This is a genomic window from Streptococcus sp. bf_0095 (genome assembly GCF_004166885.1).
Classification (GTDB): Bacteria; Bacillota; Bacilli; order Lactobacillales; family Streptococcaceae; genus Streptococcus.
Genome location: NZ_RCYU01000002.1, coordinates 1 through 115343, shown reverse-complemented (window position 1 = coordinate 115343; position 115343 = coordinate 1). Strand labels below are relative to the sequence as shown.

Here is a 115343-nt window from a genome sequence, read left to right as displayed (position 1 = left end):
AGGAGAAGTGACCAAGAAAGAATTGATCGTCTTTAACGTTGTGCAAGTCATTGCCAACTTGCTTATTTGGGGATTGATTGCTCCGATTGGGGATGTGATGATTTACAAAGAAAGTGCCAACAAGGTCTTCCTTCAGGGTGTTGTAGCAGGTTCTGTCAATGCTTTAGTGGTAGCTATTGCAGGTTCTCTTCTCTTGATTGCCTATGCTCGTACCCAAACAAAAGACGGAAGTTTATCTAAAGATTAATCGTAAATAAGAAGAGAAAGTCTGGGAAACCAGGCTTTTTTTGTTTATCGAAAATATTTTTTACAAAATGTAAGATATATGTTGCAAAATAGAAAATATAGTGTATAATAGAGCTATAAAAACAAGAAAGGAAAAGCATGTGGCGAAAAATCTCAAATTAAAAATGGCCCGGGTCGAGCATGATATGACCCAGGGGGATCTTGCAGATGCCATCGGGGTGACGCGTCAGACCATTGGCCTGATCGAGGCAGGGAAGTACAATCCGACACTCAGCCTCTGCCTAGCAATTTGTAAGACCTTGGATAAGACGCTGGATCAACTGTTCTGGGAGTAACAGTTTTAACAATAGAAAGAGGAAATATATGAAACAAAAGAAAGAACCAATTGTAAAAGATGAGCGGACCATGCTGCTTGATGGAAAAATTGCAGGGGAACTTGTTCTAGGAATGACCTGCTTTATTGCAGTCTCTGCCTTTGTGAAAGCTAGTATCCTGGACTTAGACCTAGTAGCTTATATTCCAGAGCTCATTCTCTTGATTGTCATGGGAGCTTATGCCTTTGTGAGAAGGATCAGTTCAGGTATTGATGTTCGAGATATGTTAGAAAAAGATAGCTGGTTCAGCCGCATTGGGTCAGGCATCCTATTTGCCTTATTTGTGATTGCAACAGATGTGATTGGGAAGCGAGAAACGATGAGCTTTATGTTCGCTCCCAAGTATCTGCTCAAGATCGTTCTTGCCATTTTAGTCTTTGCCCTTTTGACTTATCTGTTAGAGAAACCACTTGCTCTTATCAATCGGAAAAAACAGAAGAAGATCGAGGCAGAGTTGGAGGAGGAATAAATGAGATTACAATTGTTGAACAAACAAATCATAGATGAACGAGAAGAAGGACTGGCCAATAAGGCTGGTGCTGAAACGGCTAGTTTTCTGTTTCTTGTCTTAACCGTTTTTAGTGTGGGGTCTATATTTACTTCCAAGGCCGGATTAAGTCCAATCATGGTCATAACCTTACTCATTGTTTCAGGAATTTTTTATGCTATTCGTTGTCAACGTTTGGGCGTACGGTTTATCAGCTATAGCTACCTAAATCTAACAGGTGTTGTAGTAGTGACCTGTATTCTTGCCTTATTCATCTGGGCTCAGAATTATCAATTAAATCAACCCCTCTATCAGTCTAATCCCTTCCATTCAAAATTCTTACTGGTGCTTCCGATCACATTTCTCCTGAATCTTCCGATTGTATGGGGGATGAATTTCCTTGTGATGCTCCTAGCCAAAGTAGAGAAAAAACGCTATGAAGCTTATCTGGATCAGTTGGAAAAGGAAGAGTAGTTAGTTGGAACCTTATTTTCGTCGTATAAAAGGTCTGGAACCCCAGGCTTTTATTTTTCAGTCAAATAAATTGCATTCATTTTCTGGGGAGAGTATACTGGTATAGTTGAATGAAAAATTCTGATAATTTAATCTTAGAAAAGAGAATCTTATGGCAAAACCTATTCGTGTTTTACTTTACTATAAATATGTTCCCATCGAAAATGCCGAGCAATTTGCGGCAGACCACTTGGCTTTCTGTAAGTCTATTGGCCTCAAAGGGCGTATCCTAGTCGCTGACGAAGGGATCAACGGTACTGTTTCTGGCGACTACGAGACTACTCAAAAGTACATGGACTACGTTCACAGCCTTCCAGGCATGGAAGACCTCTGGTTCAAGATGGATGAGGAAGAAGAGCAAGCTTTCAAGAAGATGTTTGTTCGCTACAAAAAGGAAATCGTCCACCTTGGGTTAGAGGATGAAAACTTCGATGAAGATATTAATCCACTTGAAACAACGGGTGCTTACTTGTCTCCAAAAGAGTTCAAAGAAGCCCTTCTTGATGAAGATACCGTTGTCCTTGACACACGTAACGATTATGAGTATGACCTAGGACATTTCCGCGGTGCCATCCGCCCAGATATCCGCAACTTCCGTGAGTTGCCACAATGGGTCCGTGATAACAAAGAGAAATTTATGGACAAGCGTGTCGTAGTTTACTGTACAGGTGGAGTCCGTTGTGAGAAATTCTCAGGCTGGATGGTGCGTGAAGGCTACAAAGATGTTGGCCAATTGCATGGTGGTATCGCCACTTACGGAAAAGACCCAGAAGTTCAAGGAGAGCTATGGGATGGTAAAATGTACGTCTTTGACGAGCGGATTGCTGTCGATGTTAACCATGTTGATCCAAGTGTTGTCGGAAAAGATTGGTTTGATGGAACACCATGTGAACGCTATGTCAACTGTGGAAATCCTTTCTGTAACCGTCGCATCTTGACTTCAGAAGAAAACGAAGACAAGTACCTCCGTGGCTGCTCCCATGAGTGCCGTGTTCATCCACGCAATCGCTATGTAGAAGAACACAACTTGTCACAAGCAGAGGTTGCTGAGCGTTTGGCCGTTATCGGTGAGACACTTGATGGAACTCTTGCATAAGTTAAAAACAGCCTTTTGGCTGTTTTTTTCTATGGAAAGTCATGAAAATTTGTGCTATAATTTGGTAAGCGATTACAAAAAGGAGAAAACAAATGTCAGTTGTGTTTTCAATTCGAAATAAAAAGAGTATGTTTGGCTATCAAAAAGTGATGCCAGCTAAAGATGTATTAAATTTGGTGGAGGGAGTTCTTACTTACAGTTTTGAGGAAGCTATGCTTGGTCGCCCTCTCAAAGATTTTCCAGCTATGATGTGTATCCGTTATGGCAAGAGCTGCTTGCCCATCATCCTTCGTTATCTGGATCAAGAACATGCTTACCAGTTCATCCTTGCAGATTTTGCCACCCTTGAAGATTGGCGACTCATCTTAGAATGGCTCAGTGCCCTAGCTCGCCAGTTAGGAAATGAGATTCACGATAATTTGGGGACCAGCTATGACGCAGACTCTATTTTCTCTTTTGACTATGAGAACCATTTGCTGAAGAATCTACAGAATCTAGAAAAAGATCCAGACCTTCATCAATATCAGCTTCAGGGATTTGCTCATCCTGTAATTTTAGATCGTGAGCTCCTTCGTAAAATCCTAGACTCCGCTCAACCTTTAGAGGAGTTTAGTCAAGTGGTAAAAAAGGTTCAATACAGCTCCGCCTTCTTTAGTCAAGTTCGTTTCTACCGTCAGAACGAAACGGGAGGCATTATTGGCAGTTACAGTCTAACAGAAGATACGGATACTGTCTTGCCACGTGTGCCTTTTGTACCTGCTGAGTTTGTAGAGAAGGTCAATATGGATGAAGTCATCGACTGGAAAGTGAACCTAGTGGAAATCACTGGAAATCCTGATATGCCAGAGAGTTATAAGCCGGTGGGGGCTGTGAATTTAGAAGCCCTACTGGATGCTTTGGACTCGAGTGAATTTGAATTGTTGGATGCTAATCAAATTGAAATTAAAAAATTGTCCAAAGAACGCTTGTTGCAATTGGCCCAACTCTAATAAAAAAAGTTCTCAGTGTTGAGAACTTTTTCTTTTAGTTTGATTCATGTGGCAAGATCAAGTTAAGGATGATTCCTGTCATAGCGGAAAGGGCTGTTCCTGATAGGGTCACTGGACCAAGTTTCAGAATTGCTCCACCAAGTCCAAGAACCAACATGGCACTTGCAATAATCAAGTTGCGCATCAAGCTAAAGTCGACACGCTCTTTAATCAAGACTTTCAAACCGTTACTTGCGATAACTCCATAGAGTAAGATGGACATCCCTCCTAGAACAGAGTTTGGAATGGTAGAAATAAGAGCTGTAAATTTACCAAGGAAGCTCAAAGAAATAGCGATCAAGGCTGCATTTCGGATAACGGAAACAGAAGCGATACGGGTCATTCCGATAACACCGGTATTTTCTCCATAAGTAGTATTAGCAGGTCCACCAAGGAAGGCAGATACAGAAGTTGCAATCCCGTCTCCAAGAAGGGTACGATGAAGTCCTGGTTGTTTCAAGAATTGACGGCCACAGATTTGGCTAAGCACCGTATGGTCACCGATGTGTTCTGAAATAGTTACGATAGCGATTGGCAAGATGGCGATGGTTTCAGGACCGAAATATAAGTTGTATTGTTTGAAGGCCCCACCCGTATTGAAAGGAAGATAGAAACCAGGGATTTCAAACCAGTTAGCCTTGAGGACAGGATCAAAGTTCACCAAGCCCAAGCAAACTGCGAAGACATAACCACCGATAATGGCAAAGAGGAAAGGAATGATTTTGAAGAAACCTTTTCCTTTGGTGTTGATGAAGGCGGCAATCAGGAAGGTTACGACAGCGACAAGGGCATTTTTCCAATCTCCCCCTTCGACAAAACCAGCGTTTTTAACGGCTGATCCTGCAAGTCCCAGACCAATAACGATAATCATAGGTCCAATGACAACGGCAGGAAGCAATTTGTCAATCCAGCGAGTGCCTGCTACTTTAACCCCTGCAGCGACTAGCACGTAGATCAGACCGGTCAGGATAACCCCTGTTTGGGCTGCATCGACTTTTCCTCCCATTTCCTTCATTGCCAAAGCCATGGCTGTGATGAAGGCGAAGGAAGAGCCAAGGTAGACAGGGACTTTAAAGCCGGTACAAGTCATATAGATCAGCGTCCCAACCCCTGATGCAAAGAGGGCAACGGATACGGGCATGCCCAAGATGAGTGGTACCAGGATGGTTGCCCCAAACATGGCGAAAACGTGTTGGAAACTTAATAAGATTCCTTTAAGGGGTGCCGGACTTTGATCGACATCCAGGAGCAAATCAACAGTTGATTCTTCTTTCATAATAACCTCACTTTTGGGCACCAAAAAAGAGCCCATGAATTTTTTGCATAGCAAGGGCCCTCAGATTATTCATATTCTGTGTCTTTGTCACCTCACAGGATGACATTAAAAACCTTTGCTTCTAAGAAGTATAGCAGAAAAAATTCGTTTTGTAAACGAATTTTTCCCGAGCCCGAAAACGAGAAAGCGAGGCTCGTTTTGTAAACGAATTTTTCCCGAGCCAAGAAACGAGAGAGCGAGAAGGGAATCATTGAAGTTCTCATTTTTGTATCAGGAAAGAGGTTAACGATCGACGCAGTGGTTGAGTGGCCCCTCCCACGCTCTAATTCTCGCTTGGACGGGCCTACTCAACTTTGCGGGGGAGGGACGACGAAACCGTCGTTTTAAATGGTAATCGATTTCTGTCCCTCTCCCTTTTCCCGAGCCAAGAAACAAGAGAGCGAGGTAGAAGTTAGTAAGAGTTATCTATTTTCATCATAAAAGAGGTCAACGGTAGACGCAGTGGTTGAGGAATCCTTCTTCCTTTTGGAGGACAGCTCTGTTGTTTCCCATCACAAAAGGCGAACAAGTGAGCTTGCTTTTCCCCTTTGTTAGAAGGAAAGAGGCCGATTTTGTGGTATAATAGAGGACTAGAAGTAGAATGAATGAAAGAGAAGTCAGAGATGCTGTTAGAAGAATTTGATGCCAATCGACAGGCGATTATCAACCCACAAGACCTACATGGTCCCATTGAAGGATTTCCCAAAGTAGTCATCTCTTGCTTTTCAAGAGTAACTTTTGCGCGCCTCCTTGAAAATTATGAACATGAGGTTATTACAAGAACTTCCATGGCCAACTTTGAAGTCATAGTCTATGGGATTACGATTGAAGACCAACAGATTGCTGTCTTTAATGCACCAGTTGGGGCTGCTTCCTGTGTAGGGATTATAGAGGATTTGATTCAATTTGGGATGGAAAAACTAGTGCTCTTTGGGACCTGTGGGGTTTTGGACCAAGATATTGAGGCGACCTCCATCATCATTCCAACGGCTGCTCTTCGAGACGAAGGGACCAGCTATCACTATCTTCCGGCTAGTGATGAAGTGGAAGTAAATAAGGAAAGCCTTCCTCTCTTCCAAGTCTTTCTGGATAGTCACAAGGTTTCCTATCAGAAAGGAAAAGTGTGGACGACAGATGCTCCCTACCGGGAAACCATCGATAAGATGAAGCGACGAATGGAAGCAGGAGCCATCTGTGTAGATATGGAATGTTCGGCAGTGGCAGCTTTAGCAGCTTTTCGGGACTTTGAGCTCTGCCATTTCTTCTACGCAGCAGACCACCTCTCGGAAGAAAAATGGGATATCCGAACCTTATCTAGTCATGAGGATTTAGATAGCAAGGATCGAATCGCGGATTTGGCCATCCAATTTGCGCTCTTATGGGAAAAGGCGAACTAAATGAAAGAAGCAATGATTGAATTGAAGGATTTTTCCTTCCAATACAAGGCACAGTCTGAGCCAACTTTGAAAAATCTCAACTTAACCATTTATAAGGGGGAAAAGGTCCTGATTGTCGGGCCATCTGGTTCTGGAAAGTCAACCATTGGCCAGTGCTTAAATGGGATTATCCCTAATATCTATAAGGGAACCAGTAGTGGTCAATTCCTCATTCAGGGGAAAGAAGCCTTTGATCTCAGTATTTATGAGAAATCTCACTTGGTCAGTACGGTCTTACAGGATACGGATGGTCAGTTTATCGGTCTCAGCGTAGCAGAAGACTTAGCTTTTGCCCTTGAAAACGATATGGTGGAGCTGGAAAGTATGAAATCCCGGGTCCATACCTGGGCGGAGCGCTTGGATTTGAGCAAGCTCTTGGATCATCGGCCACAAGATTTGTCCGGTGGGCAAAAACAACGGGTCAGCTTGGCGGGTGTTCTGATTGACGAAAGTCCGATCCTGCTCTTTGATGAGCCACTGGCTAATCTAGATCCCAAGTCGGGTCAGGATATTATTGATCTGATTGATCAGATTCATGAAGAACAGGGGACGACAACCATTATCATCGAACACCGTTTAGAGGATGTACTCAACCGTCCGATTGATCGGGTTATCTTGATCAATCAAGGTCAAGTTCTCTTTAATGGTCAACCTGATGATTTATTGAGGACGACACTGCTGGCTGAAAATGGGATTCGTGAACCTCTCTATTTAACGACTCTTCGCCAGTTACGCCAGGATATCAGCAAGCTACCGCATTTGGACAAGGTAGAAAAACTACCACTTGGTGATGTATCAGTGGATATCCCAACTCCTCATTTTGAAAAAGGAGCAGAGGCAGAGACAATCCTAGAACTTGGTCATTTGAACTTTGCTTATCGAGAAGGCCAGCCCATTCTAAAAGACCTTTCTCTAACCATTCCAAAAGGCCAACGGTTGGCTATTGTTGGTAAAAATGGGGCTGGAAAATCAACCCTTGCTAAGGCGATTTGTGGCTTCATCCAGACGGAAGGAACCTATTTCTCAAAGGGAGAGGATATCAAGGGTGATAGTGTCAAGGAGAGGGCAGAGCGCGTGGGCTATGTCCTGCAAAACCCCAACCAGATGATCTCGACCAACATGATTTTTGATGAGGTGGCTCTGGGTCTTCGCTTGAGAAATGTTCCAGAGGCCCAGATTGAAAGTCGTGTCCATCAAGCCTTGAAGACCTGTGGTCTCTACGAATTTCGTAAGTGGCCGATTTCTGCTCTATCTTATGGTCAGAAAAAGCGGGTGACCATCGCCTCTATCCTTGTCTTGGGACCAGATGTTCTCGTCCTCGATGAGCCGACGGCTGGTCAGGACCAACGAAACTATACGGAAATTATGGATTTCCTTGATGAACTCCATCAAAAAGGGCATACCATTGTCATGATTACCCATGATATGCAGCTCATGCTGGATTATTCGGACCGGGCAGTCGTGGTCATGGATGGGCAGGTTTTGGCTGATTTGACACCGGCAGAGCTCTTGACCCAACCAGAAATTTTGAGACGGGCTAATTTGAAAGAAACGTCTATTTTCGCCTTGGCAAATCGACTTGGTGTCGATCCTCTTGCCTTGACCCAGTTTTATATGAATCAGAAGGGGGAAGGTCATGAATAATCGCTTAGTCGGCTACCATGCCGGAACCAGTTTTCTGCATCGCCTATCAGGCGCTAGCAAGCTTCTTTTCTTATTGTTGGTATCATTAGCTGCCATGTTGAGTTACGATACTCGCTTATTGTTGGTCATCGGTCTGGGTGCCCTCGCCTTATTTGCAACATCAGGCATTCGTTTGAAAGACATCTCCTTTGTTCTGAGTTTTGCCTTAGCTTTTGCCCTTCTCAATGTCTTGATGGTCTATCTTTTTGCCCCTCAATATGGGGTAGAAATCTATGGAGCAAAGACAGTTCTTCTAGATGGTTTAGGGGCATATAGTATTACAGCCCAAGAGTTGTTTTATCTCTTCAACCTCGCTTTGAAGTATGTCTGTACGGTTCCTTTAGCTCTTATTTTCCTAATGACCACCCATCCTAGTCAATTTGCTTCGAGTCTCAATCAAATTGGGGTGTCCTACAAGATTGCTTACTCAGTCAGTTTGACCCTGCGCTATATTCCAGATGTGCAGGAGGAATACCAGATTATCAAGCTCTCTCAAGAAGCAAGAGGCTTGGAGTTATCCAAAAAGGCCAACTTTGTCCAGCGGGTGAAGGGAAATCTTCAGATGATTTCTCCACTGATTTTTAGTTCTTTAGAGCGGATTGAAACGATCTCTACGGCCATGGAACTGCGTCGCTTTGGAAAAAATAAAAAACGAACTTGGTACACCTATCAGGAGATGACCACTCGAGATCGCTTGATTATTCTAGGGTCAATCTTTATGGTGGTCTTGAGTCTCGTCCTGATTTGGGTAAACAAAGGTCGCTTCTATAATCCTTGGAGGTAAGAAAATGGCAGAAACAATTTTAGTAACGGGAGCATCTGCTGGCTTTGGCCAAGCCATTTGTCACCGCTTAGTTGCCGATGGGCATCGCGTGATTGGCGCTGCTAGACGCATTGAAAAACTACAGGCTCTTCAAGAAGAGCTGGGAGAAGCTTTTTATCCCCTTCAAATGGATGTGACGGATCTTTCTCAGGTGGATCATGCACTTGCCAGTTTGCCAAAAGCTTGGGAGAGAGTGGATGTTTTGATCAATAATGCTGGCTTGGCTCTAGGCCTCGCTCCAGCTTATGAAGCAGAGCTTGCAGATTGGCTGACCATGATTCAGACCAATATAATCGGTCTGACCTATTTGACCCGGCAAATCCTCCCCCAGATGGTGGAAAGAAATGATGGATATGTCATCAATATGGGATCAACTGCTGGGACGGTGCCTTATCCAGGGGCCAATGTGTATGGTGCTTCCAAGGCCTTCGTTAAACAGTTCTCATTAAATCTGCGTGCGGACTTGGCTGGAAAACAGATTCGGGTGACCAATATTGAGCCTGGTCTCTGCGAAGGGACCGAGTTTTCGGAGGTTCGTTTTAAAGGAGATGAAAAACGGGTAGAAGCTCTCTATCGAGACGCCCATGCCATTCAGCCAGAAGATATTGCCAATACCGTAGCTTGGCTCATCCAACAGCCCAAGCATGTCAATGTTAACCGCATTGAAATCATGCCGGTTTCCCAAACCTTTGGACCGCAACCGGTCTATCGGGGTGACTAGTTGCTAACCAGCACGATCCGGTGCTGGTTATTTTTCCATGTTGAGAATAGAGAATAGGAGGAGGAAAACCATGTCAAAAGCCTTAGTGATTGGTTCAACTGTTTGTGATGTTATGGTCTATCTGGATCAACTACCGAGTCGGGAAGGAGACGCCCATATCCATGAGCAGACTTGGTCTCTTGGAGGGTGTGCCTTTAATGTCGTCTCCGTACTTCATGCTTTGGGTCAAAATGTTGACTTCATCTCGCCAGTGGGGACGGGTGTCTACGGGGACTTTGTCAAGGCAGAACTCAAGAGGCTGGGCATCCAGACTCCAATCTCAGTAACCGGGGCAAATGGTTGTTGTTATTGCTTTATTGAGTCGGATGGTGAAAGGACCTTTTTATCAGATCATGGAGTAGAATATAGTTTTCAGAAGGAATGGCTCCAGTCTCTGGACCAGGAAAGCTACGACTCTATATATCTCTGTGGCCTTGAAGTAGAAGAGCCGACTGGATTGGAACTGATTCAATCTGTGTCAAAAATCAAAGGTCAAGTCATCTTTGCACCAGGACCTCGAGGACTCTTGATTCCCGAGGAGCGTTTGGAAGCTATCTATGATCTCCACCCCATTCTCCATGTCAATGAGGCAGAAGCCAAGGCTTTTTCAGCTTGTGAAGAGATTGCTGATGCTGCTAAGAAGCTCTACCAAAGAACGGGTCAGTTAGTCATCGTCACCTTGGGAGAAAAAGGAGCGATCGCATACGATGGTAGGTTCTACGAGATGTCCGGATTTCCGACAGAAGTTCGTGATACCGTAGGAGCAGGAGACAGTCATCTGGGAGCCTTTTTAGCGGCATCTTTGCAAGGGCTAGATGTGGAGGATGCCTTAAGGTTTGCCAACAAAGTCTCTAGCCAGATTGTTGCAAGTAAGGGCGTTCATCTGACTCAGGAACAGTACCAAGTACTAAGAGCAGAACTCGCACAAAATTAAAAAGGAGTAGGTAACATGTCCTACTCCTTATTTGACTTTATCCGCTTGTCCCTTTGTATCTTATTGAAATGAACACGGGCTGCGGATTGTGTCAAAAAGATGAATCCTCCTAGAATCTTTTGGATTCTGCGTCGTATTCCCTATTTTGACTTTATCCGCTTAGCCCTTTGTATCTTACTACAACGGACGCTTATTTGGCATGCCCGCTTTTCTTGGGTATTTATTAGGGGTTTCTTTTTTCTTTTCGACAAGAGTGATATAGCGTGGATCCCCATTAGGCAATTCATACTGTAGATTGTCTTCAACCTTGCTAAAGAGCAGATTGAGGGCGTTTTTGGCTTCCTCCAACTCTTCTGGAGCATTGCTAGCCTTGAGAGCAAGAAGCTGTCCCCCTACTTTCAGATAGGGAATGGTCAGTTCAGACAAGACCTGCATGCGGGCAACGGCGCGGGCAGTTACGATATCAAATTGGGCACGAAAGGCCTTGTCTTGTGCAAAGTCCTCAGCTCGTCCATGGTAGAAATGAACTCCGCTCAAGCCTAACTCTTCAGCCAGCAAGTGAAGGAAATTGATCCGCTTATTGAGGGAATCAATAATGGTCACATCTAGCTCAGGGAATAGGATCTTCATTGGTAGGCTTGGAAAGCCGGCACCAGCTCCGATATCCAAGAGACGGATGGGTTGATTTTCGATTAAACCCTGCAAAATGGGTGCGATAGAATCATAAAAATGTTTGAGATAGACTTCATCTTTATCGGTGATAGCGGTGAGATTAATTTTCTCATTCCATTCCACGAGGAGCTCGAAATAGCGTTCGTATTGCTCTTTTTGTCGATCAGTTAGTAGGAAGCCGAGGTCGGCTAAACGGTCATAAAATTCTTCTGGTTTCATAAGATAATTTTACCACAAAATAAGGGAAATTTGATATACTGGTACTAAAGAAATGAAAGGAATTCAATAAAATGATTTGGATTATTCTTGGGGTCCTAGTGGTCCTTGTGTTGATGGTAGTAGGAGTTTACAACGGTTTAGTGAAAAGTCGCATGCAAACTCGTGAAGCTTGGAGTCAAATTGACGTGCAATTGAAACGTCGGAATGACTTGATTCCAAATTTGATCGAAACCGTTAAAGGGTATGCTAAGTACGAAGGAGATACACTAGCAAAAGTAACTCAACTTCGCCAACAAGTAGCGCAAGCATCTTCACCTGCAGAAGCAATGGCAGCCAGTGATGCTCTTTCACGTCAAGTGGCAGGTATCTTTGCGGTTGCCGAAAATTACCCAGACTTGAAAGCTAACACCAACTTCATGCAATTGCAAGAAGAATTGACCAACACAGAAAACAAAATTTCTTATGCTCGTCAATTGTACAACAGTGTCACAAGCAACTACAATGTCAAGTTGGAAACTTTCCCAACAAACGTGATTGCTGGAATGTTTGGCTTCAAACAAGCCGAATTCCTTCAAGTGCCTGAAGAAGAAAAAGCAGTACCAAAGGTGGACTTTAGCGGATTAGGAGACTAATATGCTCTTTGACCAAATTGCAAGCAATAAAAGGAGAACCTGGATTCTCCTTATTGCTTTTTTCATACTCTTGGCTCTTATCGGAGCAGCCGTTGGCTACCTCTGGTTAGGCTCTTCACTTGGCGGCGTCATCCTAGCTTTGATCATTGGTGGGATTTATGCCTTTAGCATGATTTTCCAATCAACCGAAGTTGTGATGCGGATGAACGGGGCGCGTGAGGTGACGGAAGAGCAAGCCCCTCAACTCTACCATATTGTCCAAGATATGGCCATGGTAGCTCAAATCCCTATGCCTCGAGTTTATATTGTAGATGATCCGTCCATGAATGCATTTGCGACAGGGTCCAATCCTCAAAATGCTGCTGTTGCAGCAACGACAGGTCTTCTGGCTGTGATGAACCGTGAGGAATTGGAGGGAGTCATCGGACACGAAGTCAGCCATATTCGCAATTACGATATTCGCATCTCGACGATTGCAGTTGCCCTTGCTAGTGCCATCACTATGCTTTCTAGCATTGGTGGCCGGATGATGTGGTGGGGCGGTGGCCGTAGACGGGATGATGATCGCGAAGGGGGCAGTGGTTTAGAAATTATTATTCTGATCCTTTCCTTGCTTGCCATCGTCTTAGCTCCATTAGCGGCGACTTTGGTTCAGTTAGCCATTTCTCGCCAACGGGAGTTCCTAGCGGATGCTTCCAGTGTCGAATTGACACGGAATCCTCAAGGAATGATCAATGCTCTTTTGAAGCTGGATAACAGTGTGCCTATGCAACGAGAAGTCGATAGTGCAAGTAGTGCTCTCTTTATTAACGATCCTAAAAAAGAATCCGGCTTTCAAAAACTCTTTTATACCCACCCACCCATTGCTGAGCGGGTTGAAAGATTAAGAAATATGTAAAAAAATCCACCAAACAGTGGATTCAGATTGAAGATACAATCATCTTAGAACCTTTCCTTAGGTGTGTACGGACGTCAGCGAACTTCTATGAAGTTCCATGACTAAATTACGATACAAAGGGCGTCTGCGGATAAAGTCAAAATAGGAAGTTTGACGCAGAATCTTTCGATTCTAGGAGAACTTATCTTTTTGACACAATCCGCAGCCCGTGTTCAATTCGTTTTGAACCCCCTCGCTCTTTAATTTCCAGGCTCAGGCTAAAACAGTTTCCCAAACTGTTTTACTCCCAAAACTCCCGAGTGCTAGAAACAACCTTGTTTCTAGCACTTTTCTCACGGCGGAAAGTTTCAGTAGATGATTGAATAACTCTAAAGAATAAAAAGTATTTATCTTTATAGAAGTTAATAGAATTGTATAAAAGATAACTTTGTCTTTAAGCTCAATCCACCCAATGGTGGGTTTTTATTTAGTTGTTAAGAGGAGGGTAGTGAAACCAAGGATAGCAAAGATCCCCCAAGCTAGGGGAAGGCTCCAGATAGCTAGACTAGAAAAGAGAGCTGTCCCAAGTGGCATGGCAAAGCTGACCATCAGTCCCAAAAAGCTAGAGGTAGACGCTAATTTTTCAGCGGGTAATTTACTCATTAAAAGACTGGAAACTTTTGGGTTGATTTTTGCAACAAGATAACCAAGGAAAGTGATGAGTAGAAGGGAAAGGAAATCCCAGTGCACCAGAATATTTGTGAGCCCAAGCATAGTCAGCCCACCTGCTATCCAAAGGAGGATATGGTGGAGGCTTTGCTTGGAAAAATAATCGTGAGGTGTCAGACTAGCCCAGACCATGCTTAAAATAGTTACAACCTCTAAGATCAAGAGGGATTGGCTAAAGCTCAACTGAAAGAAGGGGGAGTGAAGCAGTTGCAAATTGTAGATACCAGAGATGGATCCCCCTAAAGCATTGATGAGAACCAAAGAGAAGAGCAACTTGCCAAAGTGGTGAACGTCCTCATCTGCAAAAATATTTTTGGCATTGAAATACATCTCTTGGCATTCGTGGAGCAAAGAATTCTTATTTTGGGGCTCAATGACGGGGTCATGTGTCAGCTGCTTTTTTCTCATCAGGAGACAGGTGGAAGACAGGAGAAAAGTCACGGCATTGATCGAAGCGACCAGAGCAAAATGTTGATGGCTGATAGCTAGCAGCCAAACTCCTAGAGCTTGTCCAGAAATCGAACAGACCATACTAAGTAGTTGATTGAAGGAATAGGCCTCCATCAAATCCTCGCTAGAGATGTTCTTTTTCATGATGGGGAGTTGTAGCCCCCCGCGATAATCGCTCAAACAATCTGAAACAATGTTTAACAAACAGATGAAGGAAAAAGCAAAGTAACCCGGAATCTTGGTTATGAGAGCAATAAGTATGAAGAGGATGGCTTGGAGAAAGCCGATGCGGATCAACCAGTTAGCTTTTTTCTTCGTATGGTCAGCCTTCATCCCAACAAAAATGCTAAAGAGGCTAGGAATAAACACAATGAGATTGGCAATGCCAACTGCCAGACTCGGTTGCGGCATGCTGGCAGCAAAGACCACGAAGACCAGATTGTAGATGGCGGCACCAAGGGTATTCAAAAAGCGAGAAAGACTGAGTAAGGCAAAAATTTTATTTCGAGCTAAGAGTTTCATAAGCCTTCCTCCTTCACGTGATCAGTGGGTAGAGCTTGTTTGATGGATCGAAAGATTTGTTTTAAGACTTGTAATTTCTCATCATCAGAGAGAAGAAGTTTCTGATCTTTTAGGTAGACGCTGGTATGCTTGAGAAACAAATGAAGTAAGTATCTTTTTAGTTTGATCATCATGGAAGGGGCCTTCTTTCTTTGATTGATGATCCTATTGTAGACCTCAAAAACAAGAAAAACAAAATGTTGCATATTTTCAACAAAAAGAGGCTGAGACAAAAGTCCTAGCCTCTCAATTATCTTTGGATTGTCGAGCAAGACGCAGTGGTTGAGTGGGCTCTACTACGCTGATTTCATCAGCTTTTACAGCCCTACTCAACTGTGCGGAGATGGGACGACGAAATCGAATTCTAACGAATTACCGATTTCTGTCCCACTCTCTTTTCAGGATTCCTTGATCAGTTCTTGCAGGCCCTGTTTGTAGTAGTTGGCACTGTCCTTACAATCCAGAATAGAGAGAACCTGGATGGCCTGCTCCATCTTTTCAAGACCAGCTTCTTTTTCACCCTTCCGATAAAGAAATTCTCCTTTGGCGTAGAGATAAACCGTCCGAAGGTAGGCTTCGTTCTCAGAGTAAAAGTGGTTGTTAATCAGGTGATCAAAATAGGTTGCATCTTCAAATTCATTTGAATTAATGGCCAGAAAAAAGCCATTAAGGAAAATAGAATTGATGGCAGGACGAGAGGAATCTAGGAGAAGCTTGAAATCCTCACGTTGGACCAACTCCACTGTGTATTGTCGATAGAGCTGACTAGAGAAAAGAGGAGAGGTCAGTGAAAATAGGCTTAACTCAAAATTTCCCCAGACCATGACAGAGAAGAGGTAGTCATAGAGGAAATCTAGTTCCTCTTGGCTAGCAGCCAACTCTACCTCAGGATAGTTGCCAAGCATTTGGGCCTTGAGAATAATGCTGGCTAAGAAGTCTTCTTTTTTGTGATCTTTCTGATAGGCTAGTTGGTAGCTTTGGTACAAGGCTTGGTCGTGTTCCAAGCTCATGTTTTCATAGTGCTCTTTCAACAATTTGGGAATAAAGGAGTGCTGATCGATACCAGCTAGATGGGAAAACTCACTGAGGCTGGTTTTGATCTGTTGAAGGGCCTGAAAAAACCGTTGCGTCGTCAGGTCATTTTCTCCTCTTTCAAATCGAGATAGCATAGAGCGCGAAAATTCGCCACCTGTAGCCTCCTCTAAAGAGATGTGGCGACTTTCCCGTATTTGTCTAAAAACAGCTCCGATGTCTTTCATGTTTTCTCCTCTATCTATACAAGGACCAATGCCTTAGCAAATGAACCTCTTTTATCCAAGAGATTGTGGGACCTTGGTGTACAACACCAATAGGTCTAGTACACTGTATCTTTTTCATGATTATAACAAATTTTTTAGGAGACTTCTTGGTTGAAGGGACAGCTTCATGATATACTAGTAGTATCTAGAAGATGTGAGGGCAAAAGAATGAACTTATATACACAAGAAATCCGTAAAAATCCTGAAGGACTGGCTTTTGATCAAGACTTGGATTTGCTAAAGGATCTGCAAAAGCGCAATCCAGAAATTCTTGATTTAAAGGATGTGACAGCGACAGGGCGAGTAGCCTATGATACAGGTCTCTATGTCTTGGATTACCAATTGACCTATACCATCGTCCTTGCCTCTAGCCGAAGCATGGAACCCGTTGAGCTTCAAGAGAGCTATCCTGTGACAGAGGTGTTCGCTGAGGACGCACAGTCAGAGGCAGATATCGAAGCTCTTGAGGAAGATCTGATCCTTCCCATCGAAGGGGGCAGAATTGATCTGAGTGAAAGCGTGGCAGATAATATCCTGCTCAATATTCCTCTCAAGGTTCTCACTCCGGAAGAAGAGGCCGGACACGGCTTTATCGAGGGCAATGATTGGAAAATCATGACAGAAGAAGAGTACCAAGAAGCTCAAGCGGTTAAGAAAGAAGAAAATAGTCCTTTTGCTGGTCTCCAAGGTTTATTTGAGGAAGAATAGGCTAGGGATGACATATTAAAAATCTAAACATAAATACAGGTCTTTTCTTTGAGGAAAAGATTTCTTTTGATATACTAAGATTTATAAACAACAGAGGGGAGACCTCTGAAAAAAGGAGAAAAGTATGGATACATTATTTATTCCAGGCTGGTTGATAACAGGTCTCATTGTTGCTGTCATTATTGTAGTTTTGCTTGTAAAAGGCTACGTGAACGCTAAACCAAACGAAGTTGTTGTTATTACAGGTCTTCGGAAGCAACGCCACTTACGCGGGAAAGCTGGTTTTATGATTCCCTTTGTCGAACAACGCTCTTATCTTGATATTGAGCAATTCTCGACAGATGTTCGGACATCTGAAGCAGTCCCAACACTGGACTTCATTAACGTCCGTGCCGATGCAGCTGTTAAATTAAAAATCGGTACAACCGATGAGATGATTGCCCGTGCTGCAGAGAACTTCTTGAACTGGAATACGACAGATATTTCCAATTCTGTCCAAGATGTCTTGGAAGGAAACTTGCGGGAAGTGATCGGTCAGATGGAGCTCCGTAAGATGGTCAATGACCGTCAAGAGTTTGCCTCAAAGGTGCAAGACAACGTAGCGCCAGACTTGGCTAAAATGGGTCTGGAAGTCATCGCCTTTACGGTTCAATCTTTCTCTGATGAAGGGGGAGTCATTGATAACCTTGGTATCGAAAATGTTGAAACCATCAAGAAGGATGCCTTGATTGCTAAAGCCAAAGCAGAACGCGAGCGCAAAGAAGTAGAGGCGGAACAAGATAAGCTAGCCAACGACAAACGCGTCGCAGCCGACCTTGAAATCGCGCAAAAACAAAATGAGTTGAAACTCAAACAAGCAGCCCTCAAGCAAGAAGCAGATATTGCTCAAGCCAAGGCAGATGCTGCGAAAGGGATTGAGGCAGAAGTGCAACGTCGTGAACAAGAGCGCGTGGCAGCTGAAGCTAACATCATGAAACAAGAGAAAGAAGCGGAAGTTAAGGAACGCGAAGTTAAGGTTCGTGAGCAAGAATTGGATGCCAACATCCGTAAGCAAGCCGAAGCTGAAAAGTATGCTCGTCAACAAGCAGCCGAAGCAGAATTGATCGAACGCCAACGCAAGGCGGAAGCTGAACTTTTCGAAACACAAAAAGAAGCGGAAGCTCGGAAAGCTCAAGCCGAAGCAGAGAAATTTGCCCAATTGCAAGAGGCAGAAGCCATCGAAGCCAAAGGTCGTGCAGAAGCTGAAGCCATTCGCTTGAAACTAGAAGCCGAAGCCAAAGGTTTGGACCAAAAGGCAGAAGCGATGAAGAAAATGCAAGAAGCAGCCATTACTGAAATGGTCGTTGATAAGTTGCCTGAAATTGCGCGTGCTGTCGCTGAGCCATTGACCAAGGTGGATAAGATCACCATGTATGGTGAAGGAAACGCCTCTAAGATGGTGGGTGATATCATGCAAAGTATCGATCAAGTCTCTCAAGGAGCTGGATTTGATATCCGTCAATTACTAGCAGGAGCTCTTGGGGTCAATATGACGGTCAACAAACTCAAAGAAGGAGAACAACCGGTCATTGAAGCGGATGAATTAGCTTCAAAAGAAGATTAATGCCATTCATAAGTAAGTGTCTGAGAACTGTTTCTCGGGCACTTTTGTTTTTAAGATCAAATGACTTGTATGATCTTCTCTCTCTTGGAGAAGTGGGAAGCTATTTTCTACTTTCATTTGATGTCAAAAAATGGTAGAATATAGGCAAACTATAAAGAGGAGTGTCACATGACTAAAGCAAACTTTGGTGTTGTTGGTATGGCCGTAATGGGTCGTAACCTTGCCCTTAATATTGAATCTCGTGGATACACAGTTGCTATCTATAACCGTAGTAAAGAAAAAACAGAAGATGTTGTTGCTTGCCATCCTGAAAAGAACTTTGTGCCAAGCTATGATATCGAAAGCTTTGTAAACTCAATTGAAAAACCACGTCGTATCATGCTTATGGTTCAAGCAGGACCTGGTACAGATGCAACCATCCAAGCCCTTCTTCCACACTTGGATAAAGGCGATATCTTGATTGACGGAGGAAACACTTTCTACAAAGATACTATCCGTCGTAATGAAGAGTTGGCCAACTCTGGTATCAACTTTATCGGTACTGGTGTCTCTGGTGGTGAAAAAGGTGCCCTTGAAGGTCCTTCTATCATGCCTGGTGGACAAAAAGAAGCGTATGAATTGGTAGCAGACGTTCTTGAAGAAATCTCTGCCAAAGCACCAGAAGATGGCAAACCATGTGTGACTTACATCGGTCCTGATGGAGCTGGTCACTACGTGAAAATGGTCCACAACGGTATCGAGTATGGGGACATGCAATTGATCGCAGAAAGCTATGATTTGATGCAACACTTGCTTGGACTTTCAGCTCAAGATATGGCTGAAATCTTCACTGAGTGGAACAAGGGCGAATTGGACAGCTACTTGATCGAAATCACGGCTGACATCCTTGGACGTAAAGATGATGAAGGTCAAGATGGCCCAATCGTAGACTACATCTTGGATGCCGCAGGAAACAAGGGAACTGGTAAATGGACTAGCCAATCAGCGCTTGACCTTGGTGTGCCATTGTCACTCATTACGGAGTCAGTATTTGCCCGTTACATCTCTACATACAAAGAAGAACGTGTACACGCTAGCAAGGTGCTTCCAAAACCAGCTGCTTTCAAATTTGAAGGTGATAAGGCTGAGTTGATCGAAAAGATCCGTCAAGCCCTTTACTTCTCAAAAATCATTTCATACGCACAAGGTTTTGCACAATTGCGTGTTGCATCTAAAGAAAACAACTGGAACTTGCCATTTGCAGACATCGCTTCTATCTGGCGTGATGGCTGTATCATCCGTTCTCGTTTCTTGCAAAAGATCACGGATGCATACAACCGTGATGCAGACCTTGCTAACCTTCTTTTGGATGAGTACTTCTTGGATGTCACTGCTAAGTATCAACAATCTGTTCGTGATATCGTAGCTCTTGCTGTTCAAGCTGGTGTGCCAGTCCCAACCTTCTCAGCAGCTATCACTTACTTTGATAGCTACCGTTCAGCGGATCTTCCAGCGAACTTGATCCAGGCACAACGTGACTACTTCGGTGCTCACACATACCAACGTAAGGATAAAGAAGGTACCTTCCACTATTCTTGGTACGACGAAAAATAATTGTAGGTTATGACAAAGCGGATATTACTAGTAGAAAATGAAAAGAATTTAGCGCGCTTTATTGATTTAGAACTTCAGAAAGCAGGCTATGTAGTTGATTTGGTAGAACAAGGGGAACTCGCCTTGAAACTCCTGCAGGCTACAGAATATGATTTAATTCTTCTCAATTACGAACTAGAAGATATGAGTGGGGAAGAGTTTGCCCAGCGTCTGAGCAAGATTCGTCCTGCAGCAGTCTTGATTGTCTTGGATAGTCGTGAGAAAATTTCAGAGCATATGGAGAGTATCCAACGATTTGCAGTATCTTATGTCATCAAACCATTCGTGATCAGTGATTTGGTTGAGAAAATCATCGCTATTTTTAGAGGTCGTGATTTTATTGACCAACATTGTAATCAGATGAAAGCTCCTACTTCCTATCGAAATTTGCGTATTGATGTCGAGAATCATATGGTGTATCGGGGAGAAGAAGTGATTGACCTGACACGTCGAGAATATGACCTGTTAGCGACTTTGATGGGAAGCAAACATGTCCTTAGTCGGGAGCAACTCTTAGAGCGGGTGTGGAAATATGAGAGTACAGCAGAAACCAATATCGTTGATGTCTATATTCGCTATCTTCGTGGGAAAATAGATCTTCCAGGACAAAAGAGCTATATCAAAACTGTCCGAGGTGTCGGCTACCAAATGCAAGAATAACAACAATCCCTTTGATGAGAAATCTCAAAGGGATTTTTTTGTTTGTCAAAAAGGAAGAAAGAAAAATTTTTTAAAAAAATTTTTTTAAAATCTTGTGAAAGAAGCAAACGTTTGCCTGGATTACAGTATTTCCAAGGCCTTTGTATATAATGTTTGTGAATTAAAAATTTACATGTAAGGGCTTTACAAAAAGAAAAAAAGTGGTATAATAGTAAGTGAAATATGCAAACGTTTTCTCGTATTGCGGGCATTTCAATTTTATAAGGAGGTCGAATGATGAATAAACAATCATTCAAAAGTCTATTAAGCTTTGAATTTTGGCAAAAATTCGGTAAAGCGTTGATGGTGGTCATTGCAGTTATGCCGGCGGCAGGTCTGATGATCAGTCTTGGTAAAACCATTGCAATGATTAATCCAGAACTTGGTTTCTTGGTAACTACCGGTGGTGTTCTTGAACAGATCGGTTGGGGGGTTATCGGAAACCTCCACATCCTCTTTGCTCTCGCTATCGGTGGTAGCTGGGCGAAAGAACGTGCGGGTGGGGCCTTTGCAGCAGGTCTATCCTTTATCCTGATTAACCGGATCACTGGTGTGATGTTCGGTGTAACAGGAGATATGCTGAAAGATCCAGAAGCGAAGGTGAAAACACTTCTTGGTGGATCTATCAAGGTTGCTGATTACTTCACGAGTGTGTTAGAATCACCTGCCTTGAATATGGGAGTTTTCGTTGGGATTATTGCCGGTTTTGTAGGGGCAACAGCCTTTAACAAATACTACAACTACCGCAAGTTACCAGATGCCCTATCATTCTTTAACGGGAAACGCTTTGTTCCATTTGTCGTTATCCTTCGTTCTGCAATTGTGGCTCTTATCTTGTCATTCTTATGGCCAGTAGTCCAAACAGGAATTAACAACTTTGGTATTTGGATTGCTAACTCAAAAGAGACTGCTCCAATCTTAGCACCATTTGCTTTCGGTACCTTGGAACGTCTCTTGCTTCCATTTGGTCTTCACCACATGTTGACTATCCCAATCAACTATACTCAATTGGGTGGTACTTATGAAGTGTTAACTGGTGCAGCAAAAGGCACTCAAGTATTTGGTCAAGATCCACTTTGGTTGGCTTGGATTACAGACTTAGGAAATACAAAAGTTTCTGACCCTGCTACTTACCAACACTTGTTGGATACTGTCACACCTGCTCGTTTCAAAGTGGGACAAATGATCGGTTCATTCGGTATCTTGATGGGGGTTGCCCTTGCCATTTACCGTAATGTAGACCCTGATAAGAAACACAAATACAAAGGGATGATGATTGCGACTGCTCTTGCAACCTTCCTCACAGGGGTTACAGAACCAATCGAGTACATGTTTATGTTCGTAGCAATGCCTCTTTACCTCGTTTATGCAGTGGTACAAGGTGCAGCCTTCGCGATGGCAGATATCGTCAATCTCCGTGTCCATTCATTTGGATCAATTGAGTTCTTGACTCGTACACCAATGACCATTAAAGCTGGTATTGGTATGGATATCATTAATTTCATCTGGGTAACTGTACTTTTTGCAGTGATCATGTACTTCATTGCAAACTTCATGATCCAGAAATTTAACTACGCAACTCCTGGACGTAATGGAAACTACGAACAAGCTGAGGGTGGTGCAGAAGAGTCTGAAACTTCAGGTTCAAGTAAAGTGGCTGCTGCTTCTCAAGCGGTTAACATCATTAACCTTCTTGGTGGTCGTGCCAATATCATCGATGTAGATGCATGTATGACTCGTCTTCGTGTTACTGTTAAAGACGAAACTAAAGTCGGAACAGAAGAACAATGGAAGGCTGAAGGAGCAATGGGACTTGTCATGAAAGGACAAGGTGTCCAAGCGATTTACGGTCCAAAAGCGGACGTCTTGAAATCAGATATCCAAGATTTGTTAGACTCAGGTGAAGTGATTCCTGAAACTCTTCCAAGTCAAAAGACAGCGGTTCAACAAGCAGAAGTTGCCTTTAAAGGGGTGACGGAAGAAGTTCACTCAGTTGCTGAAGGACAAGTCATTGAATTAGAAAAAGTTCAAGATCCAGTCTTCTCACAAAAAATGATGGGTGACGGATTTGCAGTTGAACCAGCAAATGGTCAGATTGTTTCACCAGTAGCTGGTAAGGTGACAAGCGTCTTCCCTACCAAACATGCGCTTGGTTTGGTAACAGAATCTGGTCTTGAAGTCCTCGTTCATATCGGTCTTGATACTGTAAGTTTGGAAGGTAAACCTTTCACAGTGAAGGTAGAAGAAGGCCAAACAGTGGCAGCGGGAGACCTATTGGTAGAAGCAGATTTGGATGCTATTCGTGAAGCTGGACGTGCAACTTCAACAGTTGTAGTCTTCACAAATGGTGCAGCAATTAAATCTGTTACTCTTACACAAACTGGTCAACTTCCAGCAGATGCTGTGGTTGCTAAGGTTGAATTATAATCTATGAGAGTTATTCCTTGTATCTATTGGATACAGGGAATTCTCTATTAGGAGAGTAGGATCATGAAATTTTTAACTTTAAACACTCATAGTTGGATGGAAGAAAATCCCCAACAAAAATTTGAGGACTTATTAAAAGACATTCTTGAAAAGCAATACGACTTGATTTGTTTCCAAGAAATTAATCAGACCATCGAAAGTCCAGTTGTTCCTGTTAATGACTTGTACCATCCAACTCCTTCTTCGGAGCCGATCCATCAGGATCACTATGTTCGTTGTTTAGTTGAAAAATTAGAAGAAGAAGGATTGAGCTACCACTGGACCTGGGCTTATAACCATATCGGCTATGACCGTTATCATGAAGGTGTGGCGATTCTATCGCGTACCCCAATCCAGGCAAGCGAACTCTTGGTTTCAGATGTGAATGATCCAACAGATTATCATACACGACGGATTGCCATTGCAGAAACCCAAGTTGATGGGAAAGACATTGCTGTTGCCAGTGTTCACCTCTCTTGGTGGGACAAAGGCTTCCAGCAAGAGTGGGCGCGTTTAGAAGAACGCTTTAGCCAATTGCAAAAGCCTTTGATTTTAGCTGGGGACTTTAATAATCCAGCTGGGCAAGAAGGTTATGAAGCCATTTTAGCGAGCCCGCTAGCTCTTCAAGATAGCTTTATTGAAGCTCGCCAGACCAAGGGGACTTACACTGTAGGTCCTGGAATTGATGGATGGGATGATAATCAAGTACCCTTGCGGATTGATTATATTTTCACCTCAAAAGAATGGGTTATCGAACGGCTAGAAGTTGTGTTTGATGGTTCTAGTCAGCCTCTCGTCAGCGACCATTATGGTTTGTCAGCTGACTTGTATTTACCATAATATTCAAATCCCTATCCCTCCAGGAGGCTAGGGATTTTCTTTATTTCCCTTGCTTTCACTTTAGCCCTAAATATGATAGAATAAAGTATTAAGAAACGATAAGGAGGGTGTCCATGCGGTGTCCAAAATGTGGCGGAAATAAGTCTAGTGTTGTAGATAGTCGCCAGGCAGAAGATGGAAAAACGATTCGTAGAAGAAGAGAATGTGATGAATGTCATCATCGCTTCACCACTTATGAACGAGTAGAAGAGCGGACTCTTGTTGTGGTGAAAAAAGATGGCACCCGGGAACAGTTTTCTAGAGATAAAATATTTAATGGGATTATTCGATCTGCTCAGAAACGTCCCGTGTCGAGTGACGAAATTGAGGAAATTGTGGGGCGAATCGAACAAAAGATTCGTAGTCAGAGTGAAAATGAGATCCAGAGTGACTATATCGGATCACTTGTCATGGACGAGTTAGCAGAATTGGACGAAATTACCTATGTTCGATTTGCGAGTGTCTATCGTAGTTTCAAGGATGTTGGTGAATTGGAAAGTCTCTTAAAGCAGATTACCAAAGGAACGAAGAAGAAAAAGGAAAAATAGATGAATCCCAATACTTCATTTTCTTTCTTGAAGAATAATTATTTAGCGCCTACAGGAGCCTCTTTCACGCATCTGTATGGACCAATATTAGGTGTTCAAGCAAGTCAATTATATACTTTTCTGCTGAGTCTCTATGATCAGGGGAAAGAAAAACGGCTGATTGCTGTTGTTTTAAATCATTTGGATCTAGGTTTCGCTCATTTTCTCGAAAGTCTAGACCGTTTGATTGCCATGAATTTACTAGAGGTTTTTGAGACAGATGAAGGAATTCAGTTCCGATTTTTGGCTCCGCTAGAAGCAGATCAATTTTTCGCGAATATCGCTTATCAGAAGTTGCTGGAGAAAAAAATAGGAGAAGCAGCAGTTCGTGACTTGCTTCCTGAAAAACCAGAGGGAGAGAAACGGAAGGTGAACTTTGCCTCTATTTTTGGGATTGATGGTGTTTCGACCCCTCAGAGGAAAGTATCTTCCTTCAGTTTAGAGCACTTTAAACAATTAATGGTACGGGATGGCCTTCGTTTTGAGAACGAACAAGAGGACCTCTTAGTTCTTTATGCCATCACCGAAGAGAAGAATTGGACTTGGTACGAGACCTATCTGTTGGCCAAGGAGACAGCGGTTAATTTGGTCATTTCGACCAAACGGATGAGACAAAAACTGACCCAAGAGCCACAAGAAAAAGGTAAGGATGAGTTCACTCCGCAGGAAAGGGCCATTATCCGGGAAGCTAAAAATAAGACCAGTCGTCAATTTTTAGCAGGAATAAAAAAAGCGCGTAAGGCTGTTGTGACCCAATCAGAACGCCAAGTAATTTCTGACTTGGCCCGTTTAGGCCTGTTAGATGAAGTTATAAATGTGATCTTGTTGTTTACCTTTAACAAGGTTGCTTCCGCCAATCTCAATGAAAAGTATGCCTTAAAAGTTGGAAATGACTTTGCTTATGAGGGGATAAAGACGGCTGAGGAGGCCGTTCTGAAGATCCGCCAGCGCCAAGACTCCCATTTACAAAAAGCAAAAGAGAAAGTAGCTAAGAGTGGGTCAGCGACAGGAAAGACCAATGTTCCGAAGTGGAGTCAGCCTAACTATACCAATCAGACTAGCCAAGAAGAACAGGCTAATCTGGAACAACAAAAACGAGCCTTGCTCGAGAAATTAAATCAAGGAGGGGAGTAAATGGAGAGCGTAGGGAAAACCATGTCCCAGATGAATCGATCACAGCAGTTCAATTATGAAGAATTGGTAGCTCAAATTCTCGCCGAACCTGAGATTGCAACCTTTATTCAAAAGGAGGGTTTATCGGATGTAGAAATCCGTCGTAGCATTTCCAAATTTAACCAATACATCAGTGAGCGCAATCGCTTTGTCCTTGGGGATGCAGATTATATTGCAAGAGGGTATAAGCCTGTTTTAGTCATGAATGAAGGTTATGCGGATGTTTCCTATGAGGAGACACCTGAATTAATCGAGGCACAAAAACAAGCCGCTATCAATAGACGCTTGCAGCTGATCAACTTACCAAGCACCTTGAAGGAAGCTTCCTTAGCGAAAGTCGACTTGGATGATCGTGGGCGTTTTGGAGCCTTTGAAGAGTTGGCCAATTTTGTTGCTTCCTATCCTCAAGCTCGTAAAGGGATTTTTCTATATGGAGATTTTGGAGTTGGGAAAAGCTATATGATGGCAGCTCTTGCTCATGACTTGTCTGAAAAACGTCAGGCTTCCTCCACCATTCTACATTTCCCAAGCTTTGTCATCGATGTCAAAAATGCCATTAATACAGGTCAGGTTAAAGAGATGTTGGATCAGGTCAAGAAGGCTGAAATTTTGATTCTTGATGATATTGGGGCAGAGCAAATGTCGCCTTGGGTCCGGGATGAAGTCTTGCAAGTGATTTTGCAACATCGGATGCAGGAGATTCTTCCAACCTTCTTTACTTCGAATTTCAACTTTGAAGATTTGGAACGTCATTTTGCTACATCTCGGAATGGAGATGAGACTTGGCAAGCCAAACGTGTCATGGAGCGAATCAAGTTCCTTGCTAAAGAAGTCCGCCTAGAAGGAGAAAATCGCCGATGAATCCTGTTATTGATTTGATGAAATCTCATTCCTCTGTCCGTCGCTTTAAGGAGGAGGACATCAAAGAGGAAGACCTTCAAGCAATCCTAACAGCAGGACAGATGGCTTCCTCTTGGAAGAACTTCCAGTCTTATTCCATTATCTTAGTGAGAAGCCAGGAAAAGAAAGAGGGGCTCTATCAATTCGTCCCTCAGGAGGCAATTCGTCAATGCTCTGTTTTCTTACTGTTTGTAGGAGATCTCAACCGAGCTGAAAAAGGGGTTCGAATGCATACGGATCAATTCCATCCAGAAGGACCAGATAATTTATTGATTACTTCTGTAGATGCGGCCTTGGCAGGTCAGAATACCTTGCTAGCTGCTGAAAGTCTAGGCTACGGAGGAGTCATTATTGGCTTGGTTCGGTATGAAGCGGCTGAAGTGGCCAAACTATTTAACTTACCAGACTACACCTATCCTGTCTTTGGGATGGCTTTAGGAGTGCCAAATCAGAACCATCCTGTGAAGCCCCGCCTTCCTTTGGAAGCTGTTGTATTTGAGGAAAGCTATCAAGTGCAGACTCCTGAGGTGATTGAAGCCTTTGACCAAGTACAGACTGCCTATGCTGGAGCACGGGCAACAGATACTTGGAGTCAACGCTTGGCTGCCCAATTTGGACAGGAGGAACCAGCTGCTACGGCAGAGTTATTAAAGAAACACCAACTAGAAAAATAAGAGAAAAGAGGATAACATGGCTTTACCTACTGTTGCCATTGTAGGACGTCCTAATGTCGGGAAATCCACGCTCTTTAACCGGATTGCCGGTGAGCGGATCTCCATTGTCGAGGATGTCGAAGGAGTTACTCGGGACCGTATTTATGCAACGGCGGAGTGGCTCAACCACCAATTTAGTATTATCGATACTGGCGGGATTGATGACGTGGACGCACCTTTCATGGAGCAAATCAAGCACCAAGCTGAGATTGCCATGGATGAAGCCGACGTCATTGTCTTTGTAGTATCTGGAAAAGAAGGGATTACCGATGCGGATGAATATGTCGCTCGGATGCTCTACAAGACTCACAAACCAGTCATTTTAGCGGTCAATAAAGTGGATAATCCAGAGATGCGAACTGACATCTATGATTTCTACGCTCTTGGCCTGGGCGAACCCTTGCCAGTGTCATCTGTGCACGGGATTGGTACAGGGGATGTCTTGGATGCCATCGTTGAAAACCTTCCGACGGATCGGGAGCCAGAAAATCCAGATGTCATCAAGTTCAGCTTGATTGGCCGCCCTAATGTCGGAAAATCTAGTCTGATCAATGCCATCCTTGGGGAAGACCGCGTCATTGCCAGTCCTGTAGCAGGAACTACGCGAGATGCGATTGACACCCATTTCACCGATGCAGAAGGCCAAGAGTACACCATGATTGATACAGCCGGAATGCGGAAATCTGGTAAGGTCTATGAAAATACAGAGAAATATTCTGTGATGAGGGCTATGCGGGCTATCGATCGCTCGGATGTGGTCTTGATGGTCTTGAACGCAGAAGAAGGAATCCGCGAGTACGATAAGCGGATTGCCGGATTTGCCCATGAAGCTGGAAAAGGGATGATCATCGTGGTCAATAAGTGGGATACCCTTGAAAAGGATAACCACACCATGAAGCAATGGGAAGATGATATTCGAGATCAATTCCAATACTTATCTTATGTACCTATTATCTTTGTCTCTGCTTTGACCAAGCAACGCTTGCACAAGCTACCAGATATGATCAAGCAGATCAGTGAGAGCCAAAATACACGGATTCCTTCAGCTGTCTTGAACGATGTCATCATGGATGCCATTGCCATTAATCCGACACCGACAGATAAAGGAAAACGTCTAAAAATCTTCTATGCGACTCAGGTTGCTACCAAGCCACCAACCTTTGTGGTCTTTGTCAATGAAGAAGAACTCATGCATTTCTCTTATCTTCGTTTCTTGGAAAATCAAATTCGGAAAGCCTTTGTCTTTGAAGGGACCCCGATTCACTTGATCGCTCGGAAACGGAAGTAGGGCTTTATGAAAATTTTGAAACAAGGACTCCTTCTTGTTATCACAGTTTTTGTATTTCTGGGACTGACAGCTTGTAGCCTTGAAAGAGAAGAAACCTATGAGAAAAAATTTAAAGACAGTATTGTTCGAGTGACTATTCGACATAGATCCAATCAAATGATCTCTGAAGAGTTTTGGGCTGATAATTTTAATGTACATATTGAAGATGACTCTGAATTCGAATATATAAAAAAAGAGATTGTTGATCCCAAAAAAGGCATTTCGGGCTATACAACAGATGTGAGTCGGACGAAAGAGGGTGGACTGATGGTTCATACCAAGATCGTCTACCAAGACTTAGATGTTGAAGCCTTCAATAAAGCCAATGATGAGAAAAAAACGATTGGAGAACTGGCCGACTATTCAGACCATATCAAAAATTTCAAAAAAGAAGGCTATAAGAGAATAAAATAAAAGGAACACACTTGGTGTTCCTTTTAGAATGTAAACAAACCATTATTAACATAAAATAGCTAGCTATTTTTCAAATAATGACTTTTATTTTTGGAGTCATTCAAGTAGATCTGAAACTTTCCGCCGTGAGAAAAGTGCTAGAAACAAGATTGTTTCTAGCACTCGGGAGTTTTGGAACCTTGGGTCCAAAACTAAGTCATGGAACTTCATAGAAGTTCCATGACGTCCGTACTCACCTAAGGGAAGTTTCTAAGAATAACTCTTCTTTAATTTGAATGGAAAAAGAAAAGTGGAGTAGGTGATAGTAAAATCAGGCATTGAATTCTTCACAATTCTTTGTCTTTTTTTTCTATTTTAGAGGGGATATGATATAATAAAGGGATAAACATAAGGTGGTAAATATGGCAAAATTAATTCCTGGGAAAATCCGTTCAGAAGGAATCCTTCTCTATGAAAACGGGAAAGTATCCCTACAGGAAATGAAGAATCAGTACCTCTATTTCAGAATTGACAATGAGTCCCTCCGCTATAGTCTAGATGATCAAGCAATTTTTTGTAGTTGTGAGTTTTTCCAGAAGAAAAAATTCTGTGTGCATTTAGCCGCAGGAGAAGCCTTTTTAAAAAATGATGAAGAAGGGAAGGAACTCTTGCTTGGTTTAGAGCAAGATGCAACAGAAAGTCAAGAAACAAAGGAAAAAGTATCTTTTGGAAGTTTGTTTTTAGATCAAGTCCTACCAAAAATTGAAAGCAAGGAAGTCCGTTTTGGTCTCTCAGCAACCGGTCATGTAGACGACTATTCCGGTCAGTTTTTGTGGACCCTTCGTATCTATCGCAGACCGGATGAGAGATCTTATGTGGTGCGGGATGTTGTAGCTTTTTTGCAAGCCATCAGAAAACAGTCCCATTTTGCGATTGGAAAAAGTTATTACGAGCCGATTTCCTACGCAGCATTTGACCCTGAAAGTCGTGCCTTAATTCGATTCTTAGAAGGCTTGTTATCGGGAGATACGGTGCATGATGCCCTCTTCTTTCCAAATGGGGGTCGTCATCTTTACTTTCCAATGAGTTTCTTTGAAGAAGCTGTGCAATTATTGATGGACCTACCGTCCTTTACCCTTGAAGTCGGACTGGATACCTATCAGGAAGTATTCTTTCAAGAACTTCAGGAAGATTCAGGCTTGTTTTCTTTCCAAGTAGTGGAAATGAAGGAGTTTATCGAACTACAGGTCCAAGTGGCTTCCTATAAAATGGTGGAAGGTCGCTTTCTTTTGGCAAATGGCCATTTTTATCAAATATCACCGCTTCAAAAGATTTTGATTGAGGCTGTGCAGAGTTTACCCCTCTCCAGTGATCAGAAAAGACATGTTCAATTTGATTTGTCTGATCAGACCAAATTAACCTATAGCTTAGAGCAATTCAGGAAAATTGGTGAGGTGAAAGCACCAAGTAATTTCTATATTCACGATTTTCAACCTCACTTTGCTTTTGATTTATCGGAGCAAGGAGAAGTGCTGCTGGATCTAGTTTTTGTCTACGAGGACCGTATCGTTCGCTCTGAGAAAGAACTTAAGGATCTGCCTTATTCCAGTAATTTTGATAAGGAACGTTTGGTTTTTGAAACCATCTTGACAGCTGGCTTTACCAATCAATTTCAAACCAAACGAGCTCCTCTCCTTCCCAAGCAGATCTATCCCTTCTTTCAGCAGACCCTTCCCTTGTTTGAAGAACTGGGAGAGGTCGAAGTTTCGGATAAGTTGTTAGATCTGTATCAGATTGAAAAGCCAAAGATTGCCATTCAAACCAGTGGTCGTCTCCTTGAGATTGGTTTTGAATTTGACTCCATTGATCCCTCTGAGGTTGAGCAAGTGATGAGTGCCTTGGTTGAGAAGAATGACTATTATATCAGTCAATCAGGAAAGGTTCTAATCTTTGATGAAGAAACCAAGCGGATCAGTCAGACTTTATTGAATCTTCGTGCAAAGAAGACAAAAACAGGTCAGTTACAAACCAATCGCATTGCAGCCTTCCAGCTCTCCCAGTTATTTGAGTCAGCTGACAATGTCCAATTTTCTGAAGAGTTTCGTCACTTGGCTCATGACTTGATTCATCCAGAGCAATTTCCTTTGGGTGAGTTGCAAGTGACAGCTAAACTTCGAGATTATCAGGAAGTCGGAGTCCGCTGGCTATCCATGCTCAATCACTATGGCTTTGGGGGGATTTTGGCAGATGATATGGGACTTGGAAAGACCCTCCAGACCATTGCCTTTCTCTCGAGTGTTGCGACGGCGGATTCTAAGATTTTGATCTTAGCTCCATCTAGTCTAATCTATAATTGGAAAGAGGAGTTCGAAAAGTTTGCTCCACAAATGGAAGTGGAGGTTATCTATGGCCTCAAAGCAAGTCGCGACGAGGTGATTGCAAGCAACCCTCAGGTAGCGATTACCAGTTACGCTTCCTTCCGCCAGGACGTAGAGCAATACGAAAAAAATCAGTACCAATACCTCATCTTGGATGAAGCCCAGGTCATGAAAAATTCCCAAACCAAGATTGCCCAATATTTACGGAAATTCGATGTTCCTCATACCTTTGCTTTGTCAGGAACGCCAATAGAAAACCATGTAGAGGAACTCTGGTCGATTTTCCAAATTGTGCTTCCTGGTTTGTTTCCGGGTAAAAAAGAATTTAAACAATTGAGTCCAGAGACTATTTCTCAATACGTCAAGCCCTTTATCATGAGACGGAAAAAAAGTGAAGTCTTGCAGGAGCTTCCGGATTTGATTGAGATGACCTATAAGAATGAATTGGCTGACGATCAAAAAACGATCTATTTAGCCCAGTTGAAGCAAATGCAAGACCGCATTCTAAGCTCTTCTGAAGAGGAACTCAATCGCAGTAAGATGGAAATCTTATCTGGTTTGATGCGTCTTCGTCAGATTTGTGATACTCCATCCCTCTTTTTAGAGGACTATACTGGAGAAAGTGGGAAGCTGGATAGCCTTCGAGAATTGCTAGAGCAGATCAAAGATGGAAACCAACGAGTGTTGATCTTCTCACAATTTAGGGGCATGTTGGATATCATTGAAAAAGAGTTGGATGCTTTGAAGATGACTTCGTTTAAAATCACAGGATCTACGCCAGCTAATGAGCGACAAGATATGACTAACGCCTTTAACTCCGGTCAAGGGGATGCCTTTCTCATTTCCTTGAAGGCAGGTGGAGTTGGCTTGAATTTGACAGGTGCTGACACGGTTATTTTGGTTGACCTATGGTGGAACCCTGCGGTAGAAGATCAAGCCATTGGCCGTGCCCATCGAATGGGACAAGATAAGAATGTTGAGGTCTACCGGATGATTACTCGAGGGACCATCGAAGAAAAAATTCAAGAGCTCCAGACTAGCAAACGTCATTTAGTTTCTACCATATTAGATGGCACCGAAACGCGCTCCAGCCTTTCTATTGAAGAAATTCGGGAAATTTTGGGTATTTCGGTAGAATAACTTGAAAAATTAAATGAATAGTTTATAATTAATGAAGTGTCGAAAGGAAGAAATAGGATGACGGATAAGCAGTTTCCTCAAGTAGCAGATGATGAATTGATGCTAACTCAAATGCCCCATATGAATTTATATGATGATGGGGACTTCATTAGTAATATTCTTGGGGAGTATACAGATAAAAACTATTTAGAATGGGAGCCAATTGCTACTGGAAAGGTAGCAGAGCAACCTTATCAAAAAAATCTACAAAAATCCCTTCAAAAACCATTTGAAGTGCCTAAGTCAAGAAGGCAGCCGATGACTCCTGATTTCAAGGAGCCTGTTGATAAAAAGAGCCCGGCGAATCGCTACGCAGAAGAAGCTCGGGAAGCAGCGCGTGCTGATTTGAAAAAGAAGCGGACGGCTCCGTATTTGACGGCGGATATTGCATCTAAGCCTAATCGTAAGAAATTCACCCCTTCTTTCATGCCAAAAGTGAAGCCAACAGCTCCTTTTCAAAAAGAAAATCCAGGTGAATTGATCAAATATGGCGAGCGACTGAAACAAGAGCAATTGATCCTTTTAGAAGGGGCTGAGAAAGTTCCAGTTCAAGAATCCCATCAAGAAGAGAAACCAAAAAAGAACAATTATGATTTCTTGAAAAAGAGTCAAATCTATAACAAGGATCAACAGAACATTCCAACGAGACCTATTAAACAAGAACTCAATGTGACCAATCTGGACTAGCAGGAGGAGAAACTATGTCAAAAACATTTCATTTTATCGGAATAAAAGGAGCTGGTATGAGTGCCTTGGCTCTCATGCTCCATCAGATGGGACACACTGTACAAGGATCTGATGTAGAGAAATATTACTTTACTCAAAGAGGTCTGGAGCAAGCAGGGATTACCATCCTACCATTCAGCGAAGAAAATCTTACTGGGGATCAAATCTTGATTGCTGGAAATGCCTTTAAACCTGAAAACAACGTAGAGATTGCTTATGCAGATGCTCAAGGCTACACCTATCAACGCTACCATGAATTCTTGGGTGAATTTATGCGTGATTTTGTCAGCATGGGAGTAGCAGGAGCTCACGGGAAAACTTCTACTACAGGGATTTTGTCCCATGTCTTGTCTAATATCACAGATACCAGCTATTTGATTGGTGATGGAACTGGCCGTGGTTCCAAAGGTGCTAAGTACTTTGTCTTTGAATCAGATGAGTACGAACGTCACTTCATGCCTTACCACCCAGAGTATTCGATTATCACCAATATTGATTTTGACCATCCTGATTACTTTACTGGCCTAGAAGATGTTTTCAATGCCTTCAATGATTATGCCAAACAAATCTCCAAAGCCTTGTTCATCTATGGTGAAGATCCTGAGCTTCGTCGGATTACAGCTAAGGCTCCGATTTACTACTACGGATTTGAAGAAGAAGGCAATGATTTTGTAGCCAGTGATCTCTTGCGTTCTACTACGGGATCAACCTTTAGTGTTCACTTCCGTGGAGAAGATTTGGGACAATTCCAAATCCCATCCTTTGGACGTCACAATATCATGAATGCAACAGCAGTTGTCGGCTTACTTTATATCGCTGGGTTCGATCTTGATTTAGTTCGGGAACACTTAAAAACTTTTGGCGGGGTCAAACGTCGCTTTACAGAAAAGATTGTCAACGATACCGTCATCATCGATGACTTTGCCCACCATCCAACTGAAATTATTGCCACTTTGGATGCAGCCCGTCAAAAATACCCAAGTAAGGAAATCGTAGCGGTCTTCCAACCTCATACCTTTACTCGGACGATTGCCCTCTTGGATGAGTTTGCGGATGCCTTGAATCAGGCTGATGCGGTGTACTTGGCACAGATTTATGGATCAGCCCGTGAAGTGGATCATGGGGATGTCAAAGTTGAAGATCTAGAAGCGAAAATTATTAAGAAATCAGGTGTGATTACAGCTGAAAACGTTTCTCCACTTTTGGATCATGACAATGCCGTTTATGTCTTCATGGGAGCAGGAGATATTCAGACCTATGAATATTCATTTGAACGTTTACTTGGGAACTTGACCAATAACGTTCAATAAGGAGATACCATGCAACCAAGCGTTAGGATTCGGTTTGCTAAAGAAAATGATTGGGATGAGATCGAGCAGATCACGTCCCAAAATTTTTCTTTTCAAAGAGAGAAGTTGCAAGAACTGAATGGGTTTAGGACCCTGGTCTTAGAATTTGAAGGGCAAGTGATTGGAAGTTGCCTGATTCAGATGGAGGATCAGTTCGAGAATCCCTCTTTAAAATTATTGTGGTTGGAAATTCTTCCAGACTTTAGAAAACAAGGCTTTGGTACCTTGTTACTGGCCTCACTCAAGTCTCTTGTAGCTCAAGAATCCTTGTTAGAGATTCATGTGACCTGCCAGGAAGAGTTGATTCCGTATTTTGAAATGAATGATTTTCAACTAGAGATAGAGGATAAGGAAGAAGGAGTGGAGGGCTATCACCTAATGTGGCACCTATCCCTATAGAAAGGAAGAAAAATGAACATTCGTCGCGCAACGATTGAGGATTTAGAAGCCATTTTTGCCATAGAACTGGAAAATTTTAGTCCAGAAGAGGCAATAGATAAGACGGTGCTTGCAAAACATATTGACGTTTTTTCTACTAGCTTTTTGGTCGCTGAAAAAGATGGCCAGATCCTAGGCTATCTAGAAGGACCCGTTACTCAAAAGCGATATGTCGATGACCGCTCTTTTACAACAGAAGTAAAGGATGAGTCCTATCTACCAGGTGGTTTTATTACCCTTACGAGTCTTTCGATTTCTCAGTCTGCCCAAGGCTTAGGAGTTGGGAAAGCCCTACTTGAAGCCATGAAGAATCTTGCCTTAGAAGAAGGACGGGAAGGGGTTAGTTTGACCTGTCATGATTACTTGATTGGGTATTATGAAAGGAACGGCTTTGTAAACGAAGGACGCTCGGCCTCTAACTATGCTGGGGAAGTCTGGTACGATTTAGTATGGGAGGTCCCATCAAGTAAGTGATCAATAGGATTTAAGACCCTCAAGCCTCGTTCCTATTGCTTTTCTATCCCTTTTAAGATATAATATTAAGGATTATGACAAGGGGGGTCAAGTATTTGACTGAAAACCAACAAGAGAATGAAAAATTATTAAGCTTCAAAGAGCGGATTCTCCGTGATCTTGAAGAAGCCAATAAACAGATTGTACAGGTTGAAAAAGAAGTTGACTTACCTGTTCAAGAAATTTCTATTCCAGAGAACCAAGAAGACGAGACGGAAGGGGCGCTTTCTGAGCTTGTGTCGGAAGAGTCCGAAGTTCAGGAAACCGTAGAGATTCCAGAGGAAGTAGAAAAAGTAGAAGTACCAGAGGTTACAGAGGTTCCTGCAATTCAGGAAGTAGCCGAAGAGAACCAAGAAGAAACACCTCTACCAATCGAAGAGCCAACTCGAGAATCAGAAAGCTCAAGTCAGCCTGTGGCTGTTTCGAGAAAAGAAACACCTGTATCTAGTGTTTCGCGCAAGGATCGGGATCAACGCGTTCAGAAAAAGAAAAAGCAGAACACCATTGCGAAGCGGATCGTCTTGACAGTTCTAGGAATTCTTTTTGTCTTAATGGTTGCAACTGGAATTTTTGCAGTGACCTATGTTCAATCTAACTTAAACGCTATGGATGCCAAGGCTACAGAGTTTGTAACCGTTGAAATTCCTGCTGGTTCTAGCAATCGTGAAATTGGGACTATTTTGGAGAAAAAAGGCTTGATTAAGAATGGCCAGTTCTTCAACTATTACACCAAGTTCAAGAATTATGGGAACTTCCAATCCGGTTATTTCAATCTTCAAAAGAGTATGGATCTCGATACCATTATTCAAAAATTGCAAGAGCAAGGAACTAAAACTCCGGAACCACCAGTCTTAGGAAAAATTACCATTCCTGAGGGCTACACAATTGATCAAATCGCGGAAGTGGTTTCTGTGGATGCGAGCTCCAAATCTGGTGCCAAGACTCCATATACGCAAGAAGAATTCCTAAAAGTCATCCAAGATGATGCCTTTATTGAAAAGATGGTAGCCAAATATCCTAAGTTACTCGCAACCTTGCCGTCCAAAGAAAGTGGCGTACGCTATCGCTTAGAGGGCTATCTCTTCCCAGCTACTTACGGTTATGGAAAAGATAGTAAAATGGAAGATCTTGTAGACCAAATGTTAGCTGCAATGGACCAAAATCTTTCAGCCTACTATGACACTATGGAAGCTAAAAATATTGATGTCAATGAGGCATTGACTCTGGCTTCTTTGATTGAAAAAGAAGGCGCTACAGATAAAGACCGCAAGGATATTGCCAGTGTCTTTTATAACCGTTTGAATCAAGATATGCCTCTTCAAAGTAATATTGCCATCTTGTACGCACAAGGTCAATTAGGCAAGAAGACGACTCTTAAAGAAGACGCAACGATTGACACCAATATTGATTCACCTTATAATATCTACAAGAATACTGGTTTGATGCCTGGTCCAGTAGATAGTCCTGGGCTATCTGCAATTGAAGCAGCTGTCAACCCAAGCAAGACAGACTACCTCTACTTTGTCGCAAATGTAGAGACAGGGGAAGTCTATTTTGCGAAAACTTTTGAGGAACACACTAAAAACGTGGAAGAACACGTGAATAGCAAATTAACAGAAAGCAGCTCAAACTAAGGAGGATGTGGCATGCCACACCTTTTTAGTTCGAAAAAAATAATAGAAAAGAGAAATAAATATGGCAGAAAAAACCTATCCAATGACCCTTGCTGAAAAGCAAAAGTTAGAACTTGAATTAGAAGAATTGAAATTAGTTCGTCGTCCAGAAGTTGTAGAGCGGATTAAAATTGCTCGTTCATACGGAGACCTTTCAGAAAACAGTGAATACGAAGCAGCTAAAGACGAACAGGCTTTTGTTGAAGGGCAAATCTCCAGCCTAGAAACAAAGATTCGCTATGCTGAAATTGTAGATAGTGATGCTGTCGCTGTTGATGAAGTAGCGATTGGAAAAACAGTCACTGTGCAAGAAATTGGTGAAGACGAAGAAGATGTCTACATCATCGTTGGTTCAGCTGGAGCAGATGCTTTTGCTGGTAAGATCTCAAATGAAAGTCCAATTGGTCATGCCTTAATTGGTAAGAAAACAGGGGATACTGTGACGATTGAAACTCCAGCAGGAAGCTACCAAGTGAAAATCTTGAACGTTGAAAAAACAGAATAAAAAGAGAGTGGGACAGAAATCGGTCATTCGTTAGAATTCGATTTCGTCGTCCCACCTCCGCACAGTTGAGTAGGGCTGTAAAAGCTGATGAAAGCAGCGTAGTAGAGCCCACTCAACCACTGCGTCTTGCTCGACAATCCAAAGACAATTGAGAGGCTAGGACTTTTGTCCTAGCCTCTTTTTTTATAGTAATGGAAAAGGCCGAGATATTATCTCGGCCTATTTGTATGTATTAGTTACGGTTGCGTTGTTTTCCAGCGTTTCGTTTTTTGTTTCCGTTAGTTGGAAGGGAACGTTGAGCGTTGGCTGGATTGGTAGGTGTGATATCTTTTTTTACGCGATGTCCATTGGATGCTGGAGCTTTTGGAGGATTGTTTTTATATTCCTCAGCTACTTGTTTCCGCAATCTTGGACGGATGAGGTAGTTGATGACAAATTGTTGAATAATTTGTACAAAACCACCGACTACCCAGTAGAGGGTTACACCAGCTGGTGCCATCAAAGAGAAGACTGCAATCATAATTGGACTCATGAGAGCCGTTTTCTTCATAGTTTCTCTTTGGGTTTCATCTTCGATACCATGGAGAGAGAGCATGCTTTGAATGTAGTAAAGAACAGCAACAACTAAGGTTAAAGCCAGACTTTTTGAACCGAGATCAATGCCAAGGAAACTGCTCTTGTTGACTCCTGGAGTATATTGAGCTGCAAAATAAAGAGCTGAGAAGAATGGCATTTGAATCAACAAGGGCAAGCATCCAATACCGCCGAATGGGCTGACGCCGTTTTCTTTTTGGGCATTCATCAATTCAGAGTTGGCAAGAAGTTTTTCTTCTTGAGTCTCTGCATTTTTGATGCGTTCTTGAATCGGTGCAAAGATCGGTTTGAGGTAGTTCATCTTTTCTGATTGGTAGGTTGCCTTCCAAGATTGATAAATACCTAGAGGGAAGATGATGATTCGAACGATTACGGTTACTAGGATAATCCCTAAACCAAAGCCAAGTCCAAGATCCGTCGCAAAGAAATTGATGGCTTCTCCCATTGGTTTTCCAATGAGATTCCAGACGAAACCGGTCGGTTGTTTGGTCGTCTTGTCAATGCTGACACATCCCGTTAAGAGGAGGAGGGCAGACAAGCTGAGGGCTGCAAGTAGATAACGTTTATATTTTTTCACGAGTTTTTATCCTTTAATTTTAAATAATACCTTTCTATTCTACTGTTTTTTTATCAAATTAACAATAGTTCTCTGGACTTAATTTGAAATTTTAAAATCTTTGTAGGGTTCGAAGTTTGCCAGATGGACGTCCAGATAAGAAACTTTGGAAAAAGGAGTAGGACCTTTTCGTATTTCTTGGATAAATTTGGCCATGAGGGCATTGTCTTCACAGGCGGCAAGGATAGTGACTGTGCCGTCATCATTGTTCCAGACCCGACCTGTAATGCCTCCGATTTCTAATGCTAAGCTATAAACTCCCCAGCGAAAGCCAACACCTTGGACCCGACCTTGGGCTGTCATTTCAACTTTTTGCATGCTTGTTCTCCTTGTGATTGAATTCCTACTCAGGACGGAGAAGCTCCTCCTGTGAATGTGGTATAATAGTCTTATGAATATTATAACCTCTAAGTCCAATAATGGGATTAAAAAAGTTAAAAAACTTCATCAAAAAAAATACAGAACAGACTCCTACCTCATCGAAGGATGGCATCTTTATGAAGAAGCTGTCAATCATCAGGCACCGATTGAACAAGTCTTTGTTTTGGAAGAGTTTGTAGATAAGATCAAGATAGATGCGAAGGTGTCCATCGTATCTCCTGAGGTTTTAGCAGAAATTTCTGATTCAAAAAGTCCTCAAGGAATTGTGGCTGAAGTCAAGATAAATCCGATCCACCATCTTCAGCTGACCCAAGGAAGGTATTTGTTGTTAGAGGATGTCCAAGATCCAGGCAATGTTGGAACCATGATTCGGACTGCTGATGCAGCAGGCTTTGACGGAGTGTTTTTAACCGATCAATCTGCGGATTTGTATAATATGAAAACCTTGCGCTCCATGCAGGGAAGTCATTTTCATCTTCCTGTTATCCGTTTAAACAGAGAGCAACTCTTGACAGGTATTAAAGAGAGCCAGCTCCCCATCTATGCGACCACCTTATCCAAGGACTCCGTTGACTATAAGAAAGTGGAAAAAGTCCCTGCTTTTGTGCTGGTCATGGGGAATGAAGGACAAGGTATTAGTGACCAGATGGCTGAGAAGGCAGATCAGCTGATTCATATCTCGATGCCGGGTCAAGCAGAAAGTCTGAATGTCGCAGTTGCAGCAGGGATTTTAATGTTTTCTATGATTTAAGAAGAGTGAGCTAGTTAGATTTAAGGAGGTAAGACTTGTGTATCAGAAAGATAAAGAATATATGGCTGAAGTGGGGCATTTGATTCAACACCCAAAACTTCAAAAATTAAAGGAAATTCCGCATCATATTCACTCCAATCGTTTGGAGCATTCTATTCATGTTAGCTACACTAGTTACCGCATTTCTAAGAAGATGGGCTGGGATACCAAAAGTACAGCGAGAGGAGCTCTTCTGCACGATCTTTTTTACTATGATTGGCGCCAAGTCAAATTCAATAAGAGCCATGCTTGGGTCCATCCACGAATAGCTGTACGAAATGCAAAAAAGATAACAAGCCTCAATAAAAAAGAAGAGGATATCATCCTCAAACACATGTGGGGATTGACGCTTGCTCCACCACGTTACAAAGAATCTTTCCTCGTGACCATGGTCGATAAGTACTGGGCTATCAAAGAAGCCTCAGAACCAATGAGAAAAAAGTGGTCAAAGAGGAGACTTTTCCATCGAAAAATGTTAAAATCATAATAATTTAAGTTTGAAAGGAATGATTGATTATGAATCAACAAACCGTTATCCACGAACAAAGTGGCCTTAATAGCTTTTATAGCAAAATTTATTCTCTAGTCGGAGTTGGAGTTGGAATCTCAGCTGTTGTATCAGCTTTGATGATGACCCTTTTCCAAGAAACCTTCATGTATATTCTAATTCAGGCTCCATGGGTCTACTATATTGCCATTGCCGTTGAATTGATTTTAGTCCTTGTCGCTTCTAGACAATCGGTGAAAAACAATCCCATGGCCTTGCCTCTCTTTTTAACCTATTCCGCTTTGAATGGTTTTACCTTGAGTTTTATCATTGCTCGCTATGCTCAAGCGACAGTTTATAAAGCTTTTGTAGTCAGTGCCTTGATGTTCTTCATCATGTCAGCGATTAGTCGTGTGACCAAAAAAGACTTGTCTGGAATGGGACGAGCCTTTATGGGAGCCTTGATTGGTATCATCATTGCTTCAATTGCGAATATTTTCTTACAAAGCTCTGGTATGGATTATGTCCTTAGCATCCTTTGTGTGATTATCTTTGCAGGTTTGACTGCTTGGGATAATCAAAAGATTCGTTATGTCTATGAACAATCCAATGGTCAACCAACCAATGGTTGGGTAGTTGCCTTGGCTTTGGAACTTTATCTTGATTTTATCAACTTGTTCATCAATATCTTACGTATTTTTGGACGCAATGATTAATAGAAAGAGCCGGGGAACCGGCTTTTTTTGTTGGAAAACTTGTGATATACTAAAGAAAATTGATAGAAATGAGAATCTTCAAATGAAACGTCCATTTATTAGCAGGGAGAAATTAAAACAAATTACTGAAACCTATCCAACTCCCTTTCACCTATATGATGAAGCTGGGATCCGGCAGACAGCTCGTGCCCTCCATCAAGCTTTTTCTTGGAATCCAGGTTTTAAAGAGTATTTCGCTATCAAAGCAACCCCTAATCCAGCCATCCTAAAAATCCTAAAAGAAGAAGGATGTGGCGTGGATTGTGCTAGCTATGTGGAATTGTTGATGGCTCAAAAATTAGGATTTACGGGCCAAGAGATTATGTTTTCTTCGAATAATACGCCGGCTGAAGAGATGGTCTTTGCCCGTCAACTAGGAGCGACTATCAACTTGGATGCCTACGAAGATGTAGCTTTTTTACAGTCAGTTGCGACTCTACCGGAGGTTATCTCTTGCCGCTATAATCCAGGAGGGGTGTTTGAACTGGAAACGGATATCATGGATCACCCTGAGGAGGCTAAGTTCGGCATGACCAAGGAGCAATTGATCCGAGCCTTCCGTGAGTTAAAAGACTTGGGGGTTAAGCGCTTTGGAATCCATGCCCTCTTGGCTTCGAATACCATCTCTAATGATTACTATCCAGAATTGGCTAAGCAATTATTCCAGTTGGCTGTAGAAGTTGTTGAAAAGACAGGGGTGACTTTGGATTTTGTCAACCTTTCTGGAGGGGTTGGAGTGAACTACAAACCAGAAGACCAGCCGAATGACATCGCTGTGATTGGGGAGGGGGTTCGTCGTGCTTACGAGGCTATTTTAATCCCTGCTGGCTTAGATCAAGTAAAAATTTATACGGAATTAGGCCGCTTCATGTTGGCACCACATGGCTTGTTAGTCACCCATGTCACCCATAAGAAGCAGACTTATCGGACCTATCTAGGAGTAGATGCTTCGGCTGTCAACCTCCTCCGTCCTGCTATGTACGGGGCCTACCACCATATCACCAATCTCGATCGTCCAGAAGGTGAGACAGAAGTAGTCGACATTGTTGGTAGTTTGTGTGAAAACAATGACAAATTTGCCAAGAATCGGGAGTTTCCTATCTCTGAGATTGGGGATCTCTTGGTCATCCATGATACAGGAGCGCATGGTTATTCCATGGGCTATCAGTACAATGCCAAGCTTCGCTCTGCCGAGATTTTATTAGAAGAATCGGGCCAAGCTCGTCTCATCCGACGGGCCGAAAAACCAGAGGATTACTTTGCAACATTGTATGGCTTTGACTTTGAAAAATAGGGCCTTTTTGGTATAATAGAAAATGTGTAAATATTGAATTTAGGAGAAAAACACTTATGTCTACATTTTTGACAATTTTATTGATTATCCTTGCTTTCTTTGGTGGGATGTTGGCAGGTATGTACCTACTTCGCAAGCAGTTTGAAAAAGAATTTGCATCAAACCCACGTTTGAATGTTGAAGCGGTTCGTACCTTATTGGGAGCTAGCGGTCAACGTCCAAGTGAAGCGAAGGTACAACAAGTTTACCGTCAAATTTTGAACCAACAAAAAGCATCTTTGAATACGAAGAAGAAATAAAAGCAAGACTGATTACACAATAAAATAAGTAGGGGGACTTTAAGATTTTTCTTAGTCCCTTGTTTTGAAAGGAAGGCAGATGGACAATCGACCAATTGGTTTTTTGGATTCGGGTGTCGGAGGGTTAACCGTTGTACGCGAATTGATGCGACAACTACCCCATGAAGAGGTCGTCTATATTGGTGATTCCGCCAGAGCACCCTACGGCCCGAGACCAGCAGATCAAATTCGTGATTATACTTGGGAGATGGTTCGTTTTCTCCTAACGAAAAATGTGAAGATGATTGTTTTGGCCTGTAATACAGCGACAGCTGTTGTATGGGAAGAGGTAAAAGAAGCCTTGGATATCCCTGTTTTAGGAGTGATTTTACCAGGTGCTTCCGCAGCGATCAAGGCGACGAGAAGCAAACGAATTGGCGTAATTGGGACACCGATGACAGTCGCCTCAGATATTTATCGGAAAAAAATTCAAAGCCTGTCACCAGAAATGGCAGTAGAGAGTTTAGCTTGTCCGAAATTTGTCCCTTTGGTTGAATCCAATGAGTTGCAGTCCAGTGTTACAAAAAAAGTCGTCTATGAAACCTTGAAACCCCTTGCCGGGAAGGTAGATACGATGGTTTTGGGTTGCACTCATTATCCTCTTCTTCGCCCTATAATCCAAAATGTCATGGGGCCAGAGGTTCAATTAATTGATAGCGGGGCAGAGTGTGTCCGGGATATCTCGGTCTTACTCAACTACTTTGAGATTAATCGCAGTCGTCAACTGGAGGACTGCCACCATCAGTTTTATACAACGGCCAATGCAGCCAGTTTTGCAGCGATTGCCAAGACTTGGTTGCATCAAGTCGTTCATGTGGAGCATGTAGAATTATGAACCAAAAGATTTATGAATACAAAGATGCCTTAAATTGGTTTCTAGCTGAATGGGGAGATCGGAGTGACTATAACGAATATAGTGAAGTCTCTTCAGAAGCTTCTGAGCTTGTTGACCTAGTAGAATCACTAGTTGGAGACACAGATTTGGGCTTTCCCCTAAATGTAACGGTTGTTCGTTACGCCTCTAGTTTGCAGTTTTTGACCTTCCTCTTTCAAATCGTTGAGGAAACACTAGGTCGCAAAATTGAAATCGTGCAGCGTCAAGGAGCTCTTCTCATTGTAGAAGGAGAGCAATTACTCTCTGTTTATCTGCCAAAGAATGGTCTTCCACTTGCAGATTTTTTGGGCCAGGAAGGTCTTAAGGATCGCTTGCTAATCGCTACTCGGAATGAAGGAAAAACCAAAGAGTTTCGTCAGATCTTTGAACAAATGGGTTTTGAAGTCGAGAATCTCAATGACTATCCAGATCTTCCAGAAGTCGCTGAAACAGGAATGACTTTCGAAGAAAATGCTCGCCTAAAAGCTGAGACAATTTCACAGCTAACAGGGAAAATGGTGTTGGCAGATGATTCAGGACTCATGGTCGATATCCTTGGGGGCTTACCAGGTGTCTGGTCTGCTCGCTTTGCAGGTGTAGGAGCGACCGACTTAGAGAACAATGCCAAGCTCTTACACGAGTTGGCGATGGTCTTTGAATTGAAGGATCGGTCAGCAAAATTTCATACAACCTTAGTGGTTGCCAGTCCTGGTAAGGAGAGCCTTGTTGTGGAGGCGGATTGGCCAGGATATATCAATTTTGAACCAAAAGGTGAGAACGGGTTTGGCTATGATCCCCTCTTTCTGGTAGGAGAAACAGGTAAGACATCTGCTCAACTAACTCTAGAGGAGAAAAATCAACAATCGCATCGTGCTTTAGCCGTGAAGAAATTAGTGGAGGTATTCCCAGCATGGCAGAACAAGTAATTATCGTCATGAGCGATTCTCATGGCGATCGTCAGATCGTAGAAGAAATCAAAAACCACTATAAAGGAAAGGTCGATGCCATTTTTCACAACGGTGATTCTGAGTTAGAAAGTACCGACCCTGTATGGGAAGGCATTCATGTTGTCAAAGGGAACATGGACTTTTATGGGGAGTACCCCGAACGTCTGGTGACGCAATTGGGTCCTACTCGGATTATTCAAACCCATGGTCATCTTTTCCAAATTAATTTTAGTTTTCAAAAGTTAGATTTGTGGGCCCAGGAAGAAGATGCAGATATCTGCCTCTATGGCCATCTGCATATTCCGGATGCTTGGAAGGAAGGGCGTACCCTTTTTCTGAACCCTGGGTCAGTCAGTTTACCGAGGGGGCCTATTCAAGAGTGCCTCTATGCTAAAGTGGAAATTGATGCAGATTCCTATCGAGTTGAATTTTTAAATCGGAAACACGAGGTCTATGAACCTCTTACAAAGGAGTTTGATCGATGATCGCCAAGGAATTTGAGGAGTTTATTCTCCGAGAAGAAAAGACTTTTTTGACTCCAGCGCGCAATTTAGCTGTTTTGATTGATACGCATAATGTGGATCATGCCATCTTGGTGCTGAGTCAAATTAGCTACACTCGTGTTCCTGTTGTGACCGATCAAATGAAATACGTAGGGACGATTTCTTTAACAGATATTCTTTCTTACCAAATGAAACATGATTATTCTGATGAAGTCTTTTCATCCATGGACATCGTTCATATGACAAAAACGGATGGGGAGCGCCTTGGAAAAGACTATACTGTGACGGAAGTCTTGCATAAGTTGGTAGAGGAATCCTTTCTACCGGTTGTTTCAGAGGATGGAATCTTTGAAGGGATCATCACTCGAAAATCTATTTTAAAAGCCATCAACTCCCTCATGCACAATTTCTCAAATGAATATGAGATGAGGAAAAAATGAAAGAATACATAGCTAGTTTTATCAAAGAAAAAGACTTAAGTGAAAATTCACAGACGGCTTATTCTTATGATTTGGATCAGTTCGTGGATACTGTTCATAACCATGTCTCAGATACCAATCTTCGAATTTATCAAGCTTCGATTAAAGATTTTAAACCAGCTGTTCAAAAACGGAAGCTTTCAGCCGTCAACCAATTTTTGTTTTATCTTTATCAACATCAAGTTATCGAGGATTACCATCGCTTAGTCCTTCCAAAAGTCTCTGTGCCGAAAAGCCACGATCAAGAACTATTGGACTTATCCCTCTTGTGGGAAGGGTCAGAGCTATCCCAAGGTCGCTTGATTGCTCTATTGATTGTCGAGATGGGCTTGTTGCCTAGTGAAATTCTTCAGTTGAAAATCGTTGATATCGAGCTCGATTTTCAGGTTTTACGCGTAGGAAAAGAAGGACAAAAACGGGTCTTGCGTATTCCGGATGCTCTTCTAGGAGAGTTGACGGATTTGATGACGGGGACTTATTTATTTGATAACAAGGGCAAGGCCTACTCGCGTCAGTGGGGCTTCCGTCAATTAGAGTCCTTCCTATTGGAAAAAGGGTTTGAGAATCTTTCGGCACAATCCTTACGGGAACAATACATTTTAAAACAAAGAGAACAGGGGATGGATCTGTTTAGCATCGCCCGTGAGCTCGGGTTAAAAACTCTTGTTACCTTAGAAAAGTATAAGTAATGGATATTAAAATAAAGGATTTTGAAGGTCCCTTGGATCTTCTCTTACACCTCGTTTCAAAATATCAGATGGATATTTATGAGGTTCCTCTAATTGAGGTGATCGAGCAGTACTTGGCCTATCTGACGACCCTCCAAGCCATGCGCTTAGAGGTTGCTGGTGAATACATGCTGATGGCCAGTCAGTTGACCTTGATTAAGAGTCGGCGTCTCCTTCCAAAAATTGCGGAGCAAGCAACGGATGAAGAAGATTTAGAGCAGGACCTCCTGTCTCAAATCGAAGAGTATCGGAAGTTTAAACTATTGGGTGAAAAGATGGCCCTTCAACACGAGGAGAGAGCCCAGTACTTTTCAAAACCCAAAACGGAATTAGTCTATGATGATGCAGAATTGGTCCATGACAAGACCACGATTGATCTTTTCTTGGCCTTTTCAAAATTGTTAACGAAAAAGAAAGAAGAATTTCGACAAAATCATACGACCATTGTTCGAGACGAGTATAAAATTGAAGACCTGATGAATGTTGTTCGTCACTTGTGTCAGCCTGGTAAGAGAATCTTGCTACAAGATATTTTTGAGGAAGCCAAGGATGTCAACGAACTGATTACAGTCTTTTTGGCGACTTTGGAATTAATTAAAGTACAAGAAGTTAAGGCTCTTCAGGAAGAACCATTTGGAGATATTATTTTAGTAGGATTAAAGAATGAGTAAAATTGCAGAGATGGAGGCCCTCTTGTTTGTTGCAGGAGAAGATGGTTTGACGGTGAGGCAGATTGCCGATCTCTTATCCCTTCCTCCCACAGGAGTAATTCAAAGTTTAGAAAAAATGGCCCAGAAGTACGAGCAGGATCAGGATTCTAGTATGGCCTTATTGGAGACAGCGTCAACCTATAAATTAGTGACCAAGTCCCAATATGCAGAGCTGTTACGTGAGTATTCAAAGTCACCAATGAATCAAAGTCTCTCTCGAGCTGCCTTGGAAACTCTCTCCATCATTGCCTATAAACAGCCGATTACTCGGATTGAAGTCGATGATATTCGTGGAGTGAACTCTAGTGGGGCCATTTCAAAATTACTTTCTTTTGAGTTGATTCGAGAAGATGGGAAGAAGGAAGTCATTGGGAGACCCAATCTCTATGTGACGACAGATTACTTTTTGGATTATATGGGGATTAACCATCTAGACGAGTTACCAATTGTTGAAGAGACTGAGTTAATCGGTCAAGAAAGCCAATTATTTACAGAAAGAACTGAGGAAATTGATGAGAATTAACAAATATATTGCTCATGCTGGTGTCGCAAGCCGCCGCAAAGCAGAGGAATTGATTAAGCAAGGCCTTGTCACTGTAAATGGCCAAGTGGTCCGTGAATTGGCGACAACGATCAAGTCTGGAGACAAGGTAGAAGTAGAAGGTCAACCAATATACAACGAGGAGAAGGTTTACTACCTCTTAAATAAACCAAGAGGGGTCATCTCCAGTGTATCAGACGATAAAGGGAGACCAACTGTTATTGATTTATTACCGCAAGTCAAGGAACGGATTTATCCTGTCGGTCGTTTGGACTGGGATACTTCTGGTGTTCTGATTTTGACCAATGATGGTGATTTTACAGATGAAATGATCCACCCGCGTAATGAGATTGATAAGGTTTATGTTGCGCGCGTGAAGGGATTGGCCAACAAAGAAAACTTGCGTCCCTTGACTCGTGGTGTGACCATTGATGGCAAAAAGACCAAGCCAGCTACCTATGAGATTCTAAAGGTTGATCCAGAAAAGAATCGCTCAGTTGTCCAATTGACCATCCATGAAGGACGCAATCACCAAGTCAAGAAGATGTTTGAAGCTGTTGGCCTTTTGGTGGATAAATTGTCTCGAACCCAATTTGGAAATCTAGACGTTTCTGGACTTCGCCCTGGTGAATACCGCCGACTCAATAAGAAAGAAATCAGCCAATTGCATACTCTTGCGGTGACAAAGACGAAAAAATAATGAAGAAATGTGCAATTGGACTTGTTCGTCTCTATCAACGCCTTCTTTCGCCCCTCTTTCCGCCTTCCTGTCGCTATAATCCTACCTGTTCCAACTATATGATTCAGGCTATTGAACGGCATGGTTTGAAAGGGATTCTGATGGGGCTTGCTCGGATTCTTCGTTGCCATCCCTGGAGCAAGACTGGAGTAGATCCAGTTCCAGATTATTTCAGTCTGAGGAGCCACCTAGAAGAAGAGAAAAGCGAAAATTAAGTTAGAGCAAACTTTTATAAGAAGTCTCACTCAGAGCAAAGAAAAAAGTTTTGGAAATTCTCCAAAACTTTTTGTTTTTTAGCGATCTGACCAAGTGCGAGGCATAAAGAGCAGTAACATCGGGTAGATTTCTAACCGTCCTGCAATCATGGCAATTGATAGTAAGAATTTAGAGATGGGGCTAAAGATAGCGAAGGTATCCGTTGTCCCAATCATCGGTCCGATATTGTTAAAGCAACTAAAGACTGCACTGACAACCGTCATAAAATTGTTGCTGTCAAAGCTGACAACCGCAATGAGGGCGATGGTAATCAAGGTATAGACCACGAAGTATTTTAAGATTTTGTGCTGGGTATCCTTGTCTAAAGATGAACCATTGATATGAAGAGTCATCACCCGATTGGGTGATAGCATGGAACGAATTTGATTCTTCCCGATCCGAGCTAGAATTAAGCAGCGGATCACTTTTAGTCCACCGGCCGTTGATCCTGCGGATCCACCAACCACCATGAGCATGAGAAGGAGGAACTGAGAAAAGAGCGGCCAATCAACAGTATTGCCAAAACCAAATCCAGTCGTGGTAATGACATTGGAGACTTGGAAAAAGGACATTTCAAAACTATCTGCAAAATTATGATAGAGATGGAAAATGTTGCAGGCAATCAGAAGGGAAGAAACCCCGACAATCATCAGGTAGGTGCGAAGTTCTTCATCGCCTAAGAAGGCTTTGAACTTGCGAAGCATGATGTAGTAATAAAGGTTAAAATTGACCCCAAAGACCAAGACTCCAAAGCTGACCAAATAGGTGATGAGGGTCGAATGGTAGTGAGCAATCCCGTCATTGAAGACGGTGAACCCACCAGTACCAGCAGTCCCCATAGCAATGATAAAGCTATCATAAAGAGGCATGCCAGCACAGAAGTAGATCACGACAAAGAGGAAGAAGAGGGCCAAATAGAGGTAATAAAGGATTTGAGCTGTGTTCTTCAATTTGGATACAATTTTACCAAATACGGGACCAGGCACTTCTGCTTTCATCACTTCGAGGTGGCTGTTCTTGTTATTGTCCATAATAGCTAGGGCAAAGACCAGCACCCCCATCCCTCCGATTAAGTGGGTGAAACTACGCCAGAAAAGAAGGGAAGGACTGAGGACGGAGACGTCATTTAAAATGGTTGCCCCTGTAGTCGTAAAACCAGAGCTAACTTCGAAAAATGCATCAATGATGTTTGGGATTTGTCCTGAAAAGACAAAAGGAAGAGCACCAAAGAAGGACCAGAGGATCCAACACAAAGCCACAATCAGAACGCCTTCCTTGGCATAGATGTGAAAATCTTTGGGTTTGAAAAAGGAACCAATGCCTCCCAATAGAAGGAGGATGGCAATGGTTGCAAATAGGGAGATAAAGACAGTCGGACTATCCTTGACAACAAAATCGTTCTTTAGATTGAGAAGTGCAACTACAATTGGAACACAGAGTAGCATGGCTTCAATCAGAAGGAGTTTTGCTAAAAGGTAGCGAATCATACTTTTGTTCATGGCTTACCCCTCTAACAAATCATAGATTTTCGTGATGTTGCTGATTAGGGTAGTAACGATAATGCGATCCCCTATCAAAAGATGGTCATCTCCAGTTGGGAAAATAGCTTTCCCGTTTCGGATAATGGCTGCGATGAGAACACCTTTTTTCAATTTCAGTTGTGACAAAGGTTTGCCCGTCATTTTATTTTCTTCGCGGATCTGGAATTGAAGGGTCTCGATTTGACCATTGGCAACGTGGTGCAAGGCTTCAAGATTTGAATAGCGTGCATTATAACGTCCACGGATGAAATGCATGATGGTATCCACCGCAATGCCCTTCGGTGTCACAATACTTGAAAAATCTTGCCGATCAATAATTTCCAGCAGGCTAGTTCGGTTGACCTTGGTAATATTCTTTTGAACACCTACGCTATTTAGGAACATAGAAGCGATAATGTTTTCTTCATCGACCCCTGTTAGTGTCGCCACGGCATCAAAGTTACCTGCGCGCTCTTCCATTAGAATATCTTTTGATGTCCCATCTCCTTGGATAACATAGAGGTCAGGGAATTCTTGACTAAACCATTCTGCTCGTTTTTGATCGATTTCAATGACTTTTAAGTCGATCTTCCGTTTGCTATTTTCCAAAATATTTAGGAGATAGTAGGAAATCTTACCAGCTCCGATCAGGAGGAGACTTTTAACAACCTGAGGACGAATGCTATTGTGGAAATTCACAATTTCCACTCGATTTCCCGTCATAAAAATCTTATCAAAGGCTTGTAAAGTGAAGTCCCCATCTGGAATCGTTAACTGACCTTGTCGTTCGATGGCACAGATAATAATGTTTCCATATTTCTTTCTGAATTGAGAAAGGGTCATCTGGCAGAGTGGGCTTTCCTCTTTGATCTTAAATTCCATAAAAGCGACTCGTCCACCAGCAAAGTGCTCAACAGACAAGGCATTTGGGAAATCAATGCTATTAGCAATGTAGCGAGCAGCTAGAAGTTCAGGATTGACGACTAGGGAGAAGCCGAGAATATTTTTTTCTTTAAAATAAGAATTTGAATATTCGGGATTGCGGACGCGGACAACGGTCTCTTTAGCTCCCATTTTCTTGGCCAGGACGGCAGAAACCATGTTGACTTCGTCTTGCTCTGTCAGGGCGACAAAGATGTCACAGTCGGCCACATCTGCTTGTTCGAGAATCTTAAAGTTGGCACCATTGCCAACAATACCAATGATATCGTAGCGTTTGGTAATATGATTAACAACGGCTTCATCTTGTTCAATCAAGATGACATCGTGATTTTCCGCGACGAGGGAACGACAGAGTGCTGTTCCGACCTTACCGCCTCCAACTACAATAATTTTCATGAATATTTCCTCCAAAGTATGATTCTATCTTACTCTATTTTCAAAAAAAAATCACCTCTTAATAGTGGAAACAGGGCATAAAGAGCCAGATTCTCTTCAATACATGAAAGAGAATGTAAAAAAGTGAAATATTTTTGTCGAAATAGTTGACAGGAGGTAGGAAAGTGGTATACTGATACAGTAACCTCATTGATTTACCTCAAACCTGTTGTGAGTTAAGTTAATGAAGTCGTAACCACGCTGTTTGCTGAGCTTGACTCCGGGCAGTGTGGCTATTTTTTTGTCGGGAAAGAGATTGTGATGAATATTGAAGAATTAGCTTATACAGAAACCAAATCAAAAAACCATGTAGTTCTCTATCAACCTCAAATTCCTCAAAATACAGGGAATATCGCTCGCACTTGTGCAGCCACCAATGCCCCTCTCCACATCATCCGTCCTATGGCCTTTCCCATTGATGATCGAAAGATGAAACGGGCTGGACTAGATTATTGGGATAAGTTGGATGTTCGCTTCTATGACAGCCTAGATGAATTTATGGAAGCTGCGGCTGGAGGAAAGGTTCATCTAGTCTCAAAATTTGCTGATCGAACCTATTCTGAAGTAGCCTACAATGATAATGCAGAACATTATTTCATCTTTGGTCGTGAGGACAAGGGTCTACCAGAGGATTTTATGCGACTCCATGCTGAAAAGGCGATTCGGATTCCGATGAATGATGAACATGTCAGAAGCTTGAATGTCTCCAATACCGTTTGCATGATTGTCTACGAAGCCCTCAGACAACAAGAATTTACTGGATTAGAGCTGGTCCATCAGTATGAGGGAGACAAGTTGAAGTAGAGGCTCTTTGCAAAAGGGATCAAGTTGTAACTTTCGATATTACAAAGCACTTGCAATAGCAGGTGTTTTTTGTTATGATAAAGGGGTCTTCAGGGCAGGGTGTAATTCCCGACCGGCGGTGACTTTAAAGTGGAAATGCTCTTTTCCTTTTATACTTTGTCGCCAAGCTTTGCCTAACTATAAGTTATGTCTACAGCTTGGCGCCTCGTCTAAAAAAAAATATCTATTTCCTCTTCCTTAAAGAAGTCCGCGAGCGTAAGCTGATGTGGTGCGATTCCACAACCGACAGTATAGTCTGGATGGGAGAAGACGAGAGACGAACAAACCTGTTTTTATTGACGATTGACTTGATGGAAATGTTCTTGATTTTATAAGAAATCAGTCTTCGAGCTTTTTTCTTATAGCATCCTGACTTCTTTAGTCAAGTACCAAGGAACTTTTTAAGTTTTCTTTAAAACGATTCGATTAGAATATGGGGAAGGGAATCTTTCCAACTTCTTCTAATTTTAGTAAAAATTGGAGGAACCTATGATGACAAATACTCGTAAACTGACCCTAGTGGCTGTTTTATCTGCACTTTCTTTTCTATTGATGTTTTATCAACTATCAATAGGGATTGATTTTTTAAAGGTTGACTTTAGTACGATTCCAATCTTACTCGCCTTAGTTTTGTTAGATTTGAAGAGCTCATTTGTGGTGATTTTGATTCGATCTGTTCTCAAGTTAGTTCTGAATGGTCGAGGAGCTGAGACCTTGGTGGGCTTACCGATTAATATCATTGGTGTTTTAGTCTTTGTCTTAGCATTTGCAGTCATTTGGAATAAGAAAAAAAACACAAGGCGATTTGTGATAGCTAGTCTAGTTGGGACAGTTGGTTTAACCATTTCCATGCTCCTAGTTAATTATTATTATGCCATCCCCCTCTATGCTAAATTTGTTGGTTTTGACATAGCGAAGATGGTCGGAGTTGAAAAGTATCTTCTCAGTATGGTTGTTCCCTTTAATCTAATAGAAGGACTGATTTGGGCTGTTACCTTCTGGATGGTTTACACCGTCGTACAGCCCCTACTTAAAATCTATGAAAAATAAACAATCTCATTTCTTAAAGGGCTCTTTTGCCCTTTTGTTATTTATGATTCTGGGCTATGTAGTCAAATTTTATCCGGAAAATTTAGTCGGAATTGATCAACCGATCCAATCGGCTATTCGCGGGGATTTACCAGCCTATCTGACGGCCTTCTTTACCCGTGTAACAGTGCTGATGAACACACCAGTTGTCACATTTTGGGTTGGCGTCATCGTCCTCTTCTTTGTCTGGAAGAAATGGTATACGGAGGCCCTCCTCCTCACAGGAAGTTTAGTTACAACTGGATTAGTGGTTGTGATTCTGAAGCATATTTATCTGCGTCCACGGCCAGCTCTTCAACACTTGGTCCAAGAAGGGGGCTATTCTTTTCCAAGTGGTCACTCTTTAGCTGCCACCCTCGTCTTCGGTAGTTTGATGATTGTGGTGGGGCAACGGATGACCTCTCAAGTCGGAAAAGTTCTCGTTCAGTTTGCCCTCTTCCTTTGTATGGTGACCATCGTCCTTTCGCGTGTCTATGTTGGGGTTCATTACCCGACTGACGTGACAGGAAGTATGCTTTTAGGATTCGGTCTTTTGCAAATGGTCTTCCCTTATTACGATCGTTTGCGTTTTGAATGGCGCTTTAAGAGTAAGCAGAAGTAAAGTATGAAAGATCTATTTGAAGAAAAGGTTTTAAAGGTCCTGGCTCATATTCCAATAGGATGTGTAGCGACCTATGGACAAATCGCCCAACTCATTGGCTATCCTCGCCATGCCCGGCAGGTCGGCAAGGTTTTGGCCACTTCTAAAAAGGCTGTGGCCTATCCCTGTCATCGGGTCGTAACATCTACTGGTCGCCTGGCTCCTGATTGGGAAGAGCAAGGCACGCTTCTCTGGGCAGAAGGAGTGGAATGCAAATCAAACGGTTGTGTCGATCTTAAGAAATACAAGTGGAAAGCAGAGGAGACTCAACTTTGAGTTCACTCTGCTTTTTTGCTATAATGAGGGGTATGAAATCCTATACGACTTTAAATGATTATTATCGAACCCTATTTGGAGAAAAGACCTTCAAAGTCCCGATTGATGCGGGATTTGACTGTCCCAATCGTGATGGAACTGTTGCTCGTGGTGGCTGTACCTTTTGTACGGTTTCTGGTTCTGGGGATGCCATTGTGGCACCAGATGCCCCTATTCGGGATCAGTTTTACAAAGAGATTGATTTTATGCGCCGCAAATGGCCAGATGTGAAAAAGTATTTGGTGTATTTTCAAAATTTTACCAATACCCATGAATCCGTCGATGTCATTCGTGAACGCTATGAGCAAGCTATCAATGAACCGGGTGTTGTAGGGATTAACATCGGGACACGGCCAGACTGCTTGCCAGATGAAACGTTAGCCTATCTAGCAGAATTGACAAAGCGAATGCATGTGACCATTGAGCTAGGCTTGCAGACGACCTATGAAGCGACATCTGAATTGATCAACCGTGCTCATAGTTACGAGCTCTATGTAGAAACGGTCAAGCGGATTCGTCATCAGGTTCCCAAGGCTGAGATTGTTTCGCATTTGATCAACGGTCTTCCAGGGGAGACGCATGAGATGATGGTAGAAAATGTCCGTCGTTGTGTGACGGACAATGATATTCATGGTATTAAGTTACACCTGCTCCACCTGATGACCAACACTCGGATGCAACGGGACTATCATGAAGGGCGGTTGCAATTGATGAGCCAGGAGGAATACGTGTCGGTCATCTGTGACCAACTGGAAATTATTCCCAAGGAAATTGTCATCCACCGGATTACAGGAGATGCTCCGCGAGAGATGCTGATAGGCCCAATGTGGAGTCTCAATAAGTGGGAAGTTCTGAATGCTATTGAAACAGAAATGCGTCGTCGAGGAAGTGTTCAAGGCTGTAAACTAGGAAAATTGGAGGAGTAGGATGTTGCGACCATTAGAAATGGCCCATGATTTTCTTAGGGAAGTCATTACGGATCAAGATACCGTCGTTGATGCGACTATGGGTAATGGGCATGATACGCTTTTCTTGGCGAAACTAGCCAAAGAAGTTTATGCATTTGATATTCAAGAGCAGGCCTTGGTCCATACGCAGAAGCGTTTGGAAGAAGCAGGCCTTGCCAATGCCCACCTTCTTTTGAAGGGGCATGAAGAGGTTGATTTCTATGTAAACCAGGTCAAGGCTGCTATCTTCAATTTAGGCTATCTTCCTTCAGCAGACAAGTCGATCATTACCCAGCCTAGAACAACCATTCAAGCCATCGATAAACTATGTCACCTCTTGGTCAAAGGGGGCCGGATAGCTATCATGATCTATTATGGTCATGAAGGTGGAGACCTAGAAAAAGATGCTGTCTTGGATTTTGTCTCTCACCTACCTCAACAAGAATTTACGGTCACTAGTTATCGGACCCTCAATCAAATTAATCATCCACCATTTTTGGTCATGATTGAAAAATTAGAAAGTTACCGCCATGGATAAAGAATTTTTAAAAAATAAAATTGAAGCCCTTCGTCACGATTTTGTGGAGTCAACGTCTCATGAACGTGCTGTCGGTTTTTTGGATGAAGCGCGGATGAGCAAAAAGATGATCAAAATCAAGAAGAAGTTAGTCTCTCTTGAAATGGAACGTAGCCAGAAGAAAATTGAGCACAAGGATCTGACAAAGATTGATCAAAAGATCCAAGAACAAAAACAACTCTTTGAGGACTGTTGTAACCAACGATCAGGAGGATAAGAGATGGAGATTCTTGTATACGCCATCGTCTTTTCCCTGGTTCTGATTGTTTCCAATGCGACCAATAAGTTGATTCCGACCTTGCCCTTGCCCTTGATCCAGATCTTCCTTGGGATTGGGCTTGGCTTTCTCTTACCCAATTCGGAGTATCACTTAGATACAGAACTCTTTTTGGCCTTGGTTATTGGTCCCCTCCTCTTTCGAGAGGCAGAAGAAGCGGATATTACTTCTATTCTCAAGCACTGGCGCATTATCGCCTTTTTAATCTTCCCAGTTATTTTTATTTCGACCCTTAGCTTGGCCTGGTTGGCTCATCTCTTGTGGTTAGGAATTCCACTAGCTGCCTGTATGGCAGTTGGGGCAGCGCTCGGTCCGACAGATTTAGTGGCTTTTGCCTCCCTTTCGGAACGCTTTACCTTTCCTAAACGGGTCTCCAACATTTTAAAAGGAGAAGGCTTGCTCAACGATGCTTCAGGTTTGGTGGCCTTTCGAGTAGCTCTGGCTGCTTGGACTACTGGTGCCTTCTCATTGGGACAGGCTAGTTGGGATTTGGTGGTTTCCATTTTAGGAGGTTTTGCGGTAGGGATTGTGACAGCGGCTGTCAACCGTGGGCTTCAGAAACTGTTGTTGAGTGTTCGGGCAACAGATATTGCCAGTGAACTCATTTTAGAATTGAGTCTTCCCTTGTTAACCTTCTTTATTGCAGAAGAGATCCATGTATCAGGGATTATTGCGGTGGTCGTGGCTGGGATCCTAAAGGCTAGTCGGATTAAGAAAATTACCCTACTAGAAGCCAAAGTCGATACGGTTACCCATACGGTTTGGAATACAGTCAATTTTGTCCTTAACGGATCCGTCTTTGTCCTTTTGGGGATAGAGCTTGAGATGATTTCTGAGCCAATTCTTAGGACTCCCTTTTACAACAATCTGCTCTTGATTGTGACTGTTCTCTTATTGACGGGATTCCTATTCTTGATTCGCTTCTTGATGGTGTATGGATTTTACTGGTACCGTGGTTTCCGATTGAAAAAATCCATTGATAAGTATCTGAAAGATGCTCTCTTGTTGACCTTTTCGGGGGTCAAAGGAGCGGTGTCTATCGCGACCATTCTGTTAATACCGACGCATCTAGAAGCAGAATATCCAGTTCTCTTGTTTTTAGTAGCAGGGGTGACCTTGTGTAGTTTCCTGATTGGACTTTTCATCCTACCAAAACTATCCGAAGACAAAGAGGAATCCAATGATCATTTGATGCACATTGCTATCTTAAACGATGTCGTCATGCTATTGGAGAAGGAGTTGACGGTGACCAAGCAGAAGGGGCCTCTGTATGCGGCTATTGATAATTATCATGGCCGGATAGAAAATATGATTCTCAATCAGGAGGATAAGGCCACTCAAAGAGACTGGGAGCAATTGAAACTCCTTATTCTCAGTATCGAGAACGATGGTTTGGAACAAGCCTATGAAGAAGGAAAGATTCGAGATAGAAGCTACCATGTCTATCAACGTTATCTCCGATCCATGGAGCAAAATATCAATCGCAATCTGTCATCGCGCCTGACCTATTATTTCTTGGTGCTCTTCCGCCTAATCCGACTCCTTTTCCACGAAGTGTTGACCTTTGGATCCGGTATTCAGGCATGGAAAAACGGAGAAAATTACAAGCTCGAAGCTATCGATTATGACCAGATTGCCGCCTTGTATTTGGCGAATACGGAAATTATTATCGAGAGTTTGGAAAACCTAAAAGGAGTCTATCGCAGTAGTTTGGTATCTTTCCTTCAAGAATCACGTCTGCGTGAAACGTCATTGATTACCAGTGGAGCCTTTGTAGAGCGGGTTATCAATCGGATCAAGCCCAATAATATTGATGAGATGCTAAGAGGCTATTACCTGGAGAGAAAACTCATTTTCAAATATGAGGAGCAACATTTGATTTCGGCCAAGTATGCACGTCGCATGCGGCAAAATGTCAACGAATTGGAAAACTATTCCTTGAGGGAAAGTGCCAATACTCTACCATATGATATGATCAATTACGCTCGAAATCGATAAAAAATGACAGTTCTATCTAAGATAGAAGAAGAAAAGAGATTGGTGACGTTTGTCCCAATCTCTTTCTTTTGTGTATTAGTAGGCTAATGATTACTGGTCTGGCTGAATGTAATAGCGATCTTCCCCGATAGGAATCAGCTGGACCTTCCCCCCATAAAAGGCTGATAGAGTTTCTTGGGTGAGAATATCCTCCTTAGGGCCTTGGGCAAAACTTTGTCCCTCCTTGAGGAGAAGGACATGGCTAAAAGATTTGGTGATTTCCTCCGCATGGTGGGTGACAAAGAGAATGGTCGGTGCCTTTTCCATCTGTTTGATCTGGTGAATCAACTGAAAGATGGCTTCCCGAGCAAATAAGTCGAGCCCACTTGAGGCTTCGTCGAAGATGAGAAGGTCGGGTTCTTCCATGAGACCACGGGCGATAAGAATCGTCTGTTTTTCCCCTTGAGAGAGGGTCCTGTATTTTCGCCCAATCAAAGAAGTAGCACCGATGCGACGCAACATGGACCGTGCTTCTTGGAGTTCTTTCTCTCCGTAAGTTGTATAGAGGATGCTACTCTTGTATTTACCAGTGAGGACGATTTCTTCTGGGGATAGAGATTCAGGGATGCGCTCAGAAATAAAGGAGCTAACCACTCCAATTCGCTTGCGGAGTTCAGGAATGTCGCCTTGTCCAAATTGTGTTCCAAGGACAGAAACCTCTCCTTCTGTTTTCCAGTATTCCGCCATTAAGAGACGAAGGAGGGTCGATTTTCCAGCACCATTCAGGCCAAGGATGGCCCAGGTTTCCCCTTTTTTAACGGTCCAATTTAAATGGGAGAGGAGGTTTTTTCCTTCTTTTCTTAGAGTGACGTCTTTCAGTTCAATTAAGCTTTCTTTCATCTTTTTAACCTTCATAAAAATATTTTCTATTTTACCATAAATATGATAAAATAGCAGATAGGAGGAAAGGGATGTTTCATAAAAGTAAATTATTTTTCTGGACCTGTGAAGTCCTATTATTAACGATTATATTCTATATTTGGGGAAGTATGGGAAGCCTCATCTCTCCATTTGTATCTGTTCTGAATACCATTATTCTTCCATTTTTGATTGCTGGTTTCTTGTATTATATCACCAATCCTATCGTAGAATTTTTGGAAAAGAAATTTCATCTGAATCGAATTTTGGGCATTCTATTAACCTTGGTAACCCTTTTTGGATTGATTATTTATGGGATTGTTTATATCTTGCCTATTTTGATCAACCAGTTGACAAGCTTGATTAATTCAACCCAAGGCTTGTATTGGGAAGTGCAAAGTTTTGTGACGAAGTTATCTAAAAATCCAGCCTTTCAGAGTATCAATATCCAATCAACCATTCAGCAACTAAACCTATCTTATGTGGATATTCTACAAAATATCTTAAACAGTGTGACCAATAGTTTGGGTAGTGTGGTATCGACGATTGTCAATACGCTCTTCATTCTGGTTATGACGCCGATCTTCCTGGTTTACTTCTTGATTGATGGGAAGAAGTTGCTACCAATGATAGAGCGGACTATCCTGAAGAATGACCGGCGGAATATTAGCTCCCTCTTAGTGAGTCTCAACCAAACAGTTTCTCGTTATATTAGTGGGATTTCTATCGATGCCTTGATTATTGGAACTCTAGCCTTTATTGGCTACAGTATTATCGGTTTGAAATATGCCTTGGTCTTTGCTATTTTCTCAGCCTTGGGCATCCTTATTCCCTATATTGGGCCGACGATTGGCTTAATACCTATGGTAGTTACTTATGCTTTTACCGATTTCAATATGATGGTCAAAGCAGTCATCTTCATGTTGATTGTTCAACAAATCGATGGAAATATCCTTTATCCACGGATTGTGGGAGGGGTGATGAAGGTGCATCCCATTACTATCATGGTTCTCTTGCTCTTATCCAGTAACATCTATGGTGTCATTGGAATGATCGTGGCGATTCCGGTTTATTCGATTGGTAAAGAAATCGTTAAATTCTTGGTGGCCTTGTATGAAAATCATAAAAAGACACAAGAGCAGCGCAAGCAAGAAGAGTTTGGAATCATTAATAAATCCTAACAGAATAAATAAGAGGCTGGGACAAAAGTCCTAGCCTCTTAAGTGTCTTTGGAATGTCGAGCAAGACGCAGTGGTTGAGTGGGCTCTACTACGCTGATTTCATCAGCTTTTACAATCCTACTCAACTGTGCGGAGGTGGGACGACGAAATCGAATTCTAACGAATGACCGATTTCTGTCCCACTCTCTTTTGAATATAGACTAAGAAAGGGTAAGCTAAGTACTTGAATCGTTAACTTTTACCTTTCCTTTAAGAAAATATGTTATAATGAATTAGTAATGATAGAAAATCAAGGAGTTTCTATAAGATGATAGAATTGCTTGCCAAAAAGCAGCGACGCCAAATGCGTTTGCTAGAAACATTAATTCGAGAGAAGCGCTGGTTTCATTTGAAGGAACTCGCAGAAATGTTAGATTGTACAGAACGGTCATTGAAGGAGGATCTTTCAAATTTACGAACGGTCTTTAAAGAGTTCTTGATTGAGTCTTCGACAAATGGCATTAAGATCAGCTATGATGATTCGGTTGGGATTGAGGTGGTCTACCATCACTTCTTTAAAGAATCTACAGCTTTCTCCCTCTTGGAATACTTGTTCTTCCATAAGGACGTTTCCAGTGACTTAATTTGTAGACGATATGATCTCAGTCAACAATCATTTTATCGCTTGATTCGAAACATCAACCAAATTATTCAGGAAAAGTACAATATTCGAATCACCTTGAATCCTCTAAATGTCGTGGGAGACGAAGTCGATATTCGCTTTTTCTATTCCCAATATTTTGCAGAGCGATATTATTATTTAGAGTGGCCATTTCCAGATATCAGAGAACAAGTCATCATTGATTTCATCACCTTCTTCTATAAACTGACGGAAATCCCACTGACTTATTCGATCTTTCATTCTTATAAAATTATGCTGACGGTCTATCTTTACCGGATCAAGCAAGGGTATCGGATTGAAGGGGCCAATAATTTTGAACAATACGCCTATCTTTACCAAGAACTCCCAAAAATCAATGAGATGCTTCGTTATTTTGGCCTGCAACTGGGTGTAGAATTTAACGAAGAAACCATTGAACAGCTCTTTATCATTTTTCTGCAGAAACGTTTTTACTTTACTCCGCAGGATCTGATTGATGCTACCGAGGAAGATGCTGTTACAAAAAAATCCTATATTCTAGCCTCTCAATTTCTTGATCACCTGAGTAAATCTTATGGTTTGGAACTTGAGAATTATGAAGAGATGATTATGCATATTCACAATACCGCCTATTTGGAGCGGCGTGAAATCTTTGGTGAATTTCTTCTCTATGATACCAAGAGCTATACCAATGAGGATTATCGCACCCTCTTCCCGAAATTTTATCAGGATGTTGAAACGGGTTTGTATCACTATCTCAAAGAGATGGGCTTTCATGAAAATCCTGAAAACCTCAAGCATCAGATTTATACCGTATTTTCACATTGGGAAAATCTATTGCCTCAACTATTAAGGAGACGGACGGCTGTCAAGGTCTTAATCATTAGCCGATACGATGACCACCATGCCAAGTCCATGATTGATTTCTTAAAATTCTATTGTACGGATAACTTTGAGTTTTCACAGGTCATCAAGCATGACTTTAATCTTCATGAACTAGAGCACACCGAATATGATGTCATTGTTGCCAACTTTATGATTCCGAATATAAAAGGGAAAAAATTTATTTGTACAAGTAGTTTAACCCTTTTGGAACTTGTAGAAAAACTGAATGTACTCTTTTATGACTTTACACGTTATGGAGTATAACTAAACCTTCCCTCCTCTTTTAGGAGGGAAATTTTTACGACTATGCACCATTTTAAAAAATATGATATAATGGGCATTATTACTATACATTGAGGAGAATATCCATGGAAGACCCTGGCAGTCAGGATTTAATACTGCAATTTGTTTTACTATTTGTATTGACCTTATTTAATGCTTTTTTCTCTGCAACGGAGATGTCGATGGTATCGCTGAATCGTTCTCGGGTAGAACAAAAAGCGGAGGAAGGCGATAAGAAATATATTCGTCTCTTAAAGGTATTGGAAAATCCAAACCACTTTTTATCCACGATTCAAGTTGGTATTACCTTGATTACCATCTTGTCTGGGGCAAGTCTAGCTGATAATCTTGGGAAAGTAATAGCTTCTTGGATGGGAAATACGGAGACAGCGCGTGCGATAGCTAGTTTCCTCTCACTGGCTTTTCTGACCTATATTTCGATTGTATTTGGTGAGTTATATCCCAAGCGGATTGCCATGAATCTGAAAGATAGCTTGGCTGTTCGGACGGCTCCAATTGTTATTTTACTAGGGGAAATCGTTAGCCCCTTTGTCTGGCTCTTATCGGCATCAACGAATCTAGTTAGTCGTCTGACCCCTATGCAATTCGATGATGCAGACGAAGAGATGTCACGAGATGAGATTGCCTATATGCTGGCTAAGAGTGAAACGAGTCTGGATGCTGACGAGATTGAAATGTTGCAAGGAGTCTTTTCACTAGATGAGCTGATGGCGCGTGAGCTAATGGTTCCTCGTACGGATGCCTTTATGGTGGATATCCAAGATGATACCAGAGAAATCATCGAGAGTATTTTAAAACAGAATTTTTCTCGGATTCCTGTCTATGATGATGACAAAGACAATGTTATTGGTCTCATCCATACCAAACGCCTCCTCAATGAGGGCTTTGTAAATGGCTTTGATAACATCGCTCTTCGAAAGATCCTTCAGGAACCTCTCTTTGTACCGGAAACAATCTTTGTGGATGACCTCTTAAAGGAACTCCGAAATACACAAAATCAGATGGCTATTTTGCTCGATGAGTATGGAGGAATGGCTGGTCTAGTTACTTTGGAAGACCTTCTCGAGGAAATTGTCGGTGAAATTGATGATGAAACCGATAAGGCTGAAAATGATGTGTTTGAAATTGCCCCCAACCTCTATATCGTTCAGGGGATTGTGACCTTAAATGACTTCAATGAGTATTTTGATGTGAAGCTGGAAAGTGATGATGTGGATACCATTGCAGGCTACTACCTGACTGGTGTCGGACGAATTCCAGGGCACAAGGAGCGCTTGAGTTTTGAAGTAGATAGCATGAAGAAACATTTGATCCTTACAAATGATAAGGTGAAAAATGGTCGTGTCACCAAGGTGAAGGTTGAGGTCAGTGATCTAGTCGATGAAGATGAGCAAGTAACAAAAGTTCAAGAATAAGAGTATGAAATCAGGGGTTTCCCCTGATTTTTTATGCTCAATTTAGTCGGATTTGCATATCCCATTAAATTCCTTTATAATAAAATTACTACAGGTTAGAAGGAGATAGCAATGAATCAAGAAGAATGGTTAGCAGAGTTTGAGAGAGTCCATGGTCGACCGGCCACTCAAGAGGAGATACAAGAGGCATTTGGTATGTTTGGAAGTCCAGAAACACAAGCGACTCCGGATACACCGGTAAATCCAATTCAATCTCCATTTGAAGGTGCAGCACCTGTTTCCAATCAAGGACAATTTGGGGGTCCCTTACCGTTTCCAGAACAAGCGAAATTTGGAGATGCAGCACCAACTCCAGAACAAACGCCATTTGGAGGTGCGACACCAACTCCAGAACAAACACAGTTTGGAGGTCCAACTCCGACCCAAGCCCCATTTGGAGGTGCAAGTTCAGCTCCAAATCAATTCCAAGGTGGAACAAGTCCGTTTCAACAACAAGGACAAGCTTTTGGTCAAGGTGGAGTCCAACCACAAGCTCCTGTTCAGGGGTCTGCTCAAGCAGGAGCAACCTTCTCGCCCTATAACAATTCTCAGATGCAGGGTGGCTATCCAAATAATGGGCAGTTGAATTACCAGACTAATTCCCCATATATGGGACAAGCCCCGATACCCGGTAAGAAGTCTAAGAAAGGGCTGATTATTGGATTATGTAGTTTAGTTGCAGTTGCTATCTTAGCTGTACTTGCCTTTTTCCTATTTTTTAAAAACTCGAATAATATTCAAGGAAAATGGTCAGCAACCCCTGAAATGAAAAAGACAATGAAGTCTGCTTTTTCAGGCACTTTCTCTACTGCATCAGATATTTCTAGTGAATTTGTAAAAGATATGGATATGATTGTAGAGGTAGAGGGGAAAAAAGTAACCATTAGTGTGATTGGTAAGATTGATTTCAAGGGAGCTGCAAAGGAACTCTATGATGATGGGGACAATGATTTTTACTCTGTTGAGGATGCCTTAGACTATATCCAGGAAAACAGTGAAAATTCCTATTTAGAGGATTTGGGACTTGAAATCGATGTGAAGAAAGGCACTCTTAAAATGGTAGCCTTTGAAGGTGAGGTGGATGAAAAAGATCACCGATTCATTCAGGATGAAGATGCGAGTCATTTCCTTAAATACGACCTCAAGTATAAAATTGAAAATGGAACCCTGAAAGTTTCCGTGGATGGAAATGATTATGGAATTGAATACTCCTTTAAAAAATAAAACATTCGCTTATCAGGGTTTTTCCCTGATTTTTTATGCTCATTTTAGTCGGATTTGCTTCTCCTATGAATTTCCTTTATAATAAAATAAGTAAAGGTCAGAAGGAGATAGTAGTGAAACAAGAAGAGTGGTTAGCAGAGTTCGAGAGAGTCCATGGTCGACCGGCCAATCAGGAGGAAATCGAACAGGTTTTTGGTCAGTTTGAAAGTCCAGAAACACAAGCGACACAGGATACGCTGATAAATCCAATTCAATCTCCATTTGAAGGTGCGACGCCATCACCAGAACAAGCACAGTTCGGAGGTCCAACTCCGACCCAAGCCCCATTTGGAGGTGCAAGTTCAGCTCCAAATCAATTCCAAGGTGCAACAAGTCCGTTTCAACATCAAGGACAAGCTTTTGGTCAAGGTGGAATCCAGCCACAAGCTCCTGTTCAGGAGTCGGCTCAAGCAGGAGCGCCCTTCACATCCTATACCAATGCTCAGATGCAGGGCGGCTATCCAAACAATGGGCAACTGAATTACCAGACTAATTCCTCATATATGGGACAAGCCACAATACCCGGTAAGAAGTCTAAGAAAGGGCTGATTATTGGATTATGTAGTCTTGTCGCCGTTGCAGTTTTATCTGTGCTTGCATTTTTCTTTTTTGCTAAAAATCCTAATAGTATTCAAGGGAAATGGTCAGCTACTCCTGAAGTGAAGAAAGAAATGACATCTGGTTTTAAAGAAAGTTTCACCTCGACTTTAGATATCTCTGGTGAATTTTTTAAAGATGTCGAAATGATTGTGGAAGTAGAGGGTAACAATGTAAAAATTTCTACATCAGGAGAAGTTGATTTTAAAGGAGCAGCAAAAAAACTCCTTGAAGGCGATAAAAGTTATTTAAATTCTGTGGAAAATGCATTGGAGTACATTGAGGAACGAAGCAAATGGGGTTACTTGAAGGAAATAGGAGTTGAAATTGATGTTAAAAAAGGAACTATAGATATGGTGTTATTTGAAGGCGAGTTATCTGAAAAAACTCATGAATTTCTTGTAGATAGTGGTGGAAACTTTGTAATGCAATACAATCTCAAATATAAATTGGTAAACGGAATCTTAACGGTTTATCAGAATGAAGAGGATGATTTTAAATTCACCTTTAAAAAATAAGATATTCGCTCATTTAGTGCTCTCATCGGGCACTTTTTTGTTTGGTAACGAAGAAAAAATAAGATAATTAAAAAAATTCTGAATTTAGACTTGACAGCCTTAAAAAATTTCGGTAAGATAGTCAACATAAAAAAACGAAAGCAGAATTTTATGAAAAACATGAACTCCACATTGTTGAATCAAAACTTTTACTTTAGCTACTTTAGATAGTGTTTGTAGACATGAACTCATGGATGCAAACGAAACGAGCAATTTGTTTGTATCTATGTGGCTAAGATTTTTGATTGTGGTCCATATAGATGATATCTAAATGGACGGCAATGCTGGCATACTTTTAAGTTTGTGAGGAATGATACCAACCGTTTAGAATCATCTAAACGGTTTTTTGTATTCTGTTTGAATGTTTTAGAGAAGGAGACATGTTTCATGAAAGTTGTAAAGAAGTTAATTGCCCCGGTTCTGGTAGTTGGTCTACTGATGACCTCCCTCTTGACCCTCCATCACTTGAAGACCTCTAAGCATCAAAAGATTAAGATTGGGATTTCTCAGTATATTACCCATAAGTCTCTTGATGCAACTCGAAAAGGCTTTGTGGAAGAGTTAGCAAAACAAGGCTATGTAGATGGAGAAGAGATTGAAATTGATTATCAAAATGCTCAAGGGGAGCAGAGAAATTTGAAAAACATTTCAAATCAATTATCACAGGAAAGTGACCTTGTGTTTGCCATTGCGACTCCATCAGCACAAAGTATTGCCAATACGAGCAAAAGAACCCCTGTAGTCTTTTCTGCAGTGACGGACCCTTTGGCTGCCAAGTTGGTCAAGAACTTGGATCAGCCTGGTGGCAATGTGACAGGAACGAGCGACCAATCTTCAGATGCCATTGCTACGCAAGTCGATCTGATTCAAAAGGTTTTGCCAACAGCTAAGACAATCGGAATTCTCTATACGCAAAGTGAGCCCAACTCCGTCGTTCAAAAAGATGAGGCCAAGAAAGTCCTTGAGGCTAAAGGCTACCGTGTCGTAGAGAAAACCATCTTAGACAGTAATAATGTGAAAGCAGCAGCGGATAGTTTGATGTCAGAGGTCGATCTAGTATTTATTCCAACAGACAACATTATTTCCTCTACGATGGAAACGATCAAACAAGTTTCTTTAAAACACAAAGTTCCAGTCATTGGAGGTTCAATTGAAATGGCTCAAGTAGGAGGGCTCTATACCTATGGGACAGACTACACCGAGTTGGGTCGTCAATCTGCCCGGATGGCGATTCGTATTCTGAAAGGGGAAAAGGCAGCCGATCTGGCAGTGGAAGCCCCTAAGAATTTAGAATTATATGTCAACAAAGAGATGGCTAAGAAATTAGGAATTGATCTCTCTGGTATAAACGAAAAGAAATAGGAGATGGATGATGGATTTAGTATTATCAAGTTTATCTGAAGGTTTATTGTGGTCGATTATGGCCATTGGTATATTCTTAACATTCCGCATTTTAGATATAGCGGATATGACAGCAGAAGGGGCTTTCCCGCTTGGAGCGGCAGTCGTTGCATCCCAAATTCAAGCGGGTCAAAACCCATGGCTAGCAACCCTATTTTCTATTTTTGCAGGGATGTTAGCAGGTCTAGTTTCTGGCCTCCTTCATACTAAGATGAAGATCCCCGCTCTCTTAACAGGGATTGTGACACTGACTGGCCTCTATTCGATCAATATTAAGATCATGGGGGGTGTTCCTAATTTATCTATTGGAGATTCAAGTACCATCTTCAAGTCTGTGATGGGGCTGGGTTTGTCTAATGAGGCTGCTGTCTTTGCTGTTAGTCTTTCTTGTTTGTTATTGGTCTGCCTGATTTTGACTCTCTTAATGAAAACTCAGATTGGCTTGGTTCTTCGTTCAACGGGTGACAATATCCCAATGAGTGAGGCCAATGGGGTGAATGTGGACACCATGAAGATTTTCGGTTATATGATTTCTAATGGACTGGTTGCATTGTGTGGGGCTCTCTTCGCTCAAACAGATGGCTTCTCAGACGTGACTTCTGGTACAGGGACCATCGTCGTAGGACTTAGCGCCGTTATTCTAGCAGAAGTCTTGATCCATGATTTGACCATTGGAGGACGCTTACTTTCGATTGGAGTGGGGGCAATTGTTTACCGCCTCATTATCCTCAATATCTATGAAATTCCAAACTTAGACCAAAACTTAGTCCGTTTGTTTAATGCTATTCTCTTGGCCTTGGTCTTGTTTGCACCAGAAGCCCAGAAACGTCTCAAGATTCGTGGATTAAAATTAACCAGCAACTAAAAGGAGAAGATAGATGGCAACATTGTTAAAAATCGAAGATATACATAAGACATTTGAAGCAGGAACAGTCAATGAAAACCATGTTCTCAAAGGCTTGGACCTGACAGTAGAAGAAGGAGATTTCATTTCCGTCATCGGAGGAAATGGAGCCGGGAAATCGACATTGATGAACATTCTGGCAGGTGGCTTGCAAGTGGACCAAGGAGATATCCTGTTAGAAGGAAAATCTATTAAGCAGACCAGTGTTCGGAAGCGTGCTAAGGAGATCGCCCGTGTTTTCCAGGATCCTAAGATGGGGACGGCTTCCCGTTTGACCATTGAAGAAAACATGGCCATTGCTAAAAAACGTGGAGCAAAACGGGGCCTTAGTTGGGGGGTCAAAGAAAAAGATCGCGAAGAATTTAAAGCTGCTTTGAAGGAACTCAATATTGGGTTGGAGAATCGACTCAAAGTGGATACGCAATACTTATCAGGGGGACAACGGCAGGCCCTTACTTTGGTCATGGCAGCTTTAGTCAAACCGAAACTCTTGCTTCTAGATGAACATACCGCAGCGCTCGATCCAAAGACCAGTGAAATGGTCATGGAATTGACGCAAAAGATCGTGGAAAGTCATGATTTGACAACCTTGATGATTACACACGATATGAACCATGCTATCGAATATGGCAACCGATTGATCATGCTCTATCAAGGGAAAATCGTGGTCGATGTAAAAGGAGAAGAAAAGAAAAACCTAACAGTGGAAGACTTGATGCGCCTTTTCCATCAGAACAGTGGTGAAACCTTGGTGAGTGACGAATTGGTATTGGGATAAAATAAAGAGAGTGGGACAGAAATCGGTCATTTGTTAGAATTCGATTTCGTCGTCCCACCTCCGCACAGTCGAGTAGGGCTGTAAAAGCTGATGAAATCAGCGTAGTAGAGCCCACTCACCACTGCGTCTTGCTCGACAATCCAAAGACAATTGAGAGGCTAGGACTTTTGTCCCAGCCTCTTTGTATTGATGTTGTTAGCCACATTTAGCTAATCCTGTTTCTTTTTCTCTAGGAAGCTAGCTGCGAGAACAAGGTTAAGACCCGCTAAGAAGAGTAGGTATGAACTGCTGTGTTCAGTATTCGTTCTTGGAAGTTGTCCTTGCGAAGTCTGATCTTGTTTAGAGGTTGGAACACTCATCAAAGCATCACTGGTATTCGTTGGACTAGGATGCTCTGAAAGAGGAGTATATTGTCCCTTGCTTCCTGAAAAAGCAGAATCCACTTTTTCAGGAAGACTTGAAATGAATGGTCCAGTTTCTAATTTTGTCTTATAGACAATAGCATAGGTTCCTAACTCTTGGACCATGAATTCAATCATGCCCTCTCGAAGTGTAAATTCTAATGGTTGGAGACCTTGATCAGGAGTCAAGACATAGAGTTGCTTCACTTCTCCTGATAGTGGAAGTCGAACCAATACACTTCCCTTCACTGGAACTGGATTTCCCTCTTTATCCCTCAGTTGAAGGTTGAAAGCATCGTAGGTCTCGCCGAAGAGACCTTGGTCAAGGACCTTTTGGATCTCTAAATGACTTTCTGTTCCAATCTCATTTTCTCCACTAATGACCTCTACCTTGCTGGCTTGGTCTTTCAGTACCCGCAGGACATATTCAGGTAGAGAAAGGATAGGTGCTTCTTGTCCAGCTGTGCCGATTGGGTCTGTGTACTCAGGAAGGGTTACTACAGGTGGTTCTTCCTCTCCCAAACTTGTCACAAGAGCAGGTAAGAGAGAGACCACTGGACTAGTGATGGTTTTCCCTCGGATGGCATAGGCTGAGATGATCTGATCTTGTTTTTGATGAGCAGTTTCTGGGATTGGGAGTTCAATTTGCTGGTTTTTAATCGGCAACACTCGATTTCCATCTGATAGGGTGACGTGTTGGTCATCGGTTTTCTTGAGGAAAACAGGATCCTTTGTACCAGGGAATTGTACAGCAATAGCATCCCATTCTCCAGACGGAAGTGTGAGGGTAATGGTTTGATCGCCTGCTTGTATTGGGGCTAGACTTGGAGTATCTAGGGATACTGTTGCTGGCTTCAATATGTCAAATGAATCCAGAGAAATCATCTTTCTACCATCTGGAGAGTTAGGATCCACTGTCAAGGTGAGAATATGATTTCCATTGCTTAAGTTTGTATACTCGCCAATCAATACATTCTTTTCATAGTCATCACTTGAGTAGAAGTCCAAACTTGGCATTTCTTTTCCATCTATGGTGACTAAGGCTTTTCCATAGTCAGAAGATTTTAAGCCGTAAATACGAATACCTGTACCAGTGAATGGAATGGTTGCTTTGGCCTCAGAATACTGAGATGGATCTACGTTTTGGAGAGTCGCGTATTTTTCTGTCGTTTGATATAAGCCTGATTCATTCCAGTCTTTGAACAAAGAACCATAGTGGATACGAGGATCTCTGTCATCCATCTTTTCAACAGTCGCGTCTTGACCAGGATAGATTTTAAAATAATCCAAGGAAATTTTTGAGCGTTCATTCCCACGGTTTAAGTGCTCCTTCTTCACGGTCAGAGTTAGGATATGATTTCCATCAGGAAGTCCTGTAAAACGACCGATTAGAGCGCTTTTTTCCGTTTCTCCAGATGTGTAGAAATCCAGATCTCCCACTTTTTTTCCATCGATTTGGACTTCTGCTAAGCCTAATTCAGACGATTTGAGACCATAGATTTCAATTCCTCGTCCATTGAAAGAGATGCTAGCAGTTGCATCTTTGTCAGAGTAGCTATCAAGGGATAGGTCGGCGTATTTTTCAGTTCCTGCATACAAGTCAGCATCTTCCCAGTTATTGAAGGCAGGACCGTATTGAACACGAGGATCTCTATCGTCCATCAATTCGACAACTGGTTGGATTGATGCGGCTTCTGATGTTTGCCTTGAGCGCTCCCCAATCATAGCTTTAACGCTATAACTATAGCTATGAAGAGAATCAATGGAGCGGTCAATGAAATGAGTGACATTGGTTAGGAATTCTTTGACAGAAGGAGCGTCACTGCTTTCATCTTTGCTTTCTCGACGAATGACATAGTGAGTCGCATCTTTAACTGGATTGAAATCGAGTTCAGCAGTTACAGCATCTTTTCTCACGGCAGATAGGCGGGTGACCCTCTCTGGTAACTTTTCAAAGGTAACCTGATCCCCTTTTTGAGTGGCAATCTGAATCCGATTGCCCTTCAGAAGAGTAGGTTTGATTTCTTTCCCATTAATCTTGACAATACTCGACTCGATGTCTGGATAATCGACGACTAAATCTCCACCTGCATGGGAAAGGAAAGCTAATGTCTCAAGATTCTTTTCTTTCCATTTCATGCTGACTTCAAAGTTGCCACGTGCCACGAGACCTGAAACTTGCCCGTCTTTCCAGGCATCTGGAAGGGCTGGTAATGGGGCAATGTAGCCAGTGTGGGATTGAAGGAGCATTTCTGCCATCCCGCTAGTGGCACCAAAGTTACCATCGATTTGGAAAGGCTCGTGGGTATCCCAGAGATTTTCTAGGGTTGAGGATTTGAGCTGTTCTGCCAATAAACGATGGGCACGATTTCCATCAAGCAGACGAGCCCAGAGGTTGATCTTATTGGCCTTAGACCAACCCGTTCCACCATCTCCACGGTGGTTTAAGGTTGCGCGTGCCGCCTCTAGGTATTCAGGCTGATCCTTGTCAAATAAAGTACCTGGGAAGAGACCAACCAGATGAGAAACGTGACGGTGGTGATTTTCAATGCCTTCATTCGTAAATTGAGGACTGTCTTCTTCGTACCATTCCTTGATGCGGCCATCTTGGTTGATATGAAGTGGTTTGAGCTTGTCAAATTTAGCCTTCACTTCGGTAACTAAGTCTTGGTCGACATTGAGATGCTTGGCTGCTTCCATATAGTCGTGGAAGAGCTGCCAAACCAGAGACTGGTCGAAGGTATTCCCAATCGTGATAGTTCCATGCTCTGGTGAGTAGGATGGAGAAGATACCCAACGGTCACTTGCTTTGTCGTAGTGCAAGAAGGAATTCCAGAACTTGGCCGTTTCCTTGAGCATTGGATAAATCTTTTCTTTAAGATAGGTCTCATCCTTGGTGAATTTATAGTAGTCATAGACGTTCTGCATCATCCAAGCATTGGCAGCAGGAGACCAGCCCCAATAGTAATTCCAACCAGGAGTTGTCCAGCCGAATGGCGTTGCTTGGGTATGAACCAACCAACCATTTTCTTGTCCTTCTTTGGATTCGATACCAGCGTATTCCTTGGCAGCGATACGGCCATAGTAGCGCATGTCATCAATATAATTGATCATTGGCTTGGCAGTTTCTGCAAGATTGCTCATATAGGCAGGCCAGTAGTTCATCTGTAGGTTGACATTGAGGTGATAGTCAGAGTTCCAAGGTGGATTGTCTACAGCATTCCAGACTCCTTGCAAGTTGGCAGGAAGGGCATCTGTCCGGTCACGAGACGAACTGATGAGGAGGTAACGTCCGTATTGAAAGAAGAGCTCTTCTAGTTGTTGCCCTTTTGTAGGATCATAGGTTTGGAGAGCTTCTTTTGTCGTTTGGTTAGACTTATTACCGCCAAGATTTAGTTGAACACGATTGAAGAGACGTTGGTAGTCCTTGATGTGGTCATGTTTTAGAGTTTCATAATCTTTGGCTTTAGCCGCCTCGACAATCGATTTGACAGTTGCTTCTACATCAATATCCTTGCGGTAATTGGTTTTTGGATTTTGAGCATAATTAGTCTTGGCACTGAGTAAAAGGGTCGCATAGCTGGCTCCGGTGACAGTCAAATAGCCATCTTGGGCAGTGACTTGTCCATCTGTTTTGATTCCAAGATAGGAGGCAAATTGAAGGCCATTGTCTTTGACAGTCCCCTTGAGCAAGATACCATTTGAATCGGTCGTGACTGCCCCTTGTTTATAATTCGAATATTCCCAAGAGTAGTCACCATTCGCAAGTAAATCCTCTGTCAAGCTATTCCAAAGGGTAAAATCGAGGGTCTTATCCCCTTTTTTACTCAAATGGGTCACAGTAACATCATCTGGATAGCTAGAGAAGGTTTCGCGTTTAAAGGTGGTTCCATCCTGGCTATAAGAAGTAGTCGTGATAGCTTCGGTAATATCTAAGTCACGGTGATAGTCGGTAACGTTCTCCAAACCTTTCTTTTGGTTGTTAAAGACCATAAAGATATCACCGAAAGATAAGTAGCGTCCGTATTGAGCGTTGTTTGGGCCTACTAGATTTTCTTCGGCTAACTGTTTCGCTTTTTGGCGGTCTCCAGCTTCAAGGGCCTTACGGATTTCTGCCAAGACTTTGTAGCGATCTTGGTAGTTTCCTCCGTTGTAGTCGGTGCTATCCGGTTGTGGTCCACCAGACCAAAGAGTTTTTTCGTTGTATTGAATTCTTTCCTCGCCGATGAGTCCGAAAACCTTAGCACCCATTTCTCCATTTCCGACTGGGAGGGCTTGCTTTTCCCACCCATCATAGCTAGCAGCAGCAGGTTGATTGTAGCTTAAATGATAATCTGTTTGTTTGGCCACGGGAGTCTCAATTTTCATAGTTTCCCTTTCTTCAGTTGCCTCAATCGAAGTAGTCGAAGTGGCTGTATGCTTGCTTTGAACTTCTGTATCAGGTGACGAGCTTTTTTCTTCAGAAATAGGAGCGATATACGGATTTTCTGGTTTGGCTTCTCCAGTTCCATCAGTCGGGCTCTCTATGGCTGGGGTAGCTTCAAGGTGGTTGCTTTCGTTTTGGCTTCCAACAATACTATCAGCACCTACCTGGTGTGAGCCGAGAAAAATGGCTCCTAATAAAACAGAAGCCGTACCAACAGTTAGTTTGCGGATACTATAACGACAGGATTTTTCCAAAAATCTTTTGTCCATAGAACTCTCCTCTAGCTTTTTGAGACCGCTTACATTTTTAGTTAAAGACAGTCCCTTCATATTTATTTCTATCATATCCAATTTAATAGGGAAACAGGAAAATGTCAATAGCATTTAGGTAAGATGCATATTTGAGAGTGTTATTTCTTAAAATAGTAGAGAAATAGGAGATAAATAAGCTATTGATTTTTGCCATAGAGAATCGGTAAGAGTAAGGCCGACTGGAATGACCTGTACTAATACAATGGTATGAAATTGAAAAACAGTTTATTTTCTAAAAACTAGTCAAAATCCTTTTATTCACAAGGAATCATGTTATAATAAGACCATAAAACGTTTTCAAGAGAGAAGGACAAGACATGGAAAATGAAACAGTTGACTATGGAAAAGTAACAGGAATGGTACACTCTACGGAAAGCTTCGGTGCTGTAGATGGACCAGGGATCCGTTTTATTGTCTTTCTTCAAGGCTGTCAAATGCGGTGTCAGTATTGCCATAACCCGGATACTTGGGCTATGGAAACCAACAAGTCTCGTGAACGAACAGTAGATGATGTATTGGAAGAAGCCCTTCGCTATCGTGGTTTTTGGGGCCAAAAAGGTGGGATCACTGTCAGTGGCGGAGAAGCCCTGCTTCAGATTGACTTCTTGATTGCCTTCTTTACCAAGGCTCAAGAGCTGGGCATCCACTGTACTTTAGACACCTGTGCTCTGCCTTTCCGAAATACCCCTCGTTACTTGGAAAAATTTGACAAACTGATGGCAGTGACCGATTTGGTGCTCCTTGATATTAAGGAAATCAATGATGAACGTCACAGATTTGTAACCAGTCAAACAAACAAGAATATTTTGGCCTGTGCCAAGTATTTGTCTGATATTGGCAAACCAGTATGGATTCGTCACGTCTTGGTGCCAGGTTTGACAGACCGAGATGATGATTTGATCGAACTTGGTAAATTTGTCAAAACCCTTAAAAATGTTGATAAATTTGAAATTCTTCCCTACCATACCATGGGTGAGTTCAAATGGCGAGAATTGGGCATTCCTTATTCCCTAGAAGGAGTAAAACCTCCAACAAAAGAACGAGTTCAGAATGCTAAGGACTTGATGGAAACTGAAAGCTACCAAGATTACTTGAAACGGGTTAAAGGATAAATAGATCGAGACAGTTGGTTCTTCCAGCTGTCTTTTTTCTGATGAAATGCATCACTATTCCCTTTCTTTAAACGGAAAAACGTGCTAAAATAGAGTGAATCTATAAATGAAAATGAAGAGGTAGAAACATGTCAAAAATTCTTGTTTTGGGTCACCAAAACCCTGATTCAGATGCTATTGGCTCATCTGTAGCCTTTGCTTATCTTGCAAAAGAAGCTTATGGTTTGGATACAGAAGCAGTGGCTCTTGGAACTCCAAATGAAGAAACAGCCTTTGTATTGGATTATTTTGGTGTGGAAGCGCCACGCGTGATTACATCTGCTAAGGCAGAAGGTGTAGAGCAAGTCATCTTGACGGACCACAATGAATTCCAACAATCTGTTTCAGATATCGCTGAAGTAGAAGTTTACGGTGTGGTAGATCACCACCGTGTGGCTAACTTTGAAACTGCAAGCCCACTTTACATGCGTTTGGAACCAGTTGGATCAACATCTTCTATCGTTTACCGCATGTTCAAAGAACACGGTGTAGCTGTTCCAAAAGAAATTGCAGGTTTGATGCTTTCAGGTTTGATTTCAGATACCCTTCTTTTGAAATCTCCAACAACTCACCCATCTGATAAAGTGATTGCGCCTGAATTGGCTGAATTGGCTGGTGTGAACTTGGAAGAATACGGTCTTGCCATGCTCAAGGCTGGTACAAACTTGGCAAGCAAATCTGCAGAAGAATTGATCGACATCGATGCTAAGACTTTTGAATTGAACGGCAACAATGTCCGTGTGGCTCAAGTCAATACAGTTGATATTGCCGAAGTATTGGAACGTCAAGCTGAAATCGAAGCAGCTATCCAAGTCGCAATTGCAACTAACGGATACTCTGACTTTGTCTTGATGATTACAGACATCGTCAACTCTAACTCAGAAATTTTGGCTCTTGGTGCTAATATGGACAAGGTGGAAGCAGCCTTCAACTTCAAACTTGAAAACAACCACGCTTTCCTTCCAGGTGCTGTTTCTCGTAAGAAACAAGTGGTACCACAATTGACTGAAAGCTTTAATGCTTAATGATAAACGGGATAACCCATTGTTAAAAAAGGAGTTTCGGCTCCTTTTTTGCTAGGAGGAGACTATGTTAGAATCTGGCGATTTGATTTTTGTGAGGGATCATACGGAAATGGGACAGGCCATCCAGGCATCTACTGGGAACTATAGCCATGTGGCCATCTTTTTGGATGGAAAGTTCTATCATGCCACGGTGGAAGGTGGCGTCCTGGCCCAGTCCTCTGAAGATTTCTTTGAAACTGAGAAGGTATATGACCTATACCGCTATGCAGAGATTGATGACAAAGAAGTCAAAAAGCGAGCAGAAAACCTTTTAGGTGCTCCCTACAATGTTTCCTTTTACCCAAATGGAGATGGCTTCTATTGTTCCCAGTTCATCGCTGAACTGCTCCCTATCTTTGAGACCATTCCCATGAAGTTTGGTGATGATGAGCAGCAGATTAGTGATTTCTGGAGAGATTACTATAAAGAACTAGGATTAGCTGCACCTCTGAATCAGCCTGGTACTAATCCCAGTCAGTTAGCCCAGTCTCCCCGTCTACAGTTTAAAGAAAGATATACGGATGATTACAATCATTAATCCCACACGTTTGACACGTCAGCCTTTTTTTAAGGATTTGATCAACTATCTGGATCAGCAGAATGATGTGATCCTGCGGCAAATCAAGGCCCAATTTCCAGATCAGCCGGTGGACAAGCTGATGGAAGAATATATCAAAGCGGGCTTCATCCTTCGAGAAAATAAACGCTACATCCTCAGCCTGCCTTTCTTGGAATCTGCTGAAGCAGTCGACTTGGATCAAGAAGTCTTTGTCCGAGAGGAGAGTGACCTTTATCAGGAACTGAAAGCCAAGGTCTTCCAAACGGAACTTCGCAACACGACCAATACAGCGATTCTCATAGAAGAGACAGACTTTGAGCGAAAGGCACAGACCCTGTCCAATTACTTTTACAAGGTGAAACACCAATACCCTTTGACGGAGGTTCAAGAGAAACTCTATGCCATCTTGGGAGATGTCAATCCCGAATATGCACTCAAGTATATGACCAGCTTTTTGCTCAAGTTCCTCAAAAAAGATGAAGTCCAGCAAAAGCGCAGAGACATCTTTGTCGATAGTTTAGAGGTCTTAGGCTATATCCGAAAAAATGATGAAGGCAAATATGAATTAGCAGTGGACTTGGACAAGGAAAGACTGATATTTTTGAAACACTAGAAAAGGCTAGGAAATTTTCCTAGCCTTATTTGATTAGAGATAACGTTCAGCAATAGCAGCATCACCTGGATATTCTTCTTTGACGCCATTGACGATTTGGTAGCAGTCAGCTCCTTTTCCAGCGATAATGACGGCATCTTCAGGCTTGCTGGTAGTTGCCATCGCCAGTTGAATGGCTTGCTCGCGATCTGCAATTTTCTCGACAGGGCGCGTGATAAAGCTGCTAATCTCTTCAGCGATAGCCAAAGGATCTTCATAGTTGGGGTCATCCGCTGTGAGGAAGACTTGGATCTCAGGATGGTCTTCTAAGAGCAGGCCAAAGTCCTTGCGGCGGCTCTCTCCTTTATTCCCAGTTGATCCAAGGACCAGTGAAATCGTTCCTGTCTGATGGGTTTCAACAACAGAGAGCAGTTTTTTCAAGCTATCTCCATTATGGGCATAGTCAATAAAAACTTTTGCCCCATTCTTTTGAGTCAAGACTTCCATCCGGCCAGGAACACGGGTTTTGGCAATCCCCTTTTTGATGTCTTCAAGACTCGCTCCTAGACGAAGGCAGGCGAGACCTGCAGCTACAGCATTTTCTTGATTGAAGTGGCCGATGAGCTGGGTATCATAATCCCCTGCCAGCTTGCCAGTGACAGAAAAGCTAAAGGCTTTTGAGTTGTGGACTTGGTTGGTCGATTGACTACCGTAGAAGTCGTGGTCTTGCTCAGTCACCTGCTCCGCAAGAATGTTAAAATGGTCCATATCACTATTGACGACAACAGCACGACTATTTTCCATCAAGAGACGTTTATGGTAGAAGTAGTCTTCGAAACTTGGATGCTCAATCGGTCCAATATGGTCAGGGCTGATGTTGAGGAAGACACCAACATCGAATGTGAGTCCGTAAACACGTTTGACTAGATAGGCCTGACTAGAGACCTCCATAATCAGGTGAGTCCGATCATGGGCAACTGCCTGGGCCATCATTTCAAACAAATCGATACTTTCTGGGGTGGTCAAGGTTGATTTGAAGAAGGTCTTGCCATCCAAGGTTGTATTCATAGTGGATAGCATGGCAGGACGATGGCCTTGCTCAAGAATCTTGTAGGCATAGTAAGCAGAAGTGGTTTTGCCCTTGGTCCCTGTAAAAGCTAAGAGTTTTAGCTGGCGCTCAGGGTGGCCATAGAATTCCATGGCAATTAAGCTCATAGCCTGTTTAATGTCCGTAACGATAATGGCCGGGATGCTGACCTCAAAGTCCTGCTCAGCGACATACCACTGTAAACCTTGCTCGATCGCTTGCTCCAAAAATTCCTTCTTGAAATTTGCCCCCTTCACAAAAAAGAGGGTCTCAGCGTTGACCTTTCGACTATCGTAGCTAATTTGATTAAAAGAAACACCACTTGCAGAATAGTGGTATTCTCCGTCTTGCAGGATCTCACGAAAGTTGTGATCCTCTTTTAAAATGTTTAGTACAGTTTCTATCTTCATCATAATCCTATTTTAAACTGAAAGCCCTTATTTTACAAGTGTAAAGGAAAAGTTTATAATGAAAGAAGACTATAAAGTAGAGGAAACATATGAGTAACGAAACAAGTAATCAACAGGCCCAAATGCTCCGTGGAACTGTCTGGTTAACAGCCAGTAATTTCATTAGTCGTCTCTTAGGAGCGGCCTATATCATCCCTTGGTATATCTGGATGGGCAAACATGGTGCAGAGGCAAACGGTCTCTTTACCATGGGCTACAATATCTACGCTTGGTTTTTGCTGATTTCAACAGCAGGCGTCCCAGTAGCAGTCGCTAAGCAGGTGGCCAAGTACAATACCAAGGGGCAAGAAGAGCACAGTTTTGCCATGATTCGTGGCTTCCTTAAGTTCATGTCTTTATTGGGCTTGGTTTTTGCTATTATCATGTATGTGCTTTCTCCAGTCTTTGCAAACCTATCAGGAGGTGGGAAAGACCTAATCCCTGTCATGCAGAGCCTGTCTTGGGCAGTCTTGATTTTCCCTTCCATGAGTGTCATTCGTGGCTTCTTCCAAGGGCATAACAATCTGAAACCTTACGCCATCAGTCAAATTGCTGAGCAAGTGATTCGGGTTATCTGGATGCTCTTGACAGCCTACTTCATTATGAAGGTCGGCTCAGGTGATTACGTTGAAGCCGTTACCCAGTCCACTTTTGCAGCCTTTATTGGGATGGGAGCGAGTCTTCTAGTCCTCGTCTATTACCTCTGGAAAACAGGGCTTCTACAGCACATTATTCATCGCCCGGAGTCTGATAGCCAGATTGATACCAAGGCTCTCTTGTGGGATACCATTCGTGAAGCGATTCCGTTCATTGTGACAGGATCAGCCATTCAACTCTTCCAAATTATCGACCAGATGACCTATAGCAATGTCATGTCTTGGTTCACCAACTTCACTCGTTCAGAGTTGTTGGTTCAGTTCAGCTACTTTTCAGCGAATCCGAACAAGATCACCATGATTTTAATTGCAGTTGCGACATCGATCGGTGGGGTGGGAATCCCTCTCCTGACAGAGAACTATGTCAAGGGTGATTTCCGGGCTGCAGGTAAGCTGGTTCAAGATAATTTGACCATGCTAGTAGCCTTCTTGCTTCCAGCGACGATTGGAGCAGTAGCCATTGCAGAGCCTCTCTATACGGTCTTTTACGGGAAACCAGATTCCCTGGCTTTGGGACTCTTTATCCTAGCCATGCTACAGACGATTATTTTAGGTTTGTATACGGTTCTCTCTCCAATGATCCAGGCTCTTTTCCAAAATCGGAAGGCAATTCTTTACTTTGGCTATGGAGTATTGGTAAAACTGATTCTCCAAGTACCGTTCATTTATGTCTTTAAAGCCTATGGTCCTCTTCTTTCTACTACAATTGGTCTCATGATTCCGATTGTTCTTATGTACAAGGAAATTCATCAGGTGACTCATTTCAATCGCAAGACAGTCTTCAAACGAAGCTTATTGACAGCCATTCTCACCTTGATCATGCTCTTGGTGGTCCTAGTTGCAGGCTTTATCCTTGGCTTGGTCATCAAACCAAATGGTCGAGTGACAAGCATGATTTATGTATCTCTGATTGGTGGTGTGGGAATCGTCGTATACGGTGGCCTCGGTCTTCGTCTTCGTTTCTTAGATCGCTTCATTGGTAGCAAGGCAGCTAGTCTTCGAAATAAATTTCATATTTCATAACCAGTAGAGGTTGGGGCTATCCCACCTCTTTTTTTCATTATAGTTTGAAGCTATATCTAGCTCTTGAAAAAGGAAAAACCGAATCATCTAAAGAAGTGATACAATAGAGACAATTGAATTTACGTCCATTGGAGGTTTGTATGAGTCACAAAAAGAATATTAACACCATCCTAGCTCAAGCGGGAATCAAGTCGGATCCAGCAACAGGGGCTTTGATTACTCCGCTTCATTTTTCAACCACTTACCAGCATCCAGAGTTTGGTCAATCTACTGGTTTTGACTATATCCGTACCAAGAATCCGACTCGGGTAAACGCTGAAAAGACCTTGGCAGCTATTGAGAGTGCAGAGCATGCCTTGGTGACGAGCTCAGGTATGTCTGCCATTGTCTTAGCCTTTAGTATTTTTCCTGTTGGCAGTAAGGTTTTGGCAGTAAGAGATCTTTATGGAGGCTCTTTCCGTTGGTTCAACCAAATGGAACAAGAAGGACGCTTTTTCTTTACCTATGCAAATTCTGAAGAAGAATTGGTAGAGGGATTGAAGGGAGAGGTGGATATTCTCTATATTGAAACGCCTACTAACCCACTCATGCTGGAGTTTGACATCCAGAAATTAGCTAAACTCGCTCATGAAAAAGGGGCAAAAGTGATTGTAGACAACACCTTCTATAGCCCTATCTACCAACGTCCAATTGAAGAAGGAGCAGATATCGTCCTTCACTCAGCGACCAAATATCTAGCGGGTCATAATGACGTTTTGGCTGGTGTTGTAGTGACTGATGATGAAGGTCTCTATGAGCAACTCTTTTATAACTTAAACACAACTGGAGCTGTTCTCTCTCCTTTTGACAGCTACCAATTAATCCGTGGGTTAAAAACCTTAGCCCTTCGAATGGAGCGCTCTACAGAAAACGCGAAGAAGGTAGTGGAATTCTTGAAGGGGCATCCAGCTGTTAAGGAAGTTTTGTATACCGGCAAGGGAGGCATGGTTTCCTTTAAAGTAAGCCACCAAGAAAAGATTCCAACCATTTTGAACCACTTGCAGGTCTTTACCTTTGCAGAGAGTTTGGGTGGGGTGGAAAGTTTGATTACCTACCCAACGACTCAGACCCATGCAGATATTCCTGCAGAGGTTCGTCATTCCTATGGTTTAACGGATGATTTGCTTCGCCTTTCCATCGGAATTGAAGATGCAAGGGATTTGATAGAGGATTTAGAACAAGCATTGGCTAGATAGGAGTCCATCATGGGAAAAGAACAATTTTTGACTGTCCCTAATCGTTTGGGGCACCACACTAGCAAGTGGAAGGAGTCAGAACAAGATTCGGAACTCCTTCCTGCTTGGATTGCCGATATGGATTTTGAATCCTTACCTGCTGTTGGACAAGCTATTCGAGATTACGCGGATCAATTAGTCTACGGCTATACCTATCCTAGTGAGGAACTTTACCGAGCTGTTCAAGAATGGGAAAAGACAGAACATGGATATGTGTTTGAGAAGGAAGCGATTGTCTTTATGGAAGGAGTTGTTCCCTCTATTTCAACGGCTATTCAGGCTTTCACCAAGGAAGGCGAGGCTGTTCTCATCAATACGCCAGTTTATCCACCCTTTGCCCGTAGCGTCCGCCTCAATCAACGCAAATTAGTGACCAATTCCTTAGTAGAAGTGGATGGACTCTTCCAAATTGATTTTGAGCAATTGGAGAAAGACTTTGAAGAGCACCAAGTCAAACTCTACATCCTGTGCAATCCTCATAATCCAGGCGGTCGCGTCTGGGAACGAGAAGTCCTAGAAAAGATTGGTCGCCTCTGTCAAAAACATGGGGTCTTGCTTGTTTCCGATGAAATTCACCAAGATTTAGCCCTGTTTGGTCACAAACATGTGTCCTTTAATACAGTAGATCCAAGCTTTAAGGATTTCACCCTTGTCTTATCGAGTGCAACCAAAACTTTCAATATCGCAGGGACAAAAAATTCCTATGCCATCATCGAAAATGATGCACTTCGGAAATCCTTCCAAGCTCAGCAATTGCGAAACAACCAGCATGAAATCTCTGCCCTTGGCTTTATCGCCACAGAAGTGGCCTATCAGAATGGAAAGGCTTGGTTAGAGGACTTAAAGGAAGTCTTGGAAGAAAATATCGACTACACTGTAGCAGTTTTGCGCGAGCAGACAGATATTGGTGTGATGAAACCGCAAGGGACCTATCTACTCTGGCTTGATTTTTCTGCCTACGGTTTGTCTGAGGAAGAATTACACGCTCGGCTTCATGATCAGGCCAAGGTCATCCTCAATAAAGGAACAGACTTTGGGGTCGAAGGGAAACAGCATGCTCGACTAAATGTGGCGGCTCCGAAATCCCTGGTTCAAGAGATTGTTAATCGGATTGTTACTGCCTTTCCTAAAAAAGGTTCATGTGAGGGTTGACTTTTCTATAGGGGAGGAGTATACTCAAGGAGAATAACGGTAGGTGAGGCTACCGCAAGGATACGGATGACTACCGCAAAGCAGTGGAGACACTACTCGTTGGTCAACAGTCCTGATCGCAAAGGTCAAGACTAAGCTCATTTCATCGCCTTGCGGAGCTAAAGCTTGGACGGTCTATTTTTTGAGAAATTTTATTAAAAAATAAACGACGAGTTTCATGAGTCCTACCTGAATGAGGGAGGGCTCTTTTCTTATGCATAAGAACCCTCTCAATATCAAGTAGAAAAGGAGAACACTATGATACAAATCGACGATCATCCCGAGCCGCACATAGCCAGCCAATCGCTGATTTGTGTCATCGGGACTCTATAAGCGTTTGGCTCCTGATTTAAAAGGAGATTCCAATGCAAACAACAAAAGAAAGATTCATTGCTGCATTGCAAGATGCAGAAACAACAACCTTAGCCAACTATCAATCTAGCTGGTCTGGCTTGACGGAAGACCAAGTAGAAGAAAATCGGGAAAGCTATGGAGAAAATGTCCTCACCAAGGGACAGGAAAGCTCTATCTGGAAACGGATTGTTGAATCCATCATTAATCCCTTCACAGTCATCCTTCTTCTCATTGCCCTTGTTTCTCTGGTGACCAATGTTTGGTTAGCCAAACCAGGAGAGGAAGACCCAACGACTTCTCTCATTATCGTCGTCCTTGTTCTTCTCTCAGGGGGGATTCGCTTTGTCCAAGAGTTGCGAAGTGACAAGGCTGCTAGCAATCTCTCTCGAATGATTGTCAATACAGCAACGGTGATTCGAGAAGGCAAGGAAGCAGAAATCCCTATCGACGAAATTGTCGTGGGGGACTTGATCAAACTGAGTGCAGGTGACATGATTCCAGCAGATGTGGTCTTACTAGATTCACGAGACTTTTTCGTTCAACAATCCGGCTTGACTGGTGAGAGTGATGCTGTCGAAAAAGTTTGTTTAAAAAAGGCGACTAGCCAAAATCTAGACAGTCTCCTAGAGAGTGAGAGTCTAGCTTTCATGGGGACCAACGTTATCTCAGGTCGAGCAACAGCCTTGGTCTTGGTCGTTGGGGATGAAACCATGATGGGAGCGATCGAGCAAACCATTAATACCTACGATGAACCAACCTCTTTTGAACGAGAAATGAACACCATCTCTTGGTTGTTGATTCGACTGATGATGGTGATGGTGCCCATCGTCTTCTTTATCAATGGTTTGACAGATGGGGACTGGCTAGAAGCGGGTGTCTTTGCCCTCAGTGTAGGGGTGGGCTTGACTCCGGAAATGCTTCCTATGATTATCACCGCTAGCTTGGCCAAGGGCTCCATTATCATGGCCAAAGAAAAAGTGGTCATCAAAAAGCTCAACGCCATCCAAGACTTAGGGGCTATCGATATCCTCTGTACGGATAAGACGGGAACCTTGACTCAAGATGAGATTGTACTCGAATACCCACTTGATATTCATGGGGAGCTCGATTTGTCCGTCCTTCGTCGGGCCTATCTCAACTCTTACTTCCAAACGGGTCTTAAAAATTTGATGGACCGGGCCATTATCAGTCGGACAGAACGAGAAGCTAAGAAACATGAAATCGTCAGAGGTTTAGATCAAAGCTTCCAAAAGATTGATGAACTGCCTTTTGACTTTGAACGCCGGCGGATGAGTGTCATCGTCAAGGATGAGCAGGGCCTTGTGAGCATGGTCACCAAGGGAGCCTTGGAAGAAATGTTAGCAGTGTCTCGTTATGTAGAATACAAGGATGAGATTATTCCCCTAACAGACCAAGTGCGAGAAGAAGTCTTGGCAGAAGTAGCTCAGCTGAATGAGCAAGGTCTGCGCGTGCTAGGTGTCAGCTACAAATCAAACCTTGAGGAAGGCTATGCCTTTGAAGTAGCGGATGAAGCGGATATGATCTTGACGGGTTATCTAGCCTTCTTGGATCCACCAAAACCATCTGCAGCACCAGCCATCAATACCCTTGCGGAATACGGAGTTGCTACTAAAATCCTTACGGGTGATAATGAGAAAGTGACCCAAGCGGTTTGTGAAAAGGTGGGTCTGGATGTGGACCGCATTTTGCTGGGTAGCGATATTGACAGTCTTTCTGACCCAGAGTTAGCCCAGGCAGTTGAAACCACTACCGTCTTTGCAAAATTGTCTCCAGATCAAAAAGCACGCATTATCCTTCAACTCAAAGCAAATGGCCACAAGGTCGGCTATATGGGAGATGGTATCAACGATGCTCCATCCATGAAGGTGGCAGATGTGGGGATTTCGGTTGATACAGCCGTTGATATTGCTAAAGAAACAGCAGATGTTATCCTTCTGGATAAGGACTTGATGGTCCTTGAAAAAGGCTTGGTAGAAGGACGCAAAGTCTATGCCAACATGACCAAGTACATCAAGATGACCGTTTCTTCCAACTTTGGGAATATCTTCTCTCTTCTCTTTGCCAGTATTTTCCTTCCTTTCCTTCCGATGGCCCCTATCCATCTCATCGTTTTGAACTTGGTTTACGACCTTTCCTGTATCGCCTTGCCTTTTGACCGAGTGGATAAGGACTTTTTGAAGAAACCAAGAATCTGGGAAGCAAAATCCATTACCCGCTTTATGGCCTGGTTCGGTCCTATTTCCTCTGTCTTTGACATCCTGACCTTTATCATTCTCTACTTTGTTATCGTACCAATGATTACGGGATATGGCTATGTACATGGTGCAGATAGTGCAGGACTCTTCATTATGCTCTTTCAAACAGGCTGGTTTATCGAGTCCATGTGGTCCCAAACCATGGTAATCTACATGCTTCGTTCTCCAAAATTGCCCTTTGTTCAAAGTCGACCAGCTTTTGCTGTCATGGCAACGACCCTATTGGGCGCGCTCTTGGTTACCTTCTTACCATATGGCCCATTGGCTTCCTTGTTAAAAGTAGCGCCACTGAATGCTCTCTATTTCCTATTACTTGTGGGGATTCTCTTCCTTTATATGGCAAGCGTCACCCTGGTCAAACACTATTATATTGGTAAGTACAAGGAGTGGCTATAAGATAGCTATTAAAATAAGAAAAGAAAAGGTTTGCATATTTGTAGGCCTTTTTCTTCCTTTTTGATATAATAAGATGAATATAGAGAAAGAAGGAACCACAATGGGAAAACTTGAAGTTATTAAACATCCACTTATTCAGCATAAATTGTCTATTTTGCGTCGGACTGATACCTCTACAAAGGCTTTTCGTGAATTAGTTGATGAAATTGCTATGTTGATGGGATACGAGGTGTTGCGCGAACTTCCTCTTGAAGATGTAGAAATCGAAACACCTATCACAAAAACGGTTCAAAAACAAATTGCTGGTAAAAAACTAGCAATTGTCCCAATCCTTCGTGCAGGAATCGGGATGGTAGATGGGCTCTTGAGTTTGGTACCAGCTGCCAAAGTTGGTCATATTGGAATGTACCGCGATGAAGAAACCTTGAAGCCAGTTGAATACTTGGTGAAATTGCCAGAAGATATTGATCAACGTCGCATCTTTGTAGTAGATCCAATGCTTGCAACCGGTGGATCAGCTATTCTTGCGATTGATTCTTTGAAAAAACGTGGAGCTAGCCACATCAAGTTTGTCTGCTTGGTGGCAGCACCTGAAGGGGTGAAAGCACTTCAAGAAGCTCATCCAGATGTTGATATCTTTACAGCAGCCCTCGACGACCACTTGAATGATCATGGCTACATTGTTCCAGGCCTTGGAGATGCTGGGGACCGCTTGTTTGGTACCAAATAAGCGCCTATCCAATCCTTCTTTGGGAAAGTAAAAAATTGACCTTTGTTGACCAATGGGATATAATAGCTTTTATAAAGATTGGAAGGAGAGCTAGCCTCTCGAATCAACCGGATGAAACTCATGAGGTGGTGCCGGTTATAATGGATAAAAGGAGATGAATGAATGATTCCAGTAGTTATTGAACAAACCAGTCGTGGCGAACGCTCGTACGACATCTATTCCCGCTTATTAAAAGACCGTATTATCATGGTAACAGGACCGGTAGAAGACCAAATGGCCAATTCGATTATTGCCCAATTGCTCTTCTTGGATGCCCAAGATAATACCAAAGATATCTATATGTATATTAATACGCCAGGAGGCTCTGTCTCTGCAGGGTTGGCTATCGTCGATACCATGAACTTTATCAAATCAGACGTCCAAACTATTGTTATGGGGATGGCTGCTTCAATGGGAACTGTGATTGCATCAAGTGGTACCAAAGGCAAACGTTTCATGTTGCCAAATGCTGAGTACATGATCCACCAACCAATGGGTGGTACTGGTGGCGGTACCCAACAAACAGATATGGCGATTGCTGCAGAACACTTGTTGAAAACACGTCACAGATTGGAAAAAATCTTGGCAGAAAATTCAGGTCAAACCATCAAGAAAATCCACGCTGATGCAGAACGGGATAATTGGATGACTGCAGAAGAAACCTTAGCTTATGGTTTCATCGATGAAATCATGGCCAACAACAATCTTAGATAAGGAAACTTAACCACAAAGCTGAGAGTGGGACAGAAATCGGTAATTCGTTAGAATTCGATTTCGTCGTCCCACCTCCGCACAGTTGAGTAGGGCTGTAAAAGCTGATGAAATCAGCGTAGTAGAGCCCACTCAACCACTGCGTCTTGTTCGACAATCCAAAGATAATTGAGAGGCTAGGACTTTTGTCCCAGCCCCTTTTTTAGTCTTTCTAGAAAAAGATAGAATTTTTACCTGAAATTTGCTATACTTGTAACAGAAGCAGAAAGGGATTGTATATGTTTGAGAAGCAAGCTAGAACAGGCTTAATTGTAAAATTGTATTATAATCGAGATGCAAAGAAATTACAGGGAATTGGGGATGTGATCTATCATTCCAAAAAAATGCGCTATGTACAGGTCTATGTTGATAGTCCTCAAGTCCTTGAAATCGTGCAGCAATTAAAAAAAGAACGCTTTGTAAAGAAGGTACAAATTTGCCATATTCAAGAATTGGATCGTGATTTTGTGGGAAGTTTGCATCGTCAAAAGGATGAAACACAAGGAGAAAACGCAATCATTTAAAGGATTGCGTTTTTTATATTGACAATTTTCAGATAATTCGGTATATTCTTAATATCTATTTATTTAAAGAATTATTTAAGGAGATTATTACAAATGAAGAATAAATTTGCTCTTTCATTTTTAACAATTGCAAGTGTCGCTCTTCTTGCTGCCTGTGGTGAAGTTTCAACTTCAGGTTCAAACACAACTGGTAACGAAATCGGCAAAGAACTAAAAATCGGTTTTAACTTTGAAAAAACTGGTGAAGTAGCAGCATATGGTAGTGCTGAACAAAAAGGTGCTCAATTGGCCGTTGATGAAATCAATGCTAATGGTGGAGCTGATGGTAAGAAGATTGTTGTCACAGACAAAGATAACAAATCTGAAACAGCTGAAGCAGCTACCATCACTACAAACCTTGTCACTCAATCAAAAGTGAACGCTCTTGTAGGACCTGCGACTTCAGGTGCTACTGCCGCAGCGGTTGCCAATGCTGGTAAAGCAGGTGTTCCATTGGTAACTCCATCAGCAACACAAGACAATTTGACAAAAGGTCAAGATTACCTTTTCCGTGCAACCTTCATCGATAGCTTCCAAGGACAAATCATTGCTAAATATACAACTGAAAACTTGAAAGCCAAGAAAGTTGTTCTTTACTACGATAACTCATCTGACTATGCGAAAGGGATTGCTGAAGCCTTTAAGAAATCTTATAAAGGTGAAATCGTAGCGACAGAAACTTTCCAATCTAAGGACACAGACTTCCAAGCTGCCCTTACAAAAATCAAAGATAAAGACTTCGATGCGATTGTCCTTCCAGGGTACTACACTGAAACTGGTAAGATCGTAAACCAAGCACGTGGTATGGGAATCAAACAACCAATTATCGGTGGTGATGGATTTAGTGATGCCAAGTTCGTTGAACAAGCAACAACTGCTGCAGCTACAGACATCTACTACGTAGCTGGATTCTCTACTGAAGGTGAAATGACTGATAAAGCCAAGAAATTCGTAGAAGCTTATAAAGCGAAATACAACGAAGAACCTTCAATGTTTGCTGCTTTGGCATATGATTCAGTTTACATGATTGCGGAAGCATCTAAAGGCGCTAAGAACTCTGTCGAATTGAAAGACAACCTTGCGAAGTTGAAAGACTTGGAAGGTGTTACTGGTACAATGTCTATTGACAAAGACCATAATCCGGTTAAATCTGCACTTATGATTGGCTTAAAAGATGGTAAAGTTGAGTCAGTCGAGTCGGTTAAACCTTAATTATCATTTGTTGTTTGTACAAGAGGCTGGGAGAATGAAAATTCCTGGCCTCGCTCTTTATTGTTAGAAAGGATGGTTCAAATGCTCCAGCAATTAGTAAACGGTCTAATCTTGGGAAGTGTTTATGCACTCTTGGCCCTTGGTTATACCATGGTGTATGGAATTATCAAATTGATCAACTTTGCCCATGGGGATATCTACATGGTAGGTGCCTTTATGGGATATTTCTTATTGAATTCATTGAAAGTTAACTTCTTTGTAGCCTTGCTTCTAGCTATGGTTGGGACAGCTATTTTAGGGGTTGTGATTGAATACCTGGCTTATCGTCCGCTTCGTCATTCAACTCGGATTGCAGCCTTGATCACAGCCATCGGGGTTTCCTTCTTGCTCGAATATGGGATGGTCTTCTTTGTAGGGGCCAATACCCGTTCTTTCCCGCAAGTCATTGAAACCGTTCGTTACAATTTTGGTCCCATTTCAATCTCCAATATTCAGTTGATGATCTTGGGAGTGTCTATTTTCTTGATGGTCGCTCTTCAATTTATTATCCAAAAGACAAAGATGGGGAAAGCCATGCGTGCCGTTTCTGTTGATAGCGATGCCGCTCAATTGATGGGGATTAACGTCAACCGGACCATCAGCTTTACCTTTGCTTTAGGATCAGCCTTAGCGGGTGCTGGTGGTGTCTTGATCGGTTTGTATTACAACTCGATCGAACCTTTGATGGGGATGACACCAGGGATTAAAGCCTTTGTCGCAGCCGTTCTTGGAGGAATCGGAATCATTCCAGGTGCTGCTCTAGGTGGATTTGTCATCGGTTTGTTGGAAACCTTCGCTACAGCGATCGGTCTCTCAGATTTCCGTGATGCCATTGTGTATGCCATCTTGATTGTGATCTTGCTCATCCGTCCTGCAGGTATCCTCGGTAAAAATGTGAAAGAGAAGGTGTAAGCCATGAAACAAAATTTAAAAGTGAATTTAGTCTGGCTTGGTCTTTTGGTAGCAGGTTTTGCCTTGATCCAAGTCTTGGTTGCAGCAGGTGTCCTCAACCTCTTCTATATCCAAATTTTGGAACAAATCGGGATTAATATCATTCTTGCGGTTGGTTTGAACCTCATCGTTGGTTTTTCAGGTCAATTCTCGCTCGGACACGCTGGATTTATGGCGATTGGTGCCTATTCTGCAGCTATTCTCGGTTCTAAATCACCAACCTACGGCGCTTTTTTTGGCGCTATGGTTTTAGGAGCCTTGATCGCTGGTATCGTTGCCTTGATCGTTGGGGTACCAACCCTTCGGTTGAAAGGAGATTATCTGGCGATTGCAACACTTGGAGTTTCAGAAATCATCCGGATCTTGATCGTCAATGGTGGTACTCTAACAAATGGTGCCGCGGGGATCCTTGGTTTACCAGCTTTTACAACCTGGCAATTGGTATACATATTTGTTGTCATTACGACTATTTTTACCATCAACTTCTTACGCAGTCCAATTGGGCGTTCTACCCTTTCTGTTCGTGAAGATGAAATTGCCGCAGAATCTGTTGGGATCAATACGACCAAAGTTAAAGTCATTGCCTTTGTATTTGGTGCGATCACAGCGGCGATTGCTGGATCTCTTCAAGCCGGCTTTATCGGTTCTGTTGTTCCGAAAGATTACTCTTTCACCAATACCATTAATGTCTTGATCATTGTCGTTTTCGGTGGTTTGGGATCGATGTCAGGAACAGTTGTGGCAGCCATCGTCTTGGGGATTTTGAACATGGTGCTTCAAGACTTCTCAAGCATCCGTATGATCATTTACTCATTAGCCTTGATTCTCGTAATGATCTTCCGCCCAGGTGGTCTTCTTGGAACATGGGAATTTAGCTTGAAAAAATTACTCTCAAAAAAGGAGGCTAACTAATGGCACTTCTTGAAGTAAAAAATTTAACAAAAAACTTTGGTGGTTTGACAGCCGTTGGGGATGTGACCATGGAACTTAACGAAGGGGAATTGGTTGGTTTGATCGGACCCAACGGTGCCGGTAAAACAACCCTCTTCAACCTCCTAACAGGAGTGTATGAGCCAAGTGAAGGGACCATTACTTTAGATGGGCACCTTTTAAACGGGAAAGCCCCTTATAAAATCGCTGCTGGTGGTCTTGGACGGACTTTCCAAAATATTCGTCTCTTTAAAGATTTGAGTGTTTTGGACAATGTCTTGATTGCCTTTGCCAATCACCACAAACCACATGTTTTTGCTAGTCTTTTCCGTTTGCCAAGCTATTACAAAAATGAAGAAGCATTGAAAGTAAAAGCCCTCGAATTGTTAGCAATATTTGGTTTGGAAAAAGAAGCAGCTACCTTGGCCAAAAACTTAGCTTACGGTCAACAACGTCACTTGGAGATCGTTCGTGCCCTTGCTACAGAGCCAAAAATCCTCTTCTTGGATGAGCCTGCTGCAGGAATGAACCCTCAAGAAACTGCAGAATTAACCCAACTAATCCGTCGCATTCAAAAAGAATTTAATATTACGATCATGTTAATCGAGCACGATATGAGTTTGGTCATGGAGGTAACAGAGCGGATTTATGTATTGGAATATGGTCGTTTGATTGCCCATGGTACGCCAGATGAAATCAAGTCCAACAAACGTGTAATCGAAGCATATCTAGGAGGTGAAGCCTAATGTCTATGTTAAAAGTTGAAAATCTTTCTGTACACTATGGCATGATCCAGGCTGTCCGTGATGTCAGTTTCGAAGTCAATGAAGGGGAAGTTGTTTCCTTGATCGGTGCCAATGGCGCTGGGAAAACATCTATTCTTCGTACCATTTCAGGTTTGGTGCGTCCAAGTGCTGGGAAAATCGAGTTTTTGGGTCAGGAGATTCAAAAGGTTCCGGCTCAAAAAATTGTAGCTGCTGGGCTCTCTCAAGTTCCAGAAGGCCGCCACGTCTTTCCAGGCTTGACCGTTATGGAAAACTTGGAAATGGGAGCTTTCTTGAAGAAAGATCGAGAAGAAAATCAAGCGAACTTGAAGAAAGTCTTCTCACGTTTCCCACGTTTGGAAGAACGGAAGAACCAAGATGCAGCTACCCTATCTGGTGGGGAGCAACAAATGCTAGCAATGGGTCGTGCCCTCATGTCGACGCCAAAACTCTTGCTTCTGGATGAACCTTCCATGGGATTGGCCCCAATCTTTATCCAGGAAATCTTTGATATCATCCAAGATATTCAAAAACAAGGAACAACGGTTCTCTTGATTGAGCAAAATGCCAACAAGGCCCTTTCTATCGCAGACCGCGGTTATGTTTTGGAAACAGGGAAAGTCGTTCTGTCCGGAACAGGAAAAGAACTCTTAGCCTCAGAAGAAGTCCGCAAGGCCTACCTTGGTGGATAAGAGATAAAAAAGAGCCCAAGGGCTCTTTTTTAAAAATAGTTTATCTGCAATTAGAGAATTTAGTTTTCATAGGGATGAATGCAAGGATTATTAGGCAATTCTGAATTTTGAAAACAAGAGAAAACTGCTGAAAGCGTTTGAAATAGCACTAAAAATCAAGTATAATAAAACTAACAAAAGCATAGGAGAATGGTTATGGCTGTTAAAGATTTTATGACCCGTAAAGTAGTCTATATTAGTCCAGATACAACAATTGCTCATGCGGCAGATTTGATGCGGGAACAAGGTTTGCACCGTTTGCCGGTCATTGAAAATGATCAATTAGTTGGTTTGGTGACAGAAGGTACGATTGCAGAAGCGAGTCCATCAAAAGCAACGAGTCTTTCTATTTTTGAAATGAACTACCTGCTCAATAAAACCAAAGTTAAGGACGTCATGCTTCGTGATGTCATTACTGTCTCAAAATTTGCCAGCCTTGAAGATGCGACCTATCTCATGTATAAGAACAAGGTGGGGATTCTTCCGGTTGTAGACAATGAACAAGTTTCTGGTGTGATTACCGACCGTGATATTTTTCGTGCCTTCCTCGAAGTATCCGGTTATGGAGAAGAAGGAGTTCGTGTTCGTTTTGTGACAGAAGACAAAGTAGGCGTTCTTGAAAAAATCATCCATTTGATCGTAGAAGAAGGGTTGAATATCTCCAATACGGTCAATATCCCAACCAAGGATGATCGTGTGGTCATTGAAGTTCAAATTGACGGCATTACCGATACAGAAGTCATCAAGAAGAAATTTGAAGAAAATGGTATTGGTGTGGATGAAATTAGTCGCACATCTGCAAAAGCATTTTAAATAAACAAAGAGAGGCTGGGACAAAAGTCCTAGCCTCTCAATTGTCTTTGGATTATCGAGCAAGACGCAGTGGTTGAGTGGGCTCTACTACGCTGATTTCATCAGCTTTTACAGCCCTACTCAACTGTGCGGAGGTGGGACGACGAAATCGAATTCTATCGAATTACCGATTTCTGTCCCACTCTCTCTTTGTTTTAGCGAGCAATGGGTTGCTTGTTGGTATCCAATGTAAATCCTTCTCCTAGGATTTCGTGGGCTTCTGTAATGGTAATGAAGGCAAATGGATCAATTTTATTAATCAAGTCTTTCATTTGTTTCATTTCATTCCGAGAGACTACGCAGTAGATAATCTTCATTTCTTGTTGGCTATAATAGCCCATGCCGTTCATGAATGTGACCCCTCGGCCCAAATCAGTCGTGATTTGTTTGGCAATTTCATCCGGTTTAGAAGTCACCACGAGGAATCCTTTCCCTGCAAAGCCTCCTTCACCAACGATATCAATGACGACGGTGTCAATCAGGATAAAGAGGAGGGTGTAGGCTGCAATTCGGAAGTCCTTAAAGACGATCAAAACAGTTGTCAAGACGATGGCATCCACAATCAACATGAGGCGTCCCATAGAAAGTGTCGTGTACTTGTTAAAGATACGTGCGACAATATCGGTTCCACCTGTTGTTCCTCCAGCGTTGAAGATAATCCCCAGCCCAGTTCCAAGGATAACCCCTGATCCGATACAGGCTAGGAGGATGTCTCCGTCAAGAGCAGTGAAGACTGCATTTTGAAGATGATGACTTCCAGGAATCAGCTCGAAGATGGCCATCCAAGTAGAGACCGAAAAAGTTCCAATCAAACTGAGATAGAGGGATCGGAGACCCAGTAGTTTCCAGGCCAGGAAAAAGAGGGGAATATTAATGGCCAAGTTCATGACTGAAACTGGAATTTTAAAGAGGTAGTAGGTGATCAGGGTAATCCCTGTAGCCCCTCCCTCATAAAAGTGGAATGGAATCACGAGGAAAAAGATTCCAAAAGAAAAAATGCCAGCCCCAAAAATAATGGTTAGAATATTTTTTACCTTAAACATGCTCGTTCTCCTATTCATTTTTCACCATACATTTTACCAAAAAAAATGAAAAATAGGAAATAATTTTCATCAATTTTCACGAATTCGGACAGGATTTTTACCCCTATTTTTGGTAAAATAAAAAGAAGTGATGCATGCTAGAGAAATGAGTATAGAAAGTTAAGATAAGAGAATGAAACAGGGAACATTAATTTCAATTGAAGGCCCAGAAGGTGCAGGAAAATCCTCCGTTTTAGAAGCCTTGTTACCACGCTTGGAAAAGGCAGGGATTACCTATATTACCACACGGGAGCCAGGGGGCGTCGAAATAGCAGAAAAAATACGCGAGGTCATTCTAGATCCATCTCATACGGAAATGGATCCCAAGACAGAATTGCTTCTTTATATCGCCAGTCGTCGCCAACACTTGGCAGAACGTGTCCTTCCAGCTTTGAAAGCAGGGAAGCTAGTCATTATGGATCGTTTTATCGACAGTTCAGTAGCTTACCAAGGCTTTGGCCGTGGATTAGCAGTAACGGATATTGAATGGTTGAACCAGTTTGCGACTGATGGTCTCAAGCCAAACCGGACCTTCTATTTTGACATTGATGTTGAAGAAGGATTGGCTCGGATTGCTAAGAGCTCTAGCCGTGAAGTCAATCGCTTGGATCTAGAAGGGCTTAGTCTCCATCAGAAAGTTCGCCAAGGTTATCTGGCCATCCTCGAAAAAGAACCACAACGGGTGGTGAAAATTGATGCCAGTCAACCTTTTGATAAGGTGGTCGAAGATACTTGGGTTCTAGTCAAAGAAGTCTTGGAGATCAGTGAATGAAGGTAGAACAAGTGCAAAAACTTCAACCTCAGCTAGTAGATCGCTTCCAAGCTATTATAGAACAAGACCGCTTGAGCCACGCCTATCTCTTTACAGGAGATTTTGGCAGTTTTGAGATGGCCCAGCTTTTGTCCCAAAGTCTCTTTTGTACGGATAAGAAGGGTGTTTGGCCCTGTGGGACTTGTCGGGCTTGTCGCTTGATTGAAGAGGATGAATTCTCAGATGTAACGGTTGTCCGACCGGTCAATCAAATCATTAAAACAGATCGGATTCGAGATTTGATCCAGCATTTTTCTCAGTCAGGCTACGAAGGATCCAAGCAAGTCTTTATCATTTGTGATGCAGACCGGATGCATGTCAATGCAGCCAATTCCCTCCTCAAGGTGATTGAAGAACCTCAGAGTGAAGTTCATATCTTTCTGCTGACAGCAGATGAGCAACTGGTTCTCCCGACCATTAAAAGTCGGGCGCAGCAGGTCCATTTTCCGAAAAACCAGGATTTCCTAAAAGAGTATCTCCTTCAGGAAGGTCTCTTGCTTCAACAAGCAGATTTGTTAGCCAACTTTAGTCAAGGTTTCCAAGAGGCCCAAATTCTCGCTGAGAATACATCCTTTTTCGATCTGGCGAGAGAGTGTGAGCGTTTCGTCGCAGCTTGTCTAAAAGCAGATCCGCATGTCTACTTACTGGTCTCTCGCTTGATTCAAGAGACGGATGATAAAGAAAAGCAGGCCCAAGCCTTTCGCTTGCTAGAATTGCTCTTTGCGCGCTCCATCAGTCTGTCCCTAGGAAGAGACTATCTAGAAAAATTAGTCTTAGCTAAGCAGATGTGGGAACACAATGTGAGTTTTCAAAATGCTCTTGAGTATATGCTTCTGCAGTTGAAAAATAGAAGGTAAAGAGATGAATAAAAAAGAATTATTTGATGCTTTGGATGGCTTCTCCCAGGAATTGCTGGTTACATTAGCAGAGGTTGAAGCTATTAAGAAAAATCTCAAACTCATTGTCGAGGAAAACACTGCTCTCCGTCTTGAAAATGATAAATTGAGAGAACGCTTAGGAGAAGTGGAGAAAAGTAGCTCTCCTAAATTCCATCGCAATGGTCGTGAAAATTTACAAAGAATTTACAATGACGGATTTCATGTTTGTACAGATTCCTATGGTCAACGCCGTGAAAATGATGAAGAGTGTATTTTCTGTGATGAATTGTTATTTAGGGAGTAAGCATGCAGATTCAACGAAGTTTTAAAGGGGATAAAGCGACAGGGACTCTCTTTTTAGTGCCAACTCCAATTGGCAATCGGGATGACATGAGCTACCGCATGATCCAAACCTTAAAAGAGGTAGATTTGATCGCAGCGGAAGATACCCGTAATACAGGACTCTTGCTCAAGCATTTTGAGATTGCGACACCGCAAACCAGCTTTCACGAGCACAATGCTATGGAGAAAATCCCTGATTTGCTAGCTCATTTAGAGTCTGGAAAGGACCTGGCCCAGGTTTCGGATGCAGGACTGCCTAGTATTTCGGATCCAGGTCACGACCTGGTCAAGGCAGCCATTGAGCGAGAAATCCCTGTTGTGGCAGTTCCTGGCCCGAGCGCCGGCATTACCGGCCTAATTGCCAGTGGCTTGGCACCCCAGCCCCATATCTTTTATGGTTTTCTTCCACGAAAGGAAGGGCAGCAAAAGGCTTTTTTTCAAGAAAAGCTAGCCTATCCTGAGACTCAGATTTTTTATGAGTCCCCGCACCGGGTTCGTGCGACGCTTGAAAATATGCTGGCAGTTTATGGGGATCGTCCAGTTGTGCTGGTCCGAGAACTGACCAAGATCTATGAAGAGTACACGCGAGGGACCATCGCAGAGTTAGTGGCTTACCTAGAGGAAAATCCCCTCAAGGGGGAGTGCCTTCTAATTGTGGAGGGGGCCAGTGAGCAGGAGCCAGATCTAGAAGAAGTGGATCTGATCCGAGAGATTGATATACTGGTCCAGTCTGGCATGAAAAAGAACCAGGCAATTAAACAGGTTGCCAAACAATTTGGGCTACAAAAGAGTGATCTCTATGCCCGTTACCACCAAGAGGAAGAAAAAGGAGAGTCTGATGGAAATTAGAATGGCCTATCCCAATGAAATCAATCGGATTATGGAAATCATCCAAGATGGCAAGGACAGCTTAGCTGCAGCTGGCGTGGATCAATGGCAGGATGGTTATCCGGATCAAGAAATCATTTTTGAGGATATCCTAGAAAGCCGTGGTTATGTAGCTGTAGAGAATCAAGAAGTCGTTGCCTATGCTGCTCTCTATAAGGGAAATGAAGCTGCTTATAATGACATTTATGACGGAAAATGGGAACATGATAACTATCTCTATATCAGTTTCCACCGGATCGCTGTTGCCAAAGAAGCTGCTGGACGAGGCGTAGCCCAAACCTTCCTTCAAGGCTTGATCGAAGGAGAGAAAGGCCCAGACTTTCGCTGTGATACCCATCCTGACAACAAGGTCATGCAACATCTTTTAGAGAAGTTAGGCTTCCATTACTGTGGAAAGGTTCCAATTGATGGTGTCCGTCTCGCTTATCAGAAGATTAAACGGAAGGCAGAGACCAGCCTTTTCCAAGTGATCAGTGAAGACGATCGCTGGGACTACCGTGCAGAACAGTCTCAAAATGACTAGGTTCTATCGGCAACTCTATCAGAGTCCCTTGGGACCTCTATCTGTTGTGGTGGATGAGGAAAGTCTAGTTGGGATCTGGTTTTGTGACCAAGCCAATTGTGAGCAGGGGCTTGAGCATATCGAAGAAGCTTGTCAGCCACTTCATGGAGCTGTCTTTGAATGGCTGGATCGATACTTTATGGGGGAAAATCCTTCCATGCCCTTTCCCCTATCTCCTCAAGGGACAGACTTTCAACAAAGAGTCTGGACCTACCTAGCTCAGATTCCCTATGGGGAGAGTCGGACTTATGGAGAGATCGCCCGGACCTTGTCTTGCAGATCGGCTCAAGCCATCGGTCAAGCAGTAGGTCGGAATCCCTTACTCCTCCTCATCCCATGTCATCGGGTGCTGGGGACGGAGAAAAAGTTGACTGGCTATGCTGCTGGTCTAGATCGCAAACGTTGGCTGTTGCAACATGAGGCCATATCTTGGAAAGAATAAGGAGAAAAGATGTTATCATTTATTGAATACCCAAAATGTTCGACCTGCCGCAAGGCGAAATCGGAGTTAACGAGCTTAGGTTGCGAGTTTGATAGCCAAGACATCGTGGTAGACACACCGACCAGTGAACAACTACAAACCTGGATCAAGGAGTCTTCCCTACCAATCAAATCCTTCTTTAACACTAGTGGGATGAAGTATCGGGAGTTGGGCTTGAAAGACAAGGTGGATCAGCTTTCGGTAGAAGAAGCGGCAGACCTTTTAGCTAGCGATGGCATGCTGATCAAACGCCCTCTCTTAGTGAAGGACGGAAAAGTTGTTCAAGTGGGCTACCGGAAACCATATGCGGACTTAGGTTTGTAAGAGAAAAGGGAGTTGGACTCCCTTTTAATTTTGTCTTGAAGATGATATAATCATACGAGTGAAATCAATGAAAGAGAGTCAATCATGAGTATTTTAGAGGTGAAAAATTTAAGCCACGGCTTTGGAGACCGGGCTATTTTTGAGGATGTGTCCTTCCGCTTGTTAAAGGGAGAGCATATCGGATTGGTAGGGGCCAATGGTGAAGGGAAATCCACCTTCATGAGCATCGTGACGGGCAAGATGCAACCTGATGAAGGGAAGGTCGAGTGGTCTAAGTATGTGACCGCTGGCTATCTGGACCAGCATGCTGTCCTAAAAGAAGGGCAAACGGTACGCGATGTTTTACGGACAGCTTTCGACGAGCTCTTTAAAGCAGAGGCTCGCATCAATGACCTCTATATGGAAATGGCTGAAGATGGAGCGGATATGGATGCTCTGATGGAAGAAGTCGGAGAGCTCCAGGATCGGTTAGAAAGTCGGGATTTCTATACCTTGGATGCCAAGATCGATGAGGTGGCGCGTGCTCTTGGGGTCATGGACTTTGGCATGGAGACGGATGTGACGGCTCTTTCAGGTGGGCAGCGGACCAAGGTCCTCTTGGCCAAACTCTTGCTAGAAAAACCTGATATCTTGCTACTAGATGAGCCAACTAACTACTTGGATGCGGAGCACATCGATTGGCTCAAGCGCTACTTGCAGAATTATGAAAATGCCTTTGTCCTTATTTCCCACGATATTCCTTTCTTGAATGATGTAATCAACATCGTCTACCATGTGGAAAATCAACAGTTGACCCGCTATTCTGGGGACTATTACCAATTCCTCGAAGTCTATGAAATGAAGAAATCGCAATTGGAAGCGGCTTATGAGCGCCAACAAAAAGAGATTGCTGACCTCAAAGATTTCGTAGCCCGCAATAAGGCGCGTGTGGCGACACGGAATATGGCCATGTCTCGTCAGAAGAAGCTGGACAAGATGGAACTCATTGAGTTGCAAAGTGAGAAACCAAAGCCATCCTTTGAATTTAAAAATGCCCGGACTCCTGGACGCTTTATTTTCCAAGCCAAGGATCTCCAGATTGGCTATGACCGTCCTTTGACCAAGCCTTTGAACCTAACCTTTGAGCGCAATCAAAAGGTAGCCATCATCGGAGCTAACGGGATCGGGAAAACCACTCTCTTAAAGAGCTTGTTGGGAATCATCCCACCAATTGCTGGAGAAGTAGAGCGGGGAGATTACCTCGAACTAGGCTATTTTGAGCAAGAGGTCGAAGGGGGCAATCGTCAGACACCGCTAGAGGCAGTCTGGAATGCCTTTCCAGCTCTCAACCAAGCAGAAGTCCGTGCAGCCCTTGCTCGCTGTGGTTTGACCACTAAACACATCGAGAGCCAAATTCAGGTGCTATCCGGTGGGGAGCAAGCCAAGGTGCGTTTCTGTCTTTTGATGAACCGTGAAAACAATGTCTTGGTACTGGACGAGCCGACCAACCACTTGGATGTGGATGCCAAGGATGAATTGAAACGGGCCCTTAAAGAATACAAAGGATCGATCCTCATGGTTTGCCACGAGCCAGACTTCTATGAAGGCTGGATGGACCAAATCTGGGACTTTAATGAATTGACGTAAACACAAAAAGAGAACCGTGCGGTTCTCTTTTGCTTATTTCTTGAAATCGTAGTCTTTTACGATTTCCATTTTTTCAATTTTGACATCTTCTTTTGGTTTGTCTTTGTCGTCCGTTTCAACTTCGGCAATTTTGTCGACTACATCCATGCCGTCGATGACTTGTCCAAAGACAGTGTAGTTCCCACCATCAAGGGTAGGGTTTCCACCATTCTTATAGGCTTCGATGATTTTAGCAGGGAAGCGCTCAGTTGGAAGCTTGCTGGACCAGTCTTCTTTATTTTGGTTAATATAGAATTGGCTACCATTTGTATTTGGACCGGAATTGGCCATGGCTAAAGCACCACGAAGATTGTAGAGGTAAGGAGAGTATTCATTTTCAAAGCCTGCTCCTGAATCTTTAGAGCTATCTTTTCCTTTCCAAATGGACTCACCACCTGTACCATCTCCTTTAGGATCTCCTGTTTGGATCATAAAGTTATTAATCACGCGGTGGAAGAGGAGGCCATTATAATAGCCATCCTTAGCGTGGGTTAAGAAATTCTCAACGGCTAAAGGTGCGTATTTCGGAAAGAGCTTAACGGTAATGTCCCCTTTGTTGGTCGTGATTTTCACGACAGCTTCATCTTCAGCAACTTCGTTGGAGAGCTGAGGAAAGACCGCATTTTCATTGGTCATCGCATCTTGGATATCCTTACGAAGCTGATCTAATTTCTTTTGTTCACTAGCATCTACGCTAGAAGTAGTTGATTGCTTAGTTTCTGAAGCCGAGCTAGAGGATGTCTTTGTATCTGATTGATTAGAGCCACATCCTGCCAAAGCTAAACCGGAAAATACAAGTAGGGCAATTAATTTTTTCATATTAATCCTTTCAACACATTAGTCTACCCTCTATTGTACCTTAATTTTCCATTTGATTCAAATCTATCCTTTGGATGAGGCGATATTCAGCTTGCGGGCCTATGAAAAATGAGGTATGATGGGAGGTAACTTGTTTTGTTGGAAAATGAACGAATTCCTAAAATAAAACAAATCATGGATAGGAGGCTAAATGATGGATTATAAAACTCTACGCAAAAACTATAGACTCTATATTAGATCTGCAGGCGTCTTGGCAATGCTTTTGATTATTTGCATTGGGTTCGTGGTCAGAGATACCCTTCTTCAGACTGCTGGCCTCTTATTGGTCCTTGCAGGCTTGTTTTTATTTATCTACTTGCTTAAGAAGAGCTACACCAACAAGTGCAACACCTTGCTCCATGTAGACTTAGATTTAGCTTTTTGGCAGCAATACCTTCAGTTGAACAAGAATGTGAAAAAGCCCATTTTACAGATAGATATGAAGCTGACATCAGTCGCTTATTCTTTTATGATGGGAGATTTCGATATTGTCATAAAAGAAGCTAGAGAAGCACTCAGTCAGAAGGAACTACCGCAAAAATATAAGAACTTTTTTGAGAGTTATCTCATGCGATCAATCGTCCTAACAGATCCTGATTTGTCTAGAGAGGAGCTAGAGGCTCAGTTAAATGGATTTACCATTACAGACCCTACACTAGCTGAGAAAACAAGAAAGGTCTGTCTCGCTCTTTATGATTTAACCATTGCCCACCAAAGCAATGACTATTTCGAAGATTTAAGCAATGATTTCAAATACCAGCAGTTAGAGATTATCTACTACCAAGCCTTGAATGCTACTCTTAAAGGCGATAAGTCTAGAGCGGAAGAGCTCTTTCGCAAGTTAGTTTCAGAAGATGAGTCGCTCTATATCGTTCAAAAGGCGCAACAATACTTGAAGGATGAGGACAACCGTGTATCTCCTTTCCAGTCGAAATAGGGATCAAGAGAGATTTAGACGAACTATAATGACTGTCTAGTCGTTAAAAAGAGGATGTTGAAAATGAAAAAATGGAAAATTGTAGCTTTACTTCTAATATCGATTCTATCTATCTCTATGATAGTCTATAAGAAAAACTTAGACCTTCAAAAAAATGAACATAAAATTAAATGGGAAAAGTATGATGCAGGATCGATCAAAGAATTACACTATCTAGATGAAGAGAAACGAATAATTTCCTTTCGAGGCTCTGAAGATTTCACTTCCCTTAATGGATGGGCATCAATTGGTGATCGTTATTTAGTTTTAGGAACACGGACTGCAAGTAATGAAGGAATAGACGAGGAACCCAAAAAAGGTTGGACTTGGCATGCGATTGTTTATGATTTAGATTATCTAGATAAGAAACCTGAAAAGGTTGATCTCTACCAAGTTGTTAAGAATTATGATAAAAACTTTTATTTGTTATTTCAAGGAAATATAGTTATTGAGGATGAAAAGGAATATTTATTGTTGACACTCCAACAATATGAAAAAAAGAACAGAATCACCGTTAAAATGGACTTGGATTCCAATAAAATAGTGGGCGAAACGACAGAGAAATTACTCAAAAGCAATTACCCCACTAGTCATAACTTAACATCACTTGGAGACGCCATTAATAATAGTAATGTATATAACCGAAATGATTTCTTTATCTTCTCTTATCCGTATTGTGACTGTATCAACTTTGAAAAGGACTACTCTAAGTTTATTCAGTTAGGAAAGGCTAATAAAGAAGATAAGATGGTGGTAGCATTTCGGAAGAGAAAAATATCCGTAGAAGAATCCTACCAAATGCTTAGGCATTGGTTTGCGCCACTTGGTCAAAATAAATTAGAAGTGATTGGAACATATGAAAGTAATGATGGGGAGAAGCAAACTAAAGTATTGGAGACTTATCAAGAGTTTGCCGAATGGACTCATCTTGAAAGAGATTGGTAAGGATACAGTCTATTTTTTAAAAAAAGAAAGATGAAAAGGATGACAACTATTTCAGATATACTAGAAAAATTTTATGCAGATCACGAGGTGAAACCTTATATTTCGCTTGAGAGAGACTTGGAAGCTTGGTTGTTGGATCCAAAGCTTGTTTCTAAACGAAACATGGAGTTGCTCCAAGATGGCTTACTTGCCGGGGATAACATTCTCTTGTGGCGGATCCATTTTGGAACATTTACGACGGAGACTTGGTTTCCTAAGTACTTCGAATACACTTATGGGATTCATGCGCCGGAACATTTGAAGGTTTTGGTAGATAAGGGGTATGCTGTTATCGAATCCGCTTTTGATTCGCTGGACCATATCAATGCGACCATGAAAAAAGCCATTCTTAAAAAGATGGGAGTCGCGGGCTTGTCCAAAATGAAAGCAGCCGATTTGAACCAAGCTTTAGCGAATCACTTTACCGAAGAAGAGTTGGCACAAGAGTTCACAGTTCGGGGCTATCAGTTGACGGAAAAAGGAAAACAAGCGTTGAAAGAGCATCAAGCCATCAACGACCACCACCCAAAGAAAAATCTATAAGTAACAGTACCTGTGAGGTACTGTTTTTTGTTGTTTATGTCGTAGATGAGAGAAAAGGATTTTACTAGAGAACTAGTCTAGAAATGTGGTATAATAAAGGTTATGGCAAACAATAATCAATCAAAAAAAACACGGTCGACAAGACGACTGTCTAAAGCAGAAATAGAAAGAAAAAAAGCAATTCGCCGAATGATCATGACGATTGTCTTAACTCTCGTCTTCATTTTCGCCTTTTTACGATTAGGGGCCTTAGGCTTAGTGACCTACAACCTTATCCGTCTCTTGGTAGGTAGTCTGGCTTACGTAGCGATGACGGCTGTTATTGTCTACCTCTTCTTTTTCAAATGGATTGAGAAGCATGAGGGGACCTTGTCTGGCTTTTTAAGTCTTTTTGCAGGCTTGCTACTGATCTATCAAGCTTACTTTGTCTCCCTCTTGAAACTTGAAGGCTCTTCTTTCGGGCCAACCTTCTCACGTATCTTAGGGGACCTCGTGCACCTTCGCGTCTCTTCTTTTGCAGGAGGAGGACTACTAGGAGCAATCTTATATACGCCGATTGCCTTCTTGCTCTCGAACATCGGGACTTATTTCATTGGAGGACTCTTGATCGTATTAGGACTTCTCTTGATGAGTTCTTATTCGGTTTATGATTTGTATGAGCAGGCTGTCGCAGCTTTTCACTCCTTTATGGAAAAACGGGAAATTCGTCGCCAAGAGCGCTTTGTCGAGCGTGAAGAGAAGAAGGCCCTTCAAGCAGAAGCAGAGGAGGCTGCCCGCATCGATCTACTTGCAGAAGCTAGTCCCATGAGTACAGAAGGCTATCCTGTAGATCTTGAGACAGGTGAGGTCATAGAACCTGTAATCGAAGCAGAAGCGCCTGCAGAGGAGACTTACCCTCAAATTTATCTACCAAATGAAGAGGAAGGCTATTCGGAAGAATGGTCGGATGACTACCCAGAAGAGATGGAGGAAGTCGCAGAAGAGGAGGATATGGATGAAGAAGTCACTGTAGACTTCACGCCTAAGGAACTCCTTCAATACAAACTTCCAACGATTGATCTCTTCGCACCTGACAAGCCGAAAAATCAATCCAAAGAGAAAAACATCGTTCGCCAGAACATCCGCATTTTGGAAGAGACCTTTGCAAGCTTTAACATCAAGGCGACAGTGGAACGGGCGGAAATCGGTCCTTCTGTTACCAAGTATGAAGTCAAGCCAGCTGTCGGTGTGCGGGTCAACCGCATCTCCAACCTAGCAGATGATTTGGCCTTAGCCCTAGCTGCCAAGGATGTACGGATTGAAGCACCGATTCCAGGGAAGTCTCTGGTCGGAATCGAAGTGCCCAACTCAGAGATTGCGACGGTTTCCTTCCGTGAATTGTGGGAGCAGTCCAAGACAGACCCAGCCAAACTCCTTGAGATTCCTCTTGGGAAGGCTGTAGATGGCTCGGCTCGGACCTTTGATTTGGCTCGGATGCCCCACCTCTTGGTAGCGGGGTCTACCGGATCTGGTAAGTCAGTAGCGGTCAATGGCATCATTTCGAGTATCTTGATGAAGGCTCGTCCGGACGAAGTCAAGTTTATGATGGTCGATCCAAAGATGGTGGAGCTTTCTGTCTACAATGATATTCCTCACCTTTTGATTCCAGTGGTGACCAACCCACGCAAGGCCAGTCGTGCCCTGCAGAAGGTTGTTGATGAGATGGAAAATCGCTACGAGCTCTTCTCGAAAGTAGGCGCTCGCAATATTGCTGGCTTTAATGCCAAGGTGGCTGAGTACAATGCCCAGTCTGAGATGAAGCAAGTGCCCCTTCCATTGATTGTGGTCATTGTCGATGAGTTGGCAGACTTGATGATGGTCGCAAGTAAAGAAGTGGAAGATGCTATTATTCGCCTCGGACAGAAGGCGCGTGCAGCAGGGATCCACATGATTTTGGCGACCCAACGGCCATCGGTTGACGTTATCTCAGGTTTGATCAAGGCCAATGTGCCTTCTCGTGTCGCTTTTGCGGTATCATCCGGGACCGACTCACGGACCATCTTGGATGAAAATGGAGCAGAGAAATTGCTCGGTCGTGGGGACATGCTCTTTAAACCGATTGATGAAAATCATCCGATCCGTCTACAAGGATCCTTTATCTCAGATGATGATGTGGAGCGGATTGTCAACTTCGTCAAAGAACAAGCTGAAGCGGATTATGATGATGCCTTCGATCCAGGTGAAGTATCTGAGTCAGACTTTGATGGAGGTATGGGTGGCTCAGACGAAGGCGATCCTCTCTTTGAAGAGGCAAAGGCGCTCGTGATTGAAACTCAAAAAGCCAGTGCTTCCATGATTCAGCGCCGCTTATCGGTTGGTTTTAACCGGGCCACTCGCCTCATGGAAGACTTGGAAGCGGCAGGTGTCATTGGACCAGCTGAAGGAACCAAGCCAAGAAAGGTCTTGCAGACCAATTAGTCTTTCTTTAGATGAAGAAGGAATGAGATATTTGACAATAGCAAAAACCTGCCTGTACAAGGGGCAGGTTTTGTTTACGATAAAAAAAGAAAAGGACAGCAGATGCATCTCGATACCAATCACCACATTGCCATTATTGGCCACGATTATGATAAAACCAGAGAATTTTATGTAGACAAGTTAGGCTTTGAACCTTTAGACAAACACCATCGACCAGAAAAGCAGGATATTCTCTTTAATATTCGAAAGGGAAACCTGACCTTGGAAATATTTATCAAACCAGCTGCCCCAAAAAGACCCTTTCTCCCTCATCCAGAGCATACCGGTCTCCGTCATCTGGCTTTTAAAGTGGAAGATGTTCAAGCCTGTCTAGCAGAGTTTGACCAATTAGGAATCCCTCATACAGAACTACGGGTGGATGATTTTGATGGGCGCAAAATGGCTTTCTTCTTTGATCCAGATGGCTTGCCTCTTGAACTTCACGAATAGGTCTACACAATCTTCGGTCTCTAGTCTCAAGCCAGAAGACATTCTTTTTGCTAAACTAGATACAGAAAAAAGAAAGAAGAAAATATGGAAGAGAAGCGATATAGCGGGCTAACGAATGAGCAAGTCCAAAGCAGAATTAGAGAAGGCAAACAAAATCGAGTAACCATCACGGCTGAAAAGTCGACCAGAGAGATTATTTATTCAAATGTCTTTACCTATTTTAACCTGGTTTTTGGTATTCTAGCTATCTTATTGATACTAGTACGGTCTTGGAACAATATGTTATTTGTTCCCATTGTGGTCGTTAACTCCTTGATTGGGATTGTTCAAGAATTGCGGTCTCGGCGGATTTTGAATAAGATGCGCCTCCTTCAAGTGGAGAAAGCTCGAGTGATTCGTGAAGGAGAACGGCTGGATCTTCCTGTCGACCAGGTGGTAGAGGGGGATGTCGTCTTGTTCCAAGCAGGGGATCAGATCTATGCGGATGCCAAGGTTCTGGATGGCTCGATCATGGTCGATGAGTCTCAATTAACAGGTGAAGCAGATGAAATCCCTAAAGGTGAGAATCAGAAACTCATGTCAGGAAGTTTTGTTATCTCAGGTCAAGCAGTTGCCGTCTTGGAACAAGTAGGAGATGCGTCTTATATTAATCAGCTGAGTCTATCTGCTAAGAAAGTCAGGGGACACGAAGAATCCGAAATGGTTCATGCTGTGGATGGTCTCGTCCGAATGATCGGAATGATTCTCATCCCGATTGGCTTGCTCTTGTTCTTGCAGAGCTATCTAGGAAATCAAGACTCCCTCAAAGTTAGCATTACCTCTATGGTTGGTGCCATCATTGGGATGATCCCAGAAGGACTCTACCTCTTAATGACCCTGGCCTTGGTGCTTGGAGCAACCCGTTTAGCCCTTCAAAAGGTCCTACTCAATAGTATGAAGGGGATTGAAACCCTATCCCGTATCGACGTCCTTTGTCTAGACAAGACGGGAACCATTACCGAACACAGGATGCAGGTGAGTGAGCTCCTCCCCTTGGCACTAGATGAAAAAGAAGGCAAAAAAATATTAAGTCACTATCTCCAGGCCAGTGAGGATCAGAATGATACCATCACGGCCATTCGGCAGTTTCACTCAGTCCAAACAAGTGAAGTTTGGACCGTTCAAGACCGTCTTCCTTTTTCATCCAAGAAGAAATTTGGAGGCCTTCAGTTCCAAGAAGGTATTTACCTACTAGGGGCACCGGATGTTTTGCTTCGAGATGATCTCGATGCTTACCAAGAAGTCTGGCAGCGAGAGATTGAACGAGGGGCGCGTGTCCTTATTTTGGGGCATTACCAGGGGGAGCAATTGATGGAAGTATTAGAAGCTCCAGTCCTTCCCCTCCTAGCCTTGATCTTGGAGAATCCTGTACGATCGACTGCACCTGAAACCTTTGCTTATTTCCAAAAACAAGGGGTGACCATCAAGGTTATTTCAGGGGATCATCCTTTGACAGTTGCCGCCGTAGCTCAAAAAGCAGGTATTCCTGATGCAGATCAAGTGGTCGATGCTAGTCAGCTCAAGACATATGAGGAGGTAGTAGATGCAGCACGGACCTACACAGTCTTTGGCCGGGTTAGTCCAGAACAAAAACAAATCCTCGTAGAGAGCTTGCAGGCGGATGGTCATAAGGTTGGGATGACAGGGGATGGGGTCAATGACATTCTCGCTATGAAAAAGGCAGATTGTAGTATTGCCATGAATTCGGGCCACGATGCGACCAAAAAGGTGGCCCAGGTTGTGCTTTTAGATTCGGACTTCTCTCACATGCCTTCGATTGTGGATGAAGGTCGCCGAGTTGTCAACAATATTCAGCGTTCGGCGAGTCTCTTTTTGGTCAAGAATATCTTTTCAATATTATTGGCTATCTTGGCTATTCTCTTTGCTTTCACTTATCCCATTCAGGCTTCTCAGATGTCCTTGATCAGTGGATTTACCATCGGAATCCCCGGTTTCTTACTGGCCTTGGAGAAGAATCGTGCCCGGATAGAAGGAGACTTTATTGAAACCGTGATAGAGCAAGCTCTTCCAGCTGCCTTGACCAATCTCATATCGGTCCTTTTTCTTGTGGTTCTGGGTCCTTTCCTTGGATTAAGTCAGGGAGATATTTCGACCATCTCGATTTACCTGCTGGCTTTGATTGGCTTTACAAAAGTATACCAACTCAGCCTTCCCTTCAATCATGTAAAATTGGGCATCATCCTTCTTAATGTAACTGGATTTTGTCTGTCGGTCTTTGTATTTTCTTCCATTTTTAATCTCAGCCACCTTCATCTGACTGGCTGGATCTTGACTCTTGTCCTAGGACTGGTCATGGAAGGAGTTTTATGGGTGATGAATCGTCTTGTCTATACCTTGGTGACCCATCTGCATAAGTCCAGAAACAAATAAAAAAACGGTATTAGCTAAATCATCTTGGATCTAGTTAATACCGTTATTTTATTATTAAAATCAGATAAAGAGGCTAATCGTCATAATGAGGTAAAGGAAAAAGGTAATGAGAAAGCCTGCGCGCCAAAAGTACTTGAAAAATTTCGGATAGTAAAAGCTACGTCTCTTTTTCAAGAAATAGATAGTCAAGCCGATAGCTAAGAGGGACAAAGCTAATAACAATTGCGGCAACAAATTATGATAGTAGGCCGCATCTGAAATCAAATAGTATTCAAGCGCGAACAGAGGAAAAGCCAGATCGGCAAAATTCCAACCATATCGACGCAGTTTAAAGACTCGAATAATAATCCCACTGAGAATCAGGGTCAAAAAAATAAATACAAGGGAAGCAACTTTTATTAACATACCTCCATTTTATCACAAAAGTAAAAAAAGTGTGATGGAAATGAAATTTTTTCTTGCATTCGGAAGAAAATAGTGTATAATAGAAAGGTATGCGCAGAGCATACTTGTGGGAGGTAAAAATCTGTAATTACCGCCAAAACCACAAAGGAGGATTTAAGAAATGGCTAAAAAAGTCGAAAAACTTGTAAAATTGCAAATCCCTGCTGGTAAAGCTACTCCAGCTCCACCGGTTGGACCAGCACTTGGTCAAGCAGGTATCAACATCATGGGATTCACTAAAGAGTTTAACGCTCGTACAGCTGACCAAGCTGGTATGATTATCCCAGTTGTGATCACTGTTTATGAAGACAAATCATTTGATTTCGTTACAAAAACACCACCAGCTGCTGTTCTTTTGAAAAAAGCTGCAGGTGTTGAAAAAGGATCAGGTACACCTAACAAAACGAAAGTTGCAACAGTTACTCGTGCGCAAGTACAAGAAATTGCTGAAACTAAGATGCCAGATTTGAACGCTGCAAACATTGAGTCTGCAATGCGTATGATCGAAGGTACTGCTCGTTCTATGGGATTCACTGTTACTGACTAATTGTAACAATCCTATTTGCCCGCAATACACTTGATCATGAGACGAGTGACGTGGGAGATGAAAATCGATATGACCACATTACAAGGAGAAAGATAAAATGGCTAAAAAAAGCAAACAACTTCGTGCTGCTCTTGAAAAAATCGACAGCACAAAAGCATACAGCGTAGAAGAAGCTGTAGCTCTTGCAAAAGAAACTAACTTTGCAAAATTTGACGCAACTGTAGAAGTTGCTTACAACTTGAACATCGACGTGAAAAAAGCTGACCAACAAATCCGTGGTGCAATGGTATTGCCAAACGGAACTGGTAAAACTGCTCGCGTTCTTGTATTTGCACGTGGTGCAAAAGCTGAAGAAGCAAAAGCTGCTGGTGCAGACTTCGTAGGTGAAGATGACCTTGTTGCGAAAATCAACGATGGTTGGTTGGACTTCGACGTTGTTATCGCTACACCTGACATGATGGCTCTTGTTGGACGTCTTGGACGTGTCCTTGGACCACGTAACTTGATGCCAAACCCTAAAACTGGTACTGTAACAATGGATGTTGCTAAAGCAGTTGAAGAGTCTAAAGGTGGTAAAATCACTTACCGTGCTGACCGTGCAGGTATCGTACAAGCGATCATCGGTAAGGTGTCATTTGACGCTGACAAATTGGTTGAAAACTTCAAAGCTTTCAACGATGTTATCCAAAAAGCAAAACCAGCTACAGCTAAAGGTACTTACGTAACTAGCTTGACTTTGACTACAACTCAAGGTCCTGGTATCAAAGTGGATGTTAACTCACTTTAATTAGAAATCAAAGCTACCTTCGGGTAGCTTTTTTGTTCGTTTGAATGGTTTCAGAACGCTATTTCCTGATGATAAACTTGATAAACATTAAAACGCTTGCATAAGTACAGGAAAAGGGTATAATATAGTTGAAAAACTAAAAAAAGGAGAATCAAATGATTTTTAAACGTTCAAACGGAGAATTCCGTGAAACTGATCGAGTGACTCGTTTCAAGTTGATCAAGTCAGGTAAGAACTGGTTGCGTGCAGCCACTTCAAACTTTGGTTTGCTCAAAGTGATCCGAGGTCAAGTCGAAGAGACGGTTGTTGCTGAGGTGCGTGAAGATGCTGTTTCTGCTAAGAGCCGTCACCTCTTAAAAGGGATTGTAGTGGCAGCAGCAGTTCTAAGTGCTACTACAGTTGCAAATACTACGTTTGCGGATGAAGTAGGAAACGAAGTAGTTTCTTCCTCTACAGCAGTGAGTGCTCCAGTCGTTTCACCTGAAGCAGCTCCATTAATTGAAGAAGGTTCGAAAGAAGTCTCAGTCCCTCAAAATGAAACTGCTACAGAAACAAAAGCTCAAGCAGCAAGTTCATCCCAAGTGGTCGAAAGTGCTGTAGCATCAGATGATAAAGCAATCTTGGAACAAAATGCTTCTGAAGCAGCTTTATTGAATCAAATAGCAGAAAAATATGCTTCCAACCATCAAAATGAAGAGCAGAAAGCTGCTATCAAAGAGGCTGTTGCAAAAGTTCAAGCTGAATTGCCAACAAAAGAAGCTTCGAGCAATTCTGAAGTAAAACCACAATCATATGCTGAACAACGAGAACGCTTGAACAAGTCAGTAGATGATATGATGGCAACCTTGAAGGATGCAGGTTTCAATGGGAATACAACTGTTAATGGTGCACCAGCAATCTCTGCTCAGTTAGATGCGCTTTCAACTTCAAACACCTTGACTGCCCCATCAGTTACTCCAACAATGGAGGATCCAAACGGTGCTTCCATTAATGACCCAGCATGGAACAATACAACTTATCAATTGGATCCAAATGCTGATCGCTATACCTATTCTATTTGGGATCTTCAAAACTGGCAAGGTCCGGCAAATCAAGGTGGCGTTACCTATAGCAATGGTGGCTATTATGTAACCTTCTCAGTAGATCGTTCTGCTGTCGGAACAACTCAGACACCAACTGTTCATGCTCGTTTGGTTGAAAAAGCTACTGGTAAAGAAGTCGAAACCTTGGATTTGACTGCCAAGTCAACTTTCCAATTTAAGACCTTGGTGAACGAAAATCCTACTTATGCCCCTCAATTTGATTATACTGCTGGGGAATCTTCGCAAATCCTAGGAACTTGGACCAATAACCGTGAAGCTGGTCCAACTTCTGATGATAAATATAAACACCACATTCTTCAAATTCGTGATACGACTAAACCAGGAAATGTTGGGGAAACAAAACCGAATGTTCAAACAGTTATCCCAACTGAAAAAGTAACCCATACCACCTACTATAAAGTAGAGGGTACGAATAAAGAGTTGGCTTCATACAGCCAGACAGGTATTGAAAGCCAAGACTACAAGGCCTCTAATCCGCGTGAGTTTGAAGGCTACGAGTTTGTACGTACGGATGCTGAAAAGGATATGACCGGTTCTCTGGGTGGTGTCGGAGCTAAATACTTGGAACTCCAAGGTGGACGTGCTCACTACTACGTCAAACGGATTGTAGAGCAAGTCGATAAAGATGGAACATCTGTTGTTAAATTATATGCTTTAGACCCATCAAAAGTGGCATCGTATAATCCATCAACAGATGTTAATACGCTTGATTTAACCAACTATACATTGTTGTATACTTCAGATCCGGTTAAGCCAGGAGGTAAGCCAACACCATCTGGAACAAAAGATGCATTAACTGATTTGGGATATGTTGATAGTAAGGATGGACAATACCATCTTCGTGTACAAACATATACGGATGGTGGAAATGGAAATGTGCGTTTGAGTGGTTGGTACAATAAGGCTACTGGGGATGCCTTTACAGCCTCACCACAGTTCTCAGCAGATGTCGATCCGGTTCGAAATAATACTTCCAACATCATTGGTGGGAACACACCAGGGGATAAGGCTTCTGGCTACCCATCATTCTTTAATAACTATTCTCTTCCATCCATTAAAGAAATTTCTACAGATGTAACGCACTATTACCGCAAATCAGATGTTACTGGTAATGTTTACGTTCATTATAAGGATACTGAGGGTAATGAGCTGAAAACTTCCGTCACAGATGAAGCGGCGCAACCAATTAATAAGGCCTACGATACAGTCGTGGACAACCGTCCGCAAACAATCGAAAAAGATAGCAAGACTTATGAATTGGTCCCAGCGGGTACCTACACAGTCGGTGAAGTAGATGATGAGGGTCACCTCAAGTCTTCTGATCCTACAACTGGTCTAGTTACTAAAGAAGATAAGAATGTTACCTACATCTATAAGCTCAAAGAAGAGCCTAAAGGTAATGTCTATGTACACTATGTGGATACAGAAGGCAAGACCATCAAGTCAGATGTGACCGACGAAGACGCTCAACCAGTGGATAAAGACTACGACACAGTGGTAGACAACCGTCCACAAGAGATTGCATTCGAAGGCAAGACTTATGAATTAGTCTCAGCTGGCACTTACACAGTCGGAGAAGTGGATGACCAAGGTCACCTTAAGTCAACCGACCCAACAACCGGTAAGGTCATCGAAGGCGATAAGAATGTGACATATGTTTACAAGCTTAAAGAAGAGCCTAAGGGTAACGTCTATGTACACTATGTGGATACAGAAGGCAAGACCATCAAGTCAGATGTGACCGACGAAGACGCTCAACCGGTGGATAAGGACTACGACACAGTGGTAGACAACCGCCCACAAGAGATTGCATTCGAAGGCAAGACTTATGAATTGGTACCTGCAGGTAACTACAAAGTCGGTGAAGTGGATGACCAAGGTCACCTCAAGTCAACCGACGCTACTACAGGTAAAGTGATCGAAGGCGATAAGAATGTAACGTATGTATACAAACTGAAGGAAGAACCTAAGGGTAACGTCTATGTACACTATGTGGATACAGAAGGCAAGACCATCAAGTCAGATGTGACCGATGAAGATCAACAACCAGTAGACAAAGACTACGATACAGTTGTAGACAACCGTCCACAAGAGATTGCATTCGAAGGCAAGACCTATGAATTGGTTCCAGCAGGAAACTACACAGTCGGTGAAGTAGATGACCAAGGTCACCTTAAATCTACCGATCCTACAACAGGCAAAGTGATTGAAGGCGATAAGAATGTAACGTATGTGTACAAACTAAAAGAAACACCAACAGAACCTAAGGGTAACGTCTATGTACACTATGTGGATACAGAAGGTAAGACCATCAAGTCAGATGTAACCGATGAAGACCAACAACCAGTAGACAAAGACTACGATACAGTTGTAGATAACCGTCCACAAGAGATTGCATTCGAAGGCAAGACTTATGAATTGGTTCCAGCAGGAAACTACACAGTTGGTGAAGTGGATGACCAAGGTCACCTTA

General features: G+C 42.6%; 109 protein-coding genes, 1 pseudogene and 2 riboswitches (1 of these 112 running past the window's edge). Of the genes and pseudogenes, 96 read left to right on the top strand and 14 right to left on the bottom strand.

Annotation, left to right across the window (positions count from 1 at the left end):
- The 6 genes and pseudogenes from EAI95_RS05250 to EAI95_RS05225 form a co-directional block, all read left to right on the top strand.
- Window positions 1-247: pseudogene (locus EAI95_RS05250) on the top strand (ECF-type riboflavin transporter substrate-binding protein) (it extends 304 nt beyond the left edge of the window).
- A 139-nt stretch (window positions 248-386) separates the two neighbouring features.
- On the top strand, window positions 387-581 hold the full coding sequence (locus EAI95_RS05245; protein ID WP_003005328.1) for a helix-turn-helix transcriptional regulator: 195 nt from the start codon (window positions 387-389) through the stop codon (window positions 579-581).
- A gap of 28 nt (window positions 582-609) precedes the next feature.
- Window positions 610-1089: a DUF6773 family protein gene (locus tag EAI95_RS05240; RefSeq protein WP_129822404.1), complete on the top strand. Its 480-nt coding sequence runs from the start codon at window positions 610-612 to the stop codon at window positions 1087-1089.
- Window positions 1090-1581, top strand: a complete 492-nt coding sequence (locus EAI95_RS05235) for a DUF6773 family protein (RefSeq protein ID WP_129822403.1) — start codon at window positions 1090-1092, stop codon at window positions 1579-1581.
- Between the two features lie 151 nt (window positions 1582-1732).
- Window positions 1733-2716 carry a rhodanese-related sulfurtransferase gene (locus tag EAI95_RS05230; RefSeq protein WP_129822402.1) on the top strand — a complete coding sequence of 328 codons (984 nt, stop codon included), beginning with the start codon at window positions 1733-1735 and terminating at the stop codon, window positions 2714-2716.
- Window positions 2717-2808: 92 nt separating this feature from the next.
- Complete coding sequence (locus tag EAI95_RS05225; protein ID WP_129822401.1) at window positions 2809-3705, top strand: DUF4299 family protein; 897 nt, start codon at window positions 2809-2811, stop codon at window positions 3703-3705.
- A 34-nt stretch (window positions 3706-3739) separates the two neighbouring features.
- On the opposite strand, the gene EAI95_RS05220 is transcribed toward EAI95_RS05225, so the two are convergent.
- Window positions 3740-5020: a solute carrier family 23 protein gene (locus EAI95_RS05220; RefSeq protein ID WP_009731544.1), complete on the bottom strand. Its 1281-nt coding sequence runs from the start codon at window positions 5018-5020 to the stop codon at window positions 3740-3742.
- 662 nt (window positions 5021-5682) lie between these two features.
- On the opposite strand from EAI95_RS05220, the gene EAI95_RS05215 reads away from it, so the two are divergent.
- The 5 genes from EAI95_RS05215 (at window position 5683) to EAI95_RS05195 (ending at window position 10695) form a co-directional block, all read left to right on the top strand.
- Window positions 5683-6456 carry a nucleoside phosphorylase gene (locus tag EAI95_RS05215; RefSeq protein ID WP_129822619.1) on the top strand — a complete coding sequence of 258 codons (774 nt, stop codon included), beginning with the start codon at window positions 5683-5685 and terminating at the stop codon, window positions 6454-6456.
- Window positions 6457-8139 carry an ABC transporter ATP-binding protein gene (locus tag EAI95_RS05210; protein ID WP_129822400.1) on the top strand — a complete coding sequence of 561 codons (1683 nt, stop codon included), beginning with the start codon at window positions 6457-6459 and terminating at the stop codon, window positions 8137-8139.
- Window positions 8132-8962, top strand: a complete 831-nt coding sequence (locus tag EAI95_RS05205; protein ID WP_129822399.1) for an energy-coupling factor transporter transmembrane component T — start codon at window positions 8132-8134, stop codon at window positions 8960-8962. The genes EAI95_RS05210 and EAI95_RS05205 overlap by 8 nt, the downstream gene beginning before the upstream one ends.
- 4 nt (window positions 8963-8966) lie before the next feature.
- Entirely contained in the window at window positions 8967-9722 is a 756-nt protein-coding gene (locus EAI95_RS05200) for an SDR family oxidoreductase (RefSeq protein WP_129270161.1), read from the top strand.
- 70 nt (window positions 9723-9792) lie between these two features.
- Window positions 9793-10695, top strand: coding sequence for a carbohydrate kinase family protein (locus EAI95_RS05195; protein ID WP_129822398.1), 903 nt, complete (start codon window positions 9793-9795; stop codon window positions 10693-10695).
- 177 nt (window positions 10696-10872) lie between these two features.
- Here EAI95_RS05195 and rsmG read toward each other — a convergent pair whose 3' ends face one another.
- Window positions 10873-11586 (bottom strand): 16S rRNA (guanine(527)-N(7))-methyltransferase RsmG, encoded by a 714-nt coding sequence (rsmG, locus tag EAI95_RS05190; RefSeq protein WP_129270164.1) that lies wholly within the window; start codon window positions 11584-11586, stop codon window positions 10873-10875.
- 71 nt (window positions 11587-11657) lie between these two features.
- Here rsmG and EAI95_RS05185 point away from each other — a divergent pair, with 71 nt between their 5' ends.
- Both EAI95_RS05185 and htpX read left to right on the top strand, forming a co-directional pair.
- Entirely contained in the window at window positions 11658-12218 is a 561-nt protein-coding gene (locus tag EAI95_RS05185) for a LemA family protein (RefSeq protein WP_003013312.1), read from the top strand.
- A 1-nt stretch (window position 12219) separates the two neighbouring features.
- Window positions 12220-13116 (top strand): zinc metalloprotease HtpX, encoded by an 897-nt coding sequence (htpX, locus tag EAI95_RS05180; protein WP_126404716.1) that lies wholly within the window; start codon window positions 12220-12222, stop codon window positions 13114-13116.
- A 462-nt stretch (window positions 13117-13578) separates the two neighbouring features.
- On the opposite strand, the gene EAI95_RS05175 is transcribed toward htpX, so the two are convergent.
- Window positions 13579-14796, bottom strand: a complete 1218-nt coding sequence (locus tag EAI95_RS05175; RefSeq protein ID WP_129270166.1) for a transporter — start codon at window positions 14794-14796, stop codon at window positions 13579-13581.
- Between the two features lie 437 nt (window positions 14797-15233).
- The gene (locus EAI95_RS05170; protein WP_129822397.1) at window positions 15234-16094 is read right to left on the bottom strand and encodes an Rgg/GadR/MutR family transcriptional regulator; all 861 of its coding nucleotides are present in this window, start codon (window positions 16092-16094) and stop codon (window positions 15234-15236) included.
- Between the two features lie 207 nt (window positions 16095-16301).
- Here EAI95_RS05170 and EAI95_RS05165 point away from each other — a divergent pair, with 207 nt between their 5' ends.
- The 19 genes from EAI95_RS05165 (at window position 16302) to greA (ending at window position 37974) form a co-directional block, all read left to right on the top strand.
- Window positions 16302-16841 (top strand): DUF177 domain-containing protein, encoded by a 540-nt coding sequence (locus EAI95_RS05165; RefSeq protein ID WP_129822396.1) that lies wholly within the window; start codon window positions 16302-16304, stop codon window positions 16839-16841.
- Window positions 16842-16965: 124 nt separating this feature from the next.
- A complete protein-coding gene (locus tag EAI95_RS05160) occupies window positions 16966-18444 on the top strand; it encodes a flotillin family protein (protein WP_023027165.1) in 1479 nt (492 codons plus the stop codon).
- Between the two features lie 168 nt (window positions 18445-18612).
- The gene (gndA, locus tag EAI95_RS05155; RefSeq protein WP_006151777.1) at window positions 18613-20037 is read left to right on the top strand and encodes an NADP-dependent phosphogluconate dehydrogenase; all 1425 of its coding nucleotides are present in this window, start codon (window positions 18613-18615) and stop codon (window positions 20035-20037) included.
- 9 nt (window positions 20038-20046) lie between these two features.
- Window positions 20047-20736, top strand: a complete 690-nt coding sequence (locus tag EAI95_RS05150) for a response regulator transcription factor (protein WP_129822395.1) — start codon at window positions 20047-20049, stop codon at window positions 20734-20736.
- Between the two features lie 276 nt (window positions 20737-21012).
- Window positions 21013-23202 carry a PTS transporter subunit IIBC gene (locus EAI95_RS05145; protein WP_129822618.1) on the top strand — a complete coding sequence of 730 codons (2190 nt, stop codon included), beginning with the start codon at window positions 21013-21015 and terminating at the stop codon, window positions 23200-23202.
- A 63-nt stretch (window positions 23203-23265) separates the two neighbouring features.
- Window positions 23266-24081 carry an endonuclease/exonuclease/phosphatase family protein gene (locus tag EAI95_RS05140; RefSeq protein ID WP_129822394.1) on the top strand — a complete coding sequence of 272 codons (816 nt, stop codon included), beginning with the start codon at window positions 23266-23268 and terminating at the stop codon, window positions 24079-24081.
- A 113-nt stretch (window positions 24082-24194) separates the two neighbouring features.
- On the top strand, window positions 24195-24668 hold the full coding sequence (gene nrdR / locus EAI95_RS05135) for a transcriptional regulator NrdR (protein WP_006595763.1): 474 nt from the start codon (window positions 24195-24197) through the stop codon (window positions 24666-24668).
- Window positions 24669-25841 (top strand): DnaD domain protein, encoded by a 1173-nt coding sequence (locus tag EAI95_RS05130; protein ID WP_129822393.1) that lies wholly within the window; start codon window positions 24669-24671, stop codon window positions 25839-25841. It begins immediately after the preceding gene.
- On the top strand, window positions 25842-26741 hold the full coding sequence (gene dnaI / locus EAI95_RS05125; protein ID WP_023024133.1) for a primosomal protein DnaI: 900 nt from the start codon (window positions 25842-25844) through the stop codon (window positions 26739-26741).
- Entirely contained in the window at window positions 26738-27454 is a 717-nt protein-coding gene (locus tag EAI95_RS05120) for an NADPH-dependent oxidoreductase (protein WP_129822392.1), read from the top strand. The genes dnaI and EAI95_RS05120 overlap by 4 nt, the downstream gene beginning before the upstream one ends.
- A 16-nt stretch (window positions 27455-27470) precedes the next feature.
- Complete coding sequence (gene der, locus EAI95_RS05115; protein WP_129822391.1) at window positions 27471-28781, top strand: ribosome biogenesis GTPase Der; 1311 nt, start codon at window positions 27471-27473, stop codon at window positions 28779-28781.
- Window positions 28782-28787: 6 nt separating this feature from the next.
- Complete coding sequence (locus EAI95_RS05110) at window positions 28788-29234, top strand: hypothetical protein (RefSeq protein ID WP_129822390.1); 447 nt, start codon at window positions 28788-28790, stop codon at window positions 29232-29234.
- 401 nt (window positions 29235-29635) lie between these two features.
- A complete protein-coding gene (locus EAI95_RS05105; RefSeq protein WP_129822389.1) occupies window positions 29636-32731 on the top strand; it encodes a DEAD/DEAH box helicase in 3096 nt (1031 codons plus the stop codon).
- Window positions 32732-32788: 57 nt separating this feature from the next.
- Window positions 32789-33457 (top strand): hypothetical protein, encoded by a 669-nt coding sequence (locus EAI95_RS05100; RefSeq protein ID WP_023024127.1) that lies wholly within the window; start codon window positions 32789-32791, stop codon window positions 33455-33457.
- Window positions 33458-33471: 14 nt separating this feature from the next.
- Window positions 33472-34806: a UDP-N-acetylmuramate--L-alanine ligase gene (murC, locus tag EAI95_RS05095; RefSeq protein ID WP_129822388.1), complete on the top strand. Its 1335-nt coding sequence runs from the start codon at window positions 33472-33474 to the stop codon at window positions 34804-34806.
- Between the two features lie 9 nt (window positions 34807-34815).
- Entirely contained in the window at window positions 34816-35244 is a 429-nt protein-coding gene (locus EAI95_RS05090; RefSeq protein ID WP_129822387.1) for a GNAT family N-acetyltransferase, read from the top strand.
- Between the two features lie 12 nt (window positions 35245-35256).
- Window positions 35257-35757: a GNAT family N-acetyltransferase gene (locus EAI95_RS05085; protein ID WP_129822386.1), complete on the top strand. Its 501-nt coding sequence runs from the start codon at window positions 35257-35259 to the stop codon at window positions 35755-35757.
- A 74-nt stretch (window positions 35758-35831) separates the two neighbouring features.
- The gene (mltG, locus tag EAI95_RS05080) at window positions 35832-37430 is read left to right on the top strand and encodes an endolytic transglycosylase MltG (RefSeq protein ID WP_129822385.1); all 1599 of its coding nucleotides are present in this window, start codon (window positions 35832-35834) and stop codon (window positions 37428-37430) included.
- Window positions 37431-37491: 61 nt separating this feature from the next.
- Window positions 37492-37974, top strand: coding sequence for a transcription elongation factor GreA (greA, locus tag EAI95_RS05075; protein WP_006595775.1), 483 nt, complete (start codon window positions 37492-37494; stop codon window positions 37972-37974).
- 232 nt (window positions 37975-38206) lie between these two features.
- Here the strand turns inward: greA and yidC are convergent, their stop codons facing one another.
- Window positions 38207-39145, bottom strand: a complete 939-nt coding sequence (yidC, locus tag EAI95_RS05065; RefSeq protein ID WP_023024119.1) for a membrane protein insertase YidC — start codon at window positions 39143-39145, stop codon at window positions 38207-38209.
- Between the two features lie 78 nt (window positions 39146-39223).
- A complete protein-coding gene (locus EAI95_RS05060; RefSeq protein ID WP_023024118.1) occupies window positions 39224-39502 on the bottom strand; it encodes an acylphosphatase in 279 nt (92 codons plus the stop codon).
- A gap of 73 nt (window positions 39503-39575) precedes the next feature.
- Between EAI95_RS05060 and EAI95_RS05055 the strand changes: the two genes are divergently transcribed.
- From EAI95_RS05055 to yidD, 14 genes are all read left to right on the top strand, one after another.
- A complete protein-coding gene (locus EAI95_RS05055) occupies window positions 39576-40316 on the top strand; it encodes an RNA methyltransferase (RefSeq protein ID WP_023024117.1) in 741 nt (246 codons plus the stop codon).
- 61 nt (window positions 40317-40377) lie between these two features.
- Window positions 40378-40842, top strand: a complete 465-nt coding sequence (locus EAI95_RS05050) for an HD domain-containing protein (protein ID WP_117744891.1) — start codon at window positions 40378-40380, stop codon at window positions 40840-40842.
- Window positions 40843-40871: 29 nt separating this feature from the next.
- Window positions 40872-41558, top strand: coding sequence for a Bax inhibitor-1/YccA family protein (locus tag EAI95_RS05045; RefSeq protein WP_129270194.1), 687 nt, complete (start codon window positions 40872-40874; stop codon window positions 41556-41558).
- A gap of 82 nt (window positions 41559-41640) precedes the next feature.
- Entirely contained in the window at window positions 41641-42891 is a 1251-nt protein-coding gene (locus tag EAI95_RS05040) for a diaminopimelate decarboxylase (protein ID WP_129822384.1), read from the top strand.
- Window positions 42892-42947: 56 nt separating this feature from the next.
- Window positions 42948-43190 (top strand): YneF family protein, encoded by a 243-nt coding sequence (locus tag EAI95_RS05035; protein ID WP_006595782.1) that lies wholly within the window; start codon window positions 42948-42950, stop codon window positions 43188-43190.
- Window positions 43191-43269: 79 nt separating this feature from the next.
- Entirely contained in the window at window positions 43270-44064 is a 795-nt protein-coding gene (gene racE / locus EAI95_RS05030; protein ID WP_129822383.1) for a glutamate racemase, read from the top strand.
- On the top strand, window positions 44061-45029 hold the full coding sequence (locus EAI95_RS05025) for a nucleoside-triphosphate diphosphatase (protein WP_048688311.1): 969 nt from the start codon (window positions 44061-44063) through the stop codon (window positions 45027-45029). Before racE ends, EAI95_RS05025 begins: the two co-directional genes overlap by 4 nt.
- Complete coding sequence (locus EAI95_RS05020; RefSeq protein WP_048688308.1) at window positions 45014-45535, top strand: metallophosphoesterase; 522 nt, start codon at window positions 45014-45016, stop codon at window positions 45533-45535. The genes EAI95_RS05025 and EAI95_RS05020 overlap by 16 nt, the downstream gene beginning before the upstream one ends.
- Window positions 45532-45993 (top strand): cyclic-di-AMP-binding protein CbpB, encoded by a 462-nt coding sequence (gene cbpB / locus EAI95_RS05015; RefSeq protein ID WP_048715404.1) that lies wholly within the window; start codon window positions 45532-45534, stop codon window positions 45991-45993. Before EAI95_RS05020 ends, cbpB begins: the two co-directional genes overlap by 4 nt.
- A complete protein-coding gene (gene xerD / locus EAI95_RS05010) occupies window positions 45990-46721 on the top strand; it encodes a site-specific tyrosine recombinase XerD (RefSeq protein WP_048688302.1) in 732 nt (243 codons plus the stop codon). Before cbpB ends, xerD begins: the two co-directional genes overlap by 4 nt.
- The gene (locus tag EAI95_RS05005) at window positions 46721-47431 is read left to right on the top strand and encodes a segregation/condensation protein A (protein ID WP_129822382.1); all 711 of its coding nucleotides are present in this window, start codon (window positions 46721-46723) and stop codon (window positions 47429-47431) included. The genes xerD and EAI95_RS05005 overlap by 1 nt, the downstream gene beginning before the upstream one ends.
- Window positions 47424-47993: an SMC-Scp complex subunit ScpB gene (scpB, locus tag EAI95_RS05000; RefSeq protein ID WP_125374417.1), complete on the top strand. Its 570-nt coding sequence runs from the start codon at window positions 47424-47426 to the stop codon at window positions 47991-47993. Before EAI95_RS05005 ends, scpB begins: the two co-directional genes overlap by 8 nt.
- The gene (locus EAI95_RS04995; protein WP_023024093.1) at window positions 47983-48711 is read left to right on the top strand and encodes a pseudouridine synthase; all 729 of its coding nucleotides are present in this window, start codon (window positions 47983-47985) and stop codon (window positions 48709-48711) included. Before scpB ends, EAI95_RS04995 begins: the two co-directional genes overlap by 11 nt.
- Window positions 48711-48965 carry a membrane protein insertion efficiency factor YidD gene (gene yidD / locus EAI95_RS04990; protein WP_129822381.1) on the top strand — a complete coding sequence of 85 codons (255 nt, stop codon included), beginning with the start codon at window positions 48711-48713 and terminating at the stop codon, window positions 48963-48965. Before EAI95_RS04995 ends, yidD begins: the two co-directional genes overlap by 1 nt.
- Window positions 48966-49043: 78 nt before the next feature.
- Here yidD and EAI95_RS04985 read toward each other — a convergent pair whose 3' ends face one another.
- Window positions 49044-50504: a TrkH family potassium uptake protein gene (locus tag EAI95_RS04985; RefSeq protein WP_129270202.1), complete on the bottom strand. Its 1461-nt coding sequence runs from the start codon at window positions 50502-50504 to the stop codon at window positions 49044-49046.
- 3 nt (window positions 50505-50507) lie between these two features.
- Window positions 50508-51863: a Trk system potassium transporter TrkA gene (gene trkA / locus EAI95_RS04980; RefSeq protein ID WP_129822380.1), complete on the bottom strand. Its 1356-nt coding sequence runs from the start codon at window positions 51861-51863 to the stop codon at window positions 50508-50510.
- Window positions 51864-52163: 300 nt separating this feature from the next.
- Between trkA and EAI95_RS04975 the strand changes: the two genes are divergently transcribed.
- The 8 genes from EAI95_RS04975 (at window position 52164) to EAI95_RS04940 (ending at window position 58588) form a co-directional block, all read left to right on the top strand.
- Window positions 52164-52706: a tRNA (cytidine(34)-2'-O)-methyltransferase gene (locus tag EAI95_RS04975; RefSeq protein ID WP_023024086.1), complete on the top strand. Its 543-nt coding sequence runs from the start codon at window positions 52164-52166 to the stop codon at window positions 52704-52706.
- Window positions 52707-52787: 81 nt separating this feature from the next.
- Window positions 52788-53021: riboswitch (FMN riboswitch) on the top strand.
- Between the two features lie 216 nt (window positions 53022-53237).
- The gene (locus tag EAI95_RS04970) at window positions 53238-53795 is read left to right on the top strand and encodes an ECF transporter S component (RefSeq protein WP_042361430.1); all 558 of its coding nucleotides are present in this window, start codon (window positions 53238-53240) and stop codon (window positions 53793-53795) included.
- On the top strand, window positions 53785-54435 hold the full coding sequence (locus tag EAI95_RS04965; RefSeq protein WP_023027146.1) for a phosphatase PAP2 family protein: 651 nt from the start codon (window positions 53785-53787) through the stop codon (window positions 54433-54435). The genes EAI95_RS04970 and EAI95_RS04965 overlap by 11 nt, the downstream gene beginning before the upstream one ends.
- Window positions 54436-54438: 3 nt before the next feature.
- Window positions 54439-54750, top strand: coding sequence for a methylated-DNA--[protein]-cysteine S-methyltransferase (locus tag EAI95_RS04960; protein WP_023027145.1), 312 nt, complete (start codon window positions 54439-54441; stop codon window positions 54748-54750).
- Window positions 54751-54773: 23 nt separating this feature from the next.
- On the top strand, window positions 54774-55715 hold the full coding sequence (locus EAI95_RS04955) for a TIGR01212 family radical SAM protein (RefSeq protein WP_117744890.1): 942 nt from the start codon (window positions 54774-54776) through the stop codon (window positions 55713-55715).
- A 1-nt stretch (window position 55716) separates the two neighbouring features.
- The gene (locus tag EAI95_RS04950; protein WP_023024075.1) at window positions 55717-56274 is read left to right on the top strand and encodes a class I SAM-dependent methyltransferase; all 558 of its coding nucleotides are present in this window, start codon (window positions 55717-55719) and stop codon (window positions 56272-56274) included.
- Window positions 56267-56530, top strand: coding sequence for a hypothetical protein (locus EAI95_RS04945; protein ID WP_023024073.1), 264 nt, complete (start codon window positions 56267-56269; stop codon window positions 56528-56530). Before EAI95_RS04950 ends, EAI95_RS04945 begins: the two co-directional genes overlap by 8 nt.
- Window positions 56531-56533: 3 nt before the next feature.
- Complete coding sequence (locus EAI95_RS04940; protein ID WP_129822379.1) at window positions 56534-58588, top strand: sodium:proton antiporter; 2055 nt, start codon at window positions 56534-56536, stop codon at window positions 58586-58588.
- A gap of 90 nt (window positions 58589-58678) precedes the next feature.
- Here EAI95_RS04940 and EAI95_RS04935 read toward each other — a convergent pair whose 3' ends face one another.
- On the bottom strand, window positions 58679-59482 hold the full coding sequence (locus tag EAI95_RS04935; RefSeq protein WP_117744567.1) for an ABC transporter ATP-binding protein: 804 nt from the start codon (window positions 59480-59482) through the stop codon (window positions 58679-58681).
- A gap of 56 nt (window positions 59483-59538) precedes the next feature.
- Between EAI95_RS04935 and EAI95_RS04930 the strand changes: the two genes are divergently transcribed.
- The 8 genes from EAI95_RS04930 to EAI95_RS04890 all read left to right on the top strand — a co-directional run bounded on the left by EAI95_RS04930 (window position 59539) and on the right by EAI95_RS04890 (window position 69448).
- Window positions 59539-60666, top strand: coding sequence for an AI-2E family transporter (locus EAI95_RS04930; RefSeq protein ID WP_129822378.1), 1128 nt, complete (start codon window positions 59539-59541; stop codon window positions 60664-60666).
- 307 nt (window positions 60667-60973) lie between these two features.
- On the top strand, window positions 60974-62455 hold the full coding sequence (locus EAI95_RS04920) for a M protein trans-acting positive regulator PRD domain-containing protein (RefSeq protein WP_023024066.1): 1482 nt from the start codon (window positions 60974-60976) through the stop codon (window positions 62453-62455).
- Window positions 62456-62559: 104 nt separating this feature from the next.
- On the top strand, window positions 62560-63909 hold the full coding sequence (locus EAI95_RS04915) for a hemolysin family protein (protein WP_023024065.1): 1350 nt from the start codon (window positions 62560-62562) through the stop codon (window positions 63907-63909).
- A gap of 111 nt (window positions 63910-64020) precedes the next feature.
- A complete protein-coding gene (locus EAI95_RS04910; protein WP_023024064.1) occupies window positions 64021-65172 on the top strand; it encodes a hypothetical protein in 1152 nt (383 codons plus the stop codon).
- A gap of 113 nt (window positions 65173-65285) precedes the next feature.
- A complete protein-coding gene (locus EAI95_RS04905) occupies window positions 65286-66326 on the top strand; it encodes a hypothetical protein (RefSeq protein WP_023024063.1) in 1041 nt (346 codons plus the stop codon).
- Between the two features lie 426 nt (window positions 66327-66752).
- Entirely contained in the window at window positions 66753-67727 is a 975-nt protein-coding gene (locus EAI95_RS04900; RefSeq protein WP_129822377.1) for an ABC transporter substrate-binding protein, read from the top strand.
- A gap of 10 nt (window positions 67728-67737) precedes the next feature.
- Complete coding sequence (locus EAI95_RS04895) at window positions 67738-68631, top strand: ABC transporter permease (protein ID WP_023024061.1); 894 nt, start codon at window positions 67738-67740, stop codon at window positions 68629-68631.
- 13 nt (window positions 68632-68644) lie between these two features.
- Entirely contained in the window at window positions 68645-69448 is an 804-nt protein-coding gene (locus EAI95_RS04890) for an ATP-binding cassette domain-containing protein (protein ID WP_129822376.1), read from the top strand.
- Window positions 69449-69657: 209 nt separating this feature from the next.
- Here EAI95_RS04890 and EAI95_RS04880 read toward each other — a convergent pair whose 3' ends face one another.
- A complete protein-coding gene (locus tag EAI95_RS04880; RefSeq protein ID WP_129822375.1) occupies window positions 69658-74544 on the bottom strand; it encodes a glycoside hydrolase N-terminal domain-containing protein in 4887 nt (1628 codons plus the stop codon).
- Between the two features lie 359 nt (window positions 74545-74903).
- Here EAI95_RS04880 and pflA point away from each other — a divergent pair, with 359 nt between their 5' ends.
- The 4 genes from pflA (at window position 74904) to EAI95_RS04860 (ending at window position 77973) form a co-directional block, all read left to right on the top strand.
- Entirely contained in the window at window positions 74904-75698 is a 795-nt protein-coding gene (gene pflA, locus EAI95_RS04875; protein ID WP_023024058.1) for a pyruvate formate-lyase-activating protein, read from the top strand.
- A gap of 128 nt (window positions 75699-75826) precedes the next feature.
- Window positions 75827-76762, top strand: a complete 936-nt coding sequence (locus EAI95_RS04870) for a manganese-dependent inorganic pyrophosphatase (RefSeq protein ID WP_023024057.1) — start codon at window positions 75827-75829, stop codon at window positions 76760-76762.
- A gap of 64 nt (window positions 76763-76826) precedes the next feature.
- Window positions 76827-77339, top strand: coding sequence for a YiiX/YebB-like N1pC/P60 family cysteine hydrolase (locus tag EAI95_RS04865; RefSeq protein ID WP_129822374.1), 513 nt, complete (start codon window positions 76827-76829; stop codon window positions 77337-77339).
- Window positions 77323-77973, top strand: coding sequence for a DUF1803 domain-containing protein (locus tag EAI95_RS04860; protein WP_023027133.1), 651 nt, complete (start codon window positions 77323-77325; stop codon window positions 77971-77973). Before EAI95_RS04865 ends, EAI95_RS04860 begins: the two co-directional genes overlap by 17 nt.
- A 33-nt stretch (window positions 77974-78006) precedes the next feature.
- On the opposite strand, the gene EAI95_RS04855 is transcribed toward EAI95_RS04860, so the two are convergent.
- Complete coding sequence (locus EAI95_RS04855; protein WP_023027132.1) at window positions 78007-79452, bottom strand: UDP-N-acetylmuramoyl-L-alanyl-D-glutamate--L-lysine ligase; 1446 nt, start codon at window positions 79450-79452, stop codon at window positions 78007-78009.
- Between the two features lie 86 nt (window positions 79453-79538).
- Here EAI95_RS04855 and EAI95_RS04850 point away from each other — a divergent pair, with 86 nt between their 5' ends.
- From EAI95_RS04850 to EAI95_RS04790, 13 genes are all read left to right on the top strand, one after another.
- Window positions 79539-81167 carry a polysaccharide biosynthesis protein gene (locus tag EAI95_RS04850; RefSeq protein WP_129822373.1) on the top strand — a complete coding sequence of 543 codons (1629 nt, stop codon included), beginning with the start codon at window positions 79539-79541 and terminating at the stop codon, window positions 81165-81167.
- Between the two features lie 140 nt (window positions 81168-81307).
- The gene (locus EAI95_RS04845; RefSeq protein ID WP_048689723.1) at window positions 81308-82402 is read left to right on the top strand and encodes a cystathionine gamma-synthase; all 1095 of its coding nucleotides are present in this window, start codon (window positions 81308-81310) and stop codon (window positions 82400-82402) included.
- Between the two features lie 9 nt (window positions 82403-82411).
- The gene (locus tag EAI95_RS04840) at window positions 82412-83593 is read left to right on the top strand and encodes a MalY/PatB family protein (protein WP_129822372.1); all 1182 of its coding nucleotides are present in this window, start codon (window positions 82412-82414) and stop codon (window positions 83591-83593) included.
- 28 nt (window positions 83594-83621) lie between these two features.
- Window positions 83622-83776: riboswitch (M-box (ykoK) riboswitch) on the top strand.
- Between the two features lie 221 nt (window positions 83777-83997).
- Entirely contained in the window at window positions 83998-86658 is a 2661-nt protein-coding gene (mgtA, locus tag EAI95_RS04835; protein ID WP_129822371.1) for a magnesium-translocating P-type ATPase, read from the top strand.
- A 100-nt stretch (window positions 86659-86758) separates the two neighbouring features.
- On the top strand, window positions 86759-87388 hold the full coding sequence (gene upp / locus EAI95_RS04830) for a uracil phosphoribosyltransferase (protein WP_023024048.1): 630 nt from the start codon (window positions 86759-86761) through the stop codon (window positions 87386-87388).
- Window positions 87389-87550: 162 nt separating this feature from the next.
- Window positions 87551-88141, top strand: coding sequence for an ATP-dependent Clp protease proteolytic subunit (locus EAI95_RS04825; RefSeq protein ID WP_129822370.1), 591 nt, complete (start codon window positions 87551-87553; stop codon window positions 88139-88141).
- Window positions 88142-88416: 275 nt separating this feature from the next.
- Window positions 88417-88701: a DUF2129 domain-containing protein gene (locus EAI95_RS04820; protein ID WP_023024043.1), complete on the top strand. Its 285-nt coding sequence runs from the start codon at window positions 88417-88419 to the stop codon at window positions 88699-88701.
- Between the two features lie 93 nt (window positions 88702-88794).
- Window positions 88795-89952, top strand: a complete 1158-nt coding sequence (locus tag EAI95_RS04815) for an ABC transporter substrate-binding protein (protein ID WP_129822369.1) — start codon at window positions 88795-88797, stop codon at window positions 89950-89952.
- A gap of 81 nt (window positions 89953-90033) precedes the next feature.
- On the top strand, window positions 90034-90903 hold the full coding sequence (locus EAI95_RS04810) for a branched-chain amino acid ABC transporter permease (protein ID WP_009731472.1): 870 nt from the start codon (window positions 90034-90036) through the stop codon (window positions 90901-90903).
- Between the two features lie 3 nt (window positions 90904-90906).
- Window positions 90907-91854: a branched-chain amino acid ABC transporter permease gene (locus EAI95_RS04805; RefSeq protein WP_023024038.1), complete on the top strand. Its 948-nt coding sequence runs from the start codon at window positions 90907-90909 to the stop codon at window positions 91852-91854.
- Window positions 91854-92618, top strand: coding sequence for an ABC transporter ATP-binding protein (locus tag EAI95_RS04800; protein ID WP_120701718.1), 765 nt, complete (start codon window positions 91854-91856; stop codon window positions 92616-92618). The genes EAI95_RS04805 and EAI95_RS04800 overlap by 1 nt, the downstream gene beginning before the upstream one ends.
- Entirely contained in the window at window positions 92618-93328 is a 711-nt protein-coding gene (locus EAI95_RS04795) for an ABC transporter ATP-binding protein (protein WP_120701719.1), read from the top strand. The genes EAI95_RS04800 and EAI95_RS04795 overlap by 1 nt, the downstream gene beginning before the upstream one ends.
- 195 nt (window positions 93329-93523) lie before the next feature.
- Window positions 93524-94180: a CBS domain-containing protein gene (locus EAI95_RS04790; RefSeq protein ID WP_129822368.1), complete on the top strand. Its 657-nt coding sequence runs from the start codon at window positions 93524-93526 to the stop codon at window positions 94178-94180.
- Window positions 94181-94374: 194 nt separating this feature from the next.
- Here EAI95_RS04790 and EAI95_RS04785 read toward each other — a convergent pair whose 3' ends face one another.
- A complete protein-coding gene (locus tag EAI95_RS04785; RefSeq protein WP_129822367.1) occupies window positions 94375-95262 on the bottom strand; it encodes a YitT family protein in 888 nt (295 codons plus the stop codon).
- A 172-nt stretch (window positions 95263-95434) separates the two neighbouring features.
- Between EAI95_RS04785 and tmk the strand changes: the two genes are divergently transcribed.
- The 8 genes from tmk (at window position 95435) to EAI95_RS04745 (ending at window position 101213) form a co-directional block, all read left to right on the top strand.
- The gene (gene tmk / locus EAI95_RS04780) at window positions 95435-96073 is read left to right on the top strand and encodes a dTMP kinase (RefSeq protein WP_129822366.1); all 639 of its coding nucleotides are present in this window, start codon (window positions 95435-95437) and stop codon (window positions 96071-96073) included.
- The gene (locus EAI95_RS04775; protein WP_129822365.1) at window positions 96070-96969 is read left to right on the top strand and encodes a DNA polymerase III subunit delta'; all 900 of its coding nucleotides are present in this window, start codon (window positions 96070-96072) and stop codon (window positions 96967-96969) included. Before tmk ends, EAI95_RS04775 begins: the two co-directional genes overlap by 4 nt.
- A 4-nt stretch (window positions 96970-96973) precedes the next feature.
- Window positions 96974-97294, top strand: a complete 321-nt coding sequence (gene yabA / locus EAI95_RS04770) for a DNA replication initiation control protein YabA (RefSeq protein ID WP_129822364.1) — start codon at window positions 96974-96976, stop codon at window positions 97292-97294.
- 2 nt (window positions 97295-97296) lie between these two features.
- Window positions 97297-98181 (top strand): 16S rRNA (cytidine(1402)-2'-O)-methyltransferase, encoded by an 885-nt coding sequence (gene rsmI / locus EAI95_RS04765; protein WP_129822363.1) that lies wholly within the window; start codon window positions 97297-97299, stop codon window positions 98179-98181.
- Complete coding sequence (locus tag EAI95_RS04760) at window positions 98171-98743, top strand: GNAT family N-acetyltransferase (RefSeq protein WP_048689681.1); 573 nt, start codon at window positions 98171-98173, stop codon at window positions 98741-98743. The genes rsmI and EAI95_RS04760 overlap by 11 nt, the downstream gene beginning before the upstream one ends.
- Window positions 98736-99224, top strand: coding sequence for a methylated-DNA--[protein]-cysteine S-methyltransferase (locus EAI95_RS04755; protein ID WP_129822362.1), 489 nt, complete (start codon window positions 98736-98738; stop codon window positions 99222-99224). Before EAI95_RS04760 ends, EAI95_RS04755 begins: the two co-directional genes overlap by 8 nt.
- Before the next feature lie 9 nt (window positions 99225-99233).
- Complete coding sequence (locus tag EAI95_RS04750; protein ID WP_048689675.1) at window positions 99234-99587, top strand: arsenate reductase family protein; 354 nt, start codon at window positions 99234-99236, stop codon at window positions 99585-99587.
- 84 nt (window positions 99588-99671) lie between these two features.
- Window positions 99672-101213, top strand: coding sequence for an ABC-F family ATP-binding cassette domain-containing protein (locus EAI95_RS04745; RefSeq protein ID WP_048689672.1), 1542 nt, complete (start codon window positions 99672-99674; stop codon window positions 101211-101213).
- Between the two features lie 33 nt (window positions 101214-101246).
- Here the strand turns inward: EAI95_RS04745 and EAI95_RS04740 are convergent, their stop codons facing one another.
- Window positions 101247-102071, bottom strand: coding sequence for a peptidylprolyl isomerase (locus EAI95_RS04740; RefSeq protein ID WP_126404655.1), 825 nt, complete (start codon window positions 102069-102071; stop codon window positions 101247-101249).
- 193 nt (window positions 102072-102264) lie between these two features.
- Here EAI95_RS04740 and EAI95_RS04735 point away from each other — a divergent pair, with 193 nt between their 5' ends.
- The 6 genes from EAI95_RS04735 (at window position 102265) to EAI95_RS04710 (ending at window position 109989) form a co-directional block, all read left to right on the top strand.
- Complete coding sequence (locus tag EAI95_RS04735; protein ID WP_173018616.1) at window positions 102265-103047, top strand: hypothetical protein; 783 nt, start codon at window positions 102265-102267, stop codon at window positions 103045-103047.
- Window positions 103048-103110: 63 nt separating this feature from the next.
- Entirely contained in the window at window positions 103111-104031 is a 921-nt protein-coding gene (locus EAI95_RS04730; RefSeq protein ID WP_129822361.1) for a hypothetical protein, read from the top strand.
- Window positions 104032-104070: 39 nt separating this feature from the next.
- Complete coding sequence (locus EAI95_RS04725) at window positions 104071-104613, top strand: hypothetical protein (protein WP_238662891.1); 543 nt, start codon at window positions 104071-104073, stop codon at window positions 104611-104613.
- Between the two features lie 102 nt (window positions 104614-104715).
- Complete coding sequence (locus EAI95_RS04720) at window positions 104716-107070, top strand: DNA translocase FtsK (RefSeq protein ID WP_129822359.1); 2355 nt, start codon at window positions 104716-104718, stop codon at window positions 107068-107070.
- 102 nt (window positions 107071-107172) lie between these two features.
- Window positions 107173-107559: a VOC family protein gene (locus EAI95_RS04715; RefSeq protein ID WP_129822358.1), complete on the top strand. Its 387-nt coding sequence runs from the start codon at window positions 107173-107175 to the stop codon at window positions 107557-107559.
- Between the two features lie 84 nt (window positions 107560-107643).
- Window positions 107644-109989, top strand: a complete 2346-nt coding sequence (locus tag EAI95_RS04710; RefSeq protein ID WP_129822357.1) for an HAD-IC family P-type ATPase — start codon at window positions 107644-107646, stop codon at window positions 109987-109989.
- Between the two features lie 60 nt (window positions 109990-110049).
- Here EAI95_RS04710 and EAI95_RS04705 read toward each other — a convergent pair whose 3' ends face one another.
- Window positions 110050-110394 (bottom strand): DUF3397 family protein, encoded by a 345-nt coding sequence (locus EAI95_RS04705; protein ID WP_006595849.1) that lies wholly within the window; start codon window positions 110392-110394, stop codon window positions 110050-110052.
- A 160-nt stretch (window positions 110395-110554) separates the two neighbouring features.
- Here EAI95_RS04705 and rplK point away from each other — a divergent pair, with 160 nt between their 5' ends.
- The 3 genes from rplK to EAI95_RS04690 all read left to right on the top strand — a co-directional run.
- Window positions 110555-110980: a 50S ribosomal protein L11 gene (gene rplK, locus EAI95_RS04700; RefSeq protein ID WP_006595850.1), complete on the top strand. Its 426-nt coding sequence runs from the start codon at window positions 110555-110557 to the stop codon at window positions 110978-110980.
- Between the two features lie 97 nt (window positions 110981-111077).
- Complete coding sequence (gene rplA / locus EAI95_RS04695) at window positions 111078-111767, top strand: 50S ribosomal protein L1 (protein ID WP_006595851.1); 690 nt, start codon at window positions 111078-111080, stop codon at window positions 111765-111767.
- Window positions 111768-111922: 155 nt separating this feature from the next.
- Window positions 111923-115343, top strand: a 3421-nt coding sequence (locus tag EAI95_RS04690) for an accessory Sec-dependent serine-rich glycoprotein adhesin (protein ID WP_129822356.1), incomplete at its 3' end; no start/stop codon positions are given.

Bases quoted from the DNA above. Each gene is read 5' to 3' on its own strand.
- EAI95_RS05240 (WP_129822404.1), top strand. From the start codon at position 610: ATGAAACAAAAGAAAGAACCAATTGTAAAAGATGAGCGGACCATGCTG.
- EAI95_RS05235 (WP_129822403.1), top strand. From the start codon at position 1,090: ATGAGATTACAATTGTTGAACAAACAAATCATAGATGAACGAGAAGAA.
- EAI95_RS05230 (WP_129822402.1), top strand. From the start codon at position 1,733: ATGGCAAAACCTATTCGTGTTTTACTTTACTATAAATATGTTCCCATC.
- EAI95_RS05225 (WP_129822401.1), top strand. From the start codon at position 2,809: ATGTCAGTTGTGTTTTCAATTCGAAATAAAAAGAGTATGTTTGGCTAT.
- EAI95_RS05220 (WP_009731544.1), bottom strand. From the start codon at position 5,020: ATGAAAGAAGAATCAACTGTTGATTTGCTCCTGGATGTCGATCAAAGT.
- EAI95_RS05215 (WP_129822619.1), top strand. From the start codon at position 5,683: ATGCTGTTAGAAGAATTTGATGCCAATCGACAGGCGATTATCAACCCA.
- EAI95_RS05210 (WP_129822400.1), top strand. From the start codon at position 6,457: ATGAAAGAAGCAATGATTGAATTGAAGGATTTTTCCTTCCAATACAAG.
- EAI95_RS05205 (WP_129822399.1), top strand. From the start codon at position 8,132: ATGAATAATCGCTTAGTCGGCTACCATGCCGGAACCAGTTTTCTGCAT.
- EAI95_RS05200 (WP_129270161.1), top strand. From the start codon at position 8,967: ATGGCAGAAACAATTTTAGTAACGGGAGCATCTGCTGGCTTTGGCCAA.
- EAI95_RS05195 (WP_129822398.1), top strand. From the start codon at position 9,793: ATGTCAAAAGCCTTAGTGATTGGTTCAACTGTTTGTGATGTTATGGTC.
- rsmG (WP_129270164.1), bottom strand. From the start codon at position 11,586: ATGAAACCAGAAGAATTTTATGACCGTTTAGCCGACCTCGGCTTCCTA.
- EAI95_RS05185 (WP_003013312.1), top strand. From the start codon at position 11,658: ATGATTTGGATTATTCTTGGGGTCCTAGTGGTCCTTGTGTTGATGGTA.
- htpX (WP_126404716.1), top strand. From the start codon at position 12,220: ATGCTCTTTGACCAAATTGCAAGCAATAAAAGGAGAACCTGGATTCTC.
- EAI95_RS05175 (WP_129270166.1), bottom strand. From the start codon at position 14,796: ATGAAACTCTTAGCTCGAAATAAAATTTTTGCCTTACTCAGTCTTTCT.
- EAI95_RS05170 (WP_129822397.1), bottom strand. From the start codon at position 16,094: ATGAAAGACATCGGAGCTGTTTTTAGACAAATACGGGAAAGTCGCCAC.
- EAI95_RS05165 (WP_129822396.1), top strand. From the start codon at position 16,302: ATGAACTTATATACACAAGAAATCCGTAAAAATCCTGAAGGACTGGCT.
- EAI95_RS05160 (WP_023027165.1), top strand. From the start codon at position 16,966: ATGGATACATTATTTATTCCAGGCTGGTTGATAACAGGTCTCATTGTT.
- gndA (WP_006151777.1), top strand. From the start codon at position 18,613: ATGACTAAAGCAAACTTTGGTGTTGTTGGTATGGCCGTAATGGGTCGT.
- EAI95_RS05150 (WP_129822395.1), top strand. From the start codon at position 20,047: ATGACAAAGCGGATATTACTAGTAGAAAATGAAAAGAATTTAGCGCGC.
- EAI95_RS05145 (WP_129822618.1), top strand. From the start codon at position 21,013: ATGAATAAACAATCATTCAAAAGTCTATTAAGCTTTGAATTTTGGCAA.
- EAI95_RS05140 (WP_129822394.1), top strand. From the start codon at position 23,266: ATGAAATTTTTAACTTTAAACACTCATAGTTGGATGGAAGAAAATCCC.
- nrdR (WP_006595763.1), top strand. From the start codon at position 24,195: ATGCGGTGTCCAAAATGTGGCGGAAATAAGTCTAGTGTTGTAGATAGT.
- EAI95_RS05130 (WP_129822393.1), top strand. From the start codon at position 24,669: ATGAATCCCAATACTTCATTTTCTTTCTTGAAGAATAATTATTTAGCG.
- dnaI (WP_023024133.1), top strand. From the start codon at position 25,842: ATGGAGAGCGTAGGGAAAACCATGTCCCAGATGAATCGATCACAGCAG.
- EAI95_RS05120 (WP_129822392.1), top strand. From the start codon at position 26,738: ATGAATCCTGTTATTGATTTGATGAAATCTCATTCCTCTGTCCGTCGC.
- der (WP_129822391.1), top strand. From the start codon at position 27,471: ATGGCTTTACCTACTGTTGCCATTGTAGGACGTCCTAATGTCGGGAAA.
- EAI95_RS05110 (WP_129822390.1), top strand. From the start codon at position 28,788: ATGAAAATTTTGAAACAAGGACTCCTTCTTGTTATCACAGTTTTTGTA.
- EAI95_RS05105 (WP_129822389.1), top strand. From the start codon at position 29,636: ATGGCAAAATTAATTCCTGGGAAAATCCGTTCAGAAGGAATCCTTCTC.
- EAI95_RS05100 (WP_023024127.1), top strand. From the start codon at position 32,789: ATGACGGATAAGCAGTTTCCTCAAGTAGCAGATGATGAATTGATGCTA.
- murC (WP_129822388.1), top strand. From the start codon at position 33,472: ATGTCAAAAACATTTCATTTTATCGGAATAAAAGGAGCTGGTATGAGT.
- EAI95_RS05090 (WP_129822387.1), top strand. From the start codon at position 34,816: ATGCAACCAAGCGTTAGGATTCGGTTTGCTAAAGAAAATGATTGGGAT.
- EAI95_RS05085 (WP_129822386.1), top strand. From the start codon at position 35,257: ATGAACATTCGTCGCGCAACGATTGAGGATTTAGAAGCCATTTTTGCC.
- mltG (WP_129822385.1), top strand. From the start codon at position 35,832: ATGACAAGGGGGGTCAAGTATTTGACTGAAAACCAACAAGAGAATGAA.
- greA (WP_006595775.1), top strand. From the start codon at position 37,492: ATGGCAGAAAAAACCTATCCAATGACCCTTGCTGAAAAGCAAAAGTTA.
- EAI95_RS05060 (WP_023024118.1), bottom strand. From the start codon at position 39,502: ATGCAAAAAGTTGAAATGACAGCCCAAGGTCGGGTCCAAGGTGTTGGC.
- EAI95_RS05055 (WP_023024117.1), top strand. From the start codon at position 39,576: ATGAATATTATAACCTCTAAGTCCAATAATGGGATTAAAAAAGTTAAA.
- EAI95_RS05050 (WP_117744891.1), top strand. From the start codon at position 40,378: ATGGCTGAAGTGGGGCATTTGATTCAACACCCAAAACTTCAAAAATTA.
- EAI95_RS05045 (WP_129270194.1), top strand. From the start codon at position 40,872: ATGAATCAACAAACCGTTATCCACGAACAAAGTGGCCTTAATAGCTTT.
- EAI95_RS05040 (WP_129822384.1), top strand. From the start codon at position 41,641: ATGAAACGTCCATTTATTAGCAGGGAGAAATTAAAACAAATTACTGAA.
- EAI95_RS05035 (WP_006595782.1), top strand. From the start codon at position 42,948: ATGTCTACATTTTTGACAATTTTATTGATTATCCTTGCTTTCTTTGGT.
- racE (WP_129822383.1), top strand. From the start codon at position 43,270: ATGGACAATCGACCAATTGGTTTTTTGGATTCGGGTGTCGGAGGGTTA.
- EAI95_RS05025 (WP_048688311.1), top strand. From the start codon at position 44,061: ATGAACCAAAAGATTTATGAATACAAAGATGCCTTAAATTGGTTTCTA.
- EAI95_RS05020 (WP_048688308.1), top strand. From the start codon at position 45,014: ATGGCAGAACAAGTAATTATCGTCATGAGCGATTCTCATGGCGATCGT.
- cbpB (WP_048715404.1), top strand. From the start codon at position 45,532: ATGATCGCCAAGGAATTTGAGGAGTTTATTCTCCGAGAAGAAAAGACT.
- xerD (WP_048688302.1), top strand. From the start codon at position 45,990: ATGAAAGAATACATAGCTAGTTTTATCAAAGAAAAAGACTTAAGTGAA.
- EAI95_RS05005 (WP_129822382.1), top strand. From the start codon at position 46,721: ATGGATATTAAAATAAAGGATTTTGAAGGTCCCTTGGATCTTCTCTTA.
- scpB (WP_125374417.1), top strand. From the start codon at position 47,424: ATGAGTAAAATTGCAGAGATGGAGGCCCTCTTGTTTGTTGCAGGAGAA.
- EAI95_RS04995 (WP_023024093.1), top strand. From the start codon at position 47,983: ATGAGAATTAACAAATATATTGCTCATGCTGGTGTCGCAAGCCGCCGC.
- yidD (WP_129822381.1), top strand. From the start codon at position 48,711: ATGAAGAAATGTGCAATTGGACTTGTTCGTCTCTATCAACGCCTTCTT.
- EAI95_RS04985 (WP_129270202.1), bottom strand. From the start codon at position 50,504: ATGAACAAAAGTATGATTCGCTACCTTTTAGCAAAACTCCTTCTGATT.
- trkA (WP_129822380.1), bottom strand. From the start codon at position 51,863: ATGAAAATTATTGTAGTTGGAGGCGGTAAGGTCGGAACAGCACTCTGT.
- EAI95_RS04975 (WP_023024086.1), top strand. From the start codon at position 52,164: ATGAATATTGAAGAATTAGCTTATACAGAAACCAAATCAAAAAACCAT.
- EAI95_RS04970 (WP_042361430.1), top strand. From the start codon at position 53,238: ATGACAAATACTCGTAAACTGACCCTAGTGGCTGTTTTATCTGCACTT.
- EAI95_RS04965 (WP_023027146.1), top strand. From the start codon at position 53,785: ATGAAAAATAAACAATCTCATTTCTTAAAGGGCTCTTTTGCCCTTTTG.
- EAI95_RS04960 (WP_023027145.1), top strand. From the start codon at position 54,439: ATGAAAGATCTATTTGAAGAAAAGGTTTTAAAGGTCCTGGCTCATATT.
- EAI95_RS04955 (WP_117744890.1), top strand. From the start codon at position 54,774: ATGAGGGGTATGAAATCCTATACGACTTTAAATGATTATTATCGAACC.
- EAI95_RS04950 (WP_023024075.1), top strand. From the start codon at position 55,717: ATGTTGCGACCATTAGAAATGGCCCATGATTTTCTTAGGGAAGTCATT.
- EAI95_RS04945 (WP_023024073.1), top strand. From the start codon at position 56,267: ATGGATAAAGAATTTTTAAAAAATAAAATTGAAGCCCTTCGTCACGAT.
- EAI95_RS04940 (WP_129822379.1), top strand. From the start codon at position 56,534: ATGGAGATTCTTGTATACGCCATCGTCTTTTCCCTGGTTCTGATTGTT.
- EAI95_RS04935 (WP_117744567.1), bottom strand. From the start codon at position 59,482: ATGAAGGTTAAAAAGATGAAAGAAAGCTTAATTGAACTGAAAGACGTC.
- EAI95_RS04930 (WP_129822378.1), top strand. From the start codon at position 59,539: ATGTTTCATAAAAGTAAATTATTTTTCTGGACCTGTGAAGTCCTATTA.
- EAI95_RS04920 (WP_023024066.1), top strand. From the start codon at position 60,974: ATGATAGAATTGCTTGCCAAAAAGCAGCGACGCCAAATGCGTTTGCTA.
- EAI95_RS04915 (WP_023024065.1), top strand. From the start codon at position 62,560: ATGGAAGACCCTGGCAGTCAGGATTTAATACTGCAATTTGTTTTACTA.
- EAI95_RS04910 (WP_023024064.1), top strand. From the start codon at position 64,021: ATGAATCAAGAAGAATGGTTAGCAGAGTTTGAGAGAGTCCATGGTCGA.
- EAI95_RS04900 (WP_129822377.1), top strand. From the start codon at position 66,753: ATGAAAGTTGTAAAGAAGTTAATTGCCCCGGTTCTGGTAGTTGGTCTA.
- EAI95_RS04895 (WP_023024061.1), top strand. From the start codon at position 67,738: ATGGATTTAGTATTATCAAGTTTATCTGAAGGTTTATTGTGGTCGATT.
- EAI95_RS04890 (WP_129822376.1), top strand. From the start codon at position 68,645: ATGGCAACATTGTTAAAAATCGAAGATATACATAAGACATTTGAAGCA.
- EAI95_RS04880 (WP_129822375.1), bottom strand. From the start codon at position 74,544: ATGGACAAAAGATTTTTGGAAAAATCCTGTCGTTATAGTATCCGCAAA.
- pflA (WP_023024058.1), top strand. From the start codon at position 74,904: ATGGAAAATGAAACAGTTGACTATGGAAAAGTAACAGGAATGGTACAC.
- EAI95_RS04870 (WP_023024057.1), top strand. From the start codon at position 75,827: ATGTCAAAAATTCTTGTTTTGGGTCACCAAAACCCTGATTCAGATGCT.
- EAI95_RS04865 (WP_129822374.1), top strand. From the start codon at position 76,827: ATGTTAGAATCTGGCGATTTGATTTTTGTGAGGGATCATACGGAAATG.
- EAI95_RS04860 (WP_023027133.1), top strand. From the start codon at position 77,323: ATGATTACAATCATTAATCCCACACGTTTGACACGTCAGCCTTTTTTT.
- EAI95_RS04855 (WP_023027132.1), bottom strand. From the start codon at position 79,452: ATGATGAAGATAGAAACTGTACTAAACATTTTAAAAGAGGATCACAAC.
- EAI95_RS04850 (WP_129822373.1), top strand. From the start codon at position 79,539: ATGAGTAACGAAACAAGTAATCAACAGGCCCAAATGCTCCGTGGAACT.
- EAI95_RS04845 (WP_048689723.1), top strand. From the start codon at position 81,308: ATGAGTCACAAAAAGAATATTAACACCATCCTAGCTCAAGCGGGAATC.
- EAI95_RS04840 (WP_129822372.1), top strand. From the start codon at position 82,412: ATGGGAAAAGAACAATTTTTGACTGTCCCTAATCGTTTGGGGCACCAC.
- mgtA (WP_129822371.1), top strand. From the start codon at position 83,998: ATGCAAACAACAAAAGAAAGATTCATTGCTGCATTGCAAGATGCAGAA.
- upp (WP_023024048.1), top strand. From the start codon at position 86,759: ATGGGAAAACTTGAAGTTATTAAACATCCACTTATTCAGCATAAATTG.
- EAI95_RS04825 (WP_129822370.1), top strand. From the start codon at position 87,551: ATGATTCCAGTAGTTATTGAACAAACCAGTCGTGGCGAACGCTCGTAC.
- EAI95_RS04820 (WP_023024043.1), top strand. From the start codon at position 88,417: ATGTTTGAGAAGCAAGCTAGAACAGGCTTAATTGTAAAATTGTATTAT.
- EAI95_RS04815 (WP_129822369.1), top strand. From the start codon at position 88,795: ATGAAGAATAAATTTGCTCTTTCATTTTTAACAATTGCAAGTGTCGCT.
- EAI95_RS04810 (WP_009731472.1), top strand. From the start codon at position 90,034: ATGCTCCAGCAATTAGTAAACGGTCTAATCTTGGGAAGTGTTTATGCA.
- EAI95_RS04805 (WP_023024038.1), top strand. From the start codon at position 90,907: ATGAAACAAAATTTAAAAGTGAATTTAGTCTGGCTTGGTCTTTTGGTA.
- EAI95_RS04800 (WP_120701718.1), top strand. From the start codon at position 91,854: ATGGCACTTCTTGAAGTAAAAAATTTAACAAAAAACTTTGGTGGTTTG.
- EAI95_RS04795 (WP_120701719.1), top strand. From the start codon at position 92,618: ATGTCTATGTTAAAAGTTGAAAATCTTTCTGTACACTATGGCATGATC.
- EAI95_RS04790 (WP_129822368.1), top strand. From the start codon at position 93,524: ATGGCTGTTAAAGATTTTATGACCCGTAAAGTAGTCTATATTAGTCCA.
- EAI95_RS04785 (WP_129822367.1), bottom strand. From the start codon at position 95,262: ATGTTTAAGGTAAAAAATATTCTAACCATTATTTTTGGGGCTGGCATT.
- tmk (WP_129822366.1), top strand. From the start codon at position 95,435: ATGAAACAGGGAACATTAATTTCAATTGAAGGCCCAGAAGGTGCAGGA.
- EAI95_RS04775 (WP_129822365.1), top strand. From the start codon at position 96,070: ATGAAGGTAGAACAAGTGCAAAAACTTCAACCTCAGCTAGTAGATCGC.
- yabA (WP_129822364.1), top strand. From the start codon at position 96,974: ATGAATAAAAAAGAATTATTTGATGCTTTGGATGGCTTCTCCCAGGAA.
- rsmI (WP_129822363.1), top strand. From the start codon at position 97,297: ATGCAGATTCAACGAAGTTTTAAAGGGGATAAAGCGACAGGGACTCTC.
- EAI95_RS04760 (WP_048689681.1), top strand. From the start codon at position 98,171: ATGGAAATTAGAATGGCCTATCCCAATGAAATCAATCGGATTATGGAA.
- EAI95_RS04755 (WP_129822362.1), top strand. From the start codon at position 98,736: ATGACTAGGTTCTATCGGCAACTCTATCAGAGTCCCTTGGGACCTCTA.
- EAI95_RS04750 (WP_048689675.1), top strand. From the start codon at position 99,234: ATGTTATCATTTATTGAATACCCAAAATGTTCGACCTGCCGCAAGGCG.
- EAI95_RS04745 (WP_048689672.1), top strand. From the start codon at position 99,672: ATGAGTATTTTAGAGGTGAAAAATTTAAGCCACGGCTTTGGAGACCGG.
- EAI95_RS04740 (WP_126404655.1), bottom strand. From the start codon at position 102,071: ATGAAAAAATTAATTGCCCTACTTGTATTTTCCGGTTTAGCTTTGGCA.
- EAI95_RS04735 (WP_173018616.1), top strand. From the start codon at position 102,265: ATGGATTATAAAACTCTACGCAAAAACTATAGACTCTATATTAGATCT.
- EAI95_RS04730 (WP_129822361.1), top strand. From the start codon at position 103,111: ATGAAAAAATGGAAAATTGTAGCTTTACTTCTAATATCGATTCTATCT.
- EAI95_RS04725 (WP_238662891.1), top strand. From the start codon at position 104,071: ATGACAACTATTTCAGATATACTAGAAAAATTTTATGCAGATCACGAG.
- EAI95_RS04720 (WP_129822359.1), top strand. From the start codon at position 104,716: ATGGCAAACAATAATCAATCAAAAAAAACACGGTCGACAAGACGACTG.
- EAI95_RS04715 (WP_129822358.1), top strand. From the start codon at position 107,173: ATGCATCTCGATACCAATCACCACATTGCCATTATTGGCCACGATTAT.
- EAI95_RS04710 (WP_129822357.1), top strand. From the start codon at position 107,644: ATGGAAGAGAAGCGATATAGCGGGCTAACGAATGAGCAAGTCCAAAGC.
- EAI95_RS04705 (WP_006595849.1), bottom strand. From the start codon at position 110,394: ATGTTAATAAAAGTTGCTTCCCTTGTATTTATTTTTTTGACCCTGATT.
- rplK (WP_006595850.1), top strand. From the start codon at position 110,555: ATGGCTAAAAAAGTCGAAAAACTTGTAAAATTGCAAATCCCTGCTGGT.
- rplA (WP_006595851.1), top strand. From the start codon at position 111,078: ATGGCTAAAAAAAGCAAACAACTTCGTGCTGCTCTTGAAAAAATCGAC.